101 protein-coding genes (1 of these 101 only partly in view) are annotated in these 111,471 nt (G+C 56.6%); 58 read left to right on the top strand and 43 right to left on the bottom strand.

The features are described 5' to 3' along the window. Positions 1–72 precede the first annotated feature (72 nt). The 8 genes from NLU14_RS08005 to NLU14_RS07970 all read right to left on the bottom strand — a co-directional run bounded on the left by NLU14_RS08005 (position 73) and on the right by NLU14_RS07970 (position 4,728). On the bottom strand, positions 73–489 hold the full coding sequence (locus NLU14_RS08005; RefSeq protein WP_275705691.1) for a GNAT family N-acetyltransferase: 417 nt from the start codon (positions 487–489) through the stop codon (positions 73–75). Positions 490–533: 44 nt separating this feature from the next. Then, positions 534–989 (bottom strand): hypothetical protein, encoded by a 456-nt coding sequence (locus tag NLU14_RS08000; RefSeq protein ID WP_275705690.1) that lies wholly within the window; start codon positions 987–989, stop codon positions 534–536. 125 nt (positions 990–1,114) lie between these two features. Beyond that, entirely contained in the window at positions 1,115–2,272 is a 1,158-nt protein-coding gene (locus NLU14_RS07995) for a hypothetical protein (RefSeq protein ID WP_275705689.1), read from the bottom strand. 127 nt (positions 2,273–2,399) lie between these two features. Further along, positions 2,400–2,711, bottom strand: coding sequence for a hypothetical protein (locus tag NLU14_RS07990; protein WP_275705688.1), 312 nt, complete (start codon positions 2,709–2,711; stop codon positions 2,400–2,402). A 171-nt stretch (positions 2,712–2,882) separates the two neighbouring features. After that, positions 2,883–3,092: a hypothetical protein gene (locus tag NLU14_RS07985; protein ID WP_275705687.1), complete on the bottom strand. Its 210-nt coding sequence runs from the start codon at positions 3,090–3,092 to the stop codon at positions 2,883–2,885. A 113-nt stretch (positions 3,093–3,205) separates the two neighbouring features. Then, entirely contained in the window at positions 3,206–3,844 is a 639-nt protein-coding gene (locus NLU14_RS07980) for a hypothetical protein (protein WP_275705686.1), read from the bottom strand. Positions 3,845–3,924: 80 nt separating this feature from the next. Continuing rightward, entirely contained in the window at positions 3,925–4,293 is a 369-nt protein-coding gene (locus NLU14_RS07975; protein ID WP_275705685.1) for a hypothetical protein, read from the bottom strand. Between the two features lie 267 nt (positions 4,294–4,560). Next, a complete protein-coding gene (locus NLU14_RS07970; protein WP_420845048.1) occupies positions 4,561–4,728 on the bottom strand; it encodes a hypothetical protein in 168 nt (55 codons plus the stop codon). Here NLU14_RS07970 and NLU14_RS23110 point away from each other — a divergent pair. The 11 genes from NLU14_RS23110 to NLU14_RS07925 all read left to right on the top strand — a co-directional run bounded on the left by NLU14_RS23110 (position 4,660) and on the right by NLU14_RS07925 (position 14,693). Further along, entirely contained in the window at positions 4,660–4,809 is a 150-nt protein-coding gene (locus NLU14_RS23110; protein ID WP_420845049.1) for a hypothetical protein, read from the top strand. The genes NLU14_RS07970 and NLU14_RS23110 overlap by 69 nt on opposite strands. Before the next feature lie 125 nt (positions 4,810–4,934). Continuing rightward, complete coding sequence (locus tag NLU14_RS07965) at positions 4,935–6,818, top strand: phospholipase effector Tle1 domain-containing protein (RefSeq protein WP_275705684.1); 1,884 nt, start codon at positions 4,935–4,937, stop codon at positions 6,816–6,818. 136 nt (positions 6,819–6,954) lie between these two features. Then, positions 6,955–7,452, top strand: a complete 498-nt coding sequence (locus NLU14_RS07960; protein ID WP_275705683.1) for a DUF2931 family protein — start codon at positions 6,955–6,957, stop codon at positions 7,450–7,452. 198 nt (positions 7,453–7,650) lie between these two features. Continuing rightward, the gene (locus NLU14_RS07955; RefSeq protein WP_275705682.1) at positions 7,651–8,268 is read left to right on the top strand and encodes a DUF2931 family protein; all 618 of its coding nucleotides are present in this window, start codon (positions 7,651–7,653) and stop codon (positions 8,266–8,268) included. A 66-nt stretch (positions 8,269–8,334) separates the two neighbouring features. Continuing rightward, entirely contained in the window at positions 8,335–8,589 is a 255-nt protein-coding gene (locus NLU14_RS07950; protein WP_275705681.1) for a bacteriocin immunity protein, read from the top strand. Positions 8,590–9,061: 472 nt separating this feature from the next. Beyond that, on the top strand, positions 9,062–10,060 hold the full coding sequence (locus NLU14_RS07945) for a carbohydrate kinase family protein (RefSeq protein ID WP_275705680.1): 999 nt from the start codon (positions 9,062–9,064) through the stop codon (positions 10,058–10,060). A 23-nt stretch (positions 10,061–10,083) separates the two neighbouring features. Continuing rightward, positions 10,084–11,487 carry a toll/interleukin-1 receptor domain-containing protein gene (locus tag NLU14_RS07940; RefSeq protein WP_275705679.1) on the top strand — a complete coding sequence of 468 codons (1,404 nt, stop codon included), beginning with the start codon at positions 10,084–10,086 and terminating at the stop codon, positions 11,485–11,487. Between the two features lie 23 nt (positions 11,488–11,510). After that, positions 11,511–12,191, top strand: coding sequence for an 8-oxoguanine DNA glycosylase (locus tag NLU14_RS23105; RefSeq protein WP_420845046.1), 681 nt, complete (start codon positions 11,511–11,513; stop codon positions 12,189–12,191). After that, positions 12,188–12,778 (top strand): 7-cyano-7-deazaguanine synthase, encoded by a 591-nt coding sequence (locus tag NLU14_RS07935; RefSeq protein WP_275705678.1) that lies wholly within the window; start codon positions 12,188–12,190, stop codon positions 12,776–12,778. The genes NLU14_RS23105 and NLU14_RS07935 overlap by 4 nt, the downstream gene beginning before the upstream one ends. 5 nt (positions 12,779–12,783) lie before the next feature. After that, entirely contained in the window at positions 12,784–13,251 is a 468-nt protein-coding gene (locus tag NLU14_RS07930; RefSeq protein WP_275705677.1) for a TIR domain-containing protein, read from the top strand. Between the two features lie 122 nt (positions 13,252–13,373). Then, on the top strand, positions 13,374–14,693 hold the full coding sequence (locus tag NLU14_RS07925) for a TRAFs-binding domain-containing protein (protein WP_275705676.1): 1,320 nt from the start codon (positions 13,374–13,376) through the stop codon (positions 14,691–14,693). A gap of 433 nt (positions 14,694–15,126) precedes the next feature. Here NLU14_RS07925 and NLU14_RS07920 read toward each other — a convergent pair whose 3' ends face one another. The 12 genes from NLU14_RS07920 to NLU14_RS07865 form a co-directional block, all read right to left on the bottom strand. Then, complete coding sequence (locus NLU14_RS07920; protein ID WP_275705675.1) at positions 15,127–15,837, bottom strand: hypothetical protein; 711 nt, start codon at positions 15,835–15,837, stop codon at positions 15,127–15,129. Then, positions 15,818–16,804 (bottom strand): MvdC/MvdD family ATP grasp protein, encoded by a 987-nt coding sequence (locus NLU14_RS07915; protein ID WP_275705674.1) that lies wholly within the window; start codon positions 16,802–16,804, stop codon positions 15,818–15,820. Before NLU14_RS07915 ends, NLU14_RS07920 begins: the two co-directional genes overlap by 20 nt. Beyond that, positions 16,797–17,228 carry a hypothetical protein gene (locus tag NLU14_RS07910; protein WP_275705673.1) on the bottom strand — a complete coding sequence of 144 codons (432 nt, stop codon included), beginning with the start codon at positions 17,226–17,228 and terminating at the stop codon, positions 16,797–16,799. The genes NLU14_RS07915 and NLU14_RS07910 overlap by 8 nt, the downstream gene beginning before the upstream one ends. Positions 17,229–17,373: 145 nt before the next feature. Next, positions 17,374–18,048 (bottom strand): hypothetical protein, encoded by a 675-nt coding sequence (locus NLU14_RS07905; RefSeq protein WP_275705672.1) that lies wholly within the window; start codon positions 18,046–18,048, stop codon positions 17,374–17,376. A 280-nt stretch (positions 18,049–18,328) separates the two neighbouring features. Further along, positions 18,329–20,017, bottom strand: a complete 1,689-nt coding sequence (locus NLU14_RS07900) for an AMP-binding protein (RefSeq protein ID WP_275705671.1) — start codon at positions 20,015–20,017, stop codon at positions 18,329–18,331. A 49-nt stretch (positions 20,018–20,066) separates the two neighbouring features. After that, positions 20,067–20,642 carry a peroxidase-related enzyme gene (locus NLU14_RS07895; RefSeq protein WP_275705670.1) on the bottom strand — a complete coding sequence of 192 codons (576 nt, stop codon included), beginning with the start codon at positions 20,640–20,642 and terminating at the stop codon, positions 20,067–20,069. A 142-nt stretch (positions 20,643–20,784) separates the two neighbouring features. After that, a complete protein-coding gene (locus NLU14_RS07890; RefSeq protein ID WP_275705669.1) occupies positions 20,785–21,693 on the bottom strand; it encodes a hydroxymethylglutaryl-CoA lyase in 909 nt (302 codons plus the stop codon). Then, a complete protein-coding gene (locus NLU14_RS07885) occupies positions 21,693–23,696 on the bottom strand; it encodes an acetyl/propionyl/methylcrotonyl-CoA carboxylase subunit alpha (protein WP_275705668.1) in 2,004 nt (667 codons plus the stop codon). Before NLU14_RS07885 ends, NLU14_RS07890 begins: the two co-directional genes overlap by 1 nt. A 5-nt stretch (positions 23,697–23,701) precedes the next feature. Beyond that, positions 23,702–24,505: an enoyl-CoA hydratase-related protein gene (locus tag NLU14_RS07880; RefSeq protein WP_275705667.1), complete on the bottom strand. Its 804-nt coding sequence runs from the start codon at positions 24,503–24,505 to the stop codon at positions 23,702–23,704. A gap of 14 nt (positions 24,506–24,519) precedes the next feature. Further along, positions 24,520–26,127 (bottom strand): carboxyl transferase domain-containing protein, encoded by a 1,608-nt coding sequence (locus tag NLU14_RS07875; protein WP_275705666.1) that lies wholly within the window; start codon positions 26,125–26,127, stop codon positions 24,520–24,522. Between the two features lie 186 nt (positions 26,128–26,313). Then, positions 26,314–27,480, bottom strand: coding sequence for an isovaleryl-CoA dehydrogenase (locus tag NLU14_RS07870; RefSeq protein WP_275705665.1), 1,167 nt, complete (start codon positions 27,478–27,480; stop codon positions 26,314–26,316). Between the two features lie 164 nt (positions 27,481–27,644). Beyond that, positions 27,645–28,091: a MerR family transcriptional regulator gene (locus NLU14_RS07865; RefSeq protein ID WP_275705664.1), complete on the bottom strand. Its 447-nt coding sequence runs from the start codon at positions 28,089–28,091 to the stop codon at positions 27,645–27,647. Positions 28,092–28,950: 859 nt separating this feature from the next. Between NLU14_RS07865 and NLU14_RS07860 the strand changes: the two genes are divergently transcribed. The 17 genes from NLU14_RS07860 (at position 28,951) to NLU14_RS07780 (ending at position 51,607) form a co-directional block, all read left to right on the top strand. Continuing rightward, on the top strand, positions 28,951–30,261 hold the full coding sequence (locus tag NLU14_RS07860; protein ID WP_275705663.1) for a nucleotide sugar dehydrogenase: 1,311 nt from the start codon (positions 28,951–28,953) through the stop codon (positions 30,259–30,261). A 94-nt stretch (positions 30,262–30,355) separates the two neighbouring features. After that, positions 30,356–31,840 (top strand): glycosyltransferase family 2 protein, encoded by a 1,485-nt coding sequence (locus NLU14_RS07855; protein WP_275705662.1) that lies wholly within the window; start codon positions 30,356–30,358, stop codon positions 31,838–31,840. Positions 31,841–31,904: 64 nt separating this feature from the next. After that, a complete protein-coding gene (locus NLU14_RS07850; protein ID WP_275705661.1) occupies positions 31,905–33,086 on the top strand; it encodes an alginate biosynthesis protein Alg44 in 1,182 nt (393 codons plus the stop codon). A gap of 14 nt (positions 33,087–33,100) precedes the next feature. Beyond that, on the top strand, positions 33,101–34,477 hold the full coding sequence (locus tag NLU14_RS07845) for a tetratricopeptide repeat protein (protein ID WP_275705660.1): 1,377 nt from the start codon (positions 33,101–33,103) through the stop codon (positions 34,475–34,477). A 5-nt stretch (positions 34,478–34,482) separates the two neighbouring features. Next, the gene (locus NLU14_RS07840) at positions 34,483–35,925 is read left to right on the top strand and encodes an alginate export family protein (protein WP_275705659.1); all 1,443 of its coding nucleotides are present in this window, start codon (positions 34,483–34,485) and stop codon (positions 35,923–35,925) included. 9 nt (positions 35,926–35,934) lie between these two features. After that, on the top strand, positions 35,935–37,527 hold the full coding sequence (locus tag NLU14_RS07835; RefSeq protein WP_275705658.1) for a NosD domain-containing protein: 1,593 nt from the start codon (positions 35,935–35,937) through the stop codon (positions 37,525–37,527). Position 37,528: 1 nt separating this feature from the next. Then, complete coding sequence (locus NLU14_RS07830; protein WP_275705657.1) at positions 37,529–38,947, top strand: MBOAT family O-acyltransferase; 1,419 nt, start codon at positions 37,529–37,531, stop codon at positions 38,945–38,947. 11 nt (positions 38,948–38,958) lie between these two features. Next, positions 38,959–40,110, top strand: a complete 1,152-nt coding sequence (locus tag NLU14_RS07825; RefSeq protein WP_275705656.1) for an alginate O-acetyltransferase — start codon at positions 38,959–38,961, stop codon at positions 40,108–40,110. Positions 40,111–40,121: 11 nt separating this feature from the next. Beyond that, positions 40,122–40,775, top strand: a complete 654-nt coding sequence (locus tag NLU14_RS07820) for an alginate O-acetyltransferase AlgF (RefSeq protein WP_275705655.1) — start codon at positions 40,122–40,124, stop codon at positions 40,773–40,775. Next, positions 40,772–42,196, top strand: coding sequence for an alginate O-acetyltransferase AlgX-related protein (locus tag NLU14_RS07815; RefSeq protein ID WP_275705654.1), 1,425 nt, complete (start codon positions 40,772–40,774; stop codon positions 42,194–42,196). The genes NLU14_RS07820 and NLU14_RS07815 overlap by 4 nt, the downstream gene beginning before the upstream one ends. Positions 42,197–42,229: 33 nt before the next feature. Next, complete coding sequence (locus NLU14_RS07810; protein WP_275705653.1) at positions 42,230–43,414, top strand: alginate lyase family protein; 1,185 nt, start codon at positions 42,230–42,232, stop codon at positions 43,412–43,414. An 87-nt stretch (positions 43,415–43,501) separates the two neighbouring features. Next, entirely contained in the window at positions 43,502–44,965 is a 1,464-nt protein-coding gene (locus NLU14_RS07805) for a mannose-1-phosphate guanylyltransferase/mannose-6-phosphate isomerase (protein ID WP_275705699.1), read from the top strand. Positions 44,966–45,049: 84 nt separating this feature from the next. Next, on the top strand, positions 45,050–46,405 hold the full coding sequence (locus NLU14_RS07800) for a phosphohexomutase domain-containing protein (protein ID WP_275705652.1): 1,356 nt from the start codon (positions 45,050–45,052) through the stop codon (positions 46,403–46,405). Positions 46,406–46,494: 89 nt separating this feature from the next. Further along, a complete protein-coding gene (locus NLU14_RS07795) occupies positions 46,495–48,123 on the top strand; it encodes an acyl-CoA synthetase (protein ID WP_275705651.1) in 1,629 nt (542 codons plus the stop codon). Between the two features lie 189 nt (positions 48,124–48,312). Next, the gene (locus NLU14_RS07790; protein ID WP_275705650.1) at positions 48,313–49,074 is read left to right on the top strand and encodes an SDR family NAD(P)-dependent oxidoreductase; all 762 of its coding nucleotides are present in this window, start codon (positions 48,313–48,315) and stop codon (positions 49,072–49,074) included. A gap of 32 nt (positions 49,075–49,106) precedes the next feature. Beyond that, the gene (locus tag NLU14_RS07785; protein WP_275705649.1) at positions 49,107–50,258 is read left to right on the top strand and encodes an acyl-CoA dehydrogenase family protein; all 1,152 of its coding nucleotides are present in this window, start codon (positions 49,107–49,109) and stop codon (positions 50,256–50,258) included. A gap of 167 nt (positions 50,259–50,425) precedes the next feature. Next, on the top strand, positions 50,426–51,607 hold the full coding sequence (locus tag NLU14_RS07780) for a thiolase family protein (protein WP_275705648.1): 1,182 nt from the start codon (positions 50,426–50,428) through the stop codon (positions 51,605–51,607). Between the two features lie 12 nt (positions 51,608–51,619). On the opposite strand, the gene NLU14_RS07775 is transcribed toward NLU14_RS07780, so the two are convergent. Further along, positions 51,620–52,624 (bottom strand): AraC family transcriptional regulator, encoded by a 1,005-nt coding sequence (locus tag NLU14_RS07775; protein WP_275705647.1) that lies wholly within the window; start codon positions 52,622–52,624, stop codon positions 51,620–51,622. A 115-nt stretch (positions 52,625–52,739) separates the two neighbouring features. Here NLU14_RS07775 and NLU14_RS07770 point away from each other — a divergent pair, with 115 nt between their 5' ends. After that, complete coding sequence (locus NLU14_RS07770; protein ID WP_275705646.1) at positions 52,740–53,624, top strand: chemotaxis protein; 885 nt, start codon at positions 52,740–52,742, stop codon at positions 53,622–53,624. A 3-nt stretch (positions 53,625–53,627) separates the two neighbouring features. Here the strand turns inward: NLU14_RS07770 and NLU14_RS07765 are convergent, their stop codons facing one another. Further along, positions 53,628–54,701 carry a mechanosensitive ion channel family protein gene (locus tag NLU14_RS07765; protein ID WP_275705645.1) on the bottom strand — a complete coding sequence of 358 codons (1,074 nt, stop codon included), beginning with the start codon at positions 54,699–54,701 and terminating at the stop codon, positions 53,628–53,630. A 113-nt stretch (positions 54,702–54,814) separates the two neighbouring features. On the opposite strand from NLU14_RS07765, the gene NLU14_RS07760 reads away from it, so the two are divergent. Both NLU14_RS07760 and NLU14_RS07755 read left to right on the top strand, forming a co-directional pair. Beyond that, positions 54,815–55,657 (top strand): Nmad3 family putative nucleotide modification protein, encoded by an 843-nt coding sequence (locus NLU14_RS07760; protein WP_275705644.1) that lies wholly within the window; start codon positions 54,815–54,817, stop codon positions 55,655–55,657. Next, positions 55,654–56,328 (top strand): NAD-dependent epimerase/dehydratase family protein, encoded by a 675-nt coding sequence (locus NLU14_RS07755; RefSeq protein WP_275705643.1) that lies wholly within the window; start codon positions 55,654–55,656, stop codon positions 56,326–56,328. Before NLU14_RS07760 ends, NLU14_RS07755 begins: the two co-directional genes overlap by 4 nt. Here NLU14_RS07755 and NLU14_RS07750 read toward each other — a convergent pair. Continuing rightward, complete coding sequence (locus tag NLU14_RS07750) at positions 56,234–56,659, bottom strand: hypothetical protein (RefSeq protein WP_275705642.1); 426 nt, start codon at positions 56,657–56,659, stop codon at positions 56,234–56,236. The genes NLU14_RS07755 and NLU14_RS07750 overlap by 95 nt on opposite strands. A gap of 142 nt (positions 56,660–56,801) precedes the next feature. Here NLU14_RS07750 and NLU14_RS07745 point away from each other — a divergent pair, with 142 nt between their 5' ends. Next, positions 56,802–57,692: a LysR substrate-binding domain-containing protein gene (locus NLU14_RS07745; RefSeq protein WP_275705641.1), complete on the top strand. Its 891-nt coding sequence runs from the start codon at positions 56,802–56,804 to the stop codon at positions 57,690–57,692. Positions 57,693–57,830: 138 nt separating this feature from the next. On the opposite strand, the gene NLU14_RS07740 is transcribed toward NLU14_RS07745, so the two are convergent. Beyond that, positions 57,831–59,084 (bottom strand): porin, encoded by a 1,254-nt coding sequence (locus NLU14_RS07740; RefSeq protein WP_275705640.1) that lies wholly within the window; start codon positions 59,082–59,084, stop codon positions 57,831–57,833. 201 nt (positions 59,085–59,285) lie between these two features. Here NLU14_RS07740 and NLU14_RS07735 point away from each other — a divergent pair, with 201 nt between their 5' ends. From NLU14_RS07735 to NLU14_RS07705, 7 genes are all read left to right on the top strand, one after another. After that, a complete protein-coding gene (locus tag NLU14_RS07735) occupies positions 59,286–60,227 on the top strand; it encodes a LysR family transcriptional regulator (RefSeq protein ID WP_275705639.1) in 942 nt (313 codons plus the stop codon). Positions 60,228–60,380: 153 nt separating this feature from the next. Next, complete coding sequence (locus NLU14_RS07730; RefSeq protein ID WP_275705638.1) at positions 60,381–61,922, top strand: ABC transporter substrate-binding protein; 1,542 nt, start codon at positions 60,381–60,383, stop codon at positions 61,920–61,922. A gap of 2 nt (positions 61,923–61,924) precedes the next feature. After that, complete coding sequence (locus NLU14_RS07725) at positions 61,925–62,842, top strand: ABC transporter permease (RefSeq protein ID WP_275705637.1); 918 nt, start codon at positions 61,925–61,927, stop codon at positions 62,840–62,842. Beyond that, positions 62,843–63,784, top strand: coding sequence for an ABC transporter permease (locus NLU14_RS07720; RefSeq protein ID WP_275705636.1), 942 nt, complete (start codon positions 62,843–62,845; stop codon positions 63,782–63,784). A gap of 1 nt (position 63,785) precedes the next feature. Continuing rightward, positions 63,786–65,810, top strand: a complete 2,025-nt coding sequence (locus NLU14_RS07715; RefSeq protein ID WP_275705635.1) for an ABC transporter ATP-binding protein — start codon at positions 63,786–63,788, stop codon at positions 65,808–65,810. Positions 65,811–65,835: 25 nt separating this feature from the next. Further along, entirely contained in the window at positions 65,836–66,912 is a 1,077-nt protein-coding gene (locus NLU14_RS07710) for an alpha/beta hydrolase family protein (protein WP_275705634.1), read from the top strand. Between the two features lie 38 nt (positions 66,913–66,950). Beyond that, complete coding sequence (locus NLU14_RS07705; protein ID WP_275705633.1) at positions 66,951–67,778, top strand: alpha/beta fold hydrolase; 828 nt, start codon at positions 66,951–66,953, stop codon at positions 67,776–67,778. Between the two features lie 62 nt (positions 67,779–67,840). Here NLU14_RS07705 and NLU14_RS07700 read toward each other — a convergent pair whose 3' ends face one another. Genes NLU14_RS07700 through NLU14_RS07690 form a run of 3 tightly spaced genes read right to left on the bottom strand, consistent with a single transcriptional unit; the run spans position 67,841 to position 70,363 of the window. After that, positions 67,841–68,353 (bottom strand): 3-isopropylmalate dehydratase small subunit, encoded by a 513-nt coding sequence (locus NLU14_RS07700; protein WP_275705632.1) that lies wholly within the window; start codon positions 68,351–68,353, stop codon positions 67,841–67,843. Between the two features lie 18 nt (positions 68,354–68,371). Next, a complete protein-coding gene (locus NLU14_RS07695) occupies positions 68,372–69,625 on the bottom strand; it encodes a 3-isopropylmalate dehydratase large subunit (RefSeq protein WP_275705631.1) in 1,254 nt (417 codons plus the stop codon). Positions 69,626–69,637: 12 nt separating this feature from the next. Then, entirely contained in the window at positions 69,638–70,363 is a 726-nt protein-coding gene (locus NLU14_RS07690; RefSeq protein WP_275705630.1) for a TetR/AcrR family transcriptional regulator, read from the bottom strand. A 369-nt stretch (positions 70,364–70,732) separates the two neighbouring features. Here NLU14_RS07690 and dctP point away from each other — a divergent pair, with 369 nt between their 5' ends. The 4 genes from dctP to NLU14_RS07670 all read left to right on the top strand — a co-directional run bounded on the left by dctP (position 70,733) and on the right by NLU14_RS07670 (position 74,770). Then, entirely contained in the window at positions 70,733–71,827 is a 1,095-nt protein-coding gene (gene dctP / locus NLU14_RS07685) for a TRAP transporter substrate-binding protein DctP (protein ID WP_275705628.1), read from the top strand. An 81-nt stretch (positions 71,828–71,908) separates the two neighbouring features. Beyond that, complete coding sequence (locus NLU14_RS07680) at positions 71,909–73,222, top strand: TRAP transporter large permease (protein WP_275705627.1); 1,314 nt, start codon at positions 71,909–71,911, stop codon at positions 73,220–73,222. 8 nt (positions 73,223–73,230) lie between these two features. Next, the gene (locus NLU14_RS07675; protein ID WP_275705626.1) at positions 73,231–73,791 is read left to right on the top strand and encodes a TRAP transporter small permease; all 561 of its coding nucleotides are present in this window, start codon (positions 73,231–73,233) and stop codon (positions 73,789–73,791) included. 85 nt (positions 73,792–73,876) lie between these two features. Next, a complete protein-coding gene (locus tag NLU14_RS07670; RefSeq protein ID WP_275705625.1) occupies positions 73,877–74,770 on the top strand; it encodes an isocitrate lyase/PEP mutase family protein in 894 nt (297 codons plus the stop codon). A gap of 158 nt (positions 74,771–74,928) precedes the next feature. Here NLU14_RS07670 and NLU14_RS07665 read toward each other — a convergent pair whose 3' ends face one another. The 3 genes from NLU14_RS07665 to NLU14_RS07655 all read right to left on the bottom strand — a co-directional run bounded on the left by NLU14_RS07665 (position 74,929) and on the right by NLU14_RS07655 (position 80,019). Next, positions 74,929–76,062 (bottom strand): DcaP family trimeric outer membrane transporter, encoded by a 1,134-nt coding sequence (locus tag NLU14_RS07665; protein ID WP_275705624.1) that lies wholly within the window; start codon positions 76,060–76,062, stop codon positions 74,929–74,931. 116 nt (positions 76,063–76,178) lie between these two features. Next, the gene (locus NLU14_RS07660; RefSeq protein ID WP_275705623.1) at positions 76,179–77,795 is read right to left on the bottom strand and encodes a long-chain fatty acid--CoA ligase; all 1,617 of its coding nucleotides are present in this window, start codon (positions 77,793–77,795) and stop codon (positions 76,179–76,181) included. A 268-nt stretch (positions 77,796–78,063) separates the two neighbouring features. After that, positions 78,064–80,019, bottom strand: a complete 1,956-nt coding sequence (locus NLU14_RS07655; RefSeq protein ID WP_275705622.1) for a sigma 54-interacting transcriptional regulator — start codon at positions 80,017–80,019, stop codon at positions 78,064–78,066. A 212-nt stretch (positions 80,020–80,231) separates the two neighbouring features. On the opposite strand from NLU14_RS07655, the gene NLU14_RS07650 reads away from it, so the two are divergent. The 7 genes from NLU14_RS07650 (at position 80,232) to NLU14_RS07620 (ending at position 85,425) form a co-directional block, all read left to right on the top strand. Next, positions 80,232–81,293 (top strand): phosphotransferase family protein, encoded by a 1,062-nt coding sequence (locus tag NLU14_RS07650; protein WP_275705621.1) that lies wholly within the window; start codon positions 80,232–80,234, stop codon positions 81,291–81,293. Continuing rightward, positions 81,290–81,673, top strand: a complete 384-nt coding sequence (locus NLU14_RS07645) for a DUF6285 domain-containing protein (RefSeq protein ID WP_275705620.1) — start codon at positions 81,290–81,292, stop codon at positions 81,671–81,673. Before NLU14_RS07650 ends, NLU14_RS07645 begins: the two co-directional genes overlap by 4 nt. 87 nt (positions 81,674–81,760) lie before the next feature. Beyond that, a complete protein-coding gene (locus NLU14_RS07640) occupies positions 81,761–82,939 on the top strand; it encodes an acyl-CoA dehydrogenase family protein (RefSeq protein WP_275705619.1) in 1,179 nt (392 codons plus the stop codon). Then, positions 82,936–83,715, top strand: a complete 780-nt coding sequence (locus NLU14_RS07635; RefSeq protein ID WP_275705618.1) for an SDR family NAD(P)-dependent oxidoreductase — start codon at positions 82,936–82,938, stop codon at positions 83,713–83,715. Before NLU14_RS07640 ends, NLU14_RS07635 begins: the two co-directional genes overlap by 4 nt. A 3-nt stretch (positions 83,716–83,718) precedes the next feature. Then, positions 83,719–83,958 (top strand): hypothetical protein, encoded by a 240-nt coding sequence (locus NLU14_RS07630; protein WP_275705617.1) that lies wholly within the window; start codon positions 83,719–83,721, stop codon positions 83,956–83,958. A gap of 44 nt (positions 83,959–84,002) precedes the next feature. After that, positions 84,003–84,149: a hypothetical protein gene (locus tag NLU14_RS07625; protein ID WP_275705616.1), complete on the top strand. Its 147-nt coding sequence runs from the start codon at positions 84,003–84,005 to the stop codon at positions 84,147–84,149. Positions 84,150–84,201: 52 nt separating this feature from the next. Next, positions 84,202–85,425 carry a CaiB/BaiF CoA transferase family protein gene (locus tag NLU14_RS07620; protein ID WP_275705615.1) on the top strand — a complete coding sequence of 408 codons (1,224 nt, stop codon included), beginning with the start codon at positions 84,202–84,204 and terminating at the stop codon, positions 85,423–85,425. Positions 85,426–85,467: 42 nt separating this feature from the next. Here NLU14_RS07620 and NLU14_RS07615 read toward each other — a convergent pair whose 3' ends face one another. Then, positions 85,468–86,262 carry an enoyl-CoA hydratase-related protein gene (locus tag NLU14_RS07615; protein WP_275705614.1) on the bottom strand — a complete coding sequence of 265 codons (795 nt, stop codon included), beginning with the start codon at positions 86,260–86,262 and terminating at the stop codon, positions 85,468–85,470. A 252-nt stretch (positions 86,263–86,514) separates the two neighbouring features. On the opposite strand from NLU14_RS07615, the gene NLU14_RS07610 reads away from it, so the two are divergent. The 6 genes from NLU14_RS07610 (at position 86,515) to NLU14_RS07585 (ending at position 93,147) form a co-directional block, all read left to right on the top strand. Then, positions 86,515–87,330 carry an ABC transporter ATP-binding protein gene (locus NLU14_RS07610; protein ID WP_275705613.1) on the top strand — a complete coding sequence of 272 codons (816 nt, stop codon included), beginning with the start codon at positions 86,515–86,517 and terminating at the stop codon, positions 87,328–87,330. Further along, positions 87,330–88,208: a branched-chain amino acid ABC transporter permease gene (locus NLU14_RS07605; protein WP_275705612.1), complete on the top strand. Its 879-nt coding sequence runs from the start codon at positions 87,330–87,332 to the stop codon at positions 88,206–88,208. The genes NLU14_RS07610 and NLU14_RS07605 overlap by 1 nt, the downstream gene beginning before the upstream one ends. 1 nt (position 88,209) lies before the next feature. Continuing rightward, positions 88,210–89,253: a branched-chain amino acid ABC transporter permease gene (locus NLU14_RS07600; RefSeq protein ID WP_275705611.1), complete on the top strand. Its 1,044-nt coding sequence runs from the start codon at positions 88,210–88,212 to the stop codon at positions 89,251–89,253. A gap of 68 nt (positions 89,254–89,321) precedes the next feature. After that, the gene (locus NLU14_RS07595; RefSeq protein ID WP_275705610.1) at positions 89,322–90,530 is read left to right on the top strand and encodes an ABC transporter substrate-binding protein; all 1,209 of its coding nucleotides are present in this window, start codon (positions 89,322–89,324) and stop codon (positions 90,528–90,530) included. Positions 90,531–90,538: 8 nt separating this feature from the next. Continuing rightward, entirely contained in the window at positions 90,539–91,348 is an 810-nt protein-coding gene (locus tag NLU14_RS07590; RefSeq protein WP_275705609.1) for an ABC transporter ATP-binding protein, read from the top strand. After that, positions 91,345–93,147, top strand: a complete 1,803-nt coding sequence (locus tag NLU14_RS07585; protein WP_275705608.1) for an AMP-dependent synthetase/ligase — start codon at positions 91,345–91,347, stop codon at positions 93,145–93,147. Before NLU14_RS07590 ends, NLU14_RS07585 begins: the two co-directional genes overlap by 4 nt. A 53-nt stretch (positions 93,148–93,200) precedes the next feature. Here the strand turns inward: NLU14_RS07585 and NLU14_RS07580 are convergent, their stop codons facing one another. The 4 genes from NLU14_RS07580 to betC all read right to left on the bottom strand — a co-directional run bounded on the left by NLU14_RS07580 (position 93,201) and on the right by betC (position 100,246). After that, positions 93,201–95,129 (bottom strand): methyl-accepting chemotaxis protein, encoded by a 1,929-nt coding sequence (locus tag NLU14_RS07580; RefSeq protein WP_275705606.1) that lies wholly within the window; start codon positions 95,127–95,129, stop codon positions 93,201–93,203. A 123-nt stretch (positions 95,130–95,252) separates the two neighbouring features. Beyond that, positions 95,253–96,938 carry a SulP family inorganic anion transporter gene (locus NLU14_RS07575; RefSeq protein ID WP_275705605.1) on the bottom strand — a complete coding sequence of 562 codons (1,686 nt, stop codon included), beginning with the start codon at positions 96,936–96,938 and terminating at the stop codon, positions 95,253–95,255. A gap of 28 nt (positions 96,939–96,966) precedes the next feature. Then, entirely contained in the window at positions 96,967–98,604 is a 1,638-nt protein-coding gene (locus NLU14_RS07570) for a BCCT family transporter (protein ID WP_275705603.1), read from the bottom strand. A 112-nt stretch (positions 98,605–98,716) separates the two neighbouring features. Further along, the gene (gene betC, locus NLU14_RS07565; protein ID WP_275705601.1) at positions 98,717–100,246 is read right to left on the bottom strand and encodes a choline-sulfatase; all 1,530 of its coding nucleotides are present in this window, start codon (positions 100,244–100,246) and stop codon (positions 98,717–98,719) included. A gap of 112 nt (positions 100,247–100,358) precedes the next feature. Here betC and NLU14_RS07560 point away from each other — a divergent pair, with 112 nt between their 5' ends. After that, positions 100,359–101,282, top strand: a complete 924-nt coding sequence (locus NLU14_RS07560) for a LysR substrate-binding domain-containing protein (RefSeq protein WP_275705600.1) — start codon at positions 100,359–100,361, stop codon at positions 101,280–101,282. Between the two features lie 27 nt (positions 101,283–101,309). On the opposite strand, the gene gcvA is transcribed toward NLU14_RS07560, so the two are convergent. Continuing rightward, entirely contained in the window at positions 101,310–102,221 is a 912-nt protein-coding gene (gcvA, locus tag NLU14_RS07555) for a transcriptional regulator GcvA (RefSeq protein ID WP_275705599.1), read from the bottom strand. 303 nt (positions 102,222–102,524) lie between these two features. Here gcvA and NLU14_RS07550 point away from each other — a divergent pair, with 303 nt between their 5' ends. After that, the gene (locus tag NLU14_RS07550; RefSeq protein WP_275705598.1) at positions 102,525–105,038 is read left to right on the top strand and encodes a CoA transferase; all 2,514 of its coding nucleotides are present in this window, start codon (positions 102,525–102,527) and stop codon (positions 105,036–105,038) included. Between the two features lie 10 nt (positions 105,039–105,048). On the opposite strand, the gene tal is transcribed toward NLU14_RS07550, so the two are convergent. The 7 genes in view from tal to NLU14_RS07515 are tightly spaced (at most 53 nt apart) and all read right to left on the bottom strand, a layout consistent with a single transcriptional unit that may run on beyond the window. Beyond that, positions 105,049–106,008 carry a transaldolase gene (gene tal, locus NLU14_RS07545; RefSeq protein ID WP_275705597.1) on the bottom strand — a complete coding sequence of 320 codons (960 nt, stop codon included), beginning with the start codon at positions 106,006–106,008 and terminating at the stop codon, positions 105,049–105,051. After that, entirely contained in the window at positions 106,005–107,537 is a 1,533-nt protein-coding gene (gene xylB / locus NLU14_RS07540) for a xylulokinase (RefSeq protein WP_275705596.1), read from the bottom strand. Before xylB ends, tal begins: the two co-directional genes overlap by 4 nt. Before the next feature lie 52 nt (positions 107,538–107,589). Then, complete coding sequence (locus NLU14_RS07535; protein ID WP_275705595.1) at positions 107,590–109,071, bottom strand: mannitol dehydrogenase family protein; 1,482 nt, start codon at positions 109,069–109,071, stop codon at positions 107,590–107,592. 21 nt (positions 109,072–109,092) lie between these two features. Then, positions 109,093–109,752: a nucleoside/nucleotide kinase family protein gene (locus tag NLU14_RS07530; RefSeq protein WP_275705594.1), complete on the bottom strand. Its 660-nt coding sequence runs from the start codon at positions 109,750–109,752 to the stop codon at positions 109,093–109,095. A 53-nt stretch (positions 109,753–109,805) separates the two neighbouring features. Beyond that, positions 109,806–110,591 carry an L-iditol 2-dehydrogenase gene (locus NLU14_RS07525; protein WP_275705593.1) on the bottom strand — a complete coding sequence of 262 codons (786 nt, stop codon included), beginning with the start codon at positions 110,589–110,591 and terminating at the stop codon, positions 109,806–109,808. A gap of 19 nt (positions 110,592–110,610) precedes the next feature. Beyond that, positions 110,611–111,297: an HAD family hydrolase gene (locus NLU14_RS07520; protein ID WP_275705592.1), complete on the bottom strand. Its 687-nt coding sequence runs from the start codon at positions 111,295–111,297 to the stop codon at positions 110,611–110,613. A 10-nt stretch (positions 111,298–111,307) separates the two neighbouring features. Further along, positions 111,308–111,471, bottom strand: partial view of an ABC transporter ATP-binding protein gene (locus NLU14_RS07515; protein ID WP_275705591.1) — the end only. 982 nt of this gene lie beyond the right edge of the window; only the last 164 of its 1,146 coding nucleotides appear in the window; its start codon lies off the right edge, out of view — the gene reads right to left on this strand; it ends in the stop codon at positions 111,308–111,310.

The following is a 111,471-nucleotide window of genomic DNA, read 5'->3' as shown; positions in this document are numbered from 1 at the left end:
CTTCATGCAGAATCTCCCTGCGTTTAGCTTACGGAAAATTCTACTTTTGAAAACCGCTTTTTTTCGGGGGGATTACCAAGCCACGTGGCGGGTAGCGATGATCGCTATGATCGAGTCAATGTGACAGTGCGAGAAGCCATACTCCAACGCCGCCTTCGCAGCCTCTGACGCCAAGCCTCGCCCCCATACACTAGGCGCAAGGCGATAGCCAATCTCAATTTCCTGAGCACCATCCAGCTCTACGTGGCTCAACCCGCAGAAACCAATCACTGCTCGGGAAAGACGCTCGACAATGGCCCACTGACCAAAACCATGATCCCGGTAAGAGCCCTGGCACCAGTTGATAAACTGCCGGGTATCATCCTCGGTGCATGGCCCATTGGTGGAAAACTCCATTACCTTTGGATCACCAAGAATCTCCGCGAGTGCGCCAACATCTTCCGATGAAAACTCGCGTAGTAATAACCTTGGTGTTTCAGCTATGACCATGCGTCTGTCCTTTGTGGAGGCTCCCTCCGCCAACTTGTTGTGCGTCACTTGCGATACTTCTCGATGATTTCTTTCATTCTTCCTTTATATTCCACTTCGATTTCCGGACCACACTTACCAACCTGGTCTTTGAAAACTGGATTCAGCGACCTCTGATAGTAGCCTCCAGTCGAATCAATCGACTGAATCGTGTATTCAGTACGCCATTCCCATATATTTTTGTTGGGCACAAAATTGAAGTCAGTTCCTTTGCCCCACCTGGCGATATCTTCCCCTGAGCCATCCAAGTTGTGGAATTTACAATAAAAGTATGAATCGCTATCAGGTTGTGACTCGGTAGCGCCAGGTACTCCTCGGGCCTCATCACCACAATCTGACTTGGCAATTCCGAACTCGGCACAGCAATCAAGCTGGCCGCCCCTATCTGAGTAAGCGAGACATACCTTGAGCTCCGAGTTATCTACAGAAGCGATCACAGGCGAAGCAGAAAACAGGCACATAGATATCACCGATAATGTTGTACGCAACGGCCGAGAGACTCCTTTCTGTTGTCACATTTCATTTGAGATGGAAAATAGATCTGTTTACATTTTCCCAGGTATTGAGTTTTCCATTTATAGCGGTTTCACAGCGACAATGCTGTTTTCCGTTTGACCCAGTCGCTCGAAAATCCGATTTCTCTGACCAACTGCCCAGAAAACGCATCCATTAGCGCAGCATAAAAATTTCCATGTGGAGATTCCGATTGAAATGCTTTTTCAATTACTTCCGCCTCTGTCTTACCACCTCGCCTAGTTTTGAAACGGCGTCGTGTTTCTACAAGTGCATCACGGACGCTGAGACCATCGTGAATCATGACATTGCGCATATAAACGAGCGCATCAGCGCTCTCCCTTTGTATATTTAAAACTGAAGCCAACCGGTTCGCCGATAGGGTCTTACCTCCATCTACGAGTTCGAGATGAACGAATGCGTTCAAAATCCTAACCTCTATAGTTCCCGGATTGGAAAACGCTTCGATAAGAAAATGTTTTCTCGGTCGCAAAGAGGCGGCGGCTAATCTTCCAAGGATTTCTTCATAGTGGTGAGGGCTATCCACCAAGACGCCATACGATATCGCCTGGTCAGGCTGCGTTAGGTTTAAGCTAACTGTTGACTGAGTTCTAACAAAATGAAGAAAGGCCCTTCTTCTTAGGAATAAAGACACGGCTGTCCGAAGCTGGTTCGTATATCTCGATAGATCAAGGCTTGAGCTAAAACACCGCACATATTTTGATAGCACCGTACCGCAGCGGAACGTATGTACCCGAACTTTCTCCCCATCGAGCTCTATAGAGCAATCAAATTTTACTCGTGGATCACAATGGAGCAGGATTTCAGAACCGTCATCCATGCGGGGTTTGACAACCTGAAAGTCGAGCCTAGAACTAAATGGCCTAAGCTCGACTTCATCGACACCAACAGCATGCGAATCAATTCCCAGTACGCTTGCTAGGCCCGATTCGGAGATACCCCTATCCTCTGTTGGTTCAGCCTGATTACTCGATGACAGGAAAAATGGGCCTAATTCTTCGGTAAAAAGCTCACTATCTCCAACCTCGAGGTGAACGTTTTCTATAAACACCTCATCCTTCGTGGCCAAAGAGAAGCCAAGGAGCCTTTCACTAGTCCCTGCATTGTTCTCAGATATCAGGCAGCGGCCTTGCACAAGGTCAAAGGAAACACCTACCGAAATCACCTGGCGGCCGTCGCTTATAGTCGCCTCGCCTTCAATCTGTATCATCGTTCAACCACTTAAACGCCTCCAGTATGCGGGGCTTTGCCATTGGGAGTGGGGTGAAGCCGCAGTGGATAAGCCGTCGCTGTGCCTGGCTTAACCTTGTTAAATTCCTCTGATGGATGCACCACTATTAGAGTGTTCCGCCATTCTTCCATATTTGCAAAAGAGCGCCTGTCAGGCCGCCTACCGCAGCTAAAGTCATTATAGAAACGTTGATAGCCTGGTAGGCAGGGAATTGTTCTCCAGTTATCGCAACGACAGATGCGAATGTGCACAATGCACCGAGCAAGATCGACATAACCAAGCTTGCTGGAAATTTCCTAGAAGGTGCTATTAGTGAAGCAATCCAAGCATAAGACCAACCGAACATGATGGCCGTAAACAAAGGGGCGATGTAAAGTACTCCCCAACCATCTTCAGAATAGCCACCAAAAAACTTCATGCTTACCCACTGTACCCAGTGGAATACAAATGCCGCCGCCACAGCTACAATTGGCGGCACTATCGGTACGAATAGCCACCGCCACCATTGGTAACTCTTGCTCTGTAGGTCAGATTTCGACATAAGGCTTAACTGATATTCCCCCAAGAAATACAGTCTCCAAAATTATTTCTAGAACGCCGTGGTTGTGCGGTTACATCGTTCAAGAGCGACTTCCTCAGCGTTACGCCCCTTATTTGGAGCAGAGGATAACGTCGGATACGAACCAATTTCTTTGAAATACTCAACTCCGCGCTCAATACAGGCGTTCACCTTTTCAGTTTTTTCGGAACAGCCTGCCAATAAAGCTATCGAAATTGCTGCAAAAAATACGTTTCTCACGAAGCAAACTCCTTTTTCTGACGCTTTGACACCGGCTTGGTAAAGTTGGACGCCTTCTTGGAACAAAAAATGACAGCTTTTCCAAGTCCGAGTGCTTTGCTATGTTAGGGTTGTCAGCCATAATTAGCATTTTCTTCCAAGTAAGCGCCAAAGGCGTTCCAAACTTCAAGCACGATAACCTTCAGAGATTCGGATACAGAATCTATGGATTGGCCCACAAGTATGGCAGCTTTATTAAACGCTTGATTGCTGGAATCGACTTCCATTTGCATAGAGCCTTTTCCGAAAGCATGTGCTGCGCCATCTATTGGGTTTGTATATCCAGTAAATAATCCTTTCAGGAACCCATCCAAACCTGAGTTTCTATTTAGTGCTTCGAGATGAGATCGAGCCAGCATTGCAAGGTTGTTTAACTGAGATAATGTGGAGTTAAATTCGCCAATTATTTTTGAGTGAATACATCCTGTATAAAAATAGTTATTCAGTATAGTGTTAATATCTTTTTCGGGGTAATTACTTTCTATCATACATTGTTCGCAGTGATTTCTTAATACTAGTTCAATTTGTGAAATAATACCATCCAACCTTTTTTTAATTTTAACTACATCAAGGCTACTAAGTGCTTGTAATGATTTATTTCGTTCCCCGTTTGGATCGCCAAGATACTTGGCGGCATCAGATAAGAATCCAGAGTTGAATGCTACTAACCATTCTCCGATATCCTTCTGGAACTTCTCGGGATTCCAAGACATGACGCTCTCCCTGTAGCCTAGACCTACACCGGTGCAGTGGACGCTCCTGGGTTATGCTCCACCAGCAGCCGTTTATTAAATCAACACTCAAAGCCAGGATTTTCATTTTCACACCGAGTACGGTTTCTGCTATCGCAGACTGGGCCTTTGGTTGGACACATTAACCAAACTTGCTTACCCTCGTTTTCTCTCTTGATACATCTACAGCCAGGAGACCTCACGTTTAAATCATCGATCTGTGACATATTTTCCAGCTGCACTTTTATTTGAGCAATTTCCAGCCTATTTTCATCAGAGGCATCTTCGTTAATTTGGATAGATTGCTCTTGCAAGCGATTATTAGTTTTATTATTCAGCGTCGTGGATATATCCCATCCTTCGACAACCGCAAAAACAGTGGCCAAAGAGATCATCAGAACCCCACCAGCATTTCTCATCCATCGGTACATGTCATCGTATTCCTAATGATCTAACCAATCTGATGGTGGTTAGACTCCTGATATAGATCTGACTACTTCATTATATAATTCTGTCAGTAAGTGAATCATAAAAAAGGAGCTGAATATCAATATGCTGCGTAGCCGCTAACCAGTATTCCTGATCCACCGCGTAATAACGAAGCGCCCTGTATGATTTTAGCTTTTCTAGAAGCGTATACGCAGAATACACAAAGCACAAACCCTGCACATGGCTGGGGTTTGAGGTAGGGCCATAGTTCAACCCCATCTCCTCAATAGAAATCTCCCGCATCTGGATCTTCCCGGTGATGTCATCGAGAATTCATCCATAAACTTGTAGTTCCTGGGGATCTTGAAGTGGGCGATCTTGCCTTTGCAGAATTCCCGCAGTTCGTCGCCGGTGACCGGATCCGCATCCGGTGCCAGCTTCACCCAGGCGATGAGTTCTTCGCCGTACTTGTCTTCGGGGATGCCGGTTACTGCACTTCCTCAATGGTGGGGGTGTAGGCGATGTCTGACATGAATTACCCGCAATGTTATGAAGTATCCAGCATGCTATATTCATGAATCGCTAGGTATAGTTAAACACCGGGTAGCCAGGAGGCAACCTGTAAGAGAAAGGAACTCTCACCATGAGCAAGCTCATCACCGCCTGCGTAGGCGACATGCATGTTTGCCCGATCAAAGGGCACGGTTCTACCCCCATCCTGCCAAACGGCTCCAGTATCCTTGTTGAAGGCAAACCCGTTGCCCGTGTGGGCGATGTCACGGGCTGTGGTGCCATGATCACCCAGGGATACCCAATGGCATTTGCCGATGGCATGCCCGTGGCGTATCTCGGAAGCCCCACCAACCATGGCGGTTCAATTGTTAGTGGTAATCCAAGGGTGATTCTTGGCGTTGCCACCACCGCCGCGCCAGTCGTCGATTTTGCGGTCGCCGGTGCCCTGGATGACAAGGGCCAACTCACACCAACGGCAAAAGAACTGCTGGACAAAGACCCTCTGGAATTTGTGCGCCGGGCAGCGCAGAAAGGCGCGTTGATCGACGAAGGGCTGCCTGACGAATCACCGGATGAGTCATCCGAAGAAGAGGACCGCCCCAAAGTCCGGGTGGAAGCAGGCATCTTTTTTGATGGCACCGGCAACAACCGCAACAACACCCAGACCTACCAACGACAAATGGATGAATGCCTGACGGCCAATGCTGCTGGAGCCATGTCGGAAGAAGAGTGCGGTAATGAGCTGTCGCAGTTTATGGAGGGCAGTTATCTCAATGCCGAAACCAATGTCTCCAAACTTGAAAATTTGTATCAAAGGACTGGATCCCAAGGTGAAGGTGGCGAACAGATATACCGGTTATCCACCTACGTGTCGGGGGTTGGCACAAAGTCCGGTGAACCCGATGATGATAAGAGTATGGGGCTCGGGCTTGGCGAGCAGGGCGCACTAAAAAAGATCGACAGTGGGTGCGAAAAGTTGGTGTTTGAAATTGCCGGCTCCGTCAAGGAATCGATCGATGAATTAGTCCTCGATGTATTCGGCTTCAGCCGTGGAGCAGCAACCGCCCGTCATTTTGTGAGCCGGGAGGTTCATGATACGACCGGGTCTTTGTCTGGCGGCTATGAAGGGGCTTTGGCCAAAGCCTTTAGACGGGAAGGCGTTCCCTGGCCGAAGAGAATCACAGTTCGCTTTCTCGGCCTGTTCGATACAGTTGCGGGTATTGCCGATTTGGGTAACCTGGATTTCTCCGCCCACGACGAGAGAACCGGTCGTATCAATGTCAATATAAAGCCGGAGCAGGTTGAAAGAGCAGTTCAGTTCGTGGCCCGGGATGAGCGCCGGCACAATTTCTCCTTAAACAGCCTAAGGGGTGAGTCCGGCAACTTGCCCAAGAATTTCAGTGAATGGGTATTGCCGGGAGCGCATTCCGATATTGGCGGTGGCTACCCGGACCGGTTTCAGGAGCATATCGAAGTTCGCCCGCCCGTAGTGATTACAGGAAAGGCTCGTCGTGATCCGGAATCCAGTATGGAGTTCTCCCGAATGCTCCATGAGCGGGCTTTGATAAAAAGCGAGGGCTGGATAGGCAAACACAACCCGCTGGCCACCCTTGATATTGAACAGGAGCGTCTGCCGATGAAACCTACCCAGCCAAGCCTGACAGGCGGTGACGTAGCGTTGCATCTCTGGCTAAATCGTGAAGTGCGTGGGGAATATTCACGCATTCCTTTATATCTGATGCACAAGTTGGCGGTGGATGTAGGCGTACCATTCGAGCCGATACCAACGGACAACCCTCAATTGGTGCTCCCACAGGAATTAATGCCCATAGCCAGAAACCTCGCTGCGCACGTCTGGCATGGCAAAGAGTTGCTGATAGCGTCGGAGTCCAAAGCCTTACTAAAACAACGGTACATTCACCATTCCGACCATTACCTGGAGATTGGGCTGCTATACCCCTTCAGGCCAGCCAAAAATGGTCGTCGTGCGATACACCCAAACAAGGGACAGTGAGTCGATGGAGAATATCATGAGGACTAAGCTCTACGTGCTCAGCTTGTGTGTTCTGGTTCTTTTGGGGTGCTCGGAGCAAAAAGACGTTGAGGGACCGAGGTATGGGCCAAACACGGCTTATAGGAGTATCGGTGTTGTGGCTCCGAAGCATTACGATGTCTGGGTTGACAAGTTTTTCATCGAATCCCTGTCCGAGGATATTGGGTGGCGCCGCCCTTTTGGCATCGTGTCTTGTTGCTGGAAAAGTGCGCCGCTGTCCAGTGCAGAATGGCAAACCACTCCAGAGCTGTTTGTTATCCGCTGGTTTTCGTTCGCAGAGCAACAATCCTATGAGTCCGTGATCAAACTGGAAAATCCGGACGAAATTGTGGAGAAGATGAAAGAGCCAGTGTCTTTCGAACGCTATGGCGAAATAGTTGAACGCCCCCGTTATAACCTGGTGCTAGGGCTGGCGCCCGGCGGAAAGGTAGTGGTCTGGATCATGAACCGCGGGGAGAATGCGATTGAGGTTGGGCGATATGAGTCAAGAAAGGTAGAAACACACCCAGAGCACTACCGTGAAATTACTGAGCGCTATATGCGCGATAGCGGCGAGTATATCCGAGAACATGGCGTCCCATTGGAAGGTTGGTAGCTCGCATGGTTCCAGGGTTGGGAGTTGGTCTTCGCATAATCAGGGGCGAGTCCGGTAACTTGCTCGAGCTCTTCCGTGAATGGCTGGACCGTTCCGACCATTACCTGGAAATGGGCCTGCTATACCCCTTCAGCTTCGCCAAAGATGGCCGCTGGCCCATCCACCCAAACAAGGGATAGTGGATTGATGGGAAATATCATGAGTATTAAGCACTTCTTGTTCAGCTTTTGTGTATTGGTTCTTTTAGGCTGTTCTGAGCAAACAGAATCGGACGGGTCGATGCCAGGGCCAAACTCGACATATCGAAGCATTGGCGTGGTGGCCCCGGAGCATTATGACGTATGGGTTGATAAGTTCTTTATCGAATCTTTGTCCGAGGATATTGGATGGCGCCGCCCTTTCGGGATCGTGTCATGTTGCTGGAAACATCCCCCATTTTCCGGGGCGCAATGGAAGGCTACCCCCGAGTTATTTCTCATCCGTTGGTTTTCTTTTGCAGAGCAGCAATCCTATGAGGCCGTGATCAAGCTGGAAAATGCCGACGAGATCGTGGAAAAGATGAAAGAAGTCGCACCCTTTGAAAGTTATGGTGAGATAGCGGAACGTCCCCGAGATACGCTCGTTCTGGGGCTTGCTCCAGGTGGAACAGTGGTTGTCTGGATCATGAACCGTGGAGAAAATGCGATTGAGGTTGGGCGCTATAAGGCCAGACCGTTTAACAACGAAAAGTCGGACTACTCTCAATGGGTGGACGAATATTTGGAAGAAGAGGGCGAGTATCTCAAAGAGCACGGGATCAAACTGGACGGTTGGTAGGGGTTCTGTCTGGACTTACGCCGGTGCCTGAGAACCACAGCCGAAGATATCTCGGTAGCAATTACCATGCAGCGTAAAGACCAGTTCAGTGAGTACACGGAATCCGAGTTTCTTGATCTATTGGTCGACATAGTTGAGGCCAATGGATCGGAGGAGTATCAGGATCAGTTGTTGGAGCATTTTATCCAGGTTACGGGGCACCCGTTAGGGTCTGATTTGATCTATTACCCAGAGAATCCGGCTGACGCAACGCCAGAGCGAATCCTTGAAATCGTCAAGGGATGGCGCACCCGGAACGGGTTACCCGGGTTATTGAGCTAATATTTGGGAACCTCCTATGAAGCTGGATAAGGCTCATTTAATCGAATACTGAGAGCACGAGTTTCTAAAAATAGTGAAACCAGTTAAGTCGCTCACAGCTGCCTATCCACACTCGCATGACCAGCACCCCGCCGCTTACCTCAGCATTAGCTTTTTTGGAGAAAGTACGTTCTGGCCTGGCGATATCTGTCTGAAAGGGCTACGCTTTCAAAATACTTTTGCGTGGCGAATTGGAGACGGTGTTCTCCAGGCAACAATTTCGGGATGAGACTGTGAGCGCAATATTGCATGCCGGGGAAAACGAATGCATATAGCCGGGGGGCTCTACCGCGAGCTATGCTGTCTTCCTCCTTGGGATGCAGTATTTGGCTCCGGAGGCCGTGCAGCGGCAGCAGTTTCCGCTCTTTCGAAGAGCAGCACTCTCCACACATACTCACAAAGTGTTGTCAGTGAAGGTGCTGCGTCACTAGAGATGCTGGGAATCAATGTACGTCTTAATCCGCGTCCGACTGATATTGCTTTTGCGTATTTCCACCCTCTTTCTCGACCAAATATCCAGCCTGACCCCAATGAGATTACACCTCAGCCACCACTTCAAGTTAGTGGAGAAGCAGTTCTACGTTTCGGGTTTCTTGAAGGAGATGCCGTCGTAGATGCGCACCGCGCTGTATACGATCCGCAGACTTGGCGAACCCCGGTTCCATTTCATAAGAACGGATCTGTAGCGAGAGAGCTGGCAATTGTGCTCAACGAACTTGAGCTTAGGTCAGCTACTGGAATTGAAGACCTAAATTTGGCGGCTTTGTATCTCATGGAAAACCAAGATGCTTCAGTCGTTGTTGCGAAGAGAGGGGTTCGAGGCGCAATGGTCTTTGAGCGTGGCTATGAGGCTGCACACATTCCTGCTTACCGTTCGTCGCGTGTGTTCAAAATTGGTACTGGCGATGTGTTCAGTGCGATTTTTGCACATTGCTGGGCAGAGAAAAGATTGCCGGCAAAGAAAGCTGCTAATGAGGCATCGCGTTCGGTCGCAGCATACTGTGGCTCTGGCCAGCTACCACTCGAAGATGACGAACTTCGTGATCTGGTGCCGCTGAAATCTTCTGATCTTGGTGTGGTTGCGCTTGAAGGTTCGGTTGGCACCATCGGGCAGCGCTATACCATGGAAGAGGCACGGTTCCTACTGCGAGAGCTCGGAGTCGATGTCACTTGCCAAGTGTTGGGTGCCCGATCTCGCGAACCTGCTGCTTCGGTGCTTATTTTAGCGGATGGGCTTCGTGAGGGTGTGGCCGAACTGGCTCAAGCTGCAAAAGCTTCGGGAGCCTCAGTTGTCGTTTTGCGGGAAGAATGTTCGTATCCAGCGTGTCTATCGAGCATAGAAGCCGACATTGTGGTCACTGATGATTTTGTCTCAGCACTTTATTTTGCTGCTTGGGCTACGGTGAACGGTCCTGGCATAGAAAGTAAATAAACTCAGCCGGTGCTCAGTATCTCATGGCAGATATATATATCGTGTATGCAAGGGAAGACCAAACGGTTGCGGAACAGCTTTACAAGGTTCTATCGGAGCGTTGGGAGGCTTGGTGGGATGACAAGATCATAGGGCGCTTTGATAAGGTGATTGAAGCAGAGATTCCGAAGGCGAGCTGCATTGTAGCGCTTTTCTCTGTCTCTGCTCGAAGCAAGAGTACTGTCACGGATGAGCTAAGGCTAGGCGAAAAGCATGGCATTGAAATTTTGCCAGCCCGGATTGATGATAGCGATCCGCCCTATTCCTTCGGTTCTTATAGTTGCTCCGATCTGCGTGGGTGGAATGGTGAGGTCGACCACCCCGGACTTTTGCAACTGCAACGGCGTTTAGATCTTGCAGTACCGCCTAGAGCCAAGCCTCAGAGACCCCCAGCGATTGCCGACGGCAAGGTGCAGCTACCCACACTTTTTTTGTCAGTTTCGTCACATGAGACGCAACTAGTGCCGGTTGAGGCCCTACAAGCGCTACGAGTCTTTGAGGCACCTACTATTCTAGTCTCGGCTTACGACTTGGTCACTCGCCGCAAACCGCAAGCCTTAATCGAGGAGCTAACAGAATATCGAAAAAACGGCGGATTCGTTCTGATTGACTCCGGCAATTACGAAGCATCCCGCTTGGGCACACGGAGATGGAAGAAGCCTGATTTGGAAGAGGCGCTTGGTCAAACCCCGCATGACTGGGCATTTTGCTTCGACGTAATGGGTCCGAAACACGATCCAGATCGTGCCATTGAGGAGATTGTTATGGCAGTGGAGCGTGACAGATCTTTCACCGATGCTTCTGTACTCCCGATCATTCATGCTCCAAGTCTAAAATCAGGCGGGTATAAGCTTGACCACATTCCAAAAATCGTTCGGGAAGTTGCAGACCGGCTTGAGCCAAAGCTAATAGCCATTCCAGAACGAGAGCTTGGTCCTGGTCTTATTGCTCGCGCACTAATGGTCCAATCGATCAGGAAAGAGCTAAATAAACTACCGTTCTATCAGCCATTGCACATTCTTGGTACCGGAAACCCTTGGAGTGTTGCAATATTGACGGCAGCGGGTGCAGATACTTTTGATGGCCTCGAGTGGTGCCGTATGGTAGTTGATCGTGATAAGAATCGACTTCATCACTTTCAGCACTTTGACTTCTTCAAATATCAGACTGAGGTAAGCGATTCAGCTACAGCAACTCAGGCGCTGAAAGATCCGGATATTGATTATGGTGGCAAGGTTGCGTTTCACAATCTCGATTACTTTACCAATTTTGCGCAAAGTCTTAGAGAAGCTGTAATGGACGATAACATGGAGGCGTTTGTGGTAGGACTGACTGACTGGGAGATGGTGAGTTATCTTAAAAAACAGATTCCGAGGCTCTTCAAGTGATTTCTTACGATTCCGGGCGGTTAATGAGTGCTGTTGCAGCTATTTGCCCAGATGTTTTGGCTCGCGTCTCGCAACCCTGCGAGCCGCCGGACGAGCGGCGTTTGTGGTGGGAGTTGTCGTCTTGCGTCTTGAGCAGCCAAGTGCCGTACCCTCTAGCAGCTGCTGCGGCCGACGCGATTGATGAAGAAGGTCTTCTCTTGGGCGATTGTCACGATCCAGAGTTTTTAACACCTCGTCTCGTCGAAGTTCTGAGTACCCCTTTATCAGTAGCGGGTCGACTCCGTTCATACCGTTTTCCCGCTGCACGCGCTCGGCATCTCGCTTCCACCCGCGTGGCAGTGACTACGGAGGCATGCTCGCTCCGTGCTCTTGTCGGGAGTTTTCGTGACGCCACAGACGCCAGGGCTTGGTTCGTTGCAAATGCCCCGGGGCTGGGTCCTAAACAGGCAAGTATGTTCTTGCGCAATGCGGGCGTGAGTTACGATCTCGCTATACTGGATCGGCACGTGCTGAATTACATGAAAGAACTTGGCATCTATAATGGAACCAAGCTTTCTATAGCCACTATCGCTCAGTACAACCGGTCTGAAGCTGCGCTGCGTGAGCACTCTGACACCTTAGATTGCCCCGTGGGGCTACTGGACTGGGCAATATGGATTGTTATGCGTGTAGCTAGCCGAACAATGGAGCCCGTAAAGATATGAGCATCGTCACACTTGTTTCGGGTGGGCTCGATTCGACCCTTGCCGCCAAGCTTGCCCAAGAAGAGGGTTTACACCAGCATCCCCTGTTTGTCGACTATGGGCAGCGGTCCTGTAACCAAGAGCTCGCGGCCTGTCGTAGCGCCATGGCTGCATTGAATTTGCCTGAGCCGATGGTTGCGGGTCTTTCTGGCTTTGGTGCGCTAATCCGTTCGGGACTTACTGACGTTAATCTCAACGTGGTCGACGATGCATTCACGCCCGGGCGTAACATGCTATTTCTTTTGATAGCTGCGGCTCATGCATACCAAGTTGGAGCAGATGCTGTGTCGATTGGACTTCTTCACGAAGACACTAGCTTGTTTCCTGACCAAACGGCGGCCTTCCTCGGCGAAGCTGAACAGATGATCATGCTTTGCATGGGAAGACGCATCAAGGTACTTGCTCCTTTATCGGCTTTCCACAAACAAGACGTCGTCATGCTTGCTCAACAAAAAGGAATACGGAATACCTACTCATGTCACATGGGGGGGGAACAAGCCTGCGGTCGGTGTATTGCTTGTAAAGAGTTTAAGTTTGAGGAGGCCTAAATAAAATGGGTGGCAGCAGTAGCGGTGGAGGATGGAATAGACTTGGGGACATTCGGTCGCTGGAGGAGAAGGCAAAAGCCGCGCTCCAGGGTGGCAAAAGGAACGTATTCATCAGTTTTGCAGCCGAAGACATCGACGACGTAAACTTGCTTCGAGCTCACGCCAAGAACGAGAATAGCGATATTGAGTTCAGCGATCATTCAGTACGCAAGCCATATGATAGTGAACAAGCAGACTATATTAGACGCAAGATAGCGGAGCGAATTGCACGCTCTTCCACAACGGTCGTTTACATCTCCGAAAACACTGCACAGAGTCAGTGGGTCGCTTGGGAAGTCCAGAAAAGCCTTGAACTCGGAAAGCGGGTCATTGCAGTTCATTCAGGAGAACATCTTGGTGGAAAGAGCCCTGATTGGCTTACAGGAAATATCAAGACTGTGGCGTGGGCCAAACTGGCTGACGAATTGGAGTGATAGGAGTTCAAAGGAACGTTGGCAAAAGTGCGTCTCTTTCTCAAAGACCAATATTATTCGTCTATAGCTCTGGAGCAAAAAAGTTTCAAGGGCTTCTAACACATAAGTAGAGGAAAGAAACAATGAGGCCCTATTGCTTTGTGTTGATGCCGTTCGGAAGGAAATCCGATGAAAATGGGCGTGTTGTCGAATTTGATTCGGTTTACAAAGAGATAATTGCTCCCGCAATCGAGGCTGCAAATCTGGAGCCTATAAGAGCTGATGAGGAAATCATTGGCGGAATTATACATAAGCCTATGTTTGAACGCCTAATGATGTGTGATTATGCGGTTGCAGACCTCACAACAGCCAATGCTAATGTTTTTTACGAGCTAGGAATAAGGCACGGTGTGAGACCCTATAGCACCGTGCCGATCGCCGGAAGCGGTATGCGACTTCCATTTGATGTATCTCCATTAAGAGCCATACTTTACGATGTCGATGACTATGGGTTTCCGAAAAATGCTAATGATGTCAGCCAATTACTAGCAGAAAGACTTAAGGCTTGCCGAGATCCTGCGGACGATAGTCCACTGTACCAACTGCTGACAGATGTGCCGCGCCCTGACCTCCAAAGGCTGAAGACAGACGCTTTCCGAGGTATGGTTGAGTATTCAAAGTCCATGAAGGAACGTTTGAGACGTGCTCGAGAACAAGGTAGTGAAGCAGTTGATGTCGTTAAAAATCAGATTGATATAGTCGATGCTGATCCAGCGATTGTTATTGATATATTTCTATCTTATAGGGCAGTAAAAGACTGGCAAGCTATGATTGATTTAGTCAATCAAATGGCCGTGCCGCTAAAGCAAACAATCCTTGTTCAAGAGCAGTTAGGGGTCGCACTGAATAGGTTAGGGCGCCACAGAGAGGCGGAGTCGGTGCTAACCGAGATTATCGAAATTCATGGGCCTAGCAGTGAGACCAATGGTATTTTAGGGCGAGTATATAAGGATCAGTGGTCTAAGACGAAGGCGGATCAGAGTTCAGTAGCGGCAGCCTTTTTACGCAAGTCTATTGATGCATACCTCCAGGGCTTTGAGTCGGATTGGAGAGATGCGTACCCTGGCATCAACGCTGTAACACTGATGGAATGTTCAGATCCTCCTGACACAAGAAAAGAGGAACTTATTCCAGTGGTTGCTTATTCGGTAAAGAGACGCTTGGCTAGTAAGGCTCCTGACTACTGGGATCATGCGACAGAGCTAGAAATACACGTTTTGGCTCAAGATGAGGTAAGAGCTCAAAATGCTCTGGGGATGGCTATAGCATCAATGAGAGAAAAATGGGAGCCAGAGACTACGGCGAATAATCTAAGGATGATAAGAGAAGCGCGGGAAAGTAGAGGAATTGACTGCAGCTGGATTTCGAAAATTGAAGCTGCGTTGGAACAAGCTACGGCATGATCGGTCGATTCATTCCTTGCAACAATGCCTCGCAGCTCATCGTCAGTCTATATTGCCATGATTCGATTACTTACTCTGATCGACGCCTAACGTCCAGCGCAGACACAGCCAGCACGGAGCGCCTTCTGTGTTAAGTTTTGAGCGATAGTGAGGAGTAACACAAAAGGCACGGAGTGTTGGCTGTCGTGCTGCCCATTTTGGTTAGAACAAGGGCTGGTGGGGTATAGCGAAATTAGCATGTTTATGCCTCAGCGCTAGACAGTGACCAACTCGGCAAGCTTGTTCGTGACATCCGACATTGAATCTTCCGCCGTACTCAGACCACTTCGCGAACCAAGTAACGGGCTGACATCGCAGAGGGGTCCATACGTCGCGCAGTTGATTGTTATATGTACCAAGCTTGGTATTCGGAATGATTCGAATTCCGATGATATCATTTCTTGATTTTATTCTTTATCTTTAAAATCTGGTAATGACTTACTGTTAGCCATGCAACAACTAATGTGAGAATATAATCAGAAAGTCTCAGATCAAACTCTAGCGATAATGCTTTAATATCAGTGACTAAAGTGACAGAGCTATATTTTGTGAGTGGTAAAATGACAAGTGCTACTGCTGCGATTAGTATCATCCATAATATGCGCTTGGTAAACTCATGTGCCATCGTCATGCAATCTACTTTTGCATTTATCACGTCATAGTTTTTCTTCACGTTATTGATCAAGTCAACGGCGATTCTACGCTTGTCGCCATGTAAAAATTCGGATTCATCGATGCTATGGTATCCTCTCCGCTCCAACGCCTTAATCGCATAGTGCATAACTTGTAATATATATATTATTAAGATCCCGCCAAACATTATCGCAACGTCATAAGCGATACCACTCTCTACCTTAAAAAATAAGTCTTTCAGTGCGAAAAATAGAATTGCTATTACAGTTCCGAAAAAACCTAGGTAAATACTAGATTTCGATTCAATGGTCGAAACACGCTCTTTTTGCTTTTCATACATTAAAATCGCAAACTCGATCGATTTTTCAAGATTTTCTTCTGGGATTTCGGTATCATTATCAAGAAAATCATCGTATGCAACAGGGGAGCCTTCCAAACGAGGCCATATAGATTCAATGATTTGTCCGATCATCCTTCCCTCCCGATGCTAGCAACTCTGCAATTTCATTACTTATTGGGTAGCCGAGTAAACTTTCAATCCATGCCCACTGTCCATTTGGATTGATTTCCAGAAACCAGAAACGGTCTGAATTATCTAGCACGAAGTCTATTGCGGCAAAATTGAGGTTGAAGAGCTTGCAAAGTCTTAGGCACTTATCCTTCAATTTCGAAGGTATATCGACCTTTTCATGTGCAAGCATTGAATCTGATCTTCTCCAATCGACTCGGCTTATGTCTGAGTTTTGAGACAATATTTTCGCCCCAAATATTTTGTTTCCAACCAACGTGACTCTAATGTCACATTTCTTTATAACCTGCTGTTGAAGATAAATAGGCATTGCTCCATTTGTTTTTATTTTTTCAATGAAGTTGGAGTCGACTTTTGTCGTGTATAGAACTTTACCTACGCCTTCAGGCTCTTCTATCAAGCCTACCTTCAGGGGTTTAAATATACAGAAATCATGTTTTCTGAAAAAATCGTTGCATATGTTGACGTTGTTGGATACGCAGAAACTAGGGACTGAAAAGCCAATACTCCTTGCTAGTTCAATTTGATATGGTTTATTCTCAATCATTCGAATGTCAAAAACCGAATTTAACCAAAAATTTGACGATAAGTTTCGATAAATTCCCTCTAGGTAGGTTGATATTTCGTTTAAATAAAATTGCTGCTCGCCTATAGTTAAGCCGGGCATTGGAGGTGGGAGTTTAGGTCGTCTGAAGTAAATTGATCCAAATTCATTTATTTTGATAATTTTCGATTTTTTGTGGTCGAATAGAGCATACCCGGCCGAATCAAAAGATATGCTAATATTTGATCCAATATCTTCAGTATTAAACCTGTAGTAATTTATTTTATTTACCTTGAGGGCTTCAATGACAAAGTCAACTGTTACGTCCTCTTTGTTAGTGATTACTAAGACATTATTTTTAATCATCTGATTCTCGATTACTTTCAGTCTTGGTAAGGAGCATCACAAGAGGGATTGTGTTAGCATTATTATATTTTAGAGTAGCGGTTGTTTGGATGCCAAGACTTATCGACGTTTCAAAATGATCGTCGTCTGATTCTCTTTCTACTTTTGTTTTGGTCAGGGCTCCAAGCATTTCCTCATAGGATGCGTCATCCGATTCTCGGACAACATCAGTCTTGGTTATCATTCCCAAGGCAGTATGAGTTGGGTTGTCATCCGACTCCCTTTCAGTGTTTGTCTTGGTCAAGTACAGTGAAGCCGCTCGGCTTTGCTTAACAAGACTTATTCCATCGACCTTATTTATGTCATCATCGTAGTTATATACGACTCTGTCGAACCCTCCAGGTCTTTGCTTAAACGCGTAGTCAAATATTACCGGCTTGGTCATTTTTAACTTACCTCCGTTAAATCTTACGGCAAATATTCTTTGAGACTATTTGAACCGCCCGTATGGCTCCACCAACATGTGCATCCAAGGAGTAGAGGCGAGGTCACAATGTAGTAGACGCCGCTGAGCTTGGTTTTGTTAACGGCTACTTGTGACAATGGTAGAAGCGTCCATTCGTATCCACAATATTCACCGCTTCAAATGGGGTTTTGAGGCCAACCACTGGCGAGATTACTTTTTGGAATTCCGATGTGGAATTCAGTACAAAACAATCAACTCCAATTAGCAAGGACGTACCCGGATACTTATCGATATTTTCAAGTTTCTTCGAATATGCGGATGCAACTAGGTTTTTGAGGTTCTCCACAGCTTCTTCCTGCCCGTGAAGTCTGTGCTCGGGCTCAGGGATCTCTCGGTTTCGAACACTACCAATGTATTCATTTAGCCCAAACCCCGGGCTCCAGCCATGTTGCTCAATAGTTTCTCGGCGAATTTGCTCTTCAAAACCGTTTATAGCAATGGTCACCTCTGTTCGCTCTACCAATTCGCCCTTTCCGGTTCGGAACTCAGCGTCGAAAGACTGAGAACTGCTCGCGAAATAATGGAGATATACGTTCTCAAAATCTATCCTCTCCTTGGCATACACAGCCAAAGGCAGAACTTCTTCAAGAATTTTAGAAACAGTACCTTTGCCGAGTTGAAGTATCCGTCTCGATTCATCATCGTAGTGGTAGCGTTCGAGCAGATTTTGAACCCATTCATACGCATCCCAAGCAACAATCGGCACTTCTAATTCGGCAAGAGAGACTGGTTGAAACACGCGAACCTACCCTTTCAACAGAAATTTGATGGTGATCGGAGTCCCGGCAAAAATTCGACCGCTTCATTATTGCAACTTTGCTTGAAAACGAATTATCAAAAAGCGACCGAAAATCAATATGCTGAAAAGCGACTGTCCAGTATTGCTGTGACCCCACCGCGCAGTAACCGAGCGCGTTGTATGATTCCCGTTTCTCTAGAAGCGTATACGCAGAGTGCACGAAGCACAAACCCCAGCACATGGCTGGGGTTTGAGATAGGAACGGGCTGGAAGAGGGGTCTTACTTCTTCAACCCCATCTCCTCAATAGAAATCTCCCGCATTTTGAACTTCTGGATCTTCCCGGTAACCGTCATCGGGAATTCATCCACGAACTTGTAGTTCCTGGGGATCTTGAAGTGGGCGATTTTGCCTTTGCAGAATTCCCGCAGTTCGTCGCCGGTGACCGGGTCCGCGTCCGGGGCCAGTTTTACCCAGGCGATGAGTTCTTCGCCGTACTTGTCGTCGGGGATGCCGGTTACCTGCACTTCCTCGATGGAGGGGTGGGTGTAGAGGAATTCCTCGATTTCTTTCGGGTAGATGTTCTCGCCGCCGCGGATGACCATGTCTTTGATGCGGCCGACGATCTGGATGTAGCCTTCGTCGTCCATGTTGGCCAGGTCGCCGGTGTGCATCCAGCCGGCTTCGTCGATGGCCTCACTGGTTTTTTCGTCGTTGTTCCAGTATCTCAGCATTACGCTGTAGCCGCGTGTGCAGAGTTCGCCGGTTTCGCCCCGGGGCAGGATGTTGCCGTTGGCGGGGTCGACGATTTTGGTTTCCAGGTGCGGCTGGGTGCGGCCCACGGTGGTTACCTGCTTCTCGAACGGGTCGAGGGAGCTGGTCTGGGTGGACACGGGGCTGGTTTCGGTCATGCCGTAGGCAATCTGAACTTCTTTCATGTTCATCTTGCTGTTTACTTTCTTCATGATCTCCGCCGGGCAGATGGAGCCAGCCATGATGCCGGTGCGCAGGTGCGAGAGGTCATAGCTCTCAAACTCCGGGTCGCCCAGTTCCGCGATGAACATGGTGGGTACGCCATAGAGGGCGGTGGCCTTTTCCTGGTGTACCGCTTGCAGCACGGCTTTCGGTTCGAAGCCCTCGGAGGGGTAGATCATGGTGGAGCCGTGGGTGATGCAGCCCAGGTTGCCCATGACCATGCCGAAGCAGTGATACAGGGGTACGGGGATGACCAGGCGGTCTTTCTCGGTCAGGCGCTGGCTCTCGCCCACGAAGTATCCGTTGTTGAGGATGTTGTGGTGGGTGAGGGTGGCGCCTTTGGGGTTGCCGGTGGTGCCGGAGGTGAACTGGATGTTGATGGGGTCATCGAACTGCAGCACGCCCTGGCGTTCGTCCAGTTGTTGCTGGGTGGCGTCGCTGGCGAGCTTGACGAATTCGTTCCAGGTCCACATGCCTTCGTGGCTGCGCTGGTCCAGGTTGATCACGCCTTCAAGCTCTGGCAGGCGCCGGGACTTGAGTTTGCCGGGCTGGCTGGCCTGCAGTTCCGGGGCCAGTTCGTAGATCATCTTGCGGTAGTCGGAGGTTTTGAAGCTGTCTGCCGATACCAGGAAGCGCACGCCGGACAGGTTAAGCGCGTATTCCAGTTCGTGGGTGCCGTAGGCCGGGTTGATGTTTACCAGGATGGCGCCGACCTTGGCGGTGGCAAACTGGGTGACGGTCCACTCGTAGCGGTTGGGGGACCAGATGCCCACCCGGTCGCCACGTTCAACGCCGATGGCCAGGAAGGCGCGGGCGGCTTTGTTGACTTTTTGCTGGAATTCTTTGTAGGTCCAGCGGATGTCCTGGTGCAGGGCGACCAGGGCTTCGGTATCTGGGTATTTCGCGGCGGTGCGGTCGAGCATTTCGCCGATGGTCATGCCCAGCAGGGGCACTTCGGAGGTACCGCTTGTGTAGCTAGGTAGAGTCTGGTTCATTGTCTGCCTCCATTGTTGTTGTGGTCGAGGGCAAGCAGTGTGGAATCTGCTAGCGACTCTGGCTGTGATAGTCAGTATTTGGTTGCATATCGCTGGCGATGGCCACGCGATTGGACATGTTGTAGAAGCCGATCAGGTTGCTCAGGTCCCAGATGCCGCTGTCACTCAGGCCGACATCCCGCAGGGCCTGGATGTGTTCTTCGGTGACGGTGGCCGGTGAGCGGGTGAGGTGCGATGCAAAATCGAGCATGGCCCGCTGGCGTTTGTCGAGTTTGGCGCTGCGGTAGTTCATCACCATGTGTTCGCCCAGTTGGGGGTCACCGCTCAGTACTCTGACGGCGGCGCCGTGGGCGACCAGGCAGTAGAAGCATTTGTTCTCGGAAGACACCACGACGGCGACCATTTCTCGCTCGAGTTTGGTCAGTTCGCCTTCGCCCAGCATGAGTTCGTTGTAGAGGCGGGTGAAGCCTTCCAACTGTTTGAGGTTCTGGCTGTAGGCGGTGAGTACGTTGGGGATCATGCCTAGTTTTTCCTGGCAGATCTGGAAGTACTTTTGGGTGTCTTCTGGCATGTCCCTGATCTCTGGGATCGGGAGGTCCAGGGCGACTACGCTCTTCTTGTTCATTTTATGCTCCTAGACTGCGGGTTTGGTGCGGTGGGGAGCGGGCCTGGTTGTCCGGGACACGCCGTTAATACGTCCGTGTAGGCTCGTAAAAAACATCCTTGTTTTTTACGGTCCCGGACAACCAGGCCCGCTCCCCACTCGATCATTTGCAGTTACCGCCTAATGCTTGGCCTACTTTGGAGCCGTTGTGGCGTTTTAACTGTTCGCTGATCCATTCGCCGGTTGTGACGAGTTTGTTTAGATCGACGCCGGTTTCTATTCCCAATCCGTTCAGAAGGTATAGCACGTCTTCGGTAGCAACGTTGCCGGAGGCGCCTTTGGCGTAGGGGCAGCCGCCGAGGCCTGCTACTGAGGCATCGATGACGCTTACGCCTTCTTCCAATACCGCGTAAAGATTGGCCAGTGCCTGGCCGTAGGTGTCGTGGAAGTGGGCGGCCAGCTTTTCAATGGGTACTTCGGCGGCGACGGCTTCCAGCATGCGTTTGGCTTTTAGCGGGGTGCCTGTGCCGATGGTGTCGCCGAGGGAGATTTCGTAGCAGCCGAGTTCGGCCAGGGCTTTTGCGACTTTGGCGACCTGTTCGGGGGCGATGTCGCCTTCGTAGGGGCAGCCCAGTACGGTGGAGACGTAGCCGCGTACGGGTATGTGGTGCTGTTTGGCGGCTTCCATCACGGGTATGAAGCGTTCGAGGCTTTCGGCGATGGAGCAGTTGATGTTTTTCTGGCTGAAGGACTCGGACGCAGCGCCGAAGACGGCCACTTCGTCTACCCCGGCCGCGAGGGCGTTTTCGAAGCCCTTGAGGTTGGGGGTGAGTACGGAGTAGCGCACGCCTTGTTTGCGTTTGATGCCGGCCATGACGTCGGCGGCGTCGCCCATTTGTGGCACCCATTTCGGCGACACGAAGCTGGCGGCTTCGATGTGGTTTAACCCGCAGTCGGCCAGGCGCTCGATCAGTTCGGTTTTGATGTGGGTGGCGATGATCGGGCCGGGCTCGTTCTGCAGGCCGTCCCGGGGGCTCATTTCAACCAGTCTGACTTTGTCGGGAAAGGCCATTAGCTTGCCTCCTCTTCCGCGTTTGCGGTGACTTCGATGGCGATCAGTTCGGCGCCTTCGGACACCTGGTCACCTTCGGCAAAGAAGATGTCGGTGACCACGCCGTCGGCGGGGGCCTTGATGGCGTGTTCCATTTTCATGGCTTCCATGATCACCAGGCTCTGGCCGGCGGTGACTTTGTCGCCCACTTTGGCCTGCACGGCGACGATGGCGCCGTTCATGGGGGCGGCCAGGCTGCCTTCGCCGGCCATTTCTTCGAAGCCGTAGGTTTCCCGGTACAGGATGCACTGGAAGGTGTCGCCTTCGTAGAAGAGCACCAGCTGGTCGTTGTGCAGGTTGCCGTGGATGCTGATGCGGTGGCCGTTGATGACGGCCTGCAGGTAGTCGTCGTCCAGGCGGGCGGTGAGGTTGTACACGCTGCCGCCGACGAATACCTGGTAGCGGTCGTCCCGTTCCAGCACTTTGAGTTCGTGGATGTCGTCACCCACCTGCAGTTGCAGGGGCTGGGCGTATTCGGAGTTCATGCGCCAGCTGTTCTGGCGGCCGAACGGCGACCAGGGGTCGGTGCTGATGACTTCCCGGGATTTGCGCTGTTCCAGTACAAAACCGGCGGCCAGTACCAGGGCTTTGTGGGTGTCGAGTTTCGATTTCGGGAACAGCAGCTCCCGGTGGTCGTCGATAAAGCCGGTGGTCAGGTCGGCTTCCCGGAACGGCTGGGCGTCGGCCAGGGCGTGGAGGAAGCGGATGTTGGTTTTCACGCCGGCGATGCGGTAGTGCTCCAGGGCCTGGACCATGCGATTGATGGCCTGGTCCCGGGTTTCGTCCCACACGATGAGTTTGGCGATCATCGGGTCGTAGTGGATGCTGATGTCGTCGCCTTCGGTGACGCCTGTATCCACCCGCACATGCGCGCTTTCATCAGGAGTACTCAGGTAGCGCAGGTTGCCGGTGGCGGGCAGGAAGTCCTGGTCCGGGTCTTCGGCGTAGATGCGCGCTTCCAGGGCGTGGCCCCGGGTTTTTACCTGGCTCTGTTCCAGCGGCAGCGGGTCGCCCCAGGCCACTTTCAATTGCCATTCCACCAGGTCCTGGCCGGTGACCATTTCGGTAACCGGGTGCTCTACCTGCAGGCGGGTGTTCATTTCCATGAAGAAGAAGGGGCCGTCCACGTCGTAGAGGAATTCCACGGTCCCGGCGCCCACGTAGTCGATGGCCTGGGCGGCTTTGACGGCGGCTTCGCCCATGGCTTTGCGGGTGTCTTCGCTCAGGCCCGGGGCCGGGGCTTCTTCCAGCACTTTCTGGTGGCGGCGCTGCACCGAGCAGTCCCGCTCGGCCAGGTAGACGCCTTTACCGCTCTTGTCGCAGAACACCTGGATTTCCACGTGGCGTGGCTGGGTCAGGTAGCGTTCGATGAGCATGTCCGGATTGCCGAAGGCGTTCTTCGATTCCCGTTTGGCGGCAGCCAGGGCATCGTCGAAGTCTTCCATGCGTCCAACAACCCGCATGCCCTTACCACCACCGCCGGCGACGGCTTTGAGCAACAGCGGGAAGCCGCACTTCTCGGCTTCTTTGCGCAGGGTGTCCGGGGACTGGTCGTCACCGTGGTAACCCGGCACCAGGGGCACGCCGGCTTTTTCCATAATGGCCTTGGCGGCGGATTTGGAGCCCATGGCTGCAATAGCGGAAGAGGGCGGGCCGATGAACACGATGTTGTTGGCTTCGCAGGCTTCGGCGAACTGGGTGTTCTCGGAGAGAAAGCCGTAGCCCGGATGAACAGCCTGGGCACCGCTTTCTTTGGCCACTTCAATGATCTTGTCGGCTTTCAGGTAGCTCTCGGAGCTGGGTGCCGGGCCGATGTTGAAGGCTTCGTCGGCCAGGGCGACATGGCGTGCGTCGGCGTCGGCATCGGAGTAAACGGCGACCACGCGAATGCCCATGCGATGGGCGGTCTGGATAATCCGGCAGGCGATTTCGCCACGGTTGGCTATGAGTATCTTGCTGAACATGGTTGTTATTCCTCTGGAACCCAGTTGGCCTTGCGCTTGTTCAGGAAGGCACTGAGGCCTTCCTGCCCTTCGGCACCCACCCGGATGTCCGCGATGCGTTGTGCGGTGTCGTCGATAACGTCTTTGCCGATGACTTTGTGACTGACGGCGAACACCAGGTTCTTGGCGGCTTGCATGGCCTCGGGGCCGTTGAGGGCAAGCTGCAGCAGCAGTTCGTCGCAGCGGCGGTCCATGGCAGCTACGTCTTCACACACTTCGTGCACCAGGCCGAAGTGTTCGGCTTGTTGGGCGGTGAATACCTCGGCGGAGATGAAGTAGCGCCGGGCCTGGCGTTCGCCGATGGCGCGCACCACGTAGGGGCTGATCACCGCCGGTATCAGGCCGAGCTTCACTTCACTCAGGCAGAAGCTGGCTTTTTCGGTGGCCAGTACGATGTCGCAGCAGGCGGCCAGGCCGACGGCGCCGCCGAAAGCGGCACCCTGTACCAGGCCGATCACCGGTTTGCCGAGGTGGTTCAGGGTGTCCATCAGCCGCGCCAGTTCCCGCGAGTCGTCCAGGTTTTCCTGGCGGGTGTTGTCCGCCATGCGGAGCATCCAGCCCAGGTCCGCCCCGGCGGAGAAGTGTTTGCCCTCCGAACGCAGGATGACGATGTGGGTGTTGTCGTCGGCGTTCACGGTTTCCAGCGCGGTGATCAGCTGCTGGATGATCACGTCGTCGAAGGCGTTGCGTTTGTCCGGGCGGTTCAGCACCACTTCGGTGACGCCTTTGGCGCGTTGGTTGAGCAGTACCGCTGATTCCTGTTCGGTCATGGCGTTGTCCTCCGTCACATGCGGAACACGCCGAAGCGTGTTGGCTTGGCCGGGCGATTAAGGGTGGCGGACAGGCTCAGGGCAACCACTTCCCGGGTCTGGGCCGGGTCGATTACGCCGTCGTCCCACAGGCGGGCGCTGGCGTAGTAGGGGTGGCCCTGGTGTTCGTAGGAGTCGACGATGGGCTTCTTGAATTGTGCCTCTTCCTCGGCGCTCCACTCCTGGCCCTTGCGTTCCATACCTTCACGTTTGACGGTGGCGAGCACACCGGCGGCCTGCTCGCCGCCCATTACGGAGATGCGGGCGTTGGGCCACATCCACAGGAAGTCGGGGCTGTAGGCGCGGCCACACATGCCGTAGTTGCCTGCTCCAAAACTGCCGCCAATCAGCACGGTAATCTTGGGCACTTCGGCGCAGGCCACGGCCATCACCATTTTGGCGCCGTGCTTGGCGATGCCTTCGGATTCGTGTTTCTGGCCCACCATGAAGCCGGTGATGTTCTGCAGGAACAGCAGCGGGATATTGCGCTGGCAGCACAGCTCAATAAAGTGCGCGCCCTTCTGGGCGGACTCGCTGAACAGGATGCCATTGTTGGCGATGATGCCCACGGGGTAGCCGTGGATATGGGCGAAGCCGGTGACGAGGGTCTGGCCGTAGTAGCGTTTGAATTCGTCAAATTCGGAGCCGTCGACGATGCGGGCGATGACGTCGCGCACGTCGAACTGTTTGCGCAAGTCGGTGCCGACGATGCCGTAGATTTCTTCGGCGTTGTACAGCGGTGCCTTGGGCTTGCGAATCTCCACGTCCGCCGGTTTGCGGCGGTTGAGATTGGAGATGCAGCGCCGGGCAATTTCCAGGGCGTGGGCGTCGTTTTCGGCGTAATGGTCGGCCACGCCGGAGATTTTGCAGTGTACGTCGGCCCCGCCAAGATCCTCGGCGCTGACGACTTCACCGGTGGCGGCTTTTACCAGCGGCGGGCCGGCCAGGAAGATGGTGCCCTGGTTGCGCACGATGATGGATTCGTCGGCCATGGCGGGTACGTAGGCGCCACCGGCGGTGCACAGGCCCATGACGACGGCGATCTGGGGGATGTCGTCGGCGGACATTCTGGCCTGGTTGTAGAAGATGCGGCCGAAGTGGTCGCGGTCCGGGAAGACGTCGTCCTGTCTTGGCAGGTTGGCGCCGCCGGAATCCACCAGGTAGATGCAGGGCAGGCGGTTCTGCAGGGCGATTTCCTGGGCGCGGAGGTGTTTTTTGACCGTGAGCGGGTAGTAGCTGCCGCCTTTGACGGTGGCGTCGTTGGCGATGATCATGCATTCGGTGCCGGAGACGCGGCCTACGCCGGCAACAACGCCCGCAGCGGGGACTTCTTCGTCGTAGACGTTGTAGGCGGCGAACTGGCCCACTTCAAGGAAGGGGGAGCCGTCGTCCAGGAGGCGGTTGATGCGTTCCCTTGGGAGCAGTTTGCCTCTTGCCAGGTGGCGTTCCTGGTAGGTGGGGCCGCCGCCCTGTTGAATGGTGGCTACTTTGTCCCGCAGGTCGGCCACGGCTTTGGCCATGGATTCCTGGTTGGCCTGGAATTCTTCGGACCTTGGGTTAACTTTGCTTTGGAGTATCGTCATGGCTTGTTAGTCCGTTTTTTTAGTCCGTGCCTCGGCGCTGGTGGGTGGGGCTTCCGAAACACGCCGTGAATACGTCCCTGTAGGCTCGTAAAAAACATCCCTGTTTTTTACGGTTCCGGAAGCCCCACCCACCAGCGCCTTGATATGCCTGGGTGCTGGCTGCCGACATTTCCGCAGCTACCACCCTTAGTTGTTCAGGTACAGCTCGCGGCCGATCAGCATCCGGCGGATTTCGGACGTGCCGGCTCCGATTTCGTACAGTTTGGCGTCACGCAACAGGCGGCCTGTCGGGTATTCGTTGATGTAGCCGTTACCGCCCAGCAGCTGGATGGCGTCGAGGGCCAGTTTGGTGGCCATTTCGGCGGAATACAGGATCGCGCCGGCAGCGTCTTTACGGGTGGTGTTGCCGCGGTCGGCGGACATGGCGACCATGTAGACGTAGGATTTGGCGGTGTTCATCCAGGTGTACATGTCAGCCACTTTGCCCTGGACCAGTTCGAATTCACCGATGGCCTGGCCGAACTGTTTGCGTTCACGGATGTAGGGAACCACGGTGTCCATGGCTGCCTGCATAATGCCCAGCGGGCCGCCGGAGAGGACGAGGCGTTCGTAGTCGAGGCCGCTCATGAGGACTTTGGCGCCGTTGCCTTCGCCGCCCATGACGTTTTCCTTGGGTACCTTGGCGTCTTCGAACACCAGCTCACAGGTGTTGGAGCCGCGCATGCCGAGTTTGTCCAGCTTCTGGGCCTGGGTGAATCCCGGGGTGTCGCGTTCGACGATGAAAGCGGTGATGCCCCGGGGGCCGGCGGACGGGTCGGTTTTGGCGTAGATGACGTACACGTTGGCGTCGGGGCCGTTGGTGATCCACATTTTGCTGCCGTTGAGCACGTAGTGGTCGCCGGCGTCTTTGGCGCTGAGTTTCATGGAGATAACGTCGGAACCGGCGTTGGGTTCGGACATGGCCAGGGCGCCGATGTGTTCACCGCTGATGAGCTTGGGCAGGTACTTTTCTTTCTGCTCGTCGGTGCCGTTGCGGTTGATCTGGTTAACACACAGGTTGGAGTGCGCACCGTAAGACAGGCCAACAGAGGCCGATGCGCGGCTGATTTCTTCCATGGCGATGACGTGTGCCAGGTAGCCCATGCCGGAGCCGCCGTAGGCTTCGTCGGCGGTAATGCCCAGCAGGCCCATGTCGCCGAACTTTTTCCAAAGGTCGTTGGGGAACAGGTTTTCCCGGTCAATGTCTTCGGCGCGAGGTGCGATTTCGCTGGCGGCAAATCCGTTGATCTGCCCACGGAGCATATCGAGCGTTTCGCCGAGGCCGAAATTGAACTCTGAGTATTGTGATTTCATTGTTGGCTACCTTTTACTCTCGAGACTGGAGTTGGTCGCGGGCTCCGCGAGCGGATATCGGTTTCCGAAACACGCTGTAAATACGTCCCTGTACGCTCGGGCTCCGCCATCCATGGCTCCGCACGGTTTCGGAAACCGATATCCGCTCGCTCCGGTGTCCGCCACTATTTCTGTTCAATAGATTCGGGCTCTTCTTTTGTGGCCCTTTTCTGTTGACGCTTTTTCTTTTGCAGTTCGGCAAGGGCCTCTCGGCACCGTGCTTCTGCTGTGTCCATTTCCATTTCCGCCTGGGCGATGTCGTTTTTCTGCTGTTCCAGCTGCGCCCGTTTATTGGCTAAGGTGTCCAGCATCAGCAGGAGCTGTTTCTCGTTACCGCTGAGGGTTTCGTCCCACAGGTCGAACAGCTCCTTGGTTTCCGACAGGGAAAAGCCCATGCGCTTGCCGCGCAGGATCAGCTTTAACCGTACCCGGTCTTTCGAGCTGAAGATGCGGGTCTGCCCCCGCCGGGTGGGGTGCAGAAGGCCCTGGTCTTCGTAGAAGCGCACGCTTCGGGTTGTCACGTCGAACTCTTTGGCGAGCTCACTGATGCTGTATGTTTTCTTGATGTCCATGGCAGTGTCCCTTTTTTAGACTTAGGTTAGATAAAGTTTACGTAAACGTAAAGTATTTTTGGGGTCCATTTTCAACAGGCAGGCATCAGAGTATTGCAGTCAGTGTAACTGGTGGAGCGTCAGGTTCGGGTGAGAGGCGGCGCGGCGGTATGTAGCGTGGAAATTGCTATCGAGCTCATGGAAACAACGGTGGGCTGGGCAAAGAACCGGCACGATTTGCCGAAAATGCACCATGGCAGGGCGGCCATTTCATTTTTACAGCCTTGTATAACGACAGGGATTCCAACCGGGTTCCATCCAAAATTTAGCGCCTGATTCGATTTGATAATATCTATCTTTCTTTTTTTGCGATTACGAAATATCAAGGCGCATTCTTTCCTTCAATATGTGCCTTTCCAGCATACATATCGAGTATCCATCCCTGAATTTTTTCTCTTCGCTCAATCGGCTACAACCCATCCGTATCAGGACGCGCCACACCAAAATTAGAGACATGTATTTGCTGTGGATATTTGAAATTATCATTCCGTAACAGGCATTTAACGTTTAGTTACGATAGTTTTCTGGCTGTTGGAGCGCCGCGGACGAAGTGAGCCATTTCCCAATGGTTCGTCTGCCACCGTGTTCCCCCAATTCAAACTGGACGTTCGAAAGGGACATTGGGCTAGCGTTTTTGGCGTTGTGTCTGGTTGCTCGTAAGTGGACATCGGCATCGTCAAAAAGTTCACGAAAGAGCTTTTTCTTTCGGGAGCGAGCGTTTGTTGCGTCGCCTTTTGAGTGTCGCCAGTTAACCAACAATTGGATTCAGGACGGTTCGCTAGCAGGGAATCGTTGGATGACAGTCAGGGGAGTTAAGGATATGCGTGTCAGTATTTTTGGTTTGGGCTACGTCGGGGCGGTGTGTACCGCCAGTCTTGCCCAGCGAGGCCATCACGTTGTTGGTGTGGATGTTTCGTCCATCAAGATTGATCTGATTAACAGTGGCAGGTCGCCGATTGTGGAACCGGGGCTGGAGGAGTTGCTCCGGGCCGGTCGTGAAAATGGGTTTATCAATGGCGTTACCGATGGCCACGTCGCGGTTCAGGAGAGTGAGTTGTCGATGATCTGTGTCGGCACGCCCAGCAAACCGAACGGCGATCTTGATTTGCAGTTCGTGGAAAAAGTCTGCGGTGATATCGGCAATGCCCTGCGGGACAAGGGTGATTGGCATCTGGTGGCGGTGCGCAGCACGGTTCTGCCCGGAACGGTTCGTGATGTGGTGATTCCGGCGCTGGAGAAAGCGTCCGGAAAGCGCGCCGGCGTTGATTTTGGTGTTTGTGTCAACCCGGAGTTTCTACGTGAGAGCACGGCCATCAAGGACTATGACCATCCTCCGATGACGGTGATCGGAGAGCTTGATGAGCGATCCGGAAAGTTCCTGGCGCGGATTTACGAAGACCTTGATGCCCCCATCATCCGCAAGCCCATTGAGGTTGCCGAGATGATCAAATACACCTGCAACATCTGGCACGCGACCAAGGTTAGCTTCGCCAACGAGATTGGCAATATTGCCAAGTCGATGGGTGTGGACGGACGGGATGTCATGGACGTGGTCTGCCAGGACAAGAAGCTGAACATCTCACGCTATTACATGCGCCCGGGCTTTGCCTTCGGCGGTTCCTGCCTGCCAAAGGATGTGCGGGCACTGACCTACCGCGCCAACCAGATGGACGTTAAACACCCGCTGTTGAGTTCGATCATGAGCAGCAACAACGAGCAGGTCGCCCACGCGTTCAAGATTCTCACCAGCTATGGCTGCCGCAAGGTCAGCATGCTGGGCCTGAGTTTCAAGTCCAACACCGATGATCTCCGTGAAAGCCCGCTGGTGGAACTGGCGGAGATGCTGATTGGCAAGGGCTACGACCTGCAGATTTTCGATCGCAACGTGGATTACGCCAGAACCCACGGCGCTAACCGCGAATACATCAACCAGAAGATTCCGCACCTGTCGAACCTCATGCACAGCGACCTGCGCGGCGTGATTGATCACGCCGATGTGATCGTGGTGGGCAATAACGATGAGCTCTTCGAGACGGTGATTTCCGAAGTTCCTGAAGGTAAGCGGGTGGTGGATCTGGTCGGGTTCATGAAAACGACAACCACCGAGGTGCTGGAAGGCATCTGCTGGTAGGCCTTCAATTCCCTGCGTGATGCCCTGATGCTTTTAGCGGTGCCAGGGCGTCCGTTGGGGAAAAGCACGGAACGTTATTTCAGGAACGCACGGCATGTCTTATATCGCAGACAATACAGTGTCCAGAACAGGCGGTTGGTTGCTTTTTCTCTCCCTGCTGGGGGCGTTGGCAATCTCCCTGCCCACCACCTATACGGTGCGGGGCGGCGCCCATTTCCTTCTGGTCATCGGGGTGATTGGTATCTGGCGGTACTCCGTTGGTTTCACGCATTTTCTGCGTGCGATGTATTTCCTCAAGTGGGTGTTTCCGCGGATTCGTCGCCGGGCGATGGCGTTGGGCGAGAACGCCGCTCCATCCCACGTCTATCTGATGGTGACCAGCTTCCGTATCGACGCCGGCACCACCGCCATGGTTTACGACTCCATTATCCGGGAAGCCGTTGAGTGCGGCTGGCCAACCACGGTGGTTGCGTCGGTGGTTGAGCTTTCCGATGAAATGCTGATGCGGGCGATGTGGCGGAAGCTGGCCCCCCCGGGCCACATCAAGCTCAAGATCGTGCGCATTCCGGGCACTGGTAAGCGGGACGGGCTGGCATATGGCTTCCGGGCGATTTCACGGGACCTGCCCGATGAACATGCGGTAGTGGCCGTGGTGGACGGCGATACCGTCCTGGAACCCGGTGTGGTTCGTAAGACCGCGCCCTACTTCCGGCTGATGCCGAATATTGGCGCGCTGACCACCAACGAGTTTTGTGAGGTGCGTGGCAGCTATCTGATGTCTGAGTGGCACAAGCTGAGGTTTGCCCAGCGCCACATGAATATGTGTTCCATGGGGTTGTCGTACCGGGTCTTGACGCTGACGGGCCGCATGTCGGTGTTCCGGGCCAGCGTGGTTACCCGTCCGGAATTTATCAGCGACGTGGAGTACGACTCCCTCAAGCACTGGCGGCTTGGCGAATTCCGGTTCCTGACCGGCGATGACAAGTCCAGCTGGTACAGCATGATGCGCCTGGGTTACGACACCTTCTACGTGCCGGACGCCACCATCCGCACGGTGGAGCATCCGCCTGATCCCAGCTTTATCCGCTCCGCCCGCCAGTTGATGTTTCGTTGGTATGGCAATTCCCTGCGGCAGAATTCACGGGCGACCAAGCTTGGCCCGTGGCGCCTTGGCTGGTTCACCTATTACGTGCTGTATGACCAGCGCATTTCCATGTGGACCAGCATCCTGGGGCTGACAGCGGCTATTGTCGCCGCCATCAAGTACACCGGGATTGTGCTGGTGGCCTATCTGCTGTGGATCGGGCTTACCCGTTTGGTGCTGACCATGCTGCTCATCACCACCGGGCATTCGGTCGGGCCGGCCTATCCGTTCATTCTCTATTTCAACCAGATTTTCGGGTCGCTGGTGAAGATCTATGTGTTTTTCCGGCTCGATCGCCAGTCGTGGACACGCCAGAAAACCCGATTCAGTGCCAACAACGCGTCGTTCCAGCAACGCATGAACCGCTGGTCGTCACGAGTGATGACGTTCTCCGCGGGCAGCGTCTTTCTGGCGGTGGTTATGAAGCTGGTATAGCGCAAGGGGAGGTTTTTCTTATGTACACCAATCGTCGTTGGGACAACACACAAGGATCAGAGCAATGAATATGGCAGCAAGTAGGGCAGATATTGAACCGCAGTTTGTCCATGAATCCGAAGCACAGCGACAGTATGCCCGGGTACGAATTCCGGCCAAGCTGTTTGTTAGCCTTGGCGGCTCAACCCACAACTTTCCGGTGGCCGATCTGTCCGCCGGCGGGTTCAGTGTCAACACGGGCCTGGAGTCCTTTCGTCAGGGCCGGGTCTACAAGGGTCGCCTGGTGTTCAAGGTTGACGGCTTTGACCTTGCCATCGATGTGAGCTTTGTTCCGCGCAGTTTTGATTCGATGAATGATCGCTGCGGGTGTGAGTTCCAGAACCTGGGACCCCGGGAGGTTTCGGCCCTGCGATACCTCATTACCGCGTTCCTTAGCGGTGAAGTGGTTTCCGCCGGAGACGTACTCAACACTCTGTCCCGCGAAAACTTTACCAAGGCCCGCAAAGGCAAGGGCAGCAATGACCTTGGGTTCTTCGGCAAGGTCCGGGCCATGGTGGGAAGCCTGATCGTGATGGTGATTGGCCTGGGGGCTGTCAGTTTTGTTGCCTCCGAACTGTGGGATATCTATTTCGTGACCAAGGCGGAGTCCGCCATGGTGGCGTCAGAGCAAATTCCCCTGACCATTCCCAAAGACGCCAAGGTCACCACGCTGGTCAAGTCCGGCCAGCAGGTTAAAGCGGGCGAGCCTGTCGCTACCTTTGACGCGCCGATGATGTCTTACGTGAATGACCTGGTTGGTGAGGGCAACTACAGCGTTGGCCAGATTGAGGAATTGCTGGACCAGCGGGTTCGGGGAACGATCACCAGCCCCTGTGATTGCAAGGTGCTGAACCTGAGGGCGGCCCAGGATCAATACATGACCAAGGGTGAACAAGTCGCTGTTATGGCACCCATGGATTCGTCTGCCCACGTTGTTGCCAACTTCCCCTTTGACCAGGGTGAAAAACTGGAAGAAGGGCAGCAGGTGACGCTGCGGCTACCCAGTGGCATAGAGCAGACAGGGCGCATTACGTCCCTTTACGTGAATTCCCAGGCCCAGGGCGGGCTGATCGACGTTATCAGTGCGTCTATCGAGTCTGATGAACCACTGCCGAGCGAAGCGATCGGGCGCCCCATCGGGGTCACGGTTGACCAGTTCCGGCTGCCGAGCCTGCAGAAGGTCGTTGACCGGTTCTCGGAAGGTTGAGGGAGTTGCATAGCATGATGCGAGTTGCGTGCATTGCCGGCCTGTTCACTCTGGCCCTGTCCGGTTGCGGTAACCTCCCCGACGTTCAGCGGGCGGAGAAAGCCGCAGCCGAAGGCAACGTTCAGGACGCACGGGCGCAGTTGGAAGAGCTGGCACGGTTTGGCCTGATGGATGCCCAGGTTGAACTGGGCGACCTGTATGCCGAGGAGGACACGCCAGCGGCGCGTAAGCAGGCGCTGGACTGGTACCGCAAGGCTGCTGAACAGGGCAGCGAGCGGGCCGCCATCCGGATCGGCAAGATGAACGCCCGGGAAGGCGACACCCCGGAGGAGCGGGCCAATGGTGCTCGCTACCTCCGGAAGGCGCTTGCGGCAGGCGACAAGACGGCGCTGATTCCGCTGGTCAACCTGTACATCAATTTTCCCAATGAGTTTCCCAACGGCAATCCCCTCGAACTGATCGAGCAGGCCCGTGCCGCCGGCGATCCGAAAGGCGATGTGGCGTTGGCCCGTTACTACGTGACGACTGGCCAGTTCGCTGAGCGCACGGACGAGATTGAAAGTCTGTGTGCACCCATTGCCGAAGCCCACCCTGAATGCTTCCAGCTGCTGGCCAGGGTGTATCTGGTGGAGGGACGTGATGAGGATCTCGAGGCACTGGTTGAACGTGCCAAACAGGCCTGGGACGAGGGCCGCATTGAAGACCGTGACCTGTACACGTTTGCGCGCTGGCTCTCGGACGACGAATCCCCGCGGAAGCAGGTGTCCACCACCAACGAGTTGTACCTCCTGTTGACCCCTGATTACGTGCCCGCCCTGACGGCCCGCGCCAAGCTGATCATGGAGAACAACTACCTGGCCGAACCGGACGTGGTGATTGAGATGCTCCGGCAGGCGCGGGACAACGGCGACCTGAAAGCGTCCCTTTCCCTGGCCCGCGCCTATGAACGGGGCCGCATCGTGCCGGCTGATCCTGAAAAAGCGGTCCGCTATGCCATGGAGGCGCGCGAAAAGTATCCCTCGGCGGAATACCTGCTTGGGCGCATTTACAAACGCGGATACCTCGGTGAACCAGAGCCTGAGAAGGCCAAGAAGCATCTTCTGGCGGCAGCTCGCAGGGGCTTCCCGAAGGCCGATTACGTCCTTGCCGAACTCTTTTGGGAAGCCAGGGGAATAGAGGTTAACCGGCTTTATGCGTGGAGTTTTGCGCTGCTGGCCCTGGAAGGGGGCGTTGAGCGGGCCAAGGAACTGATGGTGGAGATGGTGCTGACACTGCCGGAGCACACCGAGATGAGGGCCGAGGCCCTTTACAAGCAAGAACGTGCCGCCCGTCGCCAGATGATCGCTCAAGGCGCTTCCGGCCCGGCAAAGACTACGGAACAAGGAGGATAGGCTCAATGCAGCTTATGACGAATTATCGACTAACACGCCTCGCGCTTTCCATCAGCTGTCTGGCGTCAATGGGTGCGGCGCAGGCGATGGCGCAGTCAACCGGAGAAGCCGGGGCGGACCAGGGTTACCCGCGGCTGGTTGAGCAAAACGTGAGATCCAAGCTCAGCTTCATCAGTGAAGGCGATCGTCGCCTTGGGCTGGGCCCCAATGGCGCGACCAAATCCAACGAAGCGGGGCTTGATATCAAGCCTGAGTGGGTATGGCAGTTGTCGCCTCACTGGCGTTCGAAATTGCGCCTGCAGGCGTTCGCGGCCACCGGGCAGGTGGACGTTAGCGATGAAATTGGTGGCACCACCACCGATGGGTTTTTTGCCCTTCGGGAAGCCTGGCTGGATTACAACGGCCTCAGCGACTATCCGGGCGAGTCGATTCGCTTCGGTCGTGAGCGCCTGAAAGAAGATAGCGGCATGTGGTGGGACGACGACATCACCCTCGTGCGCTGGATTTTCGATACCTCGTTGCTGGACACCACGGTGGGCGTTGCCCAGAAATTCGCCGAGTTGCGAACGGACGACAACGAGCTTCAGGAGGATGAGCAGGACATCGGGCGCTTCTTTGCCCACACCCGCTGGCAATGGCGGAAAGGCCATTACCTGGGCTTTCTGGCCACCCATGGCCAGGGCTACGGCGACCAGGCGGACGAGTTTGCGGCGCGTGGCCAGGCCGTGGACGACAGCTTTACTGACTCACTGACTTGGACAGCTGTTCAGGCCGACCGGAACTATTTTGACTGGCACTCACACGATGCCTTCCAGTACTTCGCTTCGGTGGCGGCGGTCAACGGTACCGACACCGTTGTCGGCACGGACCCCGGCGCCCCAAGTGGCTACAGCACCCATGAACGTGATGTTTCCGGTTGGGCGGCGGACCTTGGTGCGCGTGCCCAGTTACTGGATATGCCGCGCTGGGTTATCGGCGCCCATGGCGCGGTAGCCTCCGGCGGTGGTGAGCCAGGCGAGAGCGATGCGTTCCGGCAAACCAGTCTGGAAAGTAACCGTTCGCGATTTACCGGTACCCGTTCCCAGGTCCAGCGTTTCGGTGAAGCCATTCAGCCTGAGTGGACCAATCTCCGGGTATTCACCTTCTATACCGCGTTGTCTGACCGGGATACCTGGGATGCCAACCTGCTGTACCACCGCTACTGGCTGGGCGATGAGGCCGGAACCCTGCGCTCCGATCTCGTCGAGCCGGGGTTTACCGGGGCCAGTGATGATTTGGGCCAGTCGGTGGACCTGGTGTTGGGGTACTACGGAGACAGTGCCTCAACCTCCTGGGCGGCGTTCGATGTCCGTCTGCGCGGGGGTGTTTTCATGCCGGGTGATGCCTATGGGGATGAGGCTGATGACACCAGGCATCGGGTGGTCGTGGACTTGTCGAAGCGGTTCTGAGGAGAACTCATGAAAGCTCGAGAAACCAAGTGGGTACTGTGTCTGCTGATTACCGCACTGATTCTGCCAATGCAGGGAGTTGCTGCCGGCAGTGCCGGCGATGCCCAAACGGTGAATGCGCCCCCGGCGATTGCGCCTGAGATCGGGGACTATGGCATTGAGATAAAGTCCGGCGAGGACCTTTATCGGCCTGAGCCGGAAATTCCCGATGTGTCGGCGTATAGCCGTGATGCCGTCGAGGCACGGCTGGCCAGCCGGCCAGACACGCCACCGAATGTAACGGTGGAGCGTATCGGTGATGTCAGTGCGCTCGGCGATTTCGTGGATGAGGGCCGGGCGCGCGAATGGGTGATCCGTCAGTTCTCACACCCTCAGGCAATTCTGATCAATCGCGGCAAGGTGACTCTGGACGATGTGTACCGCCAGGTGAATGACCAGCGCTACATGGAACGCACCGACGACGGCACTTACATCATCCGTTTGCCACTGGCCGTCCGACAGGATGCCACGCTGGTCATGCGTGACCAGACGCTGCGGCTTTCCGAGGAACGGGGCGCCTTCATTGCCAACGACGGCTGGCTGTTTGCCATTGATAGCAAGATTGTTGGCTGGCGTGAGGAGGCCGATGGTCCGGCAACGTTTCAGGAAGAAGGCAGCTTCCGGCCTTTTTACGTGGGTTGGGGCGGCAGCGAGAATTTCATTCTCGGCACCACCATGGCCAATCTTGGGTATCTCCAGAGTAAATCCTACGGGTTCACCGTGGCCCAGTATTCCGAATACGACAATGCCAAATTGAAGCGCAAGGCGCCCCATGCCTGGCTGATTGATTCCACCTTTGAGGATCTCTACTACGGGTTCTACTGCTACGAGGCGGAAGATGTTGCCATCGTCAACAACGTCTACCGCGACAACATCGTGTATGGCATCGATCCCCACGACTATTCCAGCGGGCTGATCATTGCCAATAACGAGGTGTATGGCACCCGTGAGAAACATGGAATCATTATTTCCCGCGAGGTGAATAACAGCTGGATCGTTGGAAACCGAAGCTATAACAATGGCCTGTCCGGCATCGTGCTGGACCGCCAGAGCAGCAACAACGTGGTGGCCAACAACGTTTCCTATGACAACCAGGGCGATGGTATCGGGCTTTACGAGTCACCCGACAATCTGCTCTGGGGCAACCGGGTGATGAATAATCTGCGCAACGGCATCCGAGTGAGGAACAGCAGCAATGTGGATGTCTACCACAATGTTGCCGTGCTCAACGGTACCTGGGGCATCTACGGCCAGTTGAAGGACCTGTCCGCCACCGATCGCAACTTCAAGGAAGATTTCTACGACTACGAAGTGTCGATGAGAGTGGTGGGCGGCGAACTGGTGTCCAATGCCAGCGGTCCCCTGTCTACGGACAACCCCGCCTATATCGCGCTGTATGACGTGGGTATGCGATTCCCCAGATCAGAGGTGGGTATCCACTTTGAGGGCGTGCTCGGCAAATACCAGATGCAGATCTTCGATGCTCTGAGGAACCAGAGCCGTGCGGTGTTTATTGAGCCCTCGGCCGTGGTATCGGGGCAGGTAACGCAGGCGGAGAACTGACATGGTTTTCTCATCCAACATTTTCCTGTTTCTGTTCCTGCCGGCCTTTCTCGGCCTCTACTACCTGACACCGTTCAGGCACCGCTCACTGGTTATCCTGATCGGTAGCTACGCGTTCTACGCCTGGTGGCGGGTGGATTTCCTGCTGCTGTTCGTGGCGGTGACGCTCTGGAACTATGTCATCGGTCTGGGAATACATCGCGCCGGTATCGGGACCGCAAAGGCCCGGAAGTGGGTGGCTGTTGGTGTGGGTGGCGATCTGGCCACACTCGCCTATTTCAAGTACGCCAACTTCGGCGTCGATAGCCTGAATAATCTCCTGGTTGCCGCTGGCAGCCAGCCCCTGGAAATGGCGAACATCATCCTGCCAATCGGGATTTCCTTCTACATCTTCCAGGCGATCTCCTATGTGGTGGATGTCTACCGTGGGGATACCGACCCGACCCGACGGTTTATCGATTTCGCGGCGTTCATTGCGCTCTTCCCGCAGCTGATTGCGGGGCCGGTGCTGCGCTACAAGGACCTGGCGGATCAGTTTACCTACCGCACCCATACGCTGGAAAAGTTCGGTGAGGGGGCGGTCAGGTTCATGCAGGGCTTCATCAAGAAAGTGTTCATCGCCGACTCCATTGCCCCGCTGGCGGACAGTGCCTTTGCCTTGTCTGACCCCACCACGGCGGACGCCTGGCTGGGGATCCTGGCGTACACCGCGCAGTTGTATTTCGACTTTTCCGGTTATTCCGACATGGCCATTGGCCTGGGCCTGATGATGGGGTTCCGGTTTACCGAGAATTTCAACCAGCCCTACATCAGCCAGAGCATTACCGAATTCTGGCGCCGCTGGCACATCAGCCTGTCCACCTGGCTGCGGGACTATCTGTACATCCCCCTGGGGGGCAACCGCGACAGCACCGTCAAAACCTACCGCAACCTGCTGCTCACCATGTTGCTTGGCGGACTCTGGCATGGCGCCAACTGGACGTTCCTGCTGTGGGGAGCCTGGCACGGGTTGCTGCTGTCGATAGAGCGGGCACTGGGTGTGTCTGGTAGCCCATCGGGGTTCCGCTTCTTCCGCTGGGCGCTGACGTTGCTCTTCGTAATGCTCGGCTGGGTCACCTTCCGGGCCAGCACGCTGACGGAAGCCTTTGGCTTCTACGGCGCCATGTTCAGTTTCGATGGGGCGGGGCTTAGCAGTGTCTTTCTCCAGGGAATCCGGGATCTGAACCTGGCCATCCTGGCTGTGGCGTATGGCGTGATCGCGCTAATGGGAGCCAGGGACCGGCTGGGGCACCGTGGTCTTTTCCCGGTTGTGCCCGCCTGGCGATCTGCTGTCGCTCCATTGCTGGTTCCGGTTTTTGGCCTGGCAGTGCTCAAGCTGTCCGCTGAAAGCTTTTCACCATTCCTGTATTTCCAGTTTTGAGGGTGGAATTGATGACCAAAACGTCCGCACGAATCACGGCTTTTCTCTTCATGGCGCTGGTCCTGGCTCTGGGCGTGCTGTCCTTGAGGCCCCTGCTGGGCTACGAGGCCAAAAAAGAGCTCAGTCCGGTCAACGGTGAATTGGCCCGAAGCCTGGAAAGCCACTACGACGAGCAGTTCCCGGCCAAGGATCTGGGAACCAACCTCTGGGCCGCTATCAATTACACGCTTTTTGACGAGGGTCGTCAGGGCGTGGTGGTTGGTAAGGATGAGTGGCTGTTCACCGACGAGGAAATCTACCCGGCCAGCCGTGACGCGGAGGTGGTCAACCGTAACCTGCGTCGTGTTCACCGAATCGCCGACTATTTGTTGGCCGAAGGCATTCCGCTGGTTGTGCTGGTGGTGCCAGCCAAGGCCCGCATCCATTCGGAAAAGCTGGGAAGTATTCATCCCGAGCCGGTGATGGTGTCGTTGTATGACCTGTTCCAGCAGTCGCTGGCAGGGGCGGGTATCCCGGCTCCGGAACTGAAGCCCGCGCTGGAGCAGGCGCAGCGTCACGGTAAGTCCGTTTTTCTGAGGACGGATACCCATTGGTCTCCGACCGGTGCAAACCTGTTCGCCGAAGGCGCCGCCCAGTTTATCCGTAACCGGTTCAATGGCCTGGCCTGGGGCGAGCAGGCCTTTGTGACGTCGGTTGGCCAGCCTGTGCAGCATCGCGGTGACCTGCTGAATTACATCCCGGTGGCCCCGGCGTTCACCGAGTTTGGTCCGGCGCCTGATCAACTGAAGCCAAGGACCACACGCGCCAGCAGTGATGGTCAGGCGGATGCCGGCACTCTGTTTGGCGAGGACTCAACGAACACGGTGCTGGTAGGTACAAGTTACAGCGCCAATGAGCTGTGGGACTTTCCCGGTGCCTTGCGAAAGCATCTGGGCCAGGACCTGATCAACGTGGCCGAAGAGGGCGACGGGCCCATCGTGCCGATGGTCAATTACCTCAACTCTTCCGACTTCCGGGACCAACCGCCACAACTGGTGATCTGGGAATTTCCCGAGCGTTACCTGGCACGGCCACTTGAGTCCGAACAGGCTCAGGCCTGGTTCCGCCAGGCAGACAAAATGCTGACCGCACAAGCGGATAGCCGTTCCGAAACCAACCCCTGAGGATGATGAAAATGAGAGCACTGATGCATACCGCTTTTTTTGCCCTGATCAGCAGTTTGCTGATCTCCATGAACATGGCCCAGGCCGGAGAGGATGCACTGTATGCCGCTGAAGCCCCGGATGGGGCTGCGTTCATCCGTGTTGTGAATGCGGATGCCAGTGGCGCGCTGGCCGAGGCGACTATTGGTGACAAGATGATCAAGGAGGTATCGCCGCTGGAAGCAAGCCCCTACATCTACCTGCCGGAAGGTCGGTACCAGGTAGAGGTAGGCGGGCAGCAGACGTCCGTTGCCATGAAAAAGAACGAGTTCTATACCGTGGTGGTGCTTGGTTCCGGTGAGATGAAAGTGATGAAAGATGTGGCCTTCGACAACCCACGCAAGGCATTGCTTTCTTTCTACAACCTGACCGGCACTGGTGGCGTCACCCTGAAGACGTCCGATGGCAAGGTTGCCGTAATCGACGCAGTGGACTCCCTGGATGTGGCTAATCGCGAGATCAACGCCGTGAATATCGCATTGGGTGCATTCCAGAGTAACCAGGCGCTTGCCACGACCGGCGAGATCAACCTTCAGCGCGGCAAGGTATTCAGCGTTTTTGCGATTGATGTTGGCGGCAAGCCCAGACTGGTCGTTGCTGAAAACCGGGTGGATACGTCGGTATGAAGCAGGTGTTCAGAGGCCGTGGACTGTGGGCGCTGGCCCTGTTCGGGTTGCTTAGCGGTGCTGGGTTGAACGCCAGCGCCACAGAGCTGCCTGAATATGACATCAAGCGCTGCTGTGATCTGTGCCCGCTGACGGCGTACCCATCCAGTTACGACACCAATTATCTGAAGAACTTCAAGATGTTGGTACAGGGTAAGGATGGCTGGCTGTTTCGTTCGGAGGCCGAACTGGTTGAGCAGTTCGGGCCGAACCTGGAGGGCCTGAAACACCTGAAGCGCTTTGCCCGACACCTGAAGGAAACCACTGGTACTGAGTTGGTGATGGTGTTCCAGCCGACAAAAGGGTTGGTCCATCCCAACCATTTACCGTCGACATCACCGGTGCCTTTCAGTTGGAACGTCGCCCGTAAGAGCTACGCCGATGCCTTGGGAAGGTTCCGTCAGGCCGGGCTGGTGGTTCCGGATTTGACGCCACTGCTGGACGAAGAGCCCCGTGAGGACGCTTTCTATTTCAAGCGTGATCACCACTGGACGCCCTACGGCGCCCGCCGGACGGCGAAGGTTGTAGCCGAGCGCATCAAGCAGATGCCGGCCTATCAATCGCTGTCGCAGCAGGAGTTCGTCACTCGCCGTTCCGGTCTGATCAGAAAAGACGGTTCACTGCAGGATGCGGTAAAGCGGATCTGCGGCTTCGATTACGGCTCCCAGTATGTGGACGAGTTCCGCACCGAATCCTCGGGCACCGGCCAGTCTGCTGAAGCCAGCGCCCTGTTCGGTGATCAGGGGTTGCCCCCCATCACGCTGGTGGGCACCAGTAACAGTAAAGGCGCTCAGGATTACAATTTTGTCGGTGCCCTGCAGGAGTTCCTGGGTGTGGAGGTTCTCAACGTTGCGGTAGCTGGTGGCAGTTATGACGGCTCAATGTTTGAGTACCTGCTTTCCGACAACTTCCGACAGTCGCCGCCAAAGATAATGATCTGGGAGGTGCCGGGGTATCACAACCTCGACAGCGCGGAATTCTATCGCCAGGTTACGCCGATGATCAGCGGCGCCTGCGAGAACCAGAAGCCTGTGCTGCAGAAAACCACGCCGATCAAGGCCGGGATCACCGAAGTGCTTTACAACGGTGGCGGCCAGTTCATCGAGATGCCCAGTAATGAATACGTCGTCGATCTGCAGTTCAGTGACCCGGGAGTGAAAGAGGTTGATGCCTTCATCTGGTACGTCTTCGGGCGCAAGGATCGCGTTGACATGGAGTATGGCGACCGTGTTGATACCCCCGGTCGGTTTGTTTTTGAGCTTCCCGAAGGGCCCGACTGGAACGATGAGTTGTTCATGTCGCTGGACCTTGAGCTCAAGCCTGAGCAAGTCACTGAAGGATTGACGGTGACCACGAAAATCTGTCGGCGTCAGGACATCTGACGAACATTCATTCAACGCATAGAGAGGATGATCATGCGAATCCGACTACGTCCGGAATATCGACAATGGAGCCGCTCACTGCTGACCGTGACGGTCTCCGTGGCATTTGGTGTGGGCAGCGCAAGCGCCGGCCAATGCCTGAACGGGGAGCTCCGTGCCCCGGTGGGCTATTACCAGGTTCCCGAAGTGGACGAGGGGGGCGAGTATGACTGCGATCGGGTGGAACCCCACACCGGCTCGTTGTCGCTTACCAGCAAGTACCAGGGTAGCGACGACGCGCGGAACGAGCTGAATGAAGAGGCCTATGAAGAGTACAAGGCGGCGACCAGTAAAGTCCGCAACTTTGAGAAGGCGGTCATAGCTGCGGCTGATGATTACCAGGTGGATGGTGATGGTGCCGAGGCACTGAACTGCGTGCTGGACAACCTTGATGACTGGGCTTCAGCCGACGCGTTGCTGACCGATGACATCAATCATGTTGGTCAGGCGGTACGTAAGTGGGCGCTTGCGGCCGCTGCCAACGCCTATCTCAGGATGCAGACCTCTGCCCCGGAAACCGCAATGGACCCAGAACAAACCCGTCGAATTGAAGACTGGTTCCTGAGCTTGAGCGATGGTGTCCGCCAGTACTACACCGACCGGGACCCCGGCAAGGTCAACAATCACGATTACTGGGCGGCCTGGGCCGTCATGTCGTCAGCGGTTGCCACCCAGGACTGCGACGACTGGAACTGGTCTCTGGCCAAGTTCGATGAAGCCATGGGGCAGATTAATGAGGACGGCTATCTGCCAAGGGAACTGAGCCGCGAAACCCGTGCTCTGGAGTACATGAACTACGCCATGCAGCCGCTGACCATGATTGCGGTGTTTGCCGAGGTAAACGGCAATTCCGTGTATGACAGTTATCAGGATGTATTCCCGGACATGGTCCAGAACGTGGTCAGGGGCCTGGAAGACCCGGAGCGGATAGAAAGCATTACCGGCGACGAGCAGGTCGTCGACGGGCTTTATAAATCCTGGTCTCTGGCCTGGATGGAACCCTGGCAGGCCACCTGGGGGCCCATTGAGGGTATGCCGGCTTTCCTGGAGGAGTTGCAGCCCATGAAGTCCACCCGGTTGGGTGGCGACATTTCCTTCCTGTACCGAATAAACCCGCTGTGGCCCGAAGGCTCGCAGCCAAATCCACCCAGCAACATCAAGCTTAGCAAGCGTTCGTAACAGGGCTCCGGTTTCCACGGAACGCCCTGATGAAGACGTCAACTGACGTTTTTGCGGTACGTCATTAAAGAGCAAAGGAGCAGAATGATGATTCCAGTCATACTTTCAGGTGGTAACGGTTCACGGCTTTGGCCTCTGTCGCGCCAGGCCTACCCCAAGCAGTTCCTTCCGCTGGTGGGGGAGCAGAGCATGTTGCAGGAGACCCTGTGCAGGCTGCCAGTGGACAACACCGAGGCACCGGTAGTGGTGGCCAACAACGAGCACCGGTTTATTGTCAAAGAGCAGTTGGAGGCCATTGGCCGAGAACCCATGTCGATTCTGCTGGAGCCGTTTGGCCGCAACACCGCGCCGGCGGTGGCGCTGGCTGCCATCGAAGTGGCGCGCAAAGATCCCAAGGCCATCATGCTGGTTTTGCCCGCTGATCATGCCATCGAAGACGTCGAGGCATTCCAGCAAGCCATGGCTCACGGTGAAAAAGCAGCCAAAGCCGGTGGCCTGGTGTTGTTTGGTATCAAACCCACCCGACCGGAAACCGGATACGGCTATATTGCCACCGGCCGTTCGGTAGACGCGCCTGGCGCAGCCCGCCCGGTCTCCCGGTTTATCGAGAAGCCAGACGCTGAAAAAGCCGCTGCGTTGTTGTCCGCCGGTGGCTACTACTGGAACAGCGGCATGTTCATGTTCCGGGCTGATACTTATCTGTCTGAGCTCAAGAAACACAGCCCGGATATTTACGACACCTGCCTGCTGGCAGCCCGAAGCCTTGAGCGGGATATGGAGTTCACCCGCATTCCAGCGGAAATATTCGAGCACTGCCCGGATGATTCCATCGACTATGCGGTCATGGAGAAAACCTCGAAAGCCTTGCTGGTGCCCATGGACGCTGGCTGGAGCGACGTTGGCTCGTGGTCCACTATCTGGGATGTGACCGATAAGGACGAGCACGCCAATGCGATTCTTGGCGACGCCTGCCTGGAAGACAGCAGTAACTGCCTGGTGCATACGTCGGACAAGCTGGTAACCATGTTGGGCGTGAAAGACCTGGTGGTTGTCGATACCAAGGACGCGTTAATGGTTGCCCACCGGGACAAGGTACAGGACGTTAAAAAACTGGTGAAGCGCCTGAACGGCGAGCAACGCATGGAAACCCGCACGCACCGCCAGGTTTATCGCCCCTGGGGTAGCTACGACAGTATTGATATGGGTAACCGGTTCCAGGTTAAGCGCATAACCGTCAAACCCGGCGAGCGTTTGTCTTTGCAGAAACATCATCACCGTGCCGAGCACTGGATCATCGTGCGGGGTACCGCTGAAGTTACCCGTGATGAGGAAACGTTTCTGCTGTCGGAAAACGAATCCACTTATATCCCTATTGGTGCGGTACACCGGTTGTTCAATCCCGGTCGCATTCCTCTGGAACTGATTGAAGTACAGTCCGGCGCTTATCTTGGCGAGGATGACATCGAGCGTCTGGATGATCGCTACGGTCGTGTGACGCCCAAGCCAGAGGTGGAGGAAGAGCGGATTCCGGTGATGTCGGAAAAGGTGTAAGACCAGTGCGGCCCGTTGTGCAGAGCTGCTGACGGCGGCATAGCGGGCCACGCCATTGATTAAAGGTTTGACGGAGAAACAGCTATGGACGTGTCCTGTTTTAAGGCCTATGACCTGCGCGGCCGGGTGCCCGAGCAGTTGAACCCTGAGCTGGCAGAGCGAATCGGGCGGGCCTACGTGGAGCTGACCGACGCTCGCCGGGTTGTGGTGGGGTACGATATCCGCTTATCGAGCCCCGAGATTGCCTCCGCCTTGAACTCCGGGCTGATGGCCGCCGGCGCGGATGTCTACGACGTCGGTCTGTGTGGCACCGAGCAGATCTATTTTGCCACCAGCCACTACAACATGGATGGGGGCATTATGGTAACGGCCAGCCACAACCCCAGGGACCACAACGGTATGAAACTGGTGGGCCGCGAATCGCGCCCGATCAGCTCGGATAATGGCCTTGAGATCATTCGCGACAGGGTATCCCTGCCGTTCGAGGACGCGCCGGTTCCCGGGCGCTCGGAGAACCTGGATGTGGAGCCTGATTACATCCATCATTTACTCGGTTATATCGACGGGAGCACGATCAAGCCGCTGAAGGTGGTGGTCAATGCCGGTAACGGCGGCGCAGGCCCGGTCATCGACTCGCTGGCCCGCTGGCTGCCCTTCGAGTTCGTGCGGTTGCACCATGAACCGGACGGGCATTTCCCCAACGGGGTTCCGAACCCGCTTCTTGAGGAGAACCGGGCGGTCACGGCCGAGGCGGTATTGCGCGAAGGCGCGGATATGGGCATTGCCTGGGATGGCGATTACGACCGTTGTTTCTTCTTTGACGAGAAGGGCCGGTTTATCGAAGGCTACTATATTGTGGGCCTGCTGGCCGACCAGTTCCTGCGTAAGGTTGGTGGTGGCAATATCATTCACGATCCGCGGCTGACCTGGAACACCCGTGACCTGGTTCTGGCTGCGGGCGGTACTCCCATTGAGAGCAAGACCGGGCACGCGTTTATCAAGCAGCGTATGCGCGAGGAAGATGCGTTGTATGGGGGCGAGATGAGTGCCCACCATTATTTCCGCGACTTTGCCTACTGCGACAGCGGCATGATTCCCTGGCTCCTGGTTGCCGAGCGGCTTTGCCAGACCGGTCAGCCGCTGTCATCGTTGATCGATGCCCGTATTGAGGCTTATCCCGCCAGCGGCGAAATCAACCGCACTGTTGATGATCCCGCCCGGCTGATTAGTACCATCGAGAAAATTTACGGCGCGGACGCGTTGTCTGTCAGCCACGTTGATGGCCTGAGTGTTGAATTTGAGCGCTGGCGCTTCAACCTCCGGATGTCGAATACCGAACCGCTGGTCCGGCTGAATGTGGAGTCACGGGGGGATATTGCCCTGATGAGGGAAAAGACGTCTGAGTTACTGGATGCGATGGCGCGACTGAACCAGTCCTGAGGTCAGGGAGGGGAGCGGCTTCGGGGGCTCGCTGAAACGTCGGCTGTGCCCTATAGTCAGGTGTTGAAAAACAACACCAGGAGACCTGTATGGCTTCGATCTTTGATCAGGGCCTTGAGCCCACCGATGCAAACCACGCGACCCTGACACCGCTGGATTTTCTGGTGCGCACCGCCAGCGTATATCCGGAATACCCGGCTGTGATCCATGGCAAGGTTCGCCGCAACTGGCGAGAAACCTATGAGCGCTGCCGCCGGCTATCGTCCGCCCTGGCCGCGAAGGGGGTTGGCAAGGGGGATACGGTGGCGGCGATGCTGCCGAACATTCCCGAAATGCTGGAATGCCATTTCGGTGTCCCCATGCTGGGCGCGGTGCTGAATGCGCTGAACACCCGCCTGGATGCGAAGACCATTGCCTTCATGCTGGAGCATGGCGAAGCCAAGGTGCTGATTGCAGACCGGGAGTTTGGCGAGGTTATCAATGAAGCCGTCAGCCTGCTGGATAACCCGCCGCAGGTAATTGACGTCAATGATCCGGAACTCGGCGGTGGTGGCACCCAGGTGAGTGGCCTGGACTACGAGGCTTTCCTGGCCAGCGGCGATCCGGAATTTGACTGGCAGATGCCGGCGGATGAGTGGGATGCGATCTCGCTGTGCTATACCTCCGGCACCACCGGCAACCCGAAAGGAGTGGTGTACCACCATCGCGGGGCCTATGAGAACGCCATGGGCAATCAGGCGGTGTGGTCCATGGGCATGCATCCCGTCTATCTATGGACCCTCCCGATGTTCCACTGCAACGGCTGGTGTTTCCCCTGGACCATCACCGCGTTTGCCGGCACCCATGTGTGCCTGCGCAAGGTGGACCCGGAGAAGATCCTGAAGCTGATCAGTGAGCACAAGGTCAGCCATATGTGCGGTGCGCCGATTGTGCTGAATACCCTGCTGGGTGCTTCGGAAGCCTCGAAATCCAGCTTCAGCCATACCGTGCAGGCGATGACCGCCGGCGCCGCGCCCCCGGCCAAGGTGATTGAGGCGATTGAAGAGATGGGCATCCGCGTGACCCACGTTTACGGCCTGACCGAGGTGTATGGCCCGGTCACCGTGTGCGCCTGGAAATCCGAATGGGACGACCTGCCGGTGGAAGACCGAGCCCGCATCAAGGCGCGGCAGGGGGTTCGTTACCACACCCTGGCCGGCATGATGGTGGGGGACCCGGAGAGCATGGAAGCGGTGCCGAAAGACGGCAAGACCATCGGCGAGATTTTCCTGCGTGGCAACACGGTGATGAAGGGTTACCTGAAAAACCCCAAGGCCACCGAGGAAGCCCTGCGGGGCGGCTGGTTCCACACCGGCGACCTGGCGGTGTGGCACGCCGATGGCTACGCGGAGATCAAGGACCGGTTGAAGGACATCATTATCTCCGGCGGCGAGAACATCTCCACCATTGAGGTGGAAGACGTGCTCTATCGCCACCCCGATATCCTCGAAGCCGCCGTGGTGGCCAGGCCGGACGAGAAGTGGGGCGAGACGCCCTGTGCCTTCGTGACCCTGAAGCCGGAGGCCGGGGATGTCAGTGAAGACGACATCATCGCCTTCTGCAGGGAGCGCATGGCCAAGTTCAAGGTACCCAAGACCATTGTGTTCAGTGAACTGCCAAAAACCTCCACCGGCAAGATCCAGAAGTTCGTGTTGCGGGACGACGCAAAAAAGCTCTGACCGCCTGCTGTAAGCCCCGGGGCCGGCGCGGTTTTGACCCCGGGGTGTCAATTTTTATCAAATTTCCTGCCCGGTTATGTCATGGCGCCCAGGAGGTGACTGAGACAGACTGATCCCATATCCACATTCGAACGGATTGCCGGCGGGCCTTTGGGGCTGCGCCGGCGATGCTGATACCAGGAGACAGACATGGAATTTCAAGGTGTACCAGCCATTGTGACCGGTGGCGCTTCAGGCCTCGGCGAAGGCGCCGCCCGCGCACTGGCCGCGGCCGGCTGTAAAGTGGCCATTTTCGACCTGTCGAAAGAGAAGGGCGAAGCCGTCGCCAGGGACATTGGTGGCGTGTTCATCGAGTGCGACGTGTCCTCCGCCGAAAGCGCCGAAGCCGCTGTTAAAGCCGCCCGAGACGCCCACGGCCTGTGCGGCATCGCCGTCAATTGCGCCGGCATCGCGCCCGCCGCCAAGATCCTCGGCAAGGACGGCCCCATGCCGCTGGAGAACTTCAACAAGGTTATCCAGGTTAACCTGGTAGGCACCTTCAACATCATGCGCCTGGCCGCCGCCGACATGGCCCAGCGCGAACCCAACGCCGATGGCGAACGGGGCGTGGTGATATCCACCGCTTCTGTTGCGGCCTTTGAAGGCCAGATCGGCCAGGCCGCCTACAGCGCCTCCAAGGGCGGCGTTGTGGCGATGACATTGCAGTCCGCACGGGAACTGGCGCGGGAAGGCATCCGCGTAAACACCATCGCACCGGGCATTTTCATGACCCCGATGATGGCCGGCATGCCCCAGGAAGTGCAGGACAGCCTGGCCGCCACACTGCCGTTCCCCAAACGCCTGGGCAAGGCCGAGGAATTCGGCATGCTGGTGGACCAGATGGTGCGTAACCCGATCCTCAACGGCGAGGTAATCCGCCTCGACAACGCCCTGCGAATGGCGCCCCGGTAATTCCGGTGCCCAAGCAATTGAAGGAGACAACCATGACCAGCGTTGTTGATAAAGAAGAGCTCGACATGTTCCGGGAATCCGTCATCAAGGCCCTGGAAACCGAGGTGACCCCCCACTACGAAGCCTGGGAAAAATCCGGCATCGTTCCCCGGGAACTCTGGAACACCCTGGGCAACGCCGGCATGCTGTGCGTCGACGTACCCGAAGACTGGGGCGGCTGCGGCGCGCCCTTCCTGTACTCCGTGGTGGTAGGCGAAGAAATGGCCCGCATGGGCTTCGGCGCATTGTCCACCAACGTGATGGTCCACTCCGACATCGTCGCGCCGTACCTCAGCCACATCGGCAACGAGGAACAGCGCCAGTATTGGCTGCCCAAAATGGTCTCCGGCGAAGCCGTCGGCGCCATCGCCATGACCGAACCCGGCGCCGGCAGCGACCTCCAGGCCATCCGTACCAGTGCCGTGAAAGACGGGGACGACTACATCCTCAACGGCTCCAAGACCTTCATCACCAACGGCCAACACGCCGACATGGTCATCGTCGCCGCCAAAACCGACCCCAAAGCCGGCGCCCGTGGCATCAGCCTGTTCCTGGTAGACACCTCATTACCGGGCTACAGCAAAGGCCGCAACCTCGACAAAATCGGCCAACACTCCGGCGACACCTCGGAACTCTTCTTCTCCGACATGCGCATCCCTGCGTCGGCACTGCTGGGCGAAGAAGGCCAGGGCTTCATGTACCTCATGCGCGAACTCCCCCGCGAACGCCTGGTCATCGGCGCCCTCGGCGTCGCCGCCGCCCGCGGCGCCCTGGACCTTACGATTAACTACGCCCAGGAACGGGAACTGTTCGGCCAGAAACTGGCCCAACTGCAAAACACCCGCTTCGAAATCGCCCGCATGGAAACCGACTGCCGCGTCAACCGCGCCTTCGTCGACGAATGCATCGCACTGTACGAAAAAGGCGAACTCGACGCCCCGACCGCCTCCATGGCCAAGTACAGCGCCACAGAAATGCAGTGCCGGGTAGCGGATGGTTGCCTGCAGTTGTTTGGCGGTTACGGCTACACCAGCGAGTACCCGATTTCGAGAGCGTTTATCGATGCGAGGGTACAGAGAATATACGGCGGTACATCCGAAGTAATGAAAGAAATTATTGCCCGGTCTGTCTTGGGTAAAGCATAGCCAAGACGAACATCCGTCTCACAATCTGGGGGCCGGGTGGGTGACCTTCCTCCGGGACCGTCAAAAGCCATGGATGGCTTTTGTCGAGCGTACAGGGACGTATTTACAGCGTGTCCCGGAGGAAGGTCACCCACACGGCCTTGCACCGAAATCAGAGGATTAAAGAAATGAACAGCAACGACGTAGTAATAGCAGGCTCCGCCAGAACCCCCATGGGCGGAATGATGGGCGACCTGAGCTCCGTGCGTTCCCCGGACCTGGGCGCCACCTCCATCAAAGCAGCCATCGAAAGAAGCGGCCTGCAACCGGCAGACATCCAGGAAGTCATCATGGGCTGCGTACTGCCGGGCGGCCTCGGCCAGGCACCGGCGAGACAGGCCTCCCGCGCCTCCGGCATCCCCGACTCCAGCGGCTGCACCACCGTCAACAAAATGTGCGGCTCCGGCATGCAAGCCGTCATCATGGCCCACGACCAGATCAAAGCCGGCACCAACAACATCATGGTCGCCGGCGGCATGGAAAACATGAGCCAGGCACCGTACCTGCTGCCCAAAGCCCGCGGCGGCTACCGCATGGGCCACGGCCAGATCATGGACTCCATGTTCCTCGACGGCCTCGAAGACGCCTACGAAGGCGGCCTCATGGGCGTCTTCGCCCAGCGCACCGCCGACAAATACGACATCAGCCGCCAGGCCATGGACGAATTCGCCATCGGCTCACTGCAGAAATCCCTTGCCGCCATCGAGAATGGCTGGTTCCGGGATGAAATCGTATCGGTCACCGTCTCCGGCCGTGGCGGCGACACCGAAGTCGACACCGACGAACAACCCGGCAAGGCCAAACCCGAGAAAATCCCCCATCTCAAACCGGCCTTCGCCAAAGACGGCTCCGTTACCGCCGCCAACGCCAGCTCCATCAGCGACGGCGCCTCCGCTATGGTACTGGCCTCTGCGGCCGAAGCCGACGCCCGTGGCCTGGTGCCCCAGGCCAGAATCGTCGCCCACGCCACCCACGCCCGCCTGCCGGCCGAGTTCACCCTCGCGCCCATCGGTGCCATCGAAAAGGTACTGAAAAAAGCCGGCTGGAGCCGCGACGACGTCGATCTGTTCGAAATCAACGAAGCCTTCGCCGTGGTCACCCTGGCCGCCATCAACGAGCTTGGGCTCGATGCCAACAAGGTCAACGTCCACGGAGGCGCCTGCGCCCTCGGCCATCCCATTGGCTCCTCAGGGTCGCGGATCATGATCACCTTGATCAACGCCCTGAAACAGCGTGGCCTCAAACGCGGTGTGGCGTCCCTGTGCATTGGTGGCGGGGAAGGTACCGCCGTGGCGATCGAACTGCTGTAAAACCTCTGGAAACTACTGGTCCTGCTTACGGTAGGCCAGTGGGCTGAGCCCGGTCCAGTGCTTGAAGGCACGGGAAAAGGCGCCGGGCTCGGCAAACCCCAACTGTGACGAAATCTCCGACACAGTCAGGTTCTGCCGCGTGAGCATGATCACCGCCTGGTCCCGTCGCAGGTTGTCCTTGATCTTCTGGTAGGAACTGCCCTCCGCCTTCAGCTTCCGCGACAGGGTATAGGCCGTCATGTGCAGTTGCCCGGCCATCTGCTCCTGGGTGGGTAACCGTTCGTCTTCCACGCTTTCCAGGATCTGCCGCACCCGCGTGGTCAGGCTGTCATCCTCATCGGTCCAGATCAGCATTTTGCGGGGTGACTGGGAGATGAAGTCGTCCAGCTCCGCCGGCGTGCGGGTCACCGGCATATCCAGGTAGTTGCGGCTGAAGAACAGGCTGTTGCGGTCGCGATTGAAGAAACACTGGCAGGGAAATACGAAGCGGTACTCATCGAAGTGGCCCGGCAGTTCATGCTGGAAAGTGGCGTGACTGAGTACGATCTTGCGGCCGATCAGCCAGCCCACCAGGCGGTGCCATACCAGCAACAGCCACTCCACCAGGAAGTTGTCCGGGTCCAGCTCCGGGTGGCGGTGGGTGATGCTCAGCTCCACATCCTCGCCGCTGGTGTCCAGCTCAATCACAATGTCGTCGGAAAACAGCCGGTAGCAGCGAATGCTCTGGCGGATCACCTCTTCCAGGTTGTCGCTGTGCACCACCAGCGACCCCATCAGATGGAAGTGTCCTACACGGCAGGGCTGGTTGGTGCGGCCCATGAATTCGTCATCCAGCTTGCCCCACACCAGGCGGAACAGGCGAATGAACTGTTCGGTGGGCACCCGCGCTCGTGGTGAGTTAATGAATTCCGGGTCAATGCCGTTATTACGTAGTAGTTCATCGGAATAGCCGCCCGCCTTCTCCAGGCCGTAAAGGACGGACCTGGCGTAGTGGGAAGAGAAGGTCAGGTTCTTCATCGGGCGTTCATCTCGGGTAGCGCGGCGGCTGCAAAATCTTACAATTTCAGGTGGGCCGGCATGATATTGTCGGCCTGTTATACTTCTCGCAAAGATCCAGACAGGTTACAAGGTTATGGCCGAGGGCACCAAGCACCCCCAGAAACTGTTGCTGTTCTATCTGACAAGCCATAGGCCCTTTGGCCTGGGCACCCTGAAAATCCGGGAGATCATGCCCTTTGTGCCGCTGACCAAGCTGCCCCACAGCCATTCAGCGGTGGTCGGCACCATGAGTTTTCGGGGTTCGGCGGTGCCGGTGATCGATATGGCGGCAGCGGTGGGCTATCCGCCACTGACGGTTGAAGAACGCAAGACCGCCTCCATCATCATAACCGACATCCAGCGCCGGGAAATCGGCTTCCTGGTGCGCAGCGTGCGGAAGATCGTCGAGACGGACTGGAAGGATGTGACGCCACCGCCCAAGAGCCTGGGCGACCGGGCCTTCATCACCGGCCTGGTGACCATTGAGGACCAGATTGTTCAGTTGCTGGATGTGGAACTGCTGCTGGCGCGGGTGTACCCTGAGTCCGTCAATCCCCGTGACGTGGCACTGACGGACGTGCAGCGGGAAACCCTGAAAGGCCTGAACATACTGCTTGTGGATGACTCCCAGGTAGCGCGAAAGCAGCTGTCCGACGCGCTGGACAGCAAGGATGTGAGCTATTTCGTGACCACCAACGGCCAGGATGCGCTGGATCTGATGCTCAACTCCGACGGCGAAGGCAAGCCCATTGATGTCCTGGTGAGCGACATCGAAATGCCAGGGCTGGACGGCTATGAGCTGACCTTTAATGTGCGGGACAACAGTTCGCTGAAGCAACCGTACATCATTCTTCACACCTCCCTGAACAGCGAGATGAGCGTGAGCTACGCCAAACAGGTGGGCGCGGACGAGGCATTGACCAAGTTTGATGCGGAAGAGTTGCTGCACGCTATGCTGCGTGGAGCAGAGCGGGGCTGATCGCTACTGCTCCGGCTTTTCCACCAGCCTGGCGCGGACGCGCGGAAGGTGCTCGGGGAACTGCTCCTGGATGAAGGTGATCAGGCCCTCGCGGATTGCGCAGCGGAGATTCCACAGGGCGCTTGAATCTCTGGCGCTCAACAGGAAGCGCACCTGAATGTTGGTATCGGCCGCTTCGGTCACCTGTACGATGTTGGTCTTGCCGTCCCACTCTGGCGCCTGCTTCAGAAGCCTGTCGAACTCGGTGCGCAGGGGCTCGATGGGCATGGAGTAATCGACGTTGATGAACACCGTTCCCATCATTTCGGTGTCGTTCCTTGACCAGTTCTGGAACGGATTCTCGATGAACCATTGCAGCGGCACCACCAGCCGCCGCAGGTCCCACACTCTCAGCACCACGTAAGTTGCAGTCACCTCCTCCACCCAGCACCACTCGCCCTGCACATGGAGCACGTCGTCGATGCGGAATGGCTGGGTCAAAGCGATCTGCATGCCCGCCAACAGGTTGCCCAGCACCGGCTTGGCGGCAAAGCCGAGAATAATGCCGCCAATACCCGCCGACGCCAGCAGGCTGCTGCCCAGGTGGCGAACCGGCTCGAAGGTCACCAGCGCCGCGCCCAGGCCCACAATGACGATAAGAATGTTCAGCACCCTCACCAGAAACCGCGTTTGCGTTTCCACCTTGCGGGCGCGTTTCCACTGGCCTTCCAGTACCGGATTCAGGGAGACAATAACATCGCCGATAGCGGAGGTGCAGCGGACCAGGGCCCAGGTGACCGCCACAATCAGCAACAGGGTTGCCGCGTGCTGAAAGTGGCTTAGCAGCGGCAAGTCGGGCGAGGCTGCCTCCAGCACACCGTTGAGCACCACGAGGGCAATGACAACGCCCAGGGCGGTCGAAGAGGCATCCAGGAAGAGCCGGGGAACGGTCCTGCTGCGGGTCAACCGTTGAACGACGGCCAGCACGCCCTTGTACACCAGGAAGGTAAATACAACGGAAAGCAGGGCAGTTATGCCGGGATAAAACCAGCCTTCCAAGCCTGCCTGCAGCGCGTTCAGGGTTTCAAAATCAGTCATGGGCAATGGGCGTTGAATCAGCGGGTGGGCCAGTCTGCTATTCCGGCCAGTTTAAACTGCTTTTCCATGGCGTGATATGGTTGCGGTCCGTTCCCTGGCCTTAAAATGCGTTTATGAAACTGATCCTCAGCCGCAAAGGCTTTGACTCTTCCGCGGGTGGTTGCCCCAGCCCGGTGTTCCCGGACAGGACCTTCTACACCCTGCCAATCCCGGATTCGCGTTCCCGGATTGCCTACCGGGACATTCATCACAATGGCCTGAATGTGGGCAAACTGGTCGCCAACCTGACCGGCGACCGGCGTGGTGGCACTCGCAAAGCCCACCTGGACCCGGACCTGATCGCCGACGTGTATCCCCGGGAAGCGGGCTGGCGGCCCTGCCTGGGACAGTCCGGCGCGGCCCAGGGGCACCTTCGTAAACAACAGGTCGGCGTGGGGGATTTGTTCCTGTTTTTCGGCCTGTTCCGCGAGGTGGAAAAGCAGGGCAGGGCTTGGACGTTTGTAAAACAGGCCCGCCCGTTTCACGGGTTGTGGGGCTGGCTGCAGATCGGCGAGGTGCACTGTATCGATGAGCTGTCTGCCAGCGACCTGCGGTGGGCCCGTTACCATCCGCATTTCCACGGTCAGCCGGATGGCGGGAATACCCTGTATGTGGCCTCCGATACCTTGCAGCTTGATGGTCGATCAACCGGCTTGCCAGGGGCCGGGGTGTTCGACAGCCTGCAAGATCGCTTTCGTTTGACGGCGCCGGATGCAACCTCCACCACACAATGGCGCCTGCCTGCTTGTTTCTTTCCGGAGTCGGCGGATACGGCGATGAGTTTTCACAGTAACCTGGCGCGCTGGTCCCGGCATGGGGAGCACTGCTACCTGAAAAGTGCCTCGCGGGGGCAGGAGTTTGTGTTGGATACTATCGGGAATCCGGGTGTTGTTTCGTGGTTGAGGGAGATTCTATGAAGGTGATGCTGTTAGGTGCCACTGGTTTGACCGGTGGCAAGGTACTGAAAGGCCTGCTGGCCCGGGACGAGGTCTCGTCGGTTATCGCTCCCGTACGCCGGATGCTACCGCTGAGCCATGAAAAGCTGCACCAGCAGGAGATCGATTTTGATCGCCTTGATGAGCATAGTGAACTGTTCGCGGTGGATGCCATTGTCTGTTGCCTCGGCACCACCATCAAAAAAGCCGGATCCCGCGAGCAGTTCCGCAAGGTGGATTTTGGCTACCCTATGAAAGCCGCCGAACTTGGCCATGCCAATGGGGTAAAGGCCTTTGTTCTGATGTCCGCCATCGCATCCTCTTCCTCCTCCACCGTTTTCTATAACCGGGTAAAAGGCGAGCTGGAAGATGGCGTAAAGGCGCTGGGTTATCCCTGCCTGTCCATCTACCAGCCCAGCCTGCTTCTGGGTGATCGGGACGAACACCGCACGGCTGAAGCGTTGGGCATGAAAGCCATGCCTTTCATCAACCGTGCGCTGATCGGCCCGCTGGAGAAGTTTCGCGGTATCGAGGCGGCCACCGTGGCCGAGGCGATGGTCAATGAGGTGTGCTCTCTGGTTCAGCACGCGCCCGCCGAACCGGTGGTTCGGATACACGAGTATCCGGGCATTGTTGCGCTGGCCCGGACCTGATCACCCGTTCCACTGGCATTTCGCTCTCTCTTCGCGCCTTGCGGCAGGCTTCCAGGGCCTTGAGTGCGTCTACCTTCAGCGGGAGCCTGAGCGCCCACTGAATGTCCTTCCGCTCGAAACCGATATCGGACAGTATCTGGTCCTCTTCCTTCAGCAGGGCTAGAAACAGGCGTCGGAAATGGTGCCTGCGCCGAAAGATCTTGACCCAGAACTCGACTGTTGCCATGAACGCCAGTGGTGGTGTTGCTGGCATATACATCTCCAACTCGGGTGGCTTGACGGGGGAGTCCGGAAGCAACCGGGGGCGGCGAAACTCTTGTTGGCTGCACATTTCGAAGCGCTCCTTGATCATTGATGGGGGAAACCCGGCGGGTCTGCCGGGGCACCTTCTACAAGCATGCAACGTCAACTTTGATCAAACAAACGAAAAGATTTAACATGTGCATTAAGGAAAATTGAAAGGTTGATGCGTTATGGACAGTTCAAACCCGGTGATCAGCCGTGAGGCCATTCCCCTGCTGGATACCGATGTGCTGAGGACGTTTGTGGCGATTGCCGAGAGCGGCAGCTTTACCCGGGCCGCAAAACAGGTCTTCCGCACGCCCTCGGCTTTGAGCATGCAGATCAAACGCCTTGAGGAAATCCTTGGGCATGTCTTGTTTGTGCGGGAAGCCCGCCACGTAAGGCTGACGCCGGAAGGCGAGGTGTTGCTTGGGTATGGGCGACGACTGTTGCGGTTGAACGAGGAGGCGATACAGCAGTTTCTCACACCCACCCTGGCAGGCCGGGTCAGCTTTGGTACCTCTGACGACATCGGTAGCCGTATTCTGCCAGGAGTACTGGCCCAGTTCGCGCGCTCCTATCCGGCCGTGCAGGTGGATGTGATGGTAGGTTCAAGCCAGCAGAACCTGGACCGCCTGGATGCCGGGGAGCTGGATATGGTGCTGATCACCATTGGCAACGAAGGCCAGGAGTGGCGGGGTGAAGTGGTACACACCGAACCCCTGGTGTGGGCTGGTCGCGAAGGGGGTATTGCCGCCAATCGGTCGCCTCTGCCGGTGGCCCTGGCCAATCATGGTTGTGTCTGGCGCCGGGCAGCCCTGGATGCGTTGGATGGGGCCCACCGGGCTTACCGTGTTGCCTATACCTGCGATAACTGTTTTGGCCAGGAAGCCGCCATGCTGGCGGACCTGGCAGTAGCCCCATTTCCGCTCAGCCTTGTGCGCCCTCCCTTGCGAAAACTCGACCGGGAAGGCCTGCCTGCGCTGGCGGAATACCAGATCGCGCTGGTACGAAGCGGCAGCAACCCGGTCAACGATGCGCTCGCCGGGCATGTGAAGGACGCGTTTGCTGATTTGAGGTGATGAACAGTGTCGTGGCGGTGCGGCACTGGTCTGAGCAGCCCTTCATCAGACAAAAAAGCCCCTACAGGAGGGGCAGAAGGTCACAACGATAATGCTGTGTGGAGAAGGGCAGGGCCGGGTCTGGACCCTACCGCCCGGTCAGAACTTCACACGCAGACCGGTTGTTACAAGGGTAATGTCCTCGTATTTCGGGTTGTAGCAGGTTCTTCCGGAGGTGGTGCACCATTCGGCGCGCTCGAAGCTGTGTATCTTGGCGCCACCATAGACGTCAAACATGTCCGTGGGGCTCCAGACATAGCCCACCCCGATCACAGAGCCTTTCTCGTCTTCCTTGTTGCGGTCGCGGGTTTCGCCGTAATGAATGTCGAAGGCGTGCTGTCGGTTCGGGCGATAGCCCAGTTTGACGTAGCGGAACTGTCCGAGCTCTGAGTTCGTCGCATCAAACGTGTCCGTTGCCTGTTCTTCGGTCAGTTCCTGCGCCCGGTTAACAGCGGCCAGTGTCAGGTTCAGCCCGGTATCACTGTGAAAATAAGAGACCGAACCACCGTAGATGTTCACGTCCTCTCCGTCGGAGCCGCCCGGGTCTTCATTGTTCTGCGTCGCACGGGAATAGCCCAAGCCGACCAGCATGCGGCCACCCGGAACCCGCAGGCCGGATTTAACACCCAGCTGCACGACGGAATTGTGCCCGTCTTCACCGTCGTGGCCAGCACTGACAGACACCGTGGCGGGGCCGATGCGGGGGCTGTCGTAGCGGATCCGGTTATGGCGCCCTTCAAAGTTATAGTCACGAATACTGCCGGAAATGGACGACTCGTTCTGCGCGGGATTCGCCAGGTCGAATGGCTCATTGCCAGTGAAGTTGCCACTGCTATCAAATCTGCGCTTGAAGGAGGATGATTTCAGCTTGTAACGAAGGCTGCCGCCGATCAGATTAGGGTTACGGAAACTGATCACACCCGTGCCGGAATAATCCCGACGACCCGAATTGTAGGCAGCGCCTTCACCCAGACCGAGGGTCAGTTTGCCGTAAGGCGTATCCACAAAGGCATCGGTGATGCGCTCATCAACCTCGGGCCCGGTGTTCTTGGCATCCGGGTCCACGTCGTTCGACGCGTTGGAAAACACACCGACTTCGATGAGTGCGCCAGCTGTCCAGCCATCAAACAGTCTCTGGGTGCCGCCAATGTTGAAGCGCGTCGGGCTGTTTCTGTTATCCACATGGTAGAACTCGGTGTCTGATCCCACGCCCAGGTTGTTGGCGCTGTAACCATCCTTTGCGTACATAATGGCGCGGTTTACCTGGCCACCCACCTCAACTTCCAGCGCAGATGCGGGGAGTGCCGTCAGGCCGGCAATGCCAGCCGCCAGCAGTGATTTGAAACACCTCATATTGCCTCCGGTTTCTTGTTTTGTAAGGTTTCATCCGCAGAGTTCACCTGTTTGTATTCGGCCAGTTTGAGACGGGTCTTTGTTGTCAGTCTGGTCTCATGGCGCTTTCCACGCTTACTTTATCGGCTACTATTGATACCTATGTAAATTGAAAACATTAGATAGGTATATGCGTTTTCTGCATGTAAATAGGAGAAGCCATTGAATATCAAAAAGTTGAAGTGCTTCCGCGCGGTGGTGATTCACGGTTCCCTGGTGGCGGCAGCGTCGGTAATGAACCTGAGCCAGCCCGCCACCAGCCGATTGATCTCCACGCTGGAGGACGAACTGAAGCTGAAACTGTTCAAACGGGAAAAGCGCCGGCTGGTGCTGACCCCTGAGGGCAAGGAGTTCTACCGGGAAACCGAGAAGATCCTGTCGAACCTGGATGACCTGCCCCGCATTGTGCAGGAGATCAAGGCCGGCGGTACCCGTACCCTGCGTATTGTGGCCCTTGCCCGACTGGCCAACAGCTTGGTGTCGCCTGCGCTGGCCCGGTTTGTCCGGGAGCATCCGGACCAGCGCTTCAGTGTGGATGTGCGCGGCCACCGCGACATCGAACAATGGGTGGCGGGCCGTCACTACGATATTGCGGTTGCATTGACCAAGCCCTGTAATCACCCGTCGGTTATCCAGAGGCCCTTCTTTGATACCGACGCCATGGTGATGATTCCCCGCGGCCATCCCCTTGAGGCCCTGGAAACTGTCTCGCCGTCACAGATGGCCGAGCACGACATCATTGCCCTGGCGCCAGGGTTGCGCCCGCGCTTCCAGATGGAAGAAATCTTTCACGCTGCCGGTGTGAGCCTCGATTGCAAGATTGAAACCACGTCCAGTGTGCTGGCTTGCCAGATGGTGGTGGAAGGCCTGGGGGTTACGATTATTGACCGTCTGGCCGCCCTGGCGGTGGATCAGTCACGGTTCTGCCTGCGCCCGTTGAGCCCGAATTACCGGTTGCAGTTCGTCTTGCTGTTCCCTCCAGGCTTTGAAGAAACACCGGCCACCACCAGCCTGGTGCGGTGCCTGCAGGAAGAAGTGACGTCTGCCCTGGGTGAGCACGCGACTTTGACGGGCGGGGAGGCCCGCGATTCGGGGGCTACGTGAAGTCGTTGCGTTTTAGATGCATTAATTGCATAGAAATATGACTTATATTCAATTTTAAAATCAATCGGGCCTGCCTAGACTGATTTCCAACCCTTGATCTTCACGCGAACCCTATAACGATCAAGTGCTCCAATAATTACAACAGGAGGAGACATGAGGATCCGGCCCCCGGTGCCTTTCGGTAACTGCCTTATTGGTTTGCTTGCCTTGTGTGCGCTGCCTTTCCATGCCAACGCTGGCCCGGAAGACGACAGGCTCGTGGTCGCGCTTTCCAAGCCGCTGACCACCGTTGACCGGCTGTATTCCATCCAGCGCGAGGGGTTGATTCTTTCCCGGCTGACCGACGACGGCCTGTTCTTCGTGGACCCACAAACCCTGGAGTTTGTGCCCCTGGCGGCTGCCTCTTATGAATGGGTATCAGACACCCGGCTTGAGGTTATGCTGCGGGACGACGTGGTGTTTCACGATGGCAGCCCGCTGACGGCGGAAGATGTGGTTTACACCTTCGAATGGGTGATCAACGAGGAGTCGGACACCAGCCGTGGCCCGGTTATCCGCAGCTGGCTTGAAAGCGTCGAAAAGCTCGGCCCCGGCAAAGTCCGCTTTAACCTGAAACTGCCCTATCCCATGGCGTTGCGCGATATGGCTATCAGCATACCGCTGCGCAAGCACGGTACTTACGATGAGGCCGGGGGCGAGACGGACGAGCAGCCGTTGAACGGGATCGGTCCGTACAGAGTCACGGAATTCAGAGCCGGGCGTGAGATTGTTCTGGAGCGCTTCGAGGATTACTACCGGGACAGCCCGAAGGCAAACCCGGCCATAAGGAATATGGTGTTCCGGGTGATACCGGACCAGGGCACGCAGCAGGCGGAACTGCTCAGCGGTGGCATCGATATCATGATGGATGTGCCGCCGGATGTGGCTGATAACGTCAGCCATTTGCCAGGGGTGAAGCGCCTGGAAGGCAACGATATCCGCATTGGTTACATCACCCTTGATGCTGCCGGTTACACCGACCCGGAGTCGCCGTTTACCAGGCTCAAGGTGCGCCAGGCGATCAACCACGCCATCAATCGCGAGGAAATCACCAGATACCTGGTGCGTGGCAGTGCCGAGGTGGTTCATTTCGCCTGCCACCCACGGCAATTCGGTTGCAACGCCGATGGCCCGCACTATCCCTATAACCCGGAAAAAGCGAAGCAACTGCTGGCCGAAGCAGGCTACCCGGACGGGTTTTCCTTCAAGCTCTGGGCCTACCGGGAAAAGATCATCGCCGAGGCGGTGGTCAGCAACCTCAAAGCCATAGGCCTGGATGTGGACCTGCGGTTCGTGAAGCTGAACGTGTTTTCCAAGGTCCGCAACAGCAAGGACATGCAGGCGTTTTTCGCCTCGTATGGCAGCGGCGGCACGGCGGATGCCTCGGCCTCCACCGGGGTTCATTTCGCCGCCAATTCCGCCCGCAATTACAGCGGCGATGAAGCGCTTGCCGACACGGTGATCGCGGCCGAACAAACCATCGATCCCGATGAACGCAAGCGCCTGTACCGCCAGGCCTTGAACCGGATTGCGGAGCAGGCTTACTGGGTGCCGATGTTTTCCTACAGCCAGAACTTCCTGTTAACGCCCGAGCTGGAATTCTCCGTGCCCAAAGACGGCGTTCCCCGGTTCTGGCAAGCCACCTGGAGGCAGTGATTATGTTGAACTATGTCCTGCGCAGAGGGTTCATGGCACTGCTGGTGGCCCTGACCGTGTCCTTCGGAACCTTTGCACTGTTTCATTTCGCCACCGACCCGGCCCAGACCATTGCTGGCGAGGATGCGCCCCAGGAAATGGTGGACGACATCCGTGAGCAGTACGGCTTCGATCGGCCGGTGCTGGTGCAATACGGTGACTGGTTGGGGGGTGTGCTCCAGGGGGATTTTGGCAAGAGCTATTTCTGGAAGCAGCAGGTGGTTGAGCTGATCCAGGAGCACGCCAAGGTGACCATTGTGCTCGCACTGTCGGCGCTGATGGTGACGGTTGTGATTGCGTTGCCCCTGGGCATCAGTGCCGCCCTCAAGCCCAACAGCTGGGTGGATCGCCTCGCGTTGTCAACGGCGGTGTCGGCCCAGGCCATACCCAATTTCTGGCTCGGGCTGATGCTCATCATCCTGTTTGCCGTCACCTTCCCGATCTTTCCGGTTTCCGGTGACGCCACCTGGAAACACTACGTGCTGCCCTCGTTGGTGCTGGGCGCCAGTTCTGTGCCCGCCGTGATGCGGCTGACCCGGACTGGCCTGCTGGATGTGCTGTCGTCGGATTACATCCGCACAGCCCGCGCCAAGGGCTTCATGGGTTACCAGTTGATCCTGCAGCAGGCCATGCGCAACGCGCTGCTGCCCATCGTCAGCGTGCTGGCGGTGCAGCTCGGGCATAAATTGGGCGGCTCGGTGGTCACCGAGTCCGTCTTCAGCATGAACGGGCTGGGCCGGCTGGCGGTGGAGTCCATCTTCAACTCGGATATCCCCACGGTGCAGTCGCTGATCCTGATATTCGTGTTGACCTTTGTATTGCTCACGCTGGCGGCTGACTTGATCAACGCCTGGCTTGATCCTCGGATCCGGATGGGGTGAATGATGACAACAAGACAAACACTCAGCGATGCCAGCATCGCTTCCGTTGAAACACCACCAGGGCATGATGAGGCCGGCCTGGGGCTAAGCCCCACCATGGCGGCCCTGAAGCGGGCCCGCAAACATCATGGCCTGAAGATTGGTTTCGGTATTCTGCTGGTGATGGCCGTTTTCGCGCTGTTCGCGCCCTGGCTGGCACCGCACGACCCGTACATGCAGAACCTGTCCCTTCGCATGCTGCCCCCCGTGTGGACCGAGGGCGGAAGCTGGGAGTATCTGCTGGGCACTGACCACCTGGGCCGGGATTATCTCAGCCGCCTGATCCACGGTGCCCGCATTTCCATGACCATCGGGCTCGGGGCTGCGTCTATCGGCGCTGTGATCGGCGTCACCCTGGGGCTTATTGCCGGGTACTTCGGCGGCTGGATCGATCAGGCGGTCAACTTCCTGGTGACCTGCCAACTGGCAGTGCCGAGCCTGCTGCTGATCATGGCGTTGGTGTTCGTGATCGGCCAGTCCGTCACCGTGGTGATCTTTGTGATCGGTGCCACCCACTGGGTGTTCTACCTGGTGGTGACCCGGTCCGCGACGCTGCGATTGCGGGAACTGGATTTTGTCGCCGCCGCCAACGCCATGGGCTGCAGTAAGTTCCAGATAGCGGTGCGTGAAGTGTTGCCGAACCTGGTGAACCAGATCATGGTGATTTTCACCCTGGAAGTGGCGGTGGCCATTCTGAATGAAGCAACGCTTTCCTTCCTGGGGCTGGGCATTCCTTCTCCGCTTCCTTCCTGGGGCCTGATGATCGCCGAAGGCAAAACCGCCATGTTCTTCCAGCCCTGGCTGGTGATCCTGCCCGGCATTGCCCTGTTTATCCTGGTGATTGCCATCAACCTGCTGGGTGATGGAGTCCGCGATGTCACTGTTACCAATCGGAGGAACTGATATGAGTACGGCATCCATTCTGGATATCCAGGACCTGTCCGTCGAGATACCCACCGATTCGGCGACGCTGAAAGCGGTGAGGGGTATCAGCCTGGACCTGAAACGTGGCGAGACCCTGGGCATTGTTGGCGAATCCGGCTCCGGTAAGTCCATGATCGCGTTGGCGATCATGAACCTGTTGCCGCCGTCTGCCCGGCGTGCTGCCGCGAGCATCAACTTTGACGGCAGCGACCTGGCCCATGCCGGCGAGCGGGAACTGGCCATGAAGGTGCGTGGGCAGCGCATCGGCATGATTTTCCAGGAACCGATGACCAGCCTGAACCCGGTGTACTCAATCGGTCGCCAACTGACCGAGACCATGACCCTGCATCGCAAGGTGTCCAGGGCCGAGGCCGAGAAACGGGCGATCTACCTGCTGGAAAAGGTCGGCCTGCCCGATCCTGCCAGCCGGTTAAAGCAGTACCCCCACGAACTCTCGGGTGGCCAGCGCCAGCGGGTGATGATTGCCATGGCGCTGATGAATGAGCCGGAATTGCTGATTGCCGACGAGCCCACCACCGCGCTGGATGTGACTATCCAGGCGCAGATTCTCTACCTGCTGCAGGACCTGCAGAAAGAGCTGGGCATGTCGATGATCCTGATCACCCATGACCTGGGTGTGGTGTCCCGCTCGGCGGACAAGATTGCAGTGATGTACGCCGGTGACATTGTGGAAACCGGCACTGCTGAGGAAGTGCTCCGGAACCCCCAGCATCCCTATACCCAGGGCCTGCTGGAGTGCGTGCCGGGTTATCGCGGGGATGCCGCGCACCGGCTGGGCTCGATTCCGGGCATTGTCCCCTCGATGACCGGCACGATACGGGGCTGTGCCTTTGCCTCCCGCTGCCCTCGTGTGGTGGACGCGTGCAAAACCGAGGTGCTGCCGAGGAAGCAGCTTGGGCCGGGACGAACCTATGTTTGTCACGATCCCGACGCAACGCGGAACCAGTCCACCGCTGACCTGCATAGTGCTGCGAACGAGGTGCCGGTGGAACTGCCGAAAACGCCGGGCGAGAAGGTTCTGACGGTGGATGGGGTCAGTTGTACCTTCTCGGTTCGTCGCGGGCTGTTTGGCAAGCGCAGGTCTCTCAAGGCGCTCGACAATGTCAGCCTGGATATCCGTAAGGGCGAGGTGCTGGCGCTGGTGGGGGAATCCGGATGCGGCAAGACCACCCTGTCGCGAACCATCATGGGGCTGCAGCAACCGGATGCCGGTTCCGTCAGCCTGGGCCAGCACGAGATCAGCACCCTGCCAGCGTGGCAGCGTGCCCGTATGATTCAGCCGATTTTTCAGGACCCGTACTCGTCGTTGAATCCCCGCAAGACCATTGGCGACATTATCGGGCGGCCACTGGTGGTCAATCACATCGGCACCAAACCCGAACAGCTCGCCAAGGTCCACAAAATGATGGAGCACGTGGGCCTGCCCCGGCGGGTGTTCAACAGCTACCCGGATCAGCTCTCCGGGGGGCAGCGCCAGCGTGCGGCCATAGGTCGTGCCCTGATCATGGACCCGGAGATTGTGATCTGCGACGAGCCCACGTCCGCTCTGGATGTGTCGGTGCAGGCCCAGATACTGAACCTGCTGCTCGATTTGCGGGACGAACTGGACCTGACCTACCTGTTTGTCACCCACGACCTTTCCGTTGTCCAGCACATGGCAGACCGGGTAGCGGTGATGTATCTCGGGGAGATCGTGGAGTGCGGTGAGCGTAGGCAGGTGTTGACCAGTCCGAAGCACCCTTACACCCGCGCGTTGCTGGACTCCGCGCTCAGCATCTCACCGGACCTCAGCGTGCCGGCACCCGGGTTGTCCGGAGAATTCCCGAACCCGATGAACCGGCCGTATGGCTGCCCGTTCCATCCCCGTTGCCCCATGGCGGAACAGCAATGCAGGGAAGAAGTTCCCAGGCCGGAAATTATCGATACCACCTTTGTGAAATGCTGGAAGGCTCGAACTTTCAGCCATCAGGCAAAGCATCACTAAACAACAATATGAAGGAATTTGCGCCATGAAGATGATCGCCATTTTTTTAGCCGCGCTTTTCTCGCTGCTGACGGGCTGTCAGACAGTGACAACGGAACCTGTCGCCTATTCGGAAGACAGCGAATCCGACATTTTCGACCCGGAAACCTTTGAGCGCTACAGCTCGATTGTGGTGGAGGCCGGCACCCCGGAAAAGCCGGTGGATATGCGGCTGTGGTACACACGCCCGGACGAACTGACCGCCGATACCCCGGTAGTCATGGTGATGCACGGTGGGCGCCGTGATGCGGATGTGTACCGGGATTTCTGGGGCGCTTACGCCAACGAGTACGACGTGCTGATTGTCGCTCCCGAGATATCGGAAGAGGATTTCCCAACCGGCTGGGGTTACCAGACCGGCAACTGGGTAACTCCGGATTCTTCCTCCGTGGACGAAACCAAGGGCCAGCGCAATCCGCCGGAGCAGTCCTCCTTCGCCGCCCTGGAGCGGGCGTTCGACAAGCTGCGGGATGCCTTCGCCCTTGAGGCCACCGAATACGACATCTGGGGCCACGGCAGCGGTGCCCAGTTCGTCACCCGCATGGTGATGCTGTACCCGCAGGCCCGAATTGGCACCGCTGTTGCGGCCAACTCCGGCACATACACCTTCCCGGACTGGAGTCTGCCATTGCGCTACGGGCTCAAGAATACCGGCGTTGAGGAAGAAGACCTCAAGCCCTCCTACGCGCACCACCTGGTCATCATGCTCGGCACCGCCGACAACGACCCCTCCCACCGACTGCTCAGCAAGCTGGATATCGCCATCGCCCAGGGTGCCCATCGCCTGGAAAAAGGCAAGAACTTCTACGCCGCGAACAAGGCCAAGGCGGAAGAACTGGGTACGGAATTCAACTGGGAACTGGAAACGGTCTACGGAGTAGGTCACAGCGGCCAGAAGATGTCGGTGGCTGGCGCACGCTACCTGTTGGCGGGCGAGAAGGAACGTGCGCTGTTCCCGTTGGATGACGATTCCGACGGTGACGAAAGCGGTGAATCACGGCAAAAAAACGAGTTACTCCAGGGTTCCGGAGCGGAAGACGACCCGTTTGCGGACATGGACTGAGTGATCCAAGAGACACGTTACAAAGAGTGAGTTCACACATGAACGATGCACGCAGTGCTGAAACATCGGCTCCGCGATTCGGGGCCAACCTGGGACACGGTTGGGTCAGCTTTCTTGAAAGTGGTGAGGGCGAGCCGGTCCTCTTCCTCCATGGATTGAACGGCAACGCCTCCAGTTGGCAGGATCAGCTCAGTGAGCTTGCGCCCAGGATGAACATGGTCGCCTGGGACGCACCCGGCTACGGCAAGTCGGATGCGGCGGGGACAACCGTCGAGGCCCTGGCCCGGGTGGCCATCGAGTTCGCCAGGAGGGTATGGCCGGGGTCAGTTAACGTGGTTGGTCACTCCATGGGCGGGCTAGTGGCCATGAAGATGTCAGTGCTCGAACCTGGGCTGGTCAAACGTCTGGTGTTGTCTTGCACCCATCCCGGGCATGGCCTGGGCCAGAGCGGCGGTGCCAACGAACGATACCGGCGGCGCCTGGAAGAACTCAGGGATTTGCCGCCCGAGGTTTACGGTGAACGGCGGGCGAAAGGTATGTTGCCGGAAGGGACCAGCGAAGAGGTGTTCAGGAAGGTGGCAAGGATTGCCGCTGAATCCAGATCAGAGGGTGTCGCCAATGCCGCCTGGGCGATCCAGACGGAGGATCTGACGCCGGAGCTGGCGAAGATTCAGGCGCCCACACTGGTCATTACCTGTGACCAGGACAGGGTGGCACCGCTGAAAAAAGCAGAACCGCTACTGGAAACAATACCGGATGTACGTCACCTGGAGCTTAGTGGGCTGGGGCATGCTCCCTATATTGAGGATGCGAGGCGGTATAATTCAGCATTGTCGGAGTTTTTGTTGGGGGGTAGTCAGAGGTGAATCCGGAAGGGGAAGCCCTTGCCTTCCTCAACGATGATGCCCTTCCCGGATTCATCTGGTCGCTACTGTTTGCTCAGCCTCACTTGCTTCAGGTAGCCGATGATGCCGTCCGTCAGTATCAGATCCTTGCTTTTCTGGGGCACCTTCTGGCAAGCAAGTTTTTCTCCAGTCTCGGCTATGGTCAGGGTCTCATTGTCCCAGTCGAAAGCTACTGTCTGCCATCTTTTAACCGTCGTTGAAACGTTCGGGCACTCAATGAGAGGAAAACCATTTGACGACTCCCCGCGATAGAACCCGGGTGAGAAGGATTCGGCAATGATTGCGCTGACACCAAGTGCCCGCAGTGCCCGACAGGATGGATAGTGTGGGTGTCCGTAGCCGAAATTTGCACCACCGACAATCACGTCGCCAGGCTGGACTTCGTCGGGAAAGCGGGCGTCGTAACTGGTCATACAGACCGACTTCAATATATCGATTTCCTGCGTTTTCATGTGGTCGACACCAACAATCAGGTCAATGTCGAAATTCGGTTCCTGAAATACCCAGGCAACTCTGCCGCGAATAGTTGGAAGCATGACGGTTACCTCAAAGCATTAAAGCATCGTACGTGGATCGACAATTTTTCCGTGCACTGCCGTGGCGGCAATGGTGTAGGGGCTTGCGGTATAGATCTCCGCGCGATTACTCCCCATGCGCCCTGGAATATTGAGTGTGCCGGTTGATACTGAGCGTTCCCCTTCGGTGAGGGCACCCATCTGGCCAATGCAGAAATCGCAGGTGGAGACGTGGACCTGGGCTCCCGACCTGATCAGCTTAGGGGTGAGCCCCAGTTCACTCATCTGGGCCTGGATTGCGGTAGTCGTGGGCACGGCATTCAGACGAAAGCCCTCGGCAACCCGCCGACCTTCCAGGATTTCCACTGCCTGCTCGAAGTCTTTGATGCGACCACTGGCACAAGACCCTATATAGCCTGAGTCAATGCGAACGCCCAGGGCTTCGCTGATAGGAATGGTATTGGCTGGCGAGGGCGGCGCAACCAGTACCGGCTCCACCTCCGACAGGTTGATGGTCACTTCCTTTTCATACCGGGCACCGGGATCAGGCGCCATAGGCGGATGCTCCTGCCCCGTGGTCTGCCGGAGGTAGGCATGGGTTTTCTCATCAGTTTCCATCACTGCGGAAATGCCGCCGAGGAACATTGCCAGATTGCACAGGGTAAACCGCTCATCCATTTCCAGGCTGCCAAGACCCTTCCCGCCATACTCAATGACGGCCTGCCGGCAACCGTCGGGGCCAATTTTACGAACAATCCAGTGGAACACATCGCGTGCGGTAACGCCGCGCTGCAGTTTGCCTTCCAGATTAATGCGAACCGAGGAAGGAACAACCAGCGAGACTTCTTCAGTGGCGAAGGCCTCGATCATGCTGTTGCGTATGCCGATACCAATAGCACCGAGTGCGCCGATGGTGCTGATATGACCGTCGAAATGGGTAACAAACATTCCCGGATGAACGTGGCCTTTCTCGGATATTACCTGGTGCCCGATACCGTCGCCTTCATACAGCTTGAAACCATAGTTCCTGGCGAACCGGCGTGTGATCTCGTGGATCTGCTGCGCCTTGGGGTTTCCGGCCGGGTACAGGTGGTCAATGAAAAGGATGAACTTTTCAGGATGGTTTACTTTGGTGATGCCGAGTTCGTCGGCCATCTGGGTCTCATACTTGTCAATGTAACCGGGGTAGTCATAGGCGGTTATAAGATCTGGTGGGAACAGACGCTCCGTGCCGGCTGATACCTTTTGTCCGGCGATGCGGGAAAAAATCTTCTCTGCAATTGTCTGACTCATAATAGCGGACTCCTAAAGCCTTTCCTGGGGGAGAGGAGGATTAAAAGGGGCAAAACGAAAAGCCCCTTCGCAAAAGTTAACGATTCTGCTAACGGTCTCTTCCATATCGGAGGTGTTGCAGAGGCCGCTGCTGACCTGATCCAGCCGGCTGAGGTCAGTGATGGTGTAGTGCATGGCGCCAAGCGTGAAATGCATTCGCCAGTGAATGTCTGCTTCTGTCAGCTCCGGCAGTGTTTGCTTGAAATGAGGAACAAACCGCTGCAGGTGGCGTACATCCCGATAAAAGAGCTCGTAAAGGGGGGAAGACGGGTCGAGCTGGCAGCGAATCATGAACTGAATGAACAGGCCTCTGCCACCCGGATCAAAAGACCAGCGAATTCCAGGAAGGAGCAGGGCTCTCAGTATGCCCCTGAGAGGCACTGCTTGTCCTTCGGCCAGGGTTTCAGCTTCGGAAAGTAGTGCAACCCGTTCCCTGTTGAGCTCTATGGCACGCCTAAGGAAAACGGCTTTCAGGAGATCGTCCTTGCTGCCAAGGTGATAGTTGACGGTGGCAACACCTACCTCTGCTGCCTTGGCAATTTCCCTCAGTGACACCGATGCGAAGCTTCTTGTTGCGAACAGCCGCTCTGAGGCGTCAAGAATGCGTTGTTTGGTGACTTCGCTGCGGTCTTGCCTGCGTACGCTGTCATCTTCTGTGGTGTTCAAGGGGATGTCCCCATCCAGTTCTGGTTCCAGCATGCTCGATCTCCGTGGCTATGCCTGGCGCTTGTAGCCGGATTGTTCGCCAAGGCTTGCTTTCTTATTCTGCAAAGCCTAATAGTAGAACAAGTGTTTGTAAAATACTTTAGAATTTATTGGGGATTGATCCTTATAATTAAACGAAAGGTCAGGTTTGCGTTAGGTTTTGAGGCTGTTGAGGCGTTTTTGGCAAAAATATAGGATTCTATTCTAGAAAAATATTGACATGCGATAAATTAATGATCAAAGTTTTAGAACAGTTGTGCGGGTTTTCGTTGAGCCGTTGTGCGTCGTGTGCTGCAAGGGAAACTCGCTACACCCAGGTAGCAGGCAGATAATTTTCAAAACAAAAAGTTGGAGAGGTGTTCTATGTTCCGGTCTATTCGTCAGGTAGCGACAGGTGCCGTATTGGCAACAAGTTTGGTGTCCGGGGCTGTCATGGCTCAGGAGAGTTTTAATTTCCGTGTGACGTCTGCCCTCAGTGCCAGTCATGGTCAATGGCAGGGGTTTTTCAAGCCCTGGATGGAAGAGGTTGAGAAGAGAAGTGACGGGCGAATCACGTTTACGCCGTTTCTGTCGGGGGAATTGGTCAAGGCCACCAACGAGCCGGATGCGCTGAAGCAGGGGATCGTCCAGATTGCAGCGCCTTTGTTGCCGACATACGACCCTTCAGCATTTCCGATGTCCGAAGTGCCAATGCTGCCTTTGGCAAAATCCAGCCCCAAGATTGGCAGCATGGCGTTGAAGGCGTTGATCGAGAGTGACGTACCGCTGATGGATGGAAAGACCTTCTCTGAGCTGGAGTATGGCGCAAATGGACTTGTGGCTATCCCTATTACCATTTCTGAGGAGTATTCCATTTCCACCACCGGGCATCGTTTTGAAACGGTTGACGACGTTAAGAGCGTCACTCTCCGCACGCCTTCGCGAATCCACGAAATGTACGCGGAGAATGTCGGTATCAACTCGATCACCATGCCGACATTCGATTTGTTCGATGCGTTGAGCCGCGGTGCGTTGGATGGCAGCTTCCTGTTTATTTCAGACTGGACGGGTTACGGGTTTGACGAACTGTTCAAATACACGGTAACAGACGTCAACCTCGGTCACTTTGCCTCGGCAATGGCCATGACGCAGAAACAGTGGAATGAGATTCCCGAGGATCTGCAGCAGATTATGTTGGATGCTGCCGGGGAACAGGTTGGAAAAGGTGCTCAGGTTTGGGTGGATCGCAGGAAGTCTATTATTCGTGACACGCAAAAGGACGGTGCTGAGTTCGTTTCCGTGCATGATCTGCCTCCCGAAGTGGAAGAGCATCTGATGTCAGGTATGGAGCAGACCTGGTTTGATTACATCGACATGCTTGAGGAAAACGGCCTGCCGGGTAAAAAGCTGGCTCGCCTGTGGCGGGATATCGTGATTGAGCAGGGTGGTGATGTGCCTGAGGCGATACACGACCTTTAATATCTCATGAGAAAGTGACGCAGTGCTTCCCCGATGGGGGAGCACTGCGTCGTTATATAGGGTTAAGGAGCTGCAAGGCGGATGAGTGATCCATTATTTCTCTTAAGCATCCTGTGTGCTTTTCTGTTCCTGATGGCGATGGGTTTGCATATTCACTCTATTCTGTTGGGAATAGGCGTGCTGGGCCTTGTCTTCATCCAGGACTTCAGTATAGCGACAGCGTTCCTTCGATCTGATCCATTCGGCCAGGTTGCGAGTTATGCGCTGACCACGATTCCACTGTACGTGATTATGGCGCAGTTCATCCTGAAGTCCGGGGTGGTTCAGGATGCCTTTGTCATGGTTTACAAGATGTCCAGAGGAAAGCCGACTGTCCTCGGTTCAATGACTGTGGTAATCGGCGGCTTTCTGGGTGCTGTTTCTGGTTCTGGGGCGGCCACCGCGGCCTCCCTGGGAAGTGTGGCTGTGCCTGAGCTTCGCAGCTATGGCTTCAAGAGTGACCTGGCCGGGGCAATTGCCGCGGCGAGTGGCTCATTATCTGGGATAATTCCTCCCAGTATCATCTTGATTCTCTATGGTGTTATTACTGAAACACCCATCAGCGACCTGTTCATGGCGGCCATGATTCCCGGCGTTTTGACCATGCTGGTATTTGTCGGCTGCGTTATTGTGATGCACCGGAAAAACCCTGCACTTTCTGGCAATGACTTGCCACATTCATCAGGTGTTCAACTGGGCTGGCGTCGCATGTTGACGGTGTTGGCTGTCGGGATATTCATGTTTTCTCTTATTTTCGGTGGTATCTATCTCGGGTTCGTTACGCCGACCGAAGCTGGGGCGATTGGTGCATTGGGAGCGTTCGTGACAGCCCTGGTGCTGGGTAAAGTGGATCGATCCTTCATTGCATCTTCGGTCAGGGATACCGCAGTTGTCACCGGAATGATCATTCTGATCCTGATCGGAGCAGCAATTTTCGGCCGGTTCGTGTCTTTTTCCTTGTTGCCCCGCCGGATTTTGTCATTGATCGAATTCCTGATTCAGTATCCGTCGATCATCCTGATGATACTTGCCGTGGCGTTTTTCCTGCTCTTCATGTTCATTGAGGGTACCGCCGTTATCCTGATGGCACTTCCCGTTGTGTTGCCAGTCATTGAGCAGGCCCAGATTGATGTCTTGTGGTTTGGTGTCTTCATCTCTGTCATTTGTACGCTCGGGTTGATCACGCCACCCGTTGGTTTGAGCGTATACGCCGCTGCCGGCACCAGCGGGGTTCCGGCTGGCAGGATATTCAATCCCGCAACAAAAATGGCAGTCGCTGTTGCGGTTGTTGTTTGTGGTTCGATGATCGCATTCCCGGAATTGGCCACCTGGCTTCCTTCAACGGCTACTCGATAAGGGGGTGAATGATGAGAATACTTGATGTTCTGTACAAGGTCTTTGGCTACATAAAAGTGGTGGGTCTGGCCGCCAGTGGTATTGCGTTGTTCCTGATGATTGGCGGGATAACCCTTGATGTGGTTTCACGGAACGTGACGGGCAACTCTATTTCGGGCTTTTACGAAATCGTCACCTTTTACCTTATGCCCCTCGCAGTGTTGCCGGTGTTGTTCTATGCCTTTTCCCAGGGTGTCTGCCCCCGGATTCCAATGGTGTTCGATCGGTTGCCGCCCAGAGTGCAAAAACCTCTCCACTGTATCGTAATGCTGTTCGAGCTGACGCTCATGGCAATTGTGGCGTTTTTCTCTTTTCAGTACGCGGCCGACGGTGCGGCTTCCGGCCACGAGTTCTCGGCGGGCGGCAGCATGTACCCGAAATACCCGGTTTACTTCCTCGTACCTTTTGCGTTTGCCGGGATGGCTTTGGAATTGGCCTTCATCCTTGCGAAAAACCTCTTTAACTCGGGAGTATGGATTACTTATTTGAAAGACCAGGAAACGATAAAAGGTGAACTGCAGCTGGTTTAAGCTGCGCACGGTTGGGTCATTCGGAATTGCATTGCAGTGCGTCGAAAAATACTGGCCTGTTTAATCAAACATCGGAGGCAAGACTATGTTTAACGCAAGCAGTAAAACCAATATCCGCGAGTTACTGGCAAATGCTGGTTCCAGGCCGGTGGTTTCCGTAGGTGTCGGAGATGCGATGAGCGCCCGGCTGGCGTCGGTTACGGAAGGGATCGATGCAATCCTCACCAGTGGCTTTGCAATTTCAGCGCAACAGTTAGGGTTGCCGGACGTGGAAATGTACTCGCGGACGGAAAATGTTCAGGCGGTTGAGCGCATCTGCTATGTGTCCGGCAAGCCGGTTATTGCAGACATGGATACGGGTTATGGCAATGCCGTAAACGTTATCAAGTCCCTGCATGAGTTCGAGCGTGCCGGTGTCCAGGGGGTCATTATCGAGGACCAGGTCAGCCCAAAGCGTTGTCCGGTGTGTGTCGACACAACCAACGTGATTATTCCGAAAGCGGAAGCGGTTGGTAAGATCCGTGCAGCTGCGGAGAATCGTAGGAATCTGGAGACCCTGCTTATTGCCCGAACCGATGCTGTTGAGTTTGATGAAGCTGTCAGCCGCGCCAAGGCCTATCGGGAAGCCGGTGCTGATCTTGTACAGCCAATTTCACGCCTGTTTTCAGATAAAGCAGATATCAGGCGATTCGTAGACGCAGTAGGGTGCCCGGTATCGCTGGTTGTTGTGGGGTGGCTGGAAGGTCTGTCTAAGGAAGATCTGGCGGCTACAGGGGCCAGTATCGTCCATTTCGCCCTGGTTCCGGTTACGGCGGTTCATCATGCGGTCGGCCAGGTGATGGCCCAGTTGGGGCGTGCGGGATCAGCGGAGGCACTGGAGGCTGTACGTTCACCTCATACGGCGATTGTGAAGGATATGGGAATGGAATCCATTGGTGTGCTTGAAGAAAAATACCTGCCACGCGAATCCGAACTCTGATCCGCTCTTTCCCTGGTGTGTGGTTATGACTGCATACCAGGGCAGCTTTCCTCAATTCCCCTCTGATCGTTTTCCGACTTTTCTAGATAGATAAAAAGACGACGCAGCTTTGGGGGCTGCGCCGTAAAGCAAAGCAACATGATGTTGCCCTGAGAATTCTAGAAGTTGTATTGAGCGGCAAACATCAGTCGGTTGGCATCGGATTTCTCGCTGTCGACGTTTTCACGCTGGTAGTAGGCGTACTCAACACCCATCATAACGTTGGCAACCGGCGACCACTGATAGTTGATCATGGCCTTCTGGTTGGTCTCGCTCTTGTCGCCGACAGCGGCTGTGCCAAGGTCACTTTCGGCATCGTCCCAGTCAACGGTCGCCACTCCATAGGCGAGGTTTACGCTGCGACCGTTGCCAACATCCAGTGATGCGCCAATGGTTCCTGCATAGCCGGCAATGGTGTTCAGGTCACCGCCATCCAGGTAGGCGTCTTCAGCGCCGAAGTTGTCACCAGACCGGTACAGGTAGAGGTTGGCGCCGTCGCTGTAGTTGATGGTGCCCTGAAGTGTCAGGTTGTCGGTGACCGCGAGGTTTGCAGCAACGAACGAAGCGAAGCCAATGGCGGATTCGTCGGTGGTGCCGTCATCAATCGCCACCTGGTGAGCAAGGCCGCCCAGTGCGTAGGACAGTGCGCCCTTGGTCTCTTCATAGCGAGCCGTAAACGTTGGCATGCCCTGGCGTACATTGGTGTTATCCACCACCGATGTGAGGGGATCTTCCAACGACACCGACAGGTTGCCAGTTGTGTAACGGGCCTGGGCTACGCGCCCCTGCAAGCCAGAAAGTCCGGGGTGGCCATCGAAGTCCAGGCCCGGGGTGATGCCATAGAAACTCATGTAGTTGGACCAGGTCTGGCCCATCAGGATGCCTTTGTATTCACCGAAGGCATGGCGCAGGCGTAGCGAGCCGCCACCGGAACCCCGGAAGTCGCCCTCAACCGTAACCTTGAGTCCGGAGTTCATCGCGACCTTCATACCGATACGGCTCTGGTAGGCGTCGGCTCCGAAGTGACCCTCGGATTCCTCATCTGCCCCGCCCAAGCGAGCGAATGAGCCTGTCCTGGCGGAATTCGAAATGTCTTCATTAATGTCGTAAGAGGCGTTCAGTCGGGCATATCCATAAATGGACGCGTCGACCGTTTCCGTATTCAGGCTTATTGCATTGGCCTGTACCGATGCGCCCAGGATAGTGGCGGCGATGGATGCCTGGATGGCAGTTCTGAGTTTGTTGTTTTGCATTTGGAGCTCCAGATCAGCTTTGGATGATGTAACTATTCGCGTTTTGTTGAGTTTTTGTGGCTAGTGAAATGTGATTGTTATCCTCCTTCAGCCATTGGCATATTGGATGGTTTTTGTCAGCTGGCGGGCCAGCGGTAGTTTGAGTAGCTTTCACGCAGGGTCTTCTTGCTGACTTTCCCTGTAGCCGTGTGTGGTAATTCCGCCACGACGTCGCAGGCGTTTGGCATCCACCACTTGGGAATCCTCTCCCGGAGGAAATCCAGTAATTCGTCGCCGCTCAGGTCCGGGTGGCTGTCTTCGGCTACAACGATGAGCAGAGGTCGCTCGTTCCAGTGCTGGTGATAAACGCCGATGACCACTGCTTCCCGCACACCCGGATGCGACATGATGGCGTTCTCGATTTCGATGGAACTGATCCATTCACCGCCGGATTTGATGACATCCTTTACGCGGTCGGTGATCTGCATATAACCGTTGCTGTCTATCGTGGCGACATCACCGGTGTTGAACCAGTGATGGTGGTCGTCGCGCCCGTAGTAGGAGCTGCATGCCCAGGGCGCTCGCACTTCGAGGACGCCGGTGGTCTCGCCGTCGTTTGGCAACGTGTTGCCGTCCTCATCAACGATGCGCATTTGCATGCCAAACAATGGGCGACCTGATTTAAGACGCTGTACGGAAAGGTCTGCTTCGCTCAGGTGTGTATGCTGAGGCAGGTAACGGTTGTAGCTACCCATTGGGCTGAGTTCGGTCATACCCCAGCCGTTTTCGAGGGTAACGCCATGACGCTCAAGATCCTGGTAGAGCCGGATGGCGCCGGCAGCGCCACCGATGACGCCTCGCTTCAATGAAGGTACAGAGGCGCCCGTGCTGTTCAGGTAGCTGCTCAGACTGTTCCAGAGCGTTGGTACCGCCAGGGAAAAGGTGACCTGTTCATTATTGATAAGCTCGACCATGCTGCCGGCGTCGCTAACGTGCGGGCCCGGAAGTACCAGTTTGGCTCCTGCCATCGGTGCGTTGTAGGGCATTCCCCAAGCGTTGACGTGAAACATGGGCACAAGAGGCATTACCACATCTTCCGCTGTCAATCCCACGGCGCTTGCCATGTTCTGCGCCATGCCATGGAGTACGATGCTGCGATGACAGCCCAGCACACCTTTTGGATTGCCGGTTGTACCTGATGTGTAACAGAGGCCGCTTGCCCTTTTTTCGTCAAGATCTGGCCAGGAATAGACGTTGGATTGCGACCCAATCAAGGCCTCATAGCTGCGTAGTCCCGGTAAAGTGCTTTCCGGTATCTCCGCTTCGCCGCACAGTGCGATCCAGTGTTTCACTGAGGGAACTTCAGCCTGGATGGACTCAATGACAGGAATGAACTGAGGATCAATAAACAGGGCTTCGTTTTCGGCGTCGTTGACGATGAAGCGTATCTGATCCAGGAACAGTTTCGGGTTGATGGTGTGGCATACACGGCCCGAACAGGGGATGGCGTAATGCAGTTCGAAGTGTCTGAAGTCGTTCCAGGCGAGGGTTCCGACACGGGCGCTGGATGACAGGTTTAGTTCGTCCAGGGCGTTTGCCAATTGTCGCGTGCGCTGGAAAGCCTCTCCATAAGTGTATCGGTGGATTGAGCCATCACTCATCCGGGACACTATTTCAATGTCACGTGCAACGGTTTCGGCGTGCCGCATTATTGTGGTGATGCTCAGGTCCGCATCCATCATTAAGCCTTGCAACGTTGGCCTCCGGATTTGCTTGATATTGTTTTGGTGACTGCGGGGAGTTCGCGGCGCCAGAAAGGCCTGCACCGCTGAAGAATGGCAGTTACCGTTTTCGGAGGGGTTCAGCAAGGGGTGTGCCAAGGCCTTCGGGCTGGGGTTGTTGTTTTTAAATTCAATGAGTTGAAGATTTGCGTTGATGTCGAGAGGGTGGCAGTCGTTTCATATTTGAAACCCATGTTTCAAATTCTGGTTCGTGCGTGTCCTGTTTGCATTGCTGGTAAGTTCAGCCTTCCTTGCGTAGCCGGCGCCAGAGTGTGGACCGGCTAATGCCGAGGTGTTGCGCGGTCCTGGTCATATCACCCCCGAACTCTTCCAGTGTTTGCCTGATGTGTGCGATTTCCGCGGCTTTTCCCAGTGCCTGAAGATTCTTGCCGGGTGGTTCAGGAGTGATGTCGGGCTTGTGGGTGGCGGGGAAAAGTTCAGGGAAGAGAGTTTCCAGGGGCGTACCTTGTCCATGCTCTACCATATAGGCGGAGAGATAGGCACGCTCGACTATGTTCTCCAGCTCCCTGATGTTACCCATCCACCGATGGGCCAGTAGGCGGGGCATTAATTCGTTGATGAGCTCTCTGGTCTTGCTCTGCTTCGCAGGGTCCTGGTGTGCAAGGTTCGCCAGAATTGCATTGGAAATGGACGGAATATCCTCAATCCGCTGTCTGAGCGGAGGGACGGCAATTCTGAGGATGTTGAGGCGATAGAAAAGGTCTTCCCGGAACAGGCCATCTTCTATCCTTGATGACAGGTTATGGTGAGTGGCCGCGATAACCCGTATATCAATCGGGGTCGGTTCGGATGCACCGAGCCTTAGTACTTCCCGCTCCTGGAGCACGCGAAGTAGTCGTGTCTGCAGCGGAACCGGCATGTCGCCTATTTCGTCGAGAAAGATGGTACCTGTATGGCCGGCTTCAAAGAGGCCGCTTTTGCCACCCTTTTTCGTGCCGGTAAAGGCTCCTTCCTCGTAACCGAACAGCTCACTTTCAAGCAATGTCTCAGGAAATGAGGCGCAGTTGATTGCTACAAACGGTGCCTGGCGACGGCTGCTGGCGTTGTGGATGCTCTGGGCGATCAACTCCTTGCCGGTACCGCTTTCTCCGGTAATAAGAACCGTTGAGGTAGTGGTGGCATAGAGCTTTGCCAGATCAATGGCCTGCCTGAATGCTTCGCTGCTACCCAAAAGTTGGCTGAATTCATACTTTGCAATGAAGTGCCGAGGGCGCGCCTGGGAGCGGATGTGTCGTTCGGCGCGTTGTATGGCATTGATTTCTTGGCAGACGATAATGGCACCATCCACTTGACCTGCCTCGAAGATCGGCATGATGCTGGCGGCTAACCTGCGATTGCCGAACTTCACAAGAAGGTTGTCCTCGCCGACCCCGGTCCTGAGTACGCGTTCGATGTCCATGTCAGGAAACGTGAATCGCGAACTCTGGTTGATAACCTCTTTTTCGCTGATATTGAGCATCTGGCTCATGCTCGGGTTTATCGATTGAACATGCCCCTGGAGGTCGAGCGCAATAACGCCTTCGGTAAGATGTTGCAGTACCGTGTTTATACGCTGGTGCTTGAGCTTTTCGTGTACCCGGCTGCGGCAGATAGCAATAGCGTCGTCCAGGGTTCGTCTTACCGCATCTGCATTGATCACAGAGACGCCTTCCGCACCGGCTTCCTCCGCAAGCTCTACTGCTGTCGGCGAGCCCACGATAACGCGATAGCCGGCACTGACAAGCTCCTGAACTTTCTGACGTGCGTCTTCGAAGGATGAGTACACTGCCTCGTATATCTCAACGGTGAAAAGCGACGCCATTTCTTTCAGTTCTGAATGGGGGCGGATGTGGCTGAGGATGCCTGCTTTGGTTCCGCGGTCCTTTGCCAGGTTCAGGGCCCTGATCAAGTCGTATTCCCCCATACGAATCGACAGCACGGTTGTTGATATGTTCTTGCGAAGGAACTCGGCAGAGGCGCCCGAGCAGATAAAAATGTCAACGTTCTGTTCTTGTTCGAGTCGCTGAGCTGTAGGCAGGAGATCTGCAATAGTGCTCTCTACAACATCAACGTCTGCATGGCTGGCGTAACGGGGCAGGATTTCTTCTACGGTTTGTGCCAGCTTGCTGGGGTGTCCCGAGAAACTCAGATGGCTTATTAACGCAACGATGCGCGGGCGGTAGCTTTGACTTGTCATGGAGGGCGCCTTTAGAGGTGTTCCATAAGTGAAACATTGTTGTTTCAATTTTGAGTTTCTATATTTGCTCATATTACCGGACAGCTTTCAAATGGAAATTTAACGGTTTGTTATAAAAGAAATTATTATTATTTTATCTGAACGTTAATGATTGGCGTTGTTTTTGCCTAATAGTGTTCCAGTCTTCATTTTTGGCAAAAGAGAAGTTTTTAATGGCGTTAACAAGCAAAGGTCCGGCAAGTGAAGTCCATGCGGATGATCTGGAACGTTTTCGCCCGGCAGTGACCCGCTACCTGTCCAATAAGCTCGGTGGTGGAGGGCTGGTGATTCGTTCAATGCGTCTGTTGTCCGGCGGAGCCATTCAGGAAAACTGGTTGCTTAATGTGTCGGTGACAGGCGGCTCGTGGTCAGGTGAGCACCAATGGGTCCTGAGAACCGACTCCCTGTCAGCCGTGGATGTCAGTATGTCCAGGTCAGACGAATACGCTGTTCTCAATGTCGTGCATAAAGCGGGCGTTAACGTGCCGGAGCCGCTTTGGTTGTGCCGGGATAGGGGCATCATAGGGCGCGAGTTTTTTGTTATGCAGGCAATTGGCGGCACGGCAGCCGGCCATCGCCTTGTGAGAGACTCGCGTCTGGTTCCCGACCGGCCAAAGTTGTGTTGGGAACTGGGTCGTAACTTGGCCTTGATACATCAGGTCCGGCCCCCGCAAAAGGATCTGGATTTTCTGCCCGAGCCGGTGCCAGATCCCGCGATGGCTTCTATCCAGCAGTACCTGGGCTTCCTGGATGCTTTGGGGAGACACTTCCCGGTTATTGAATGGGGATTACGATGGCTGCTGATCAACAAGCCTGAGCCCGTCGCTTCCTGCCTGATCCACAGGGATTTCCGTACCGGTAATTTCATGGTTGATGAAGGCCGGTTGTCCGGCATATTGGACTGGGAATTCACCGGCTGGGGGGATTGGCGCGAAGACATCGGCTGGTTTACAGCGAAATGCTGGCGCTTTGGTCGTGGGAACCCCGAGGCAGGTGGTATAGGTGAGCTGGCTGACTTTATGGAGGGGTACGCAACGGTCAGTTCCAAGGACCTGTCTTCAGCAGAGCTAAGGTATTGGCAGGTTATGGCACATGTGCGCTGGGCCATTGTGGCGGTTCAGCAGTCAGAGCGTCATCTCTCGGGCCAGCAGCGCTCTCTGGAACTGGCCCTGACCGGTCGAATGGTACCTGAGTTGGAGCTGGAAATTCTCGAGCTGACAGAGGGGGTGGAATGAACTCGCCAGATGCCAACGAGTTGTTAACGGTAGCCAGTGAGACTTTGCTTTCACGAATATTGCCTGCGGTACCGAAAGACCTTGAATACGATGTGCGGATGATTGCCAGAGCCATGGCGATTTCCTCCAGAGAGTGCGGCAAGGGCCGGAGTATTGAGGAAGCCGAGTACGATGTTCTATCGGGTTTGGTCAACAGAAAGCATGGATGCTTGGATGCAGCGGAGATGAGGAAGTCGCTCTCCCAAGCAATCCGTAGCGGCTTATACGATGAGCATGGTCCTAACCGCAACGCCCTGCTGGAGGCGCTGCGAGCCATTACTAAAGGGGAACTGGAGCTCTGTAACCCGAAACTCGTGGATTGCAAGAAGGGGCCCGGATAACAGAACAGAAGCTGCAAAGCAGTGAAAAGCGACGGTTGTAGGGCCCATGCCGGCGTTAATTTTTAACCCAATAATCGGGACTTTGACATGAACTTTGATTTGACTGAAGAACTCGCGGAACTGCAATTGCGGGTTCGTCGTTTTGTGCTGGATGAGGTCGTGCCTATGGAAGGTGATCCAAGGCAAACTCCTCATGGCCCGAGTGAGGAGTTGCGCGACGAGTTGATTGAAAAGGCACGCCAGAGCGGGCTGCTTACGCCACATGCGTCTGTTGAAATGGGAGGGATGGGGCTCTCACATGTCGCAAAGGCCATCATTTTTGAGGAGGCTGGATATTCGCCGTTGGGGCCCACTGCCCTGAATATTCATGCACCTGATGAAGGCAATATCCACCTGATGGAGATTGTCGCCTCTGAAGCTCAAAAACAGCGCTGGTTGCAGCCGCTGGCAAGAGGTTTGTCACGCTCCTGTTTTGCAATGACGGAACCAGCTCCCGGTGCTGGCTCTGACCCCTTCATGTTGAATACAACGGCAGTGAGGGATGGTGACGATTACATTATCAACGGCCTCAAATGGTTTATAACCGGAGCGGATGGGGCTGGCTTTGCTATTGTCATGGCCAAGACCGAAGACGGTAATGCAACAATGTTCCTCACGGATACTGACCGTCCGGGTTTTGTGGTTGAGCGCATGATGGACTCCATGGATTCATGTTTTACCGGGGGGCATTGCGTTGTGCGTCTTGAGAACCTTCGTGTTCCGGCAGTTGATATGTTGGGCGAGGTCGGAAAGGGGTTTCGTTATGCGCAAGTCAGGCTTGCGCCTGCACGGCTGACTCATTGCATGCGCTGGCTGGGTGCTGCCCGCCGGGCACACGATGAAGCCTGCCAGTATGCCCGCACCAGGGAGTCATTTGGCAAGCTTCTGGGCGATCACCAGGGCGTGGGTTTTATGCTTGCCGACAATGAGATGGACATGTTGACCACCCGGCTTTCGATCCTCCACTGCGCCTGGGTACTCGACCAGGGCGGCCGCGGAAACGTTGAGTCAAGTATGACAAAGGTTATCAGTTCCGAAGGCATCTGGCGGGTGATAGATCGATGTGTCCAGGTCCTCGGTGGGCAGGGTGTATCCGGCGAAAGTATCGTCGAGCGGATATTCCGAGATGCCCGTGGATTCAGGATTTACGATGGCCCCAATGAAGTGCACAGAATGAGTCTGGCCAAGAAAATCATGGTGCGTAATGATCGGGTAGGTGCGCTATGACAGTCGACTCTCAGGTTGGTTTCCAGTTGAACAATAAGAAGGTTCTTGTTACCGGCGCCTCCAGCGGCCTGGGGCACCACTTTGCGCGAACACTCGCCGCGTCGGGAGCGCGGGTAGTGGTCGGAGCCCGCAGGGTTGAGCGCCTGGAGGGGCTGGTTGCTGAAATAACGGAGTCCGGTGGCCAGGCCGATGCCGTTTCACTGGATGTCACGTCGCGGGATTCCGTGTCAGCAGCTCTGGATCACCTCCAGGATTTGTGGGGTGGCGTAGATGTTGTTGTGAACAATGCAGGGGTGAGTGATACCAAATCCGTGCTTAACTACGATGATGGTGATTGGGATAACATTCTCGACACCAACCTCAAAGGGGCATGGATAGTGGCCCAGGAAGCGGCTCGTCGAATGGTGGATGCCGGGACGGGGGGTAATATCGTTAATATAACGTCCATCCTCGGGAATCGCGTGGGCGGCGGGGTAGGGCCCTATTCCGCAGCCAAGGCAGGGCTTTCACACCTGACTCGGTCAATGGCTCTAGAGCTGGCAAGGCATGATATCCGGGTGAACGCGCTTGCTCCGGGTTATGTTGTAACCGAGATAAACCAGGATTTGCTGGCGAGCGATGTAGGGGAGCGATTGAGGAAGCGTATCCCCAATCGGCGTTTCTGCCAGTTTGAAGATCTTGATGGTCCGTTGTTGCTGTTGGTTTCGGATGCCAGCAAGGCCATGACCGGGGCTGAGATCGTTGTGGACAACGGGCATTCTTGTATGGGGCTGTAGGCCTTGGGGAGCCTCAGGGCTAATACCCCCCCCTATCTGGTTATTCATCACGCTCAGAACGAGAACCCCGATGCCCTTTGCCTGCTGGTGAATATGGGCAAGGAAACCGTGCACGTTCAGTGTGTTCAGGTGGTTCTGCAAACAAGATCTAGTGAAGAGAAAACGCTAACGGTTACCGAGTGCCGCAGGGTGGGGGCGGACGACAGCAACGTGCGCCAGGTGTTGCGGCAAGGGCCACTGTAGCCCGGTGCCTGCTTGAGGCCGGTGCAACGGTTATTGCCAGTGGGATGATTCAGCCCAGGCTGCTACTGCTGGACAAGACCAATGAAGGCCTGGCACCGGTTATCGTACAGCAGATTGGTGAGTTGATTGACGACCTGAGTCAGACCAGAATGTTGCCGTTGACGACTATGCGGCGTTTGTCAGAGATGTGATTGAAAGCTATCTTCTTTGATTCGCCAGGAACCCGCCTGCAAGGAGAAACGGATGTCAGGCTCCCTGTCTCATTTGCGTGTCCTTGATCTTTCCAGGGTACTGGCCGGCCCATGGGCCGGCCAGATCCTCGGGGATCTGGGAGCGGAGGTTATTAAAATCGAGCGTCCGGGAACTGGTGATGACACCCGCTCTTGGGGGCCGCCCTATCTTCAGGGGGCTAATGGCAGCGCCGAACTCTCCGCCTACTTTCTGAGCGCCAACCGGAACAAGCAGTCCCTGGCGGTTGATATCGCCCATCCGGAGGGCCAGGAACTGGTCCGTAAGCTGGTGGCCGAATCGGATGTGGTACTGGAAAATTTCAAGGTCGGCGGCCTCAAACGCTATGGCCTGGATTACGACAGCCTGAAGCGCATCAACCCGAAACTCATCTACTGCTCGATTACCGGGTTTGGCCAGGATGGTCCCTACGCGAACCGTCCCGGCTATGATTTCCTGATCCAGGCAATGGGCGGGCTGATGAGCATCACCGGTCAACCGGACGGCGAGCCGGGCGCAGGGCCGATGAAGGCAGGTGTGGCACTGACGGACATCATGACCGGGCTTTACGCCACCATTGGTGTGCTCGCCGCACTCAGCCACCGGGACCGGACCGGGGAGGGTCAGTATGTGGAGGCTGCACTGCTGGACGTGCAGGTGGCCTGCCTGGCGAACCAGGCGATGAATTACCTGACTACGGGCAAGGCACCGGTCAGGATGGGGAATGCCCACCCCAACATCGTTCCGTATCAGGATTTCCCTACGGCGGACGGCAATATGGTGCTGACGATCGGCAATGATCATCAGTTTGCCAGGCTGTGTGACGTGCTCGGGCATGCGGAGTGGGCGAGCGATGAGCGCTTTGTGACAAACCGCGCCCGGGTGGCCAACCGCAAAGAACTGATTCCCAGGCTGCGGCAGGCCACGGTGATGCGGTCCACCCGGGAGTGGGTCGATATTCTGGAACGTTCAGGAGTGCCCTGCGGACCAGTGAACACGCTCGACGAAGTATTCGACGACCCTCAGGTTCGCGCGCGGGGGATGAAGCAGACCGTAACCCATCCTGATCTGGGCGAGGTGCCAACGGTCGGAAATCCGATCAAACTGAAACTGACACCGGTAACCTACCGCGCGGCGCCGCCGCTGCTGGGTGAGCAGTCGGAGCGGGTTTTGCAACAAGTGGCGGGCCTTTCTCCCGGGCAGATCAAGGCGCTCAGGGAGCGGGGTGTCATCTCCTGACCCTCAGTTACGTCGATTAGCGCGGATGGTTGCCAACACCTCTTACCGCCCCTGGAACTGTGCAGGCCGCTTGGCCAGAAACGCTGAGACTCCCTCGGCAAAATCCTCCGTGCGGGTCATTTCCAGAAATGCCGCGCGCTCTGCTTCCAGGTGGGCGGCTAGCTGATCGCCGTTGGCCCGGTCGGTAAGCTGGCGGAACGCGCCAAAGGCCCGGGTTGGCCCCCTGGCAACTTTTCCGATGATCCCCTTCAGCAGGTTTTCATACTCCTTCTCCGGAGCGAACTCGGTGATCATGCCCCAGTCTTTCGCTTCCGCCGCGCTGAGGGTTCGTCCCAGCAGCATCAGCTCCGCCGCCCGGCCGGCGCCGATCTTGTGCGCCAGGAACCAGCTGCCGCCGCAGTCTGGTACGGCGCCAAGGCCGTTATAGGCCACCAGAAACTTTGCGTCTTCCCGGGCCACCACCAGGTCTGCCATCAGTGCCAGGCTCAGGCCCGCGCCGGCGGCGACTCCCTTTACTGCTGCGATCACCGGGGCGTCCAGGCTGCGTAATATAAGGATGGCCGGATTGACCGCATCCAGAATGGCGTTGATGGCATTGCCGGCTTGTTCCGGGGTGCCGGCCATGCTGGATACGTCGCCGCCCGCCATAAAGGCACGCCCCGCACCGGTGAGAACCACGCACCGTAAACCTGTCAGGCCCTTCAGTTCCCGGACTGCGGCAAGAAAGGCTTCCGCCAGAGGTACATTGACGGCGTTCAGGGCTTCTGGCCGGTTGAAGGTCAGTGTTGCCACGCCAGCTTCTTTGTCAAATGTGGTGTTCACCAGCTTGTCTGTCATGGATGAGTGCCCTGTGATTCTGGCAGGTCTGAAGGTGTGTGCCCTGCGTATTCATTTTTGTTGTTTGTCAGGTAACAGGATAGAGGGGTTTGGCTAATGTTGCCTGGATGGACTACTTTTATTCTGGATCGGGGGGTTAACCCCGGCGACAAGAAATAACAAAAATTACAATCATCTTCAGGCGTGGGGTGGGTAACGGCAAGGCGTGTTCGCATGTCTGTGTACCCGGCGCCAGGGGTGCCGGGAGGTAATGTGAGCATCCTAGAGATCAGCAACCTGTCTCTGTCTTTTGGTGGTGTGAAGGCCCTGCAGGATGTCAGTTTCCGCGTGCCCGAAAACACCGTTACCACCATTATTGGCCCGAACGGTGCCGGTAAGACGTCACTTTTCAACTGCATTTCCGGTTTCTACAAACCCCAGCGGGGCACGATCAGCTATGAGGGCCAGGTGCTTTCAAGTGGTATCAAACCGCCGCGACGGGCTGCGCTGGGCCTGGCTCGAACTTTCCAGAATATCGCCTTGTTCCGGGGCATGACCGTTCTCGACAACATCAAGCTCGGCGCCCACGTTCACATGAAAAGCGGCCTGATGAGCGCGCTGGCCTATTTTGGCCCGGCCCGTCGCGAGGAAATGGCCGTTCGCAAGGATGTGGAGCAACGGATCATCGACTTCCTGGAAATCGACCACATCCGTCGCCAACCGGTAGTGAGTCTCTCCTACGGATTGCAGAAGCGGGTGGAGCTGGCTCGGGCACTGGCCATGCAACCGAAAGTGCTGATGCTGGATGAACCGGTGGCGGGTATGAACCGGGAGGAAAAGGAAGACATGGCCCGCTTTATTCTGGATATCCGGGAAGAGTGGGGCATTACCGTGCTGATGGTGGAACACGACATGGGCATGGTCATGGATATTTCTGATCACATTGCGGTACTCAACTTTGGCCAGGTCATTACCGAGGGCCTGCCAGCCGATGTTCAGAAAAACCACGAGGTGATCAAGGCCTACCTGGGCAACAGCGACATCGAAAGCCTGCGCAAAAAGCTCAATCCGGAAGGGGAGGCCGCCTGATGGATTGGCTGTTCTTCGGCGAAATCAGTCTGGCCGGGCTGGCCATGGGTGGGCTGTACGCGCTTATCGCCCTGGGCTTTGTGATCATCTACAAGGCCACCCGGGTGATCAATTTTGCCATCGGCGAAATCATGATGTTTGCCGCCTACCTGTTTCTGGCCTTTGCCGGCGGCATGGAACTCTCTGCCTGGATCGCGCTGCCGCTGGCGGTGATTGGCGGCAGCCTCCTGGGCGGGGTAATCGAGAAGACCATGATCCGGCCGATGCTGGGTGAATCGCCGATCTCGGTGGTGATGGTGACCATCGGTATCGCCAGTATCCTGGTCGGTCTGGTGGAGTTTATCTGGACTGCCAACCCCCAGTTGCTGCCCAGCTTCCTGCCCCGGGAACCGGTGTTTATCGGCCCGCTCTATCTCGCTCCTAAAATTGCCTATGGTTTCCTGATCGGTGCTGCCCTGCTGATCATTTATCTGCTGTATTTCCGTTTCTCCAGGGGTGGCGTCGCGTTGAGAGCGACGGCCTCGGATCAGGCCGCCGCCTATTCCATGGGCATCAATGTGCGCCGGGTGTTCAACATGGCCTGGGTGTTCGGTTCACTGGCGGCGTCACTGGCCGGTGTACTGGTAGCAGCCACCGGTGGCCTCAGCCCCCAGTTCGGGATTATCGGGTTGAGTGTTCTGGTGGTGGTGATTGTTGGCGGCCTGGACAGCATTCTCGGTGCCCTGATAGCCGGTGTTTTCATTGGCTGGCTGGAAACTGTCGCCGGCGCGTACCTGGGGGGCGAATACCGGATGCCGGCGACCTTCCTGGTGCTGGCCGTGATTCTGGTGATACGCCCCTATGGCCTGTTTGGCACCCACGAAATAGAGCGAGTGTAAGATGCGCATCGGTGACGCAAAACAGAGTTACGAGGCCGATGAGGCAATCTGGACGAGTGGTACCCAGAAACTGTGGTTCGGACTGTTCCTGTTGATTCTACTGCTGTTTCCGTTCCTGGCAGATTCCTACCTGCTGTACCTGGGTTGCCTGGTCGGTATCGCAGTGATCAGCACCACCGGCCTGAACATCCTGACTGGCTTTACCGGCCTGATTTCCCTGGGGCAGGCCGGCTTTATGGGCGTCGGCGCCTACACCGTGGCCTGGCTGTCGCTCAATACCGGCCTGCCGTTTCCGGTCACCCTGTTACTGGCCGGGCTGATGGCCGCCGCGGTAGGCATTCTGGTGGGCCTGCCCTCGCTGCGGGTCAAGGGGTTGTACCTGGCGATCGCCACCCTGGCCGCCAGTGTGTTCCTGCATTTTATCTTTGCCGAATGGGAGTCGGTCACCGGCGGCATGGGCGGCCTGAGCCTGGAGCCGGCGCACCTGTTCGGGTGGACCTTCCAGAGTGACTTCATGATGTATTTCATCATCGTGCCGCTGGCGGTACTGATGGTGTTTGCCGCCCGCAATGTATTCCGGACTCGCATTGGTCGTGCCTTTATTGCCATCCGGGACCGGGATATTTCCGCCGAGATTCTGGGCATTAACCTGCTGCGCTACAAGCTGATGTCCTTCGCGCTCAGCTCCTTCTACGCGGGGGTGGCCGGCGGCCTGTTCGCCTATTTTTTCCGGGTGGTGACGCCGGAGAGCTTCCCGCTGTCGATGTCGATTTTCTATCTGGCTGCGGTAATTGTCGGCGGCATGGGTAACCTGCTGGGCGGCATACTCGGTGCTGCTTTCATGACGCTGGTGCCGGAAGCCCTGAAGCTGCTCACTGCCGCCCTGACCCCTTTTTACCCGGACGCCCCGGTGTTCATGTCGCCGATGCTGGAGATTATCTTCGGCGCCCTGATTGTGGGCTTCCTGATCTTTGAACCCCATGGCCTCGCGGAAATATGGCATCGCATCCGCCGGTTCTTCCGCCTGTGGCCGTTCCGGAATTAATCGTGTTTCAACAGGCTGGTTGTCGAAAGCCCGAGTAACACCAACAAGAAGCAGCAAGGAGAACAAACATGTTCAGAAACATCCTCAAAAAAGGGCGCCGGCTCGCCGGGCTTGGCAGCCTGGTGGCAGCGTTAACCCTGGCCGCTCCGGCCATGGCCCAGGACAAGGAGCCCATCGTGTTCGGTGGCTCGATACCACTGTCCGGTGTGTTTGCGTTTGCCGGCATTCACATCCACGCCGGTCTGACCGACTATACCGACTGGATCAACAGCCAGGGCGGGATCAATGGTCGCCCGGTTCAATATGTGATGGAAGACACCGCCTATGAAGTGGACCGTTCGGTGGCCGCCTTCAAGAAGATTTCCGGCAGTCATTCGCCGGCCACCTACTACGGTGACAGTACCGGCTTCATGAAAACCATCGCCTCGGAGCTGAACAGCCAGGGCGATACCCTGATGAGTGGTGCGTCCTTCGCCACGGCACTGACCGATAACGAGCAATATCCCTATCAGTTCATTCCGGGACCCAGCTACAGCCAGATGTTCGGAATCATCCTGGAGTACATCGCAGACCAGGGTAAGGATGGCGAGATGCCAACAGTTGCCTTCGTCTACAGCGATACCGAGTTCGGCAAGGACCCGATCGAAAATGGCAAGGCCCGGGCCGCCGAGCTGGGCATTGAGGTGGTTGAGGACATTGTTACCAAGCCCGGCAGTGTGGATGTATCGGCGGAAGTCCTGAAGCTACGCCGCGTTCGCCCGGATTTCGTGGTGTTCCACGGCTATGTGCTGTCGCCAATCAACGAGTTCATGGTGCAGATGCGTCAGATGGGCCTGGACACCCAGTTCATGGGCACCTTCTGGTCCTCGGACAAGCTGATCATCGACAAAATGGGCGCAGACGCCGACGGCTACATGGGCGTGATGCCCTACAACTACTACGACAGTGAGGAAAGCGGGCCGATGCTGGATGCCCTTCGTGCCCAGGCCGAGAAGAGCGACCCGGAGGCCGGCTACCGACCCACCGGATACATGCAGGCCTGGTTCAATGCCATGGTGTGGACTGAAGTGGTCAAGCGTACCCTCGATGCCGGGAAAGAACTCACAGCTGACAATATGGCCGCCTCACTGGCCTCCATTGAGGACTGGGACACCGGCGGCATCATCGGTATTCCGGTGACGGTGAAGGACATGTCGTTCCCGGTTGGTCGCATCTGGCGGGTGAATGCCGAGGCGGGCCGTTACGAGCCGGTGTCGGACTGGATCCACCTCGACTGAGGGGCTGTATGGAAGCCTTACTGGAAATCGATAATATCGAGGTGGTTTACAACAAGTCGGTGCAGGTCCTCCGGGGCCTGTCACTGCGGGTGCCGGAGGGCGCCATTGTGGCGCTCCTCGGCTCCAATGGCGCCGGTAAATCCACGACATTGAAAAGTGTTTCCGGCCTGCTGACCCTGGAAGACGGCGAAGTGACAGCCGGGGAAGTCCGGTTCCGGGGCAGGAATGTAAAGGGCACACCGCCCGAGAAACTGGTGCGCAACGGGTTGTTCCATGTCATGGAGGGTCGGCGTGTGTTTGAAGACCTGACGGTGGAAGAGAACCTGATCGCCGCGACCTACGCGCTCAGCGGCCACAAACCCTCCCTGAGCGACAGTTACGAGCTGGTCTACAACTACTTTCCACGGCTGAAAGAGCGCCGCAAACAGCTGGCGGGATACCTGTCTGGTGGGGAGCAGCAAATGCTGGCCCTTGGCCGGGCCCTGATTGCCCAGCCTGGCCTGATCATGCTGGATGAGCCGTCGCTGGGCCTGGCACCGTTGCTGGTGGAGGAAATCTTCACCATTGTTGCCCGCATCAACCGGGAGCAGGGCACTGCCATTTTGCTGGTGGAACAGAATGCCGCGGTTTCTCTCGCAATTGCCAGCTATGGCTACATCATGGAAAACGGCAAGATCGTGATAGACGGCCCGGCCGATAAGCTGACGGCCAACGAGGACGTGCAGGAATTCTACCTGGGCGTTGGCGGCGCCGGAGGTGAGGCCCGCAGTTATCGCGATATCAAGCATTACAAACGCCGTAAACGGTGGCTTTCATGACAACACCTTCCATACCCGATCTGACCCTGACGCAAATGCTGCGGGCCCATGCCAAAGAGCGGCCCGAGGGGTTGGCGTTGCGGCAAAAAGACTTTGGTATCTGGCAAGCCTATTCCTGGCAGGATTACTACGAGCGTGCGCGGCATTTCGGGCTGGGGCTGCGCGCCCTGGGCCTGGAAGAGGGCGAGCATGTGGCTATTATTTCGGAAAACCGGGTGGAGTGGGTGATTGCCCAGATGGGCATCGGGATGGTCCGGGGTATCTGTGTGGGCGTTTACCCGACCAGCCCCTGGAATGAGGTGGCCTACGTCCTCGAGCACAGTGATACGGCGTTTGTGGTGTGCGAGGACCAGGAGCAGACCGACAAGGTGCTGGAAGCCTGGCCCAAACTGCCGAGACTCAAGCACAACATTGCCATTGATATGAAGGGGCTGCGTTATTATGCGGAGCCACCGTCGGCGTTCGAGGAAATCGAAGCCCGGGGAATGAAATATGAGATGGATCATCCCGGACTGGTGGACGAGCTACTGGACAGTCAACGCATGGACGACACGGCCCTGATGATCTACACCTCCGGCTCTACCGGGCGACCGAAGGGAGCAATGGTTACCTGGGGCAATCTCCATGCGGCGGCGCCCGGGCTGATCGAATTGCTGCAGGCCGATGAGCATGGATCGAGCCTGTCCTACCTGCCGCTGTGCCACGTGGCCGAGCAGGCCTTCACCAACATTGCACCGATATATGTCGGCAGTACCGTCAGCTTTGGCGAAAGCCTGCGGACAATCCAGGAAGACCTGCGGGAAATTGCCCCGACCTTTTTCCTTGGAGTGCCGAGGATCTGGGAGAAGTTGCATTCCTCCATCTACATCAAAATCCAGGAAACCGGCCGGGTCCGGCAGGCGCTGTTTAGTTGGGCAATCCGGGTCTGCTCCCCCATGGCCACCAAGCCCCGGGCACAGTGGAGCCTGAAAGAAAAATGCCTGTACGGCCTCAGTTATTTTCTGGTGCTCCGGGCATTGCAGAACTTTATCGGCCTGCGCCGGTGCACCATTGCGCTGACCGGAGCCGCACCTATTTCCACCGGTATTCTCGAGTTCTTCCGCACCATCGGCATTCCCCTGGTGGAAGTCTACGGCCAGACAGAAAGCACCGGCGTTGCGACCGCCCAACGGGTGGATAACGTGCATCTTGGAACGGTTGGCGTCGCCATTTCCGGCGTCGAGGTCAAACTCGGTGAGCACAACGAAATCGTCATGCGTGGTGGCAGTATGTTCAAAGGCTATTACAAGAACGATGAGGCGACGGCTTCAACCCTCAAGGACGGTTGGCTTCACACCGGGGATGTTGGTGAATGGCGGGACGGCCAGCTTAAGATTGTTGACCGCCTGAAGGACATCATGATCACAGCCGGGGGCAAGAACCTCTCACCCACCGAGATTGAGAACACCATCAAGGCCAGCCCCTATATCAAGGAATGCATCGTGATTGGCGAGGCGCGGAAGTACATCTCCGCCCTGATCCAGATTGATTACGATACCGTGGCCAAATGGGCTGAGCAGGAACGAATAGCCTACACCACCTTCCGTAGCCTGACTGAACAGGAGCAGGTGCACGAGCTGATTGAGGCTGAAGTGAGCAGAGGCAATGAGCAACTACCCCAGGTGGCGCAGATCAAACGTTTCCACCTGCTCACCAAGGAGCTCGACCATGACGACGATGAGGTGACCGCCACCATGAAGGTGCGCCGCAGCAAAATCTATGAAAAGTACACGGACGTGATCGAGTCGCTTTACGCCTGAGCAGCCGAATCTGCCAGGCGCTTCAGTACGAGCCGCTCCAGTGCCTGTTCTCGTCAGGTTTTATAGTGCTCCAGCCGAGCCTGGAGTTGATCGGCCAGCGCCCTCAGTGCTTCGGCAGAGTCATTGGTTGAAGCTGCGTTCTGTTGACTGCTGGCTGCCATCTGTCGGATATGCTCCAGCCGCTGGTTGATGTCTTCAGAGACCTGACTTTGTTCTTCCGCCGCACTGGCCATCTCTATGTTTGTGTCCCGGATAGCACGAACACTGGCGCGCAGCGTCTCGATAGCGACACCGGTTTCCTGAATCATGTCATTGGTCTCAGAGGCGAGTCTGCTGCCGACACTAATGACGTCAGTAACGCTGCTGACCCCGTCCTGCAGGTGCTGAATCTGATCCTGGATTTCCTTCACGGATTCCTGGGTACGGCTGGCGAGTTTCCTGACTTCTTCAGAAACCACCGCAAAGCCCCGGCCATGTTCGCCGGCCCTCGCAGCTTCGATCGCAGCGTTCAGCGCAAGAAGGTTGGTTTGCCCTGAGATGTTCTCGATGACCGAGAGGATGCTGCCAATGTTTTCAGAAGCTTCTTTCAGGGAAGCGCTGGTTTGCACCGATTTCTGGTTGTTGTCGAGCTGCCGTGCAATTGTGCCAGTCGTTTTCTCGATGAGTTGTTGACCGTCACCGGCAAGCTGGTCTGCTTCTTTGGCAATGCTCTCCGCACGCGAGGCGCTCTCGGCAACCGTTTGCGCTGTTGCCGTCATCTCGTTCATCGCTGTTGCGACCTGCTCGGTCTCCTCGGTCTGGTCGGACACGACAGTGGCCGAATCGGACGCGATCGTTTTGAGCTCTCCGGAAGCTGCCAGAAGACTTGTCGAGGAATTCTTGGTTTCCGATATGGTGGCCTGCAACCGATCAAGCAGTTGATCGAATCCCTGCGCCATTTGCCCAAGTTCATTGCTGGCTGTTGAGTTGAATCTGACCGTCAGGTCGCCTTCCCCTTCTGCAATGCCCCGGATCGTCGAAATCATCTTGTTTAACGGCCGGACGACCACGAACTGGGCGAGAGCGCTGAGGCAGGCGATGAGGATCAGCCCACCGATAACCGCGATCGGGATAGCGGCCAGCGTTTCACTTCTCGCCATTCCTGACACTTCATCCTTCGAGTATCCGGTAACAATCTGGTAGCCCCAGGGTTGGAACTCAGACCGCTCAAGGTGCCACCCTTCTTCGGTGTCGGCCTGAAGAAGCTGCTCCAGTTGTTCGGTGCTGATGACATCGGAGTGCATCCGCAACCTGTCCTGATCGTCCAGGAGTCCGACGAACCCCTCCTTGAGCAGGCGTGCTGAGGTGATCGCCTCTTGCAGCTCGTTGAGGTCGGCGGAGTAACCAACGTACCAGATACCAATGATGTCCCTCGCACTGTTGTAGATGGGGCTGTACGCGGTGAGGAAGGGATTGCCAAGAATATCCACCTGCCCGAAATAGGCCTCTCCACGGCTGATGGCCTTGCCGGCGGCGCCGTTCATGTTCAGCTTGGTACCGATTGCCCGGGAGCCATCGGCTTTTTTCACATTGGTGGTGACCCGGGTGAATTCCTGCCCGTCACGAACAAACAGGGTCGCGGTTCCTCCCATGATGTTCGTGAGATTGTCGACCAGCTCAAAATTGTTGTTAATGAGGGTGTCACCCAGGTACAGCGCTGGCGTATTGGCGCCCGCAACGGTTTCCGTGCCCTGGACGCTGGCAGGCCCCAACCGTTTGCCTCTCTCGGTCAGCAAATCAAGAGAGTTTTGCACGCGCTTTGACATCAGGTCGTCGGTAATCGACAGCATGCTGTCAATTTCATCCCTCAAGTCGCTCTGGCGCTCCCGTACTTCAGCCGTGATTTCGTTCTGCGTGTTGACGGCGATGAGCAGGCTGACCAGGACCGTGATCAGGATCAGAAGTCCGGAAACGGACACGATGAACAGGTTGCGAATAGACACGGACACTCCTTGTTTTGTCGGTATCTTAAAACGGTGATTGATCACGCAGGGATGGCGAGCTTGTGTCCATGCGTACGGAGGGTAACGGCCTCTGGGTAAATAACTTAAATCGGGGTTGACAGACTACTTCAAGGCCTCAATGGCCTTCGCGTCGGTCGCAAAAATGTTCTCCTCTTTGATCAACTGGGCCAGCCCTGTCCGTGAAAGGGCCTCCCTCAGTGGAAGCTTGGGGCCGGACAGGTAAAGGGTAATGCCCCTTGCATCCAGGAAGGACCAGATATCCTGAAGCGTATCCAGGCCGGTAGAGTCGACCTGATTCAGAGAGGAGGCAGAAATTAACACTGCCCGTACGTTCGGATCGGCATCCACTTTTTTGCGAATAGAGCGCTCCAGCATCGGTGCTGTCAGATAGGTCAGGGATGCGTCCATGCGCAGGCCGAGAATCCCCTCGGCAATGGGCGGCAGTTGGTAAAGGTTTCTATCACGAAACCCACCCGTTTCGTGGACGCCCAGCTCAATGATTCGTGGCATGGCGTGGTGATAAAGAAAGGCGAGTAGGGAAGCTGCCATTCCCGCCAGTATTCCCCAGTAAAGGTTTGGCACGGTAAGCAGTGTCACAATTAGGGTGACAAGGGCTACGGCGCCATCCTTGGGGTTTTCGCGGCATAACCTGGTAAGGGATCGGACATCAATCAGCCGGGTGACTGGCACGATGATAATGGCGGCGAGAATCGCTGTTGGCAGGTGATACAGGACCTGGGTAAAGCCAAACAGGGAGATCAGCACAATCAGCGAGGCTATGAGGGTGGCTCGTGCGGTTTTCGCGCCGCTGTAGGCATTCAGCGCCGTGCGGGAGAAGGAACCACTGACCGGAAAGGCGCCGCTGAAGCCGCTGGCCATTTTTGCCAGTCCCTGACCGATTAACTCCTGATTCCGGTCCCAGGGCACTCCGGTCACTCGCGACATGGTGCGACAACTGGACATCGCTTCGGTAAAGCTGATCAGGGCGATGATAACCGCGGGCAGGAGGAGGGCCAGGTGCTGATCGACGGAAAGCGTCAAAGGCAGCGAAAGCCCGGGGAGGCCGCTACCGATAGGCCCAATGACGGAACCACCGAGGTCCCCGAATCCCAGCAGGTAACTGCCGGCAATCCCAATCAATGTCACGACCATCACAGCCGGCAGGCGCGCCGAGAATTTCCCGAGTAAGAACAGGGCCGCAACGCCACCAAGCCCGAATCCGGCGGTTACCATTAGCCGGAAGGAGCCTTGTTGCCATTCATGCCGGATTGTGGATAGCCAGCTCTCTTCGGCGCCCGTACCGAAGCCCAGCAAGGAGGGCAACTGCGAAGCAATTATGATGACTGCGGCGGCATTCACAAAACCCTGAACAACGGCATTCGAGACGAGGTTGGCGAGGATGCCCATGCGGAACGCGCCCATAAGAAACTGCATGAGCCCGGAATAGAGGGCGAGCCATATCGCCATAGCGACCCATTGTGGTGACCCGGCCTCGGCCAAAGGCTGTAGCGCCGCAAAGGTCAACAGACTGGTCAACGCGACAGGGCCAACCGAAAGTAACGACGAAGAGCCGAACAGTGCCCCGACAATGCCGGGCAGCAGGGCCGCATAAAGACCAGTAACGGGAGGCATGCCTGCCAGTTGGGCATAGGCCAGAGCCTGGGGGATCAATACCAGCCCAACCGTTATGCCGGCAATGGCATCTGCCTGGGTCTGCTGTTTTGTGGGTCTGGCCCACTTCAGGAAAGGAAAGAGCCTGAAGAGCATTTTGCTTGGGGACCCCCTCATAACAGCTCCGATTGGCAAAGTGTAACCTTCAGGTGCGTATCCGTCGAAGCTCTCCGTTAAGGGCCTTGATAATTGTGTAGCACATTACCAGCATCACAATGGAGAATGGAATCGCTGTGGCGGTCACCCCGGCCTGAAGTGCCGAGAGTCCGCCACCGAGAAGCAGCACGATCGCAATCAATCCTTCCACCGTTGCCCAGAACATACGCTGGGGGCGCGGAGCATCCACCTTGCCACCGGCCGTGATGGTATCAATCACCAGGGAGCCGGAATCTGAGGAGGTGACGAAGAAGATCAAAGCCAGAACGATGGCGAAAATAGAGCTGACACCGGGCAGCGGCAGTTCATTCAGCATGCCGAATACCGATAGCTCGGGGCGGTAGTCGTCGATGACATAGGCCTTGACCAGGCTGTTGCCGGGGTCGGCATAGAGCTGATCCAGTGCAATACCGCCGAAGATGCCCATCCAGATAAAAATGAACAGGCTGGGAATCAGTAGCACGCAGATCACGAATTCCCTGACCGTACGTCCCCGTGACACCCGAGCAATGAACATACCCACGAAAGGTGCCCAACTGATCCACCAGGCCCAGTAGAAAACAGTCCAGCTCTGGCGGTAGGCGTCATCGTCACGACCAAAAGGGGCCGACATGGGGATCAGCTCTTTCACATACGTCACCAACCCTGTCCAGAACCCGTTCAAACCTATGAGGGTGGGCCCGGCGAACAGGACAAAAAAGAAGAACACCACCGCCAGAATCATGTTGAACTCGGAGAGCTTCTTCAGGCCCCCATCGAGCCCGCGCCACACCGATACCAGTGCCACGGCCGTTACCAGCAGGATCACGATGACTTGTGTCGTGGTGGTAACGGCCAGGTCGAAGACAAAGTTCATCCCTGCATTGGCCTGCTGTGCCCCGAGCCCGAGTGCCGTGGCAAGCCCGAACAGGGTGGAAAACACGGCAAGGATGTCGATCACATCTCCCCACCAGCCCCAGACGCGGTCTCCAAGAACCGGAAAGAACACCGAGCGAATGGAAAAGGGCAGCCCCTTGTTATAGGTGAACAGCGCAAGCGCCAACGCCATGACCACATAGACAGCCCAGCCGTGGATGCCCCAGTGAAGAAAGGTGCCGGCCAGGCCCAGGGCGCTGGCTTCCGGGATGGCATCCGGGTTCAGGGCACCATCAGCAAACGGAGACAAGACGCTCAGGGGCAAGGACACATTGGCGTGGTAGACCGGCTCCAGAACACTGAAGAAAAGCAGCCCGATACCGATACCTGCGGTGAACAGCATGGCGAACCAGGACAGGTAGCTATACTCCGGTCGGGCGTCGGGCCCGCCCAGTCTGACCGCCCCGTAGGGCAGCACAACCAGTGCCAGAGAGAACAGGACGAAAATATTCACCACGATCATGAAATACCAGTCCAGAGTGCCTGTTGAAAAGCTGACAATGGACTGGAAGATACTACCCGCTCTCTCCGGGAACAGCAGGGTGAGCACGATGAAAACCACGGACGCGAGTGCCGATATAACGAAGACCCGGTTGTGGATATCGAAGCCGATGGGCCCCAGCTTTCCCTCAATGTTGTCCTGGCCGACCTTGTAGTCCGTTTTCATGTCGCTGGTGTAATCGGGGGGCGAAGATTCAGTTGGGGTGCTCATGAGTTATTTGTCCTTCTTATCCATAACATGGAATATAGGAAACTCTTTCATATAAATCAGCAGCCTGATCATTATGGGCGTGCCCTGAAAAACTACAAGCACGCCCTCGTCATCAGGATGTGACGGTTGCTTTCGGGAAGCGGGCTCGTGCCTCAAGGTCATCGAGATCGATGGTGTTTCGCATGTACTGGGTGCTGGCGTCGAATCGCGGCTGATGGTCCCAGGGCGTGACCTGGCCCTTCATGTTGGCACGGGCGACCAGCTTGCGACGGCGCTGGCTGTCCAGCACCGCCTGGTGAAACTTCGCGGTATCCCAGCGCTGGGCAACTTCGTCACGGAACTGATCGCGCAGCTCCTGATAGTCAGGTTCCGTGGCCAGGTTGCTCAGTTCCAGAGGGTCGGCCTCGAGATCGAACAACTGGTCGGGGTCCGGCGTTGAATGAACAAACTTGTAGCGCCCCCGGCGGATCATCAATAGCGGGGCGATGGCGCCTTCGCCGCAGTATTCGCCGATCACCTCGTCATGGCCATCCTGGCCGGTCAGGTGGGGGTTCAGGCTGCGGCCGTCCACGGGCACCGCGTAGTCCGGTGCCTTGCCACCGTTGGCCCACTCAGCGAAGGTTGGTAGCAGGTCCATGGTGGATACCGACTGGCGGACCCGGCCGGCCGCAAACCGGCCCGGTGCATGGACGATCATCGGCACGCGGGCGGAGCCCTCGAACCAGCTCATCTTGTACCAGAGGCCCCGCTCACCGAGCATGTCGCCGTGGTCGCCGGAAAAGACAATGATGGTGTTCTCGTCCAGCCCGCTCTCCTTAAGCGCTTCCAGTACCTTACCGAGCTGATCGTCGACGTAGCTGATGGCCCCGTAATAGGCACGGCGCGCGTTGCGTATCTGCTCGTCGTTAATGGTGCCCTCGTCGCATTGGTAGACGTAACGCAGGCGCTGGGAGTGGGGGTCCATCAGTTCCCGGGCATAGGGCACCCTGGGCATGTCGATCTCGTCATGGTCGTAGCGATCCCAGTACTCCCGGGGAATGGTGTAGGGATCGTGCGGATGGGTCAGCGAAACCGTGAGGCTGAACGGACGCTCCCGATCGCTGCGCGCATAGTCATAGAGAAAGCGCTGGGCGTGGAAGGTCACCTCGTCATCGAAATCGAGCTGGTTGGAGCGCACGCAGGGCCCCGCCTGGGTGACCGACGACATATTGTGGTAGTAACTCGGACGCTTCTCGGGGTTGTCCCAATCGACATGCCAGCCGAAGTCGGCAGGGTAGATGTCGCTGGTCAGGCGCTGCTCGAAGCCGTGGAGCTGGTCGGGGCCACAGAAGTGCATCTTGCCGGAGAGGGCGGTGAGGTAACCGGCATCGCGCAGGTAGTGAGCAAAGGTTGGCGTATCGGCGGACAACTCGGAGGCGTTATCGAAACCACCGATCCGCGACGGCAACTGGCCGGCCATCAACGTCATACGCGACGGCGCACAGAGGGGGCTGTTGCAGTAGGCCGAGTCGAAGACCATGCCTTCCTCCGCCAGTCGCGACAGGTTGGGCGTCTTGACCACTTTGTGGCCATAGAAGGGCAGTGACGTTGCGGCGATCTGATCCGCCATGAGAAACAGGATGTTCGGCTGCTTGTCCGCCATTAAAAAGCTCCTGGCGTTGAACGAGTTGATTGCTTTAGATGTCGTCATATTCTCCGCTAATCTTAAAGTCTGTAAACTCGTTGTTTTTTAATGGATGGTATTAGGTGAACTAATGTCACTGACGAGCAAACATATATCGCCCAACGGTTTGCGGGTCTTCGAGTCGGCGGCCCGCCACCTGAACTTCACTGCCTCGGCCAGAGAACTGCGTTCAACACAGTCAGCCGTCAGCCAACAGGTACGGGCGCTGGAAGAGCAGCTAGGGTTGAAACTGTTCGATCGGGTCTATCGGGGCGTACAGTTGACCGAACCAGGGCAGGCTCTGTTTGCGAGCGTCCAGGAGGGGTTTGCCACCATCGAGAAAACGATTGCTCGGCTACAGCAGCATCATCGCAACCCACAGCTGAATATTCTTACGGACTTCTCTCTGGCCACCTACTGGCTGCTACCCAGGCTACCGGACTTTCGCAAACAACACCCCCACATCGATGTCCGGATTATGACCAACCAGGGCGTCTTCGACTGGCGAAAGCAGGGAGCCGATGTCGCCATTGTTTTTGGTGACCAGCGTGAGTTGGAAGGCATTCCCCGCCTGCTCAACGAGGAGGTTTTGCCGGTATGCGGGCCGGGCTTCCTGAGCCAGTACGGTCCCATCGACGATCTGGCACGCTTGCGAGAGGTGCCGCTGCTGACACTGACCGCCGATCAGGGACAACGCTGGCTGGACTGGCCAGGCTATTTCGAGAGCCTGGGAGCGCCACCGCCACTGGCGCACTCGGAACTCACATTCAACAACTATCCGCTACTGGTCCAGGCGGCCATCGCCGGGCAAGGGGTTGCCTTGGGCTGGCGGGGGCTGATTGACGATCTCCTGGAGCGCCGCATGCTGGTAGGGCTAGACCAACTGAGGCTGGGCACAACCAGCGGATATGGCGTTGTCGATGCTCACCCGGAAGATGTGAGCCCCGCAAAGCGGGTTTTCCTGGAATGGGTGCTTCTGGACAGTGACGGCCCTTCAGAAACGCCGTCACAATAGGGGCGGAACTCGCCAGCAAGACAGAGTTCAGGCCATATGCTGGACATCTTCACGTTCCTGCCAGGCCTCCTCAACAATCCAGGCGCGGAAAATCTCGGCATGAGGGTGGAGATACTTGTACTCGGGGCGAACCAGGTAGAATGCCTCCGAGGTTGGTACCCGGAATTCGAACAGTGAAACCAGCTCTTGTTTGGCCATCATGTCCTTGACCAGGGACGTTCTGCCCAAGGCAATACCCTCGCCCTGCCGTGCCATTTCCAGTGCGGAGATCAGGGTGTCGAACTGCAGTTCATAGCGGGATTTGACATGGGTGAAACCGATCTGATCCAGCCAATATCCCCAGCCTTCCTCATACCCGATGACGTGAAGCAACGTGTGGTCGGACAACTGGTCAGGCCTGTTCGGTAGCTCCTGATGGCTTGTCAGCTTTGGGCTGCAGACCGGAAACAATTCATCCCAGCTCAGTCGGTCCGATGCCAGACCGGGCCATTGCCCCTTGCCGTAGCGGATCTCCATATCGGCTTCCTTGCCACCATCATCCAGCCAGATATTACTGGTAAACCGGACACCAATGTCCGGATAGCGCTCGCGGAACCGGTGGAATCGTGGAGCCAGCCAGTTTGTGAGAAACACAAGATTTGCGCGTACCGTCAATAACCTCGCCTTGCCCTGGCCAAAGATCTCATCGGTCGCGGTCGCCAGTCGCCGAATGCATTCGTGAACCACCGGAAGATACCCCTTGCCGGCGTCGGTCAGCTCGAGCCCGCGGGGAAGCCGCTTGAACAATGGCATCCCCAACTGCGACTCCAGACCTTTAACCTGTTGGCTGATCGCGGCCTGGGTGAGATGGAGCTCGACGGCGGCATGGGTAAAACTCAAATGCCGTGCGGTCGCTTCGAATGCTCTGAGCCAGTTCAATGGCGGGAGTTTCTTCTTCATGGTAGTGGCTCTGTTTTTGTCGATCCCGGTTCAGTTCTCGTTGAATGCAAAGCCCTTCTTATCCTGCCCAGCGGGATAGATTGAATCAATAAAAAGCAGGCCCTGGACCACACTTTATTGTTCCTGGCTTGGGCAGCCATAAGAAAAATCGGGCCTGAGGGTCATTTTTTATTGCTGGTTCAACGATCTTTCCTGCCCCTAACATTGGCCCCATTGAGACCTCGGGCTCGACATCAAGCCATATCCCAACGAGAGCCGTCTGCAGACGAACGTTGGAATCTGAGAGAGGAAGGAAAGACTGCTATGAACAACGAAACACAACTTCCGTTAGCGGGTGTCAGAGTGGTGGATTTCGGGCAGCAGATGGCAGGTCCGGCCGTCGCCATGGTCCTGGCGGACTTTGGAGCGACCGTGGTCCATGTGGATCCGCCCGAAGGCCCGCAGTGGGATCATCCGGCCAATGCTGTGCTGAATCGCAACAAGAGCTGTATACGCCTGGATCTGAAACAGGAGACCGGTCTGAACCGGGCGCTGGCGATGATCGAGCAGGCCGACATCGTGATCGAGAGTTTCCGCCCGGGCGTAATGAAAAAGCTGGGGATCGACTTCAGGCAACTGCGCGCTGAACGTCCGGAACTGATCACCCTGTCGATTCCCGGCTTTGCCTCCAACGACGATCTGCGCCAGGAATGGAAGGCCACTGAAGCAGTCGTTGCTGCCACCTGTGGCGCCTTCACCGACATGGGCTTCAACCGCGTACTGATGGGTGTAAACCCCAGCTTCTCCCCCTTGCCCCTGGGCTCTTCCTACGCGGTCTCCCTGGCGGCAAGCTCGGCCGTCCTGAGCCTGTTTGAGCGGGAGAAAACCGGTCGGGGCGACAGCATCGAGGTGCCGGTGGCCGCCGCCCTAATGGAGGGGCTGTCTTACAACTCATACGTTATCGAAGGCCTGCCTGACCGCTACAAAACCATGCGGGAAGAGGAGATCGAGTACCGCAAGGCCAACAACATAGAAATGGATCTGACCTACGACCAGTTGCAGGAATACCTGGATCCTTTCTACCGCACTTATGAATGCGCCGATGGCCGCATGTTCTATTGTGTCTGCCCGTCCCACCGCAACCATGCCAAACATGCCCTTAAGCTGTTGGGGATCTATGACGAACTGGTGAAGGAAGGCCTGCCGGAAGTCGAAAATCTCCACATGCCCATTGCCGAATGGGAAGGCGAAACCTCCATCGGTGTTTACCCGCTGCCAAAAAAATGGGCCGATATCATTTCCGCCAGGATGAAAGAAGTCTTCCTCACCCGTACCTCGGAAGAGTGGGGGCGGCTGTTTGGCGAGGGGCAGATCCCGGGCGCGCCTCACCGCACCACGCAGGAATGGGTCAATGATGAGCACACCAATGCGTCTGGTCTGATCGTGGAAGTGGATGATCCGCAATACGGCCGGATGAAGCAGGGCGGCCCCATCTCCTGGCTGGACGATGTTGCCGAGGCCATGCTGACCCCGCGTCCACGCCGTAATGTGAGTTACGAAGAGGCCCTCACTGAGTTGATGACCGTGGCGGCCGAAGAAGGGGTGACTCGTCCCACCGGCACCGATATTCAGCCGGCAAGCGGTAGGGGCTGGCTTGAAGGTGTCCGTATCCTTGACCTCACCAATGTGATTGCCGGCCCGCACTCCACGGCGTTCCTCAGCCGCTTCGGCGCCGAGGTGATCAAGCTGGATCCGGTGACCCCTTTGTACGATCCACTGATCGGCACTCTCTTTACCTTCCAGACCGGCGTCAGCAAACAGAGCGCCCTGGTGGACATCACCAGTACCGAGGGGCGGGAAGCCTTTAACCGGCTGGTGCGCTCTGTCGATATGGTGGTGATCAATGCGCCGGAACGCCAGATGAAACCGTTGGGGCTGGACCACGACAGTCTTCAGGCGGTGAACCCCGGTGTTCTGTTCTGCCGCCTGGATTGCCTGGGTGGACCCCAAAGAGGTCCCAGAACCGATTACATCGGGTACGACGATATTATCCAGGCCAACAGTGGCATCATGAGCCGCTTTGGTGGCCTGGAGACCCCGGAAGAGCACGCGCATCTGGGAACGCTCGATGTTAACTGTGGCTTTGCCGCGGGGCTCGGTATGGCGGTGGCGCTTTATCGCAAGCACAAGACCGGCAAGGTGTCACGCGCCAGAACCTCGCTGTCAGCGGTCACCAACCTGGCACAGGCCCCCTTTGCCTTCGATTACGAAGGACGAGCGCCATTCAACGAGCCGTCAGGTCGCGAAGCCCTGGGTAACCACGAACTGTCTCATTTCTACCGCACAGCCGATGGCTGGATCTTCATCGATTCCAATCGATCAGAACTGGATAAGCTGGAGCAGATGGAAGGATTGCAGGGCATTTCCCGGGCCGGCGACATCAGGGCGTTTCTCAACCGGGCCTTGAGCAAGGCGCCCGCTGACTACTGGGTGACCGCGCTGCGGGGGGCTGATGTCGCCGCTGCGGTGCCGATGGCTATTGAAGAGCTGCGAAGCACCTACTGTCGCGAAGCCGATGGCACGCCAGGCACGGATCGGGGCAGCTTTGCCTTCTCAACGTATCGCGATCATCCAAGTGGCCACGTTGTTACCCAGGTGGACCACCACTCGATTCGCCCTGTTGAGGCCTCAATCAGGGCGTTCAGGCCGACAGAGCGCTTTGGTCACTCAACCCGTCCTGTCCTGAGCAGCGTGGGTTATACCGAAGCCGAGATCGACTCCATGATTGAGCGGGGTATCGCTGGACTTGGCTGGGGCAGGGAATTCCTGCCTGGCTAATTGGAAGCCACTAGCCCACGTGATCGAGTTTTGCCGCGATACGCCGCTCCAGTTCATCCTGGTCAGCGGCAAAGCGCCGGATGCCGTCGGCCAGCTTGTCGTTGGCCATCGGGTCCTGGTTGTGGCCCCAGCGGAAAGCGGCTTCGGTGAGGGCTGGCTGTGGCGCGAGGTAGTCGTCCGTGCCCTGGATGCGAAGGCTGACATCGTCCGTGCTGGCGCTGAGCTGTTCCAGCAAGGTCGGTGAGATGGTCAGACGGTCGCAGCCGGCGAGGGCCAGTACCTGTCCGGTATTGCGAAAACTGGCACCCATGACCACGGTGTTGTAACGGTGCCGGGCCGCGGTATCGCAGACGCCCCGGACGAAGGCAACGCCGGGATCGTTCTCGGGGCCGTAATCCTGGCCCGTGCTGGCCTTGTACCAGTCAGTGACGCGACCCACGAAAGGCGAGACCAGATGTACGCCGGCGTCAAAACAGGCCTGTGCCTGGGCCTCGCTGAACAACAGGGTGAGGTTGCACTGAATGCCCTCCCGCTCCAATATCTCAGCCGCGCGGATGCCTTCCCAGGTGGATGCCAGCTTGATCAGCACCCGTTCCGGCCCAATGCCCCGCTGCTCATACAGGCCAATCAGGTCGTGGGCTTTGCGAATGCTGGCGTTGGTGTCGAACGACAGCCGCGCAGCGACTTCGGTTGAGACCCGTCCGGGCACAATACCCGCTATTTCCGCGCCAATCGCGACGGAAAGCCGATCTATAGCCTGTTCAATGCGGGTGTCGGGATCGCTGACCTGGGCAGCAACCTCGGCCAGGATTTGATCAATCAGGGGTTGATGGTCTGGCAGATCGAATGCCTTGAGAATCAACGATGGATTCGTGGTGGCATCCTGGGGTTGGTAGCGCCGAATAGCCTCCAGGTCGCCGGTATCAGCAACCACCGTGGAATGGCGTTTAAGTGCGTCGAGCTGGGTCATGTCGTGCTCCTGGTTTGAGGTTGGGCGGGCTCCGCTGGTGATACCCCATGGCGTTGTTGCAGTGCGGTCCGGTAGCGCTGGTAAATGCCCTGATAGGTGGCGGTTGTTGCAGGATCCGGCCGGGTGAGGGTGTCCTGGTCGAGACTGACCAGGCGCTCGCACAGGCTGGCCAACGAGCTTTCCTCGCCCTGGCTGTGTTGGTCGCACCAGGCCGCCTGAATGGCTGCGCCAAGCGCGGCGGCTTCCGTAATGTGGGGGCATATCACTTCCACGCCCAGCACATCCGCAACAATTTGCCGCCACACCGCGCTACGGGCACCACCACCGATCAACCGGATCTGATGGGCGTCCCGGGCCAGGTCACCAAGCAATTCGAACCCGTAACGAAGCCCGAAGGTGGCGCTCTCCACCACCGCCCGGCACAGGTTGGCCTGGGTGGTATTGAGACTGGTCAGGCCGAGGAAGCTGGCGCTGGCGTGGGGCAGCATGGGCACCCGCTCACCGTTGAAAAATGGCAGGATGGTTATGCCTTCGGCCCCTGGCGGAGCCGCTGCCACGCACTCGCTGAAGGTGCCCAGGTCGAGCCCGAACAGGTTGCGCACCAGAGTGCTGGCGGAGGTGACGTTCATGGTACAGATCAGTGGCAGCCAGCCATCGCTGCTGTCACAGAAATTGGCCACCATGGCGTTGTCACTGAGTACCGGTTGCCGCGAAAAGGCGTAGACGGTGCCGGATGTGCCCAGGCTCAGGGTGATCCGGCCGGGCTGAATGTTCCCGGTGCCGATGGCGCCCATCATGTTGTCGCCGCCGCCACTCGAAACTAGCACGCCGGGCCCTAACCCCAGCTGTTTTGCCATCGCCGGGAGCACGGTTCCGGCGGCGTCCCGGGAGCCGATCAGACGGGGCAGCACCTGCTCGGGATTCAGCTCCGGGGCGATAATGGAAAAGACGTCGTTACGCCACTGGCGGGTGCGGGTATCAAAATAGCCAGTGCCGGAAGCATCGCCGGCTTCGGCCACCCGTTCACCGGTCAACCGGAAGTTCAGGTAGTCGTGGGGCAGCAGAATGCTGTCGATACGGCGGTATGCGTCGGGGCGTTCTTCCCTTAACCAGGCGAGCTTGGAGGCGGTGTAGCCGGTTTGCAACACCAGCCCCAGTTTGCTCAGGCAACCGGCTTCGCCGCCGAGTTGCTCCACCAGCGCGGCATTGTGTTTGGCGGTTTCGGTATCGCACCAGAGCTTGGCCGGATGCACGGGCTGCCCGTTGGCATCCAGCGCCACCAGTCCGTGCTGCTGTCCGGACACACCAATGGCGCGAATCGTTCCGGGATCAATGCCGGCGTTGGTCACCGCGTCCGTAAAAGCGCCGAAGAAGGCGCTCATCCATTCTTCGGGATCCTGTTCACGTCGGCCGTTGGCGCCTTCAATCAAGTGATGGGGCCGGCTGGACTCTCCCAGGATTCGGCCATTCTCGATATCGATCACCACAACCTTGGTGCTTTGGGTGCCACAGTCCACGCCTACGTACATGGTTCGCTCCTTGTCTGCTCCAACTGAAGTGCCAAGGATAGCCAGCCCGTGATCATACGTCGCCCTTTGTAAGGGCCGTCAGGGTGGCCCGGGCGCCATCTTTATGCAGCCGGTCCAGTGCGGCCAGGTAGCAGACCCGGAATCGCTGGTTGTCCGCCAGGTCGCCAAACAGCTCGTGGTTCTCGATAAAGGCAGTGGGCTGGGTCCGGTTTCTGGCAGACAAGGCCATCAGAGTGGCTTTTAACGGGTCCACCACGTCAATCACTGTACCGGCCTCATCGGTGCCCTCGGCATAGCGGGCCCAGCTCGCGACCACTGCGGTGGCACGATGGATGTCGCCGCCGGTCTCCAACTGCTGGCGAATAACGGGTAGGAGCCATTTGGGAATGCGATCCGAGCTTTCGGCGCACAGCCGGGCAAGGGTGTCCCTGATTTCCGGGTTGGCGAAGCGCTCAATCAGGGTGGTGCGGTATTGAGCCAGGTCGACGCCGGGGACATCGGCCAGGGTGGGGGTGGCCTCATGTTCCATGTAGGCAAGCAGGAAATCCACGAACAGCGGATCCTGGCACACCTCGTGAGCGTAGCGGTAGCCGCACAGGTAACCGAAGTAGCACAGTGCCTGATGACTGGCATTCAGCAGTCGCAACTTCATCAGTTCATAGGGCTCAACGTCTTCCACTACCTGTACGCCAACCTGTTCCAGTGGCGGGCGGCCATTAACGAATCTGTCTTCCAGTACCCACTGGGTAAAAGGCTCGCACACTACCGGCCAGCGGTCCTTCACACCAAAGCGGTTGTGGATGTCGCGGATATCCGCCTCGGTGGTTACGGGGGTGATACGATCAACCATTGAATTGGGGAACGAGACTTCCCGCTCGATCCAGTCACCCAGCGCGGCATCCCGCTGTCGGGCAAACGCCATGAACATTTTGTGGGCGACTTCACCGTTGCCCTGGATGTTGTCACAGGACATCACGGTAAAAGGCGGAATGCCTCGTAGCCGACGCCGGTTGAGGGCCTCGGCCACCAGCCCGAACGTGGTTTTCGGGGTTGCCGGGTGGGCCAGGTCATACTGGACGTCCGGATTGGCGAGGTTGAACTCGCCCGTCACCGGATGAACGTTGTAGCCACCTTCGGTGACGGTCAGGGACACAATGCGAATGGCGGGCGCCGCCATGCGCTCAATGACCGCCTCGGGATCATCCGGAGCGAACAGGTAATCAATCATGCTGCCGATGACTCGGGCGTCATAGTGACCGTCGGCGTGCTTGACCACCAGCGTGTAGAGGTAATCCTGGGCCGCCAGCGCCTGCTGCATGCGGTGATCGCCAGGCATCACTCCGACACCGACAATGCCCCAGTCGTGGGCGTCGCCCCGGTTCATCAGTTCATCGATATACATGGCCTGGTGAGCGCGATGGAAGCCGCCAACACCGATGTGCACGATGCCAGGGGTGAGCCCATGGCGATCATAACGAGGCACTGAAACCGTGGCATCCAGCTGCTTCAGCGTGTTATTGGCTAAACGGGTCATTGATACCTCCCTGAGGGATGACTATTTGGTGTCTGGTTGCGTGGTTGGCGCGGCGGTGGTGGCCACCCAGTGGATGTCGGGGGCGACCGATTCGCGCTTGACCAGGGCTGCGTTGATCATGTCTTTATTGCGGGCCTTGTCGATGGCTCCGGCCTGGTCCTGGCCCAGGGCAAGCCAGCGCTGGATCAGACGTGTTTCCAGCAGGTGGTCTGGAACCTCCAGAAACAGCGTCAGATCGAACAGACCATGGAGCCCACGCCAGGGTGGTCGATCGAGCAGGAGATAATTGCCTTCGACGAGGACGATCCGATGATGAGCGGCGACCACGCGTCCGCCAGCGCGGGCAAGATCCAGCGGCCGGTCAAATACCGGCACGGTGACCGGCCCGCAACCTGAGCGGATGCGTTGCAGGTGGCTGAGCAGGCCCTCGGCATCAAAGGTTTCCGGGGCGCCTTTCAGGGCAAGCAGGCCCCGGGGTTCCAGTATGGCGTTGTCAAAGTGATAGCCATCCATGGGAACGACCGTGGCGATGTCCTCGCACCGATTGAGTTCGTTGGCCAGGCGCTCGGAGAGGTACGACTTGCCGGCGGCTGGCGGGCCGGCCAGGGCAACAATAATTCTTGGCTGCAGCGCCGCGAAGGCCAGAATTCTGTTGGCTATTTGCCGAACACCGGGTTTCATTGGTTGTTCTCCAAGCGAGATCGCACTGGGGGCCTGCGCGGCCGTGTGTGCCTTCAACTCATCCAGTTGCCACCGTCCACGTTCAGGGTTTGTGAGACCACATACTCGCTGTCGTCACTGGCCAGGAACACTGCCGCTCCGGTGTGATCTTCCGGGCGTCCCATGCGGCCAAAGGGGACGGCTTCGCCAACCAGGCGTTTCTTCTCGCCGCGCGGGCGGTTCTCGTACCGGGCGAAAAGCGCATCGACCTCCTCCCACATGGGGGTGTCAACAACGCCGGGGGCAATACCATTGACGTTAATACCGTATTTTATGAGGTCCAGGCCACAGGATTGGGTAAGGCTGATAACCGCCGCCTTGGAGGCGCAGTACATGCTCACCAACGCCTCTCCACGCCGCCCTGCCTGGCTGGAAATGTTGATGATCTTGCCGCCCCGGCCGCTTTCCTTCATAACCCGGGCCACGGCCTGTAGGGTGAAGAACAGGCCTTTGACATTGACGTTGAACTGGTGGTCGTAGCTTTCTTCGGTGACCTCCAGTACCGGCGCCATATTGAAGACGGCGGCGTTGTTAACGAGGATGTCGATGCCGCCCCATACCTCCTTGACGGTGGCTACCAGTTGCGCAATGGAGGCCCGGTCGCAGACATCAAGATGCTGCCCCAGAATGCGGGTGTGATCATGCGTCTGTTGAAGGTCACTGACCGTTTTGTCGATGGTGTTCTGGTCAATATCGGCCACCACCACGCGTGCACCTTCGGCGAGGTAACGTTCGGCGATGGCGCGCCCGATGCCGCCGGCTCCGCCAGTAACAATCGCAATCCTGTCCTGTAGCTTCATAACAGCTTCTCCTCAATGGTCACTGGGGCTCTTGTGCGGTGCGGCTCTGTCGCCAGATGGCAACCAGTTCCTGCAGGCCTGACATGTCGGGCAGGATTCGCCAGGCGCCCGCCTCCACCAATCGTTGATCATGGCCGGGTTCAATATGGCTGGCTCCGGTGAAACCAATCACGGTCATCCCCGCTGCCGTGGCTGCAGTGACCCCCGATACGCTGTCTTCCACCACCAGGCAGTCCTGGGGAATGCATTTCAGTTGACGGGCGGCGAAGCGGTAAACGGCCGGGTCCGGCTTCGGGTGTTCAACCTGCTCAGCGGTGAATAGGGGGACCGATCCCAACAAGAGGTTCAGCTCGGTTGTTGCCAGCGAGTTGCAGACCCGGTACCGGCTTGAGTTTGAGACGATGGCCAGCGGCAGGTTCAATCGGGAAACCGCTTCGGCAACACCGTGGACGGCTTCCAGTTCGTCTGCCAGGCGCGCTTCAATGGCCTGGTCAATCCGCGCCAGCGCATCGCTGGGTAAGTCGTGGTTGCTCAGTTGTTGCAGGTGTTTGAGGATGTTGTCGGTAGTCATGCCCAGCGACTGACGCAGCACGGTTTCCGGTTCCAGGTCGGGTAGCCATTGCTGCAACTGCGCCAGCAACGTGGCTTCGGCGATCACCTCACTGTCTACCAGAACACCATCGCAATCGAATATCAGGGTTTCCATGGGACCTCGCTCACTTGCCATTGGGATCGACGGCGGCATGATTGGATTGCCGGGTGACGGCTGTCAGTGGGTGGCGCCGCAGGCTCGGCAGAGCCTGTTGTTGGGCATCGAACAGGTGAGCCCGGGAAGGCTCAAAGCCAAAACGCACGGTATCGCCAACCTTCTGGTCGATAT

It is taken from the genome of Marinobacter iranensis, from assembly GCF_029207565.1.
Taxonomy (GTDB): domain Bacteria; phylum Pseudomonadota; class Gammaproteobacteria; order Pseudomonadales; family Oleiphilaceae; genus Marinobacter; species Marinobacter iranensis.
Note: the sequence above shows the minus strand (reverse complement) of the source record. Positions and strands in the feature narration are given on the sequence as shown.

Bases quoted from the DNA above. Each gene is read 5' to 3' on its own strand.
- NLU14_RS07840 (WP_275705659.1), top strand. From the start codon at position 34,483: ATGCAGCTTATGACGAATTATCGACTAACACGCCTCGCGCTTTCCATC.
- NLU14_RS07720 (WP_275705636.1), top strand. From the start codon at position 62,843: ATGATGACAACAAGACAAACACTCAGCGATGCCAGCATCGCTTCCGTT.
- NLU14_RS07790 (WP_275705650.1), top strand. From the start codon at position 48,313: ATGGAATTTCAAGGTGTACCAGCCATTGTGACCGGTGGCGCTTCAGGC.
- NLU14_RS07730 (WP_275705638.1), top strand. From the start codon at position 60,381: ATGAGGATCCGGCCCCCGGTGCCTTTCGGTAACTGCCTTATTGGTTTG.
- NLU14_RS07990 (WP_275705688.1), bottom strand. From the start codon at position 2,711: ATGAAGTTTTTTGGTGGCTATTCTGAAGATGGTTGGGGAGTACTTTAC.
- NLU14_RS07615 (WP_275705614.1), bottom strand. From the start codon at position 86,262: ATGACAGACAAGCTGGTGAACACCACATTTGACAAAGAAGCTGGCGTG.
- NLU14_RS08005 (WP_275705691.1), bottom strand. From the start codon at position 489: ATGGTCATAGCTGAAACACCAAGGTTATTACTACGCGAGTTTTCATCG.
- NLU14_RS07775 (WP_275705647.1), bottom strand. From the start codon at position 52,624: ATGAAGAACCTGACCTTCTCTTCCCACTACGCCAGGTCCGTCCTTTAC.
- NLU14_RS07690 (WP_275705630.1), bottom strand. From the start codon at position 70,363: ATGCTGGAACCAGAACTGGATGGGGACATCCCCTTGAACACCACAGAA.
- NLU14_RS07595 (WP_275705610.1), top strand. From the start codon at position 89,322: ATGTTCAGAAACATCCTCAAAAAAGGGCGCCGGCTCGCCGGGCTTGGC.
- NLU14_RS07995 (WP_275705689.1), bottom strand. From the start codon at position 2,272: ATGATACAGATTGAAGGCGAGGCGACTATAAGCGACGGCCGCCAGGTG.
- NLU14_RS07570 (WP_275705603.1), bottom strand. From the start codon at position 98,604: ATGAGCACCCCAACTGAATCTTCGCCCCCCGATTACACCAGCGACATG.
- NLU14_RS07635 (WP_275705618.1), top strand. From the start codon at position 82,936: ATGACAGTCGACTCTCAGGTTGGTTTCCAGTTGAACAATAAGAAGGTT.
- NLU14_RS07640 (WP_275705619.1), top strand. From the start codon at position 81,761: ATGAACTTTGATTTGACTGAAGAACTCGCGGAACTGCAATTGCGGGTT.
- NLU14_RS07920 (WP_275705675.1), bottom strand. From the start codon at position 15,837: ATGATCGGACAAATCATTGAATCTATATGGCCTCGTTTGGAAGGCTCC.
- NLU14_RS07770 (WP_275705646.1), top strand. From the start codon at position 52,740: ATGGCCGAGGGCACCAAGCACCCCCAGAAACTGTTGCTGTTCTATCTG.
- NLU14_RS07590 (WP_275705609.1), top strand. From the start codon at position 90,539: ATGGAAGCCTTACTGGAAATCGATAATATCGAGGTGGTTTACAACAAG.
- NLU14_RS07900 (WP_275705671.1), bottom strand. From the start codon at position 20,017: ATGAACCAGACTCTACCTAGCTACACAAGCGGTACCTCCGAAGTGCCC.
- NLU14_RS07670 (WP_275705625.1), top strand. From the start codon at position 73,877: ATGTTTAACGCAAGCAGTAAAACCAATATCCGCGAGTTACTGGCAAAT.
- NLU14_RS07585 (WP_275705608.1), top strand. From the start codon at position 91,345: ATGACAACACCTTCCATACCCGATCTGACCCTGACGCAAATGCTGCGG.
- NLU14_RS07860 (WP_275705663.1), top strand. From the start codon at position 28,951: ATGCGTGTCAGTATTTTTGGTTTGGGCTACGTCGGGGCGGTGTGTACC.
- NLU14_RS07855 (WP_275705662.1), top strand. From the start codon at position 30,356: ATGTCTTATATCGCAGACAATACAGTGTCCAGAACAGGCGGTTGGTTG.
- NLU14_RS07915 (WP_275705674.1), bottom strand. From the start codon at position 16,804: ATGATTAAAAATAATGTCTTAGTAATCACTAACAAAGAGGACGTAACA.
- NLU14_RS07820 (WP_275705655.1), top strand. From the start codon at position 40,122: ATGAGAGCACTGATGCATACCGCTTTTTTTGCCCTGATCAGCAGTTTG.
- NLU14_RS07890 (WP_275705669.1), bottom strand. From the start codon at position 21,693: ATGGCCTTTCCCGACAAAGTCAGACTGGTTGAAATGAGCCCCCGGGAC.
- NLU14_RS07975 (WP_275705685.1), bottom strand. From the start codon at position 4,293: ATGTACCGATGGATGAGAAATGCTGGTGGGGTTCTGATGATCTCTTTG.
- NLU14_RS07870 (WP_275705665.1), bottom strand. From the start codon at position 27,480: ATGAAATCACAATACTCAGAGTTCAATTTCGGCCTCGGCGAAACGCTC.
- NLU14_RS07700 (WP_275705632.1), bottom strand. From the start codon at position 68,353: ATGCTTCCAACTATTCGCGGCAGAGTTGCCTGGGTATTTCAGGAACCG.
- NLU14_RS07835 (WP_275705658.1), top strand. From the start codon at position 35,935: ATGAAAGCTCGAGAAACCAAGTGGGTACTGTGTCTGCTGATTACCGCA.
- NLU14_RS07845 (WP_275705660.1), top strand. From the start codon at position 33,101: ATGATGCGAGTTGCGTGCATTGCCGGCCTGTTCACTCTGGCCCTGTCC.
- NLU14_RS07785 (WP_275705649.1), top strand. From the start codon at position 49,107: ATGACCAGCGTTGTTGATAAAGAAGAGCTCGACATGTTCCGGGAATCC.
- NLU14_RS07710 (WP_275705634.1), top strand. From the start codon at position 65,836: ATGAAGATGATCGCCATTTTTTTAGCCGCGCTTTTCTCGCTGCTGACG.
- betC (WP_275705601.1), bottom strand. From the start codon at position 100,246: ATGGCGGACAAGCAGCCGAACATCCTGTTTCTCATGGCGGATCAGATC.
- NLU14_RS07750 (WP_275705642.1), bottom strand. From the start codon at position 56,659: ATGTGCAGCCAACAAGAGTTTCGCCGCCCCCGGTTGCTTCCGGACTCC.
- NLU14_RS07760 (WP_275705644.1), top strand. From the start codon at position 54,815: ATGAAACTGATCCTCAGCCGCAAAGGCTTTGACTCTTCCGCGGGTGGT.
- NLU14_RS07945 (WP_275705680.1), top strand. From the start codon at position 9,062: ATGCTGGGAATCAATGTACGTCTTAATCCGCGTCCGACTGATATTGCT.
- NLU14_RS07715 (WP_275705635.1), top strand. From the start codon at position 63,786: ATGAGTACGGCATCCATTCTGGATATCCAGGACCTGTCCGTCGAGATA.
- NLU14_RS07575 (WP_275705605.1), bottom strand. From the start codon at position 96,938: ATGAGGGGGTCCCCAAGCAAAATGCTCTTCAGGCTCTTTCCTTTCCTG.
- NLU14_RS07955 (WP_275705682.1), top strand. From the start codon at position 7,651: ATGAGTATTAAGCACTTCTTGTTCAGCTTTTGTGTATTGGTTCTTTTA.
- NLU14_RS07805 (WP_275705699.1), top strand. From the start codon at position 43,502: ATGATTCCAGTCATACTTTCAGGTGGTAACGGTTCACGGCTTTGGCCT.
- xylB (WP_275705596.1), bottom strand. From the start codon at position 107,537: ATGTACGTAGGCGTGGACTGTGGCACCCAAAGCACCAAGGTTGTGGTG.
- NLU14_RS07740 (WP_275705640.1), bottom strand. From the start codon at position 59,084: ATGAGGTGTTTCAAATCACTGCTGGCGGCTGGCATTGCCGGCCTGACG.
- NLU14_RS07650 (WP_275705621.1), top strand. From the start codon at position 80,232: ATGGCGTTAACAAGCAAAGGTCCGGCAAGTGAAGTCCATGCGGATGAT.
- NLU14_RS07695 (WP_275705631.1), bottom strand. From the start codon at position 69,625: ATGAGTCAGACAATTGCAGAGAAGATTTTTTCCCGCATCGCCGGACAA.
- NLU14_RS07605 (WP_275705612.1), top strand. From the start codon at position 87,330: ATGGATTGGCTGTTCTTCGGCGAAATCAGTCTGGCCGGGCTGGCCATG.
- NLU14_RS07535 (WP_275705595.1), bottom strand. From the start codon at position 109,071: ATGACCCGTTTAGCCAATAACACGCTGAAGCAGCTGGATGCCACGGTT.
- NLU14_RS07655 (WP_275705622.1), bottom strand. From the start codon at position 80,019: ATGACAAGTCAAAGCTACCGCCCGCGCATCGTTGCGTTAATAAGCCAT.
- NLU14_RS07560 (WP_275705600.1), top strand. From the start codon at position 100,359: ATGTCACTGACGAGCAAACATATATCGCCCAACGGTTTGCGGGTCTTC.
- NLU14_RS07825 (WP_275705656.1), top strand. From the start codon at position 38,959: ATGACCAAAACGTCCGCACGAATCACGGCTTTTCTCTTCATGGCGCTG.
- NLU14_RS07645 (WP_275705620.1), top strand. From the start codon at position 81,290: ATGAACTCGCCAGATGCCAACGAGTTGTTAACGGTAGCCAGTGAGACT.
- NLU14_RS07550 (WP_275705598.1), top strand. From the start codon at position 102,525: ATGAACAACGAAACACAACTTCCGTTAGCGGGTGTCAGAGTGGTGGAT.
- NLU14_RS07705 (WP_275705633.1), top strand. From the start codon at position 66,951: ATGAACGATGCACGCAGTGCTGAAACATCGGCTCCGCGATTCGGGGCC.
- NLU14_RS08000 (WP_275705690.1), bottom strand. From the start codon at position 989: ATGTGCCTGTTTTCTGCTTCGCCTGTGATCGCTTCTGTAGATAACTCG.
- NLU14_RS07935 (WP_275705678.1), top strand. From the start codon at position 12,188: ATGAGCATCGTCACACTTGTTTCGGGTGGGCTCGATTCGACCCTTGCC.
- NLU14_RS07885 (WP_275705668.1), bottom strand. From the start codon at position 23,696: ATGTTCAGCAAGATACTCATAGCCAACCGTGGCGAAATCGCCTGCCGG.
- NLU14_RS07600 (WP_275705611.1), top strand. From the start codon at position 88,210: ATGCGCATCGGTGACGCAAAACAGAGTTACGAGGCCGATGAGGCAATC.
- NLU14_RS07795 (WP_275705651.1), top strand. From the start codon at position 46,495: ATGGCTTCGATCTTTGATCAGGGCCTTGAGCCCACCGATGCAAACCAC.
- NLU14_RS07755 (WP_275705643.1), top strand. From the start codon at position 55,654: ATGAAGGTGATGCTGTTAGGTGCCACTGGTTTGACCGGTGGCAAGGTA.
- NLU14_RS07675 (WP_275705626.1), top strand. From the start codon at position 73,231: ATGATGAGAATACTTGATGTTCTGTACAAGGTCTTTGGCTACATAAAA.
- NLU14_RS07910 (WP_275705673.1), bottom strand. From the start codon at position 17,228: ATGACCAAGCCGGTAATATTTGACTACGCGTTTAAGCAAAGACCTGGA.
- NLU14_RS07950 (WP_275705681.1), top strand. From the start codon at position 8,335: ATGCAGCGTAAAGACCAGTTCAGTGAGTACACGGAATCCGAGTTTCTT.
- NLU14_RS23105 (WP_420845046.1), top strand. From the start codon at position 11,511: ATGAGTGCTGTTGCAGCTATTTGCCCAGATGTTTTGGCTCGCGTCTCG.
- NLU14_RS07725 (WP_275705637.1), top strand. From the start codon at position 61,925: ATGTTGAACTATGTCCTGCGCAGAGGGTTCATGGCACTGCTGGTGGCC.
- NLU14_RS07680 (WP_275705627.1), top strand. From the start codon at position 71,909: ATGAGTGATCCATTATTTCTCTTAAGCATCCTGTGTGCTTTTCTGTTC.
- NLU14_RS07830 (WP_275705657.1), top strand. From the start codon at position 37,529: ATGGTTTTCTCATCCAACATTTTCCTGTTTCTGTTCCTGCCGGCCTTT.
- dctP (WP_275705628.1), top strand. From the start codon at position 70,733: ATGTTCCGGTCTATTCGTCAGGTAGCGACAGGTGCCGTATTGGCAACA.
- NLU14_RS07625 (WP_275705616.1), top strand. From the start codon at position 84,003: ATGATTCAGCCCAGGCTGCTACTGCTGGACAAGACCAATGAAGGCCTG.
- NLU14_RS07930 (WP_275705677.1), top strand. From the start codon at position 12,784: ATGGGTGGCAGCAGTAGCGGTGGAGGATGGAATAGACTTGGGGACATT.
- NLU14_RS07940 (WP_275705679.1), top strand. From the start codon at position 10,084: ATGGCAGATATATATATCGTGTATGCAAGGGAAGACCAAACGGTTGCG.
- gcvA (WP_275705599.1), bottom strand. From the start codon at position 102,221: ATGAAGAAGAAACTCCCGCCATTGAACTGGCTCAGAGCATTCGAAGCG.
- NLU14_RS07810 (WP_275705653.1), top strand. From the start codon at position 42,230: ATGCGAATCCGACTACGTCCGGAATATCGACAATGGAGCCGCTCACTG.
- NLU14_RS07895 (WP_275705670.1), bottom strand. From the start codon at position 20,642: ATGAACAAGAAGAGCGTAGTCGCCCTGGACCTCCCGATCCCAGAGATC.
- NLU14_RS07980 (WP_275705686.1), bottom strand. From the start codon at position 3,844: ATGTCTTGGAATCCCGAGAAGTTCCAGAAGGATATCGGAGAATGGTTA.
- NLU14_RS07520 (WP_275705592.1), bottom strand. From the start codon at position 111,297: ATGGAAACCCTGATATTCGATTGCGATGGTGTTCTGGTAGACAGTGAG.
- tal (WP_275705597.1), bottom strand. From the start codon at position 106,008: ATGACCCAGCTCGACGCACTTAAACGCCATTCCACGGTGGTTGCTGAT.
- NLU14_RS07765 (WP_275705645.1), bottom strand. From the start codon at position 54,701: ATGACTGATTTTGAAACCCTGAACGCGCTGCAGGCAGGCTTGGAAGGC.
- NLU14_RS07875 (WP_275705666.1), bottom strand. From the start codon at position 26,127: ATGACGATACTCCAAAGCAAAGTTAACCCAAGGTCCGAAGAATTCCAG.
- NLU14_RS07925 (WP_275705676.1), top strand. From the start codon at position 13,374: ATGAGGCCCTATTGCTTTGTGTTGATGCCGTTCGGAAGGAAATCCGAT.
- NLU14_RS07850 (WP_275705661.1), top strand. From the start codon at position 31,905: ATGAATATGGCAGCAAGTAGGGCAGATATTGAACCGCAGTTTGTCCAT.
- NLU14_RS07620 (WP_275705615.1), top strand. From the start codon at position 84,202: ATGTCAGGCTCCCTGTCTCATTTGCGTGTCCTTGATCTTTCCAGGGTA.
- NLU14_RS07965 (WP_275705684.1), top strand. From the start codon at position 4,935: ATGAGCAAGCTCATCACCGCCTGCGTAGGCGACATGCATGTTTGCCCG.
- NLU14_RS07780 (WP_275705648.1), top strand. From the start codon at position 50,426: ATGAACAGCAACGACGTAGTAATAGCAGGCTCCGCCAGAACCCCCATG.
- NLU14_RS07745 (WP_275705641.1), top strand. From the start codon at position 56,802: ATGGACAGTTCAAACCCGGTGATCAGCCGTGAGGCCATTCCCCTGCTG.
- NLU14_RS07815 (WP_275705654.1), top strand. From the start codon at position 40,772: ATGAAGCAGGTGTTCAGAGGCCGTGGACTGTGGGCGCTGGCCCTGTTC.
- NLU14_RS07530 (WP_275705594.1), bottom strand. From the start codon at position 109,752: ATGAAACCCGGTGTTCGGCAAATAGCCAACAGAATTCTGGCCTTCGCG.
- NLU14_RS07800 (WP_275705652.1), top strand. From the start codon at position 45,050: ATGGACGTGTCCTGTTTTAAGGCCTATGACCTGCGCGGCCGGGTGCCC.
- NLU14_RS07865 (WP_275705664.1), bottom strand. From the start codon at position 28,091: ATGGACATCAAGAAAACATACAGCATCAGTGAGCTCGCCAAAGAGTTC.
- NLU14_RS07525 (WP_275705593.1), bottom strand. From the start codon at position 110,591: ATGAAGCTACAGGACAGGATTGCGATTGTTACTGGCGGAGCCGGCGGC.
- NLU14_RS07665 (WP_275705624.1), bottom strand. From the start codon at position 76,062: ATGCAAAACAACAAACTCAGAACTGCCATCCAGGCATCCATCGCCGCC.
- NLU14_RS07880 (WP_275705667.1), bottom strand. From the start codon at position 24,505: ATGACCGAACAGGAATCAGCGGTACTGCTCAACCAACGCGCCAAAGGC.